This window comes from Frigoribacterium sp. CFBP 8754 (genome assembly GCF_014841815.1).
In the GTDB taxonomy this organism is placed as follows: Bacteria; Actinomycetota; Actinomycetes; order Actinomycetales; family Microbacteriaceae; genus Frigoribacterium; species Frigoribacterium endophyticum.
This window is the reverse complement of record NZ_JACYUO010000002.1, coordinates 736,698-852,040: the sequence shown is the minus strand read 5'-3', so window position 1 is coordinate 852,040 and position 115,343 is coordinate 736,698. Positions and strand designations below refer to the sequence as shown.

Annotated in this window: 96 protein-coding genes, 1 tRNA gene, 1 pseudogene and 1 riboswitch (2 of these 99 cut by a window edge); of the genes and pseudogenes, 54 read left to right on the top strand and 44 right to left on the bottom strand. The window is 73.3% G+C overall.

All coding sequences use genetic code 11. From position 1 onward, the window contains the following. A protein-coding gene (locus IFT72_RS10345) for an FtsK/SpoIIIE domain-containing protein (RefSeq protein ID WP_192046325.1) crosses the window boundary here: on the top strand, positions 1-1,402 show its 3' portion. The gene continues 3,008 nt to the left of window position 1, outside the view; 1,402 of the gene's 4,410 nt are visible here — the last part of the coding sequence; its start codon lies off the left edge, out of view; its stop codon occupies positions 1,400-1,402. A 68-nt stretch (positions 1,403-1,470) separates the two neighbouring features. On the opposite strand, the gene IFT72_RS10340 is transcribed toward IFT72_RS10345, so the two are convergent. After that, entirely contained in the window at positions 1,471-3,405 is a 1,935-nt protein-coding gene (locus tag IFT72_RS10340) for a hypothetical protein (protein ID WP_192046324.1), read from the bottom strand. Between the two features lie 121 nt (positions 3,406-3,526). Here IFT72_RS10340 and IFT72_RS10335 point away from each other — a divergent pair. The 5 genes and pseudogenes from IFT72_RS10335 to IFT72_RS10315 form a co-directional block, all read left to right on the top strand. Then, positions 3,527-3,991: pseudogene (locus IFT72_RS10335) on the top strand (ATP-dependent DNA helicase PcrA); the annotation flags it as partial. Between the two features lie 630 nt (positions 3,992-4,621). After that, positions 4,622-5,035: a hypothetical protein gene (locus IFT72_RS10330; RefSeq protein WP_185233814.1), complete on the top strand. Its 414-nt coding sequence runs from the start codon at positions 4,622-4,624 to the stop codon at positions 5,033-5,035. A gap of 83 nt (positions 5,036-5,118) precedes the next feature. Beyond that, positions 5,119-6,015: a hypothetical protein gene (locus tag IFT72_RS10325; protein ID WP_192046323.1), complete on the top strand. Its 897-nt coding sequence runs from the start codon at positions 5,119-5,121 to the stop codon at positions 6,013-6,015. After that, on the top strand, positions 6,012-7,295 hold the full coding sequence (locus tag IFT72_RS10320; protein WP_185233810.1) for a hypothetical protein: 1,284 nt from the start codon (positions 6,012-6,014) through the stop codon (positions 7,293-7,295). Before IFT72_RS10325 ends, IFT72_RS10320 begins: the two co-directional genes overlap by 4 nt. Further along, the gene (locus IFT72_RS10315; RefSeq protein WP_185233808.1) at positions 7,292-8,008 is read left to right on the top strand and encodes an ABC transporter ATP-binding protein; all 717 of its coding nucleotides are present in this window, start codon (positions 7,292-7,294) and stop codon (positions 8,006-8,008) included. The genes IFT72_RS10320 and IFT72_RS10315 overlap by 4 nt, the downstream gene beginning before the upstream one ends. 100 nt (positions 8,009-8,108) lie before the next feature. Here IFT72_RS10315 and IFT72_RS10310 read toward each other — a convergent pair whose 3' ends face one another. The 3 genes from IFT72_RS10310 to IFT72_RS10300 form a co-directional block, all read right to left on the bottom strand. After that, positions 8,109-8,342: a hypothetical protein gene (locus tag IFT72_RS10310; RefSeq protein ID WP_185233806.1), complete on the bottom strand. Its 234-nt coding sequence runs from the start codon at positions 8,340-8,342 to the stop codon at positions 8,109-8,111. A gap of 67 nt (positions 8,343-8,409) precedes the next feature. Then, positions 8,410-8,820, bottom strand: coding sequence for an ester cyclase (locus IFT72_RS10305; protein ID WP_056057216.1), 411 nt, complete (start codon positions 8,818-8,820; stop codon positions 8,410-8,412). A 75-nt stretch (positions 8,821-8,895) separates the two neighbouring features. Further along, positions 8,896-10,587 carry a RecQ family ATP-dependent DNA helicase gene (locus tag IFT72_RS10300; protein ID WP_192046322.1) on the bottom strand — a complete coding sequence of 564 codons (1,692 nt, stop codon included), beginning with the start codon at positions 10,585-10,587 and terminating at the stop codon, positions 8,896-8,898. Between the two features lie 300 nt (positions 10,588-10,887). On the opposite strand from IFT72_RS10300, the gene sucC reads away from it, so the two are divergent. The 7 genes from sucC to IFT72_RS10265 all read left to right on the top strand — a co-directional run bounded on the left by sucC (position 10,888) and on the right by IFT72_RS10265 (position 21,144). Continuing rightward, complete coding sequence (gene sucC / locus IFT72_RS10295; RefSeq protein WP_185233800.1) at positions 10,888-12,051, top strand: ADP-forming succinate--CoA ligase subunit beta; 1,164 nt, start codon at positions 10,888-10,890, stop codon at positions 12,049-12,051. 14 nt (positions 12,052-12,065) lie between these two features. Further along, positions 12,066-12,950 (top strand): succinate--CoA ligase subunit alpha, encoded by an 885-nt coding sequence (gene sucD, locus IFT72_RS10290; RefSeq protein WP_056057209.1) that lies wholly within the window; start codon positions 12,066-12,068, stop codon positions 12,948-12,950. A gap of 190 nt (positions 12,951-13,140) precedes the next feature. After that, on the top strand, positions 13,141-14,814 hold the full coding sequence (locus tag IFT72_RS10285) for a DUF6350 family protein (protein WP_192046321.1): 1,674 nt from the start codon (positions 13,141-13,143) through the stop codon (positions 14,812-14,814). A 35-nt stretch (positions 14,815-14,849) separates the two neighbouring features. Next, positions 14,850-15,443, top strand: a complete 594-nt coding sequence (gene purN, locus IFT72_RS10280; protein WP_056057207.1) for a phosphoribosylglycinamide formyltransferase — start codon at positions 14,850-14,852, stop codon at positions 15,441-15,443. Next, on the top strand, positions 15,440-17,107 hold the full coding sequence (purH, locus tag IFT72_RS10275) for a bifunctional phosphoribosylaminoimidazolecarboxamide formyltransferase/IMP cyclohydrolase (protein ID WP_192046320.1): 1,668 nt from the start codon (positions 15,440-15,442) through the stop codon (positions 17,105-17,107). The genes purN and purH overlap by 4 nt, the downstream gene beginning before the upstream one ends. Before the next feature lie 300 nt (positions 17,108-17,407). Further along, positions 17,408-19,240: an ABC transporter ATP-binding protein gene (locus IFT72_RS10270; RefSeq protein WP_192046319.1), complete on the top strand. Its 1,833-nt coding sequence runs from the start codon at positions 17,408-17,410 to the stop codon at positions 19,238-19,240. A gap of 83 nt (positions 19,241-19,323) precedes the next feature. After that, a complete protein-coding gene (locus IFT72_RS10265; RefSeq protein WP_056059081.1) occupies positions 19,324-21,144 on the top strand; it encodes an ABC transporter ATP-binding protein in 1,821 nt (606 codons plus the stop codon). Between the two features lie 212 nt (positions 21,145-21,356). Here the strand turns inward: IFT72_RS10265 and IFT72_RS10260 are convergent, their stop codons facing one another. Next, positions 21,357-21,833, bottom strand: coding sequence for an MGMT family protein (locus IFT72_RS10260; RefSeq protein ID WP_371741248.1), 477 nt, complete (start codon positions 21,831-21,833; stop codon positions 21,357-21,359). Beyond that, on the bottom strand, positions 21,830-22,303 hold the full coding sequence (locus IFT72_RS10250) for an N-acetyltransferase (protein ID WP_056057201.1): 474 nt from the start codon (positions 22,301-22,303) through the stop codon (positions 21,830-21,832). Before IFT72_RS10250 ends, IFT72_RS10260 begins: the two co-directional genes overlap by 4 nt. Positions 22,304-22,375: 72 nt before the next feature. On the opposite strand from IFT72_RS10250, the gene IFT72_RS10245 reads away from it, so the two are divergent. Further along, positions 22,376-22,909 carry a GNAT family N-acetyltransferase gene (locus IFT72_RS10245; protein WP_192046318.1) on the top strand — a complete coding sequence of 178 codons (534 nt, stop codon included), beginning with the start codon at positions 22,376-22,378 and terminating at the stop codon, positions 22,907-22,909. Between the two features lie 174 nt (positions 22,910-23,083). After that, positions 23,084-23,704, top strand: coding sequence for an NAD(P)-dependent oxidoreductase (locus IFT72_RS10240; protein ID WP_192046317.1), 621 nt, complete (start codon positions 23,084-23,086; stop codon positions 23,702-23,704). Positions 23,705-23,785: 81 nt separating this feature from the next. Here the strand turns inward: IFT72_RS10240 and IFT72_RS10235 are convergent, their stop codons facing one another. Both IFT72_RS10235 and IFT72_RS10230 read right to left on the bottom strand, forming a co-directional pair. Continuing rightward, the gene (locus tag IFT72_RS10235; RefSeq protein WP_056057196.1) at positions 23,786-24,763 is read right to left on the bottom strand and encodes an NAD-dependent epimerase/dehydratase family protein; all 978 of its coding nucleotides are present in this window, start codon (positions 24,761-24,763) and stop codon (positions 23,786-23,788) included. A 230-nt stretch (positions 24,764-24,993) separates the two neighbouring features. Next, positions 24,994-25,563, bottom strand: coding sequence for a TetR family transcriptional regulator (locus tag IFT72_RS10230; RefSeq protein WP_056057194.1), 570 nt, complete (start codon positions 25,561-25,563; stop codon positions 24,994-24,996). Positions 25,564-25,652: 89 nt separating this feature from the next. On the opposite strand from IFT72_RS10230, the gene IFT72_RS10225 reads away from it, so the two are divergent. The 3 genes from IFT72_RS10225 to IFT72_RS16660 all read left to right on the top strand — a co-directional run bounded on the left by IFT72_RS10225 (position 25,653) and on the right by IFT72_RS16660 (position 30,034). Then, a complete protein-coding gene (locus IFT72_RS10225) occupies positions 25,653-26,828 on the top strand; it encodes an alcohol dehydrogenase catalytic domain-containing protein (RefSeq protein ID WP_192046316.1) in 1,176 nt (391 codons plus the stop codon). A 53-nt stretch (positions 26,829-26,881) separates the two neighbouring features. Then, positions 26,882-28,678 carry an AMP-binding protein gene (locus tag IFT72_RS10220; RefSeq protein WP_371741247.1) on the top strand — a complete coding sequence of 599 codons (1,797 nt, stop codon included), beginning with the start codon at positions 26,882-26,884 and terminating at the stop codon, positions 28,676-28,678. 171 nt (positions 28,679-28,849) lie between these two features. Continuing rightward, on the top strand, positions 28,850-30,034 hold the full coding sequence (locus IFT72_RS16660) for a M23 family metallopeptidase (RefSeq protein ID WP_192046315.1): 1,185 nt from the start codon (positions 28,850-28,852) through the stop codon (positions 30,032-30,034). An 874-nt stretch (positions 30,035-30,908) separates the two neighbouring features. Here IFT72_RS16660 and IFT72_RS10210 read toward each other — a convergent pair. From IFT72_RS10210 to IFT72_RS10195, 4 genes are all read right to left on the bottom strand, one after another. After that, positions 30,909-32,189: an N-acetylglucosamine-6-phosphate deacetylase gene (locus IFT72_RS10210; protein WP_244634324.1), complete on the bottom strand. Its 1,281-nt coding sequence runs from the start codon at positions 32,187-32,189 to the stop codon at positions 30,909-30,911. Between the two features lie 59 nt (positions 32,190-32,248). Next, positions 32,249-32,632 carry a DUF2568 domain-containing protein gene (locus IFT72_RS10205; protein ID WP_056057190.1) on the bottom strand — a complete coding sequence of 128 codons (384 nt, stop codon included), beginning with the start codon at positions 32,630-32,632 and terminating at the stop codon, positions 32,249-32,251. 104 nt (positions 32,633-32,736) lie between these two features. Beyond that, positions 32,737-33,612: a formyltetrahydrofolate deformylase gene (purU, locus tag IFT72_RS10200; protein ID WP_167260296.1), complete on the bottom strand. Its 876-nt coding sequence runs from the start codon at positions 33,610-33,612 to the stop codon at positions 32,737-32,739. Between the two features lie 30 nt (positions 33,613-33,642). Continuing rightward, positions 33,643-34,041 carry a DUF1304 domain-containing protein gene (locus IFT72_RS10195; protein ID WP_192046314.1) on the bottom strand — a complete coding sequence of 133 codons (399 nt, stop codon included), beginning with the start codon at positions 34,039-34,041 and terminating at the stop codon, positions 33,643-33,645. A 234-nt stretch (positions 34,042-34,275) separates the two neighbouring features. Between IFT72_RS10195 and IFT72_RS10190 the strand changes: the two genes are divergently transcribed. Further along, the gene (locus IFT72_RS10190) at positions 34,276-37,539 is read left to right on the top strand and encodes a hypothetical protein (protein WP_192046313.1); all 3,264 of its coding nucleotides are present in this window, start codon (positions 34,276-34,278) and stop codon (positions 37,537-37,539) included. Positions 37,540-38,185: 646 nt separating this feature from the next. Here the strand turns inward: IFT72_RS10190 and IFT72_RS10180 are convergent. The 4 genes from IFT72_RS10180 to IFT72_RS10165 form a co-directional block, all read right to left on the bottom strand. Continuing rightward, positions 38,186-38,413, bottom strand: a complete 228-nt coding sequence (locus IFT72_RS10180) for a hypothetical protein (RefSeq protein ID WP_192046311.1) — start codon at positions 38,411-38,413, stop codon at positions 38,186-38,188. Positions 38,414-38,590: 177 nt separating this feature from the next. Then, a partial coding sequence (locus IFT72_RS10175) for a BCCT family transporter (RefSeq protein WP_192046384.1) occupies positions 38,591-40,447 on the bottom strand: 1,857 nt, incomplete at its 3' end. A 186-nt stretch (positions 40,448-40,633) separates the two neighbouring features. Further along, complete coding sequence (locus IFT72_RS10170) at positions 40,634-42,358, bottom strand: CBM35 domain-containing protein (RefSeq protein WP_244634323.1); 1,725 nt, start codon at positions 42,356-42,358, stop codon at positions 40,634-40,636. A 249-nt stretch (positions 42,359-42,607) separates the two neighbouring features. Further along, positions 42,608-43,651, bottom strand: a complete 1,044-nt coding sequence (locus tag IFT72_RS10165) for a LacI family DNA-binding transcriptional regulator (protein WP_056057174.1) — start codon at positions 43,649-43,651, stop codon at positions 42,608-42,610. Between the two features lie 179 nt (positions 43,652-43,830). On the opposite strand from IFT72_RS10165, the gene IFT72_RS10160 reads away from it, so the two are divergent. The 4 genes from IFT72_RS10160 (at position 43,831) to IFT72_RS10145 (ending at position 49,084) form a co-directional block, all read left to right on the top strand. Further along, positions 43,831-45,081 (top strand): extracellular solute-binding protein, encoded by a 1,251-nt coding sequence (locus IFT72_RS10160; RefSeq protein WP_371741246.1) that lies wholly within the window; start codon positions 43,831-43,833, stop codon positions 45,079-45,081. Positions 45,082-45,174: 93 nt separating this feature from the next. Then, a complete protein-coding gene (locus tag IFT72_RS10155) occupies positions 45,175-46,167 on the top strand; it encodes a carbohydrate ABC transporter permease (protein ID WP_056057170.1) in 993 nt (330 codons plus the stop codon). 128 nt (positions 46,168-46,295) lie between these two features. After that, positions 46,296-47,057, top strand: coding sequence for a carbohydrate ABC transporter permease (locus tag IFT72_RS10150; protein ID WP_167261346.1), 762 nt, complete (start codon positions 46,296-46,298; stop codon positions 47,055-47,057). Between the two features lie 65 nt (positions 47,058-47,122). Further along, on the top strand, positions 47,123-49,084 hold the full coding sequence (locus tag IFT72_RS10145; protein WP_192046310.1) for a beta-L-arabinofuranosidase domain-containing protein: 1,962 nt from the start codon (positions 47,123-47,125) through the stop codon (positions 49,082-49,084). 43 nt (positions 49,085-49,127) lie between these two features. Here IFT72_RS10145 and IFT72_RS10140 read toward each other — a convergent pair whose 3' ends face one another. Next, entirely contained in the window at positions 49,128-49,871 is a 744-nt protein-coding gene (locus IFT72_RS10140) for an SDR family oxidoreductase (protein WP_192046309.1), read from the bottom strand. A 143-nt stretch (positions 49,872-50,014) separates the two neighbouring features. After that, the gene (locus IFT72_RS10135) at positions 50,015-50,539 is read right to left on the bottom strand and encodes a DUF6578 domain-containing protein (RefSeq protein WP_192046308.1); all 525 of its coding nucleotides are present in this window, start codon (positions 50,537-50,539) and stop codon (positions 50,015-50,017) included. 137 nt (positions 50,540-50,676) lie between these two features. Here IFT72_RS10135 and IFT72_RS10130 point away from each other — a divergent pair, with 137 nt between their 5' ends. Together IFT72_RS10130 and IFT72_RS10125 are read left to right on the top strand one after the other, a co-directional pair. Beyond that, positions 50,677-51,030 carry a hypothetical protein gene (locus IFT72_RS10130; protein ID WP_056057164.1) on the top strand — a complete coding sequence of 118 codons (354 nt, stop codon included), beginning with the start codon at positions 50,677-50,679 and terminating at the stop codon, positions 51,028-51,030. Further along, complete coding sequence (locus IFT72_RS10125) at positions 51,027-51,236, top strand: hypothetical protein (protein WP_167260271.1); 210 nt, start codon at positions 51,027-51,029, stop codon at positions 51,234-51,236. Before IFT72_RS10130 ends, IFT72_RS10125 begins: the two co-directional genes overlap by 4 nt. Here the strand turns inward: IFT72_RS10125 and IFT72_RS10120 are convergent. Further along, positions 51,233-52,501: an AI-2E family transporter gene (locus tag IFT72_RS10120; RefSeq protein WP_244634322.1), complete on the bottom strand. Its 1,269-nt coding sequence runs from the start codon at positions 52,499-52,501 to the stop codon at positions 51,233-51,235. The two genes, IFT72_RS10125 and IFT72_RS10120, sit on opposite strands and share 4 nt — an antisense overlap. A gap of 173 nt (positions 52,502-52,674) precedes the next feature. Between IFT72_RS10120 and IFT72_RS10115 the strand changes: the two genes are divergently transcribed. The 7 genes from IFT72_RS10115 (at position 52,675) to IFT72_RS10085 (ending at position 61,451) form a co-directional block, all read left to right on the top strand. Beyond that, a complete protein-coding gene (locus IFT72_RS10115; RefSeq protein ID WP_192046307.1) occupies positions 52,675-53,691 on the top strand; it encodes a LacI family DNA-binding transcriptional regulator in 1,017 nt (338 codons plus the stop codon). Positions 53,692-53,819: 128 nt separating this feature from the next. Continuing rightward, complete coding sequence (locus tag IFT72_RS10110) at positions 53,820-54,950, top strand: hypothetical protein (RefSeq protein WP_192046306.1); 1,131 nt, start codon at positions 53,820-53,822, stop codon at positions 54,948-54,950. A gap of 69 nt (positions 54,951-55,019) precedes the next feature. Then, a complete protein-coding gene (locus IFT72_RS10105) occupies positions 55,020-56,306 on the top strand; it encodes a sugar ABC transporter substrate-binding protein (RefSeq protein ID WP_082514597.1) in 1,287 nt (428 codons plus the stop codon). A gap of 3 nt (positions 56,307-56,309) precedes the next feature. After that, positions 56,310-57,323, top strand: coding sequence for a carbohydrate ABC transporter permease (locus tag IFT72_RS10100; RefSeq protein WP_082514596.1), 1,014 nt, complete (start codon positions 56,310-56,312; stop codon positions 57,321-57,323). Between the two features lies 1 nt (position 57,324). Beyond that, a complete protein-coding gene (locus IFT72_RS10095; protein WP_056057158.1) occupies positions 57,325-58,158 on the top strand; it encodes a carbohydrate ABC transporter permease in 834 nt (277 codons plus the stop codon). A gap of 129 nt (positions 58,159-58,287) precedes the next feature. Beyond that, positions 58,288-59,301: a glycosidase gene (locus IFT72_RS10090; protein ID WP_192046380.1), complete on the top strand. Its 1,014-nt coding sequence runs from the start codon at positions 58,288-58,290 to the stop codon at positions 59,299-59,301. Between the two features lie 62 nt (positions 59,302-59,363). Further along, a complete protein-coding gene (locus tag IFT72_RS10085; RefSeq protein ID WP_192046305.1) occupies positions 59,364-61,451 on the top strand; it encodes a hypothetical protein in 2,088 nt (695 codons plus the stop codon). Between the two features lie 126 nt (positions 61,452-61,577). Here IFT72_RS10085 and IFT72_RS10080 read toward each other — a convergent pair whose 3' ends face one another. Further along, a complete protein-coding gene (locus IFT72_RS10080) occupies positions 61,578-62,255 on the bottom strand; it encodes an NADPH-dependent F420 reductase (protein WP_244634321.1) in 678 nt (225 codons plus the stop codon). Between the two features lie 150 nt (positions 62,256-62,405). Between IFT72_RS10080 and IFT72_RS10075 the strand changes: the two genes are divergently transcribed. Continuing rightward, on the top strand, positions 62,406-63,155 hold the full coding sequence (locus IFT72_RS10075; protein WP_082514595.1) for an HAD family hydrolase: 750 nt from the start codon (positions 62,406-62,408) through the stop codon (positions 63,153-63,155). A 134-nt stretch (positions 63,156-63,289) separates the two neighbouring features. Here the strand turns inward: IFT72_RS10075 and IFT72_RS10070 are convergent, their stop codons facing one another. The 4 genes from IFT72_RS10070 to IFT72_RS10055 form a co-directional block, all read right to left on the bottom strand. Continuing rightward, positions 63,290-63,529 carry a hypothetical protein gene (locus IFT72_RS10070; protein ID WP_056057152.1) on the bottom strand — a complete coding sequence of 80 codons (240 nt, stop codon included), beginning with the start codon at positions 63,527-63,529 and terminating at the stop codon, positions 63,290-63,292. A 223-nt stretch (positions 63,530-63,752) separates the two neighbouring features. Next, complete coding sequence (locus IFT72_RS10065; RefSeq protein ID WP_056057151.1) at positions 63,753-64,193, bottom strand: OsmC family peroxiredoxin; 441 nt, start codon at positions 64,191-64,193, stop codon at positions 63,753-63,755. An 86-nt stretch (positions 64,194-64,279) separates the two neighbouring features. Then, positions 64,280-64,765 (bottom strand): MarR family winged helix-turn-helix transcriptional regulator, encoded by a 486-nt coding sequence (locus IFT72_RS10060; RefSeq protein ID WP_192046304.1) that lies wholly within the window; start codon positions 64,763-64,765, stop codon positions 64,280-64,282. Between the two features lie 130 nt (positions 64,766-64,895). Further along, a complete protein-coding gene (locus IFT72_RS10055) occupies positions 64,896-65,069 on the bottom strand; it encodes an antitoxin (RefSeq protein WP_192046303.1) in 174 nt (57 codons plus the stop codon). Between the two features lie 131 nt (positions 65,070-65,200). Here IFT72_RS10055 and IFT72_RS10050 point away from each other — a divergent pair, with 131 nt between their 5' ends. Next, positions 65,201-65,416, top strand: a complete 216-nt coding sequence (locus tag IFT72_RS10050; protein WP_056057146.1) for a hypothetical protein — start codon at positions 65,201-65,203, stop codon at positions 65,414-65,416. 45 nt (positions 65,417-65,461) lie between these two features. Here IFT72_RS10050 and IFT72_RS10045 read toward each other — a convergent pair whose 3' ends face one another. Beyond that, positions 65,462-66,649 (bottom strand): FAD-dependent oxidoreductase, encoded by a 1,188-nt coding sequence (locus IFT72_RS10045; RefSeq protein ID WP_192046302.1) that lies wholly within the window; start codon positions 66,647-66,649, stop codon positions 65,462-65,464. A gap of 124 nt (positions 66,650-66,773) precedes the next feature. Beyond that, on the bottom strand, positions 66,774-67,880 hold the full coding sequence (locus IFT72_RS10040; protein ID WP_371741245.1) for an XdhC family protein: 1,107 nt from the start codon (positions 67,878-67,880) through the stop codon (positions 66,774-66,776). Between the two features lie 130 nt (positions 67,881-68,010). Between IFT72_RS10040 and IFT72_RS16655 the strand changes: the two genes are divergently transcribed. The 3 genes from IFT72_RS16655 (at position 68,011) to IFT72_RS10025 (ending at position 70,182) form a co-directional block, all read left to right on the top strand. Beyond that, positions 68,011-68,811: a GNAT family N-acetyltransferase gene (locus IFT72_RS16655; RefSeq protein WP_371741244.1), complete on the top strand. Its 801-nt coding sequence runs from the start codon at positions 68,011-68,013 to the stop codon at positions 68,809-68,811. A 50-nt stretch (positions 68,812-68,861) separates the two neighbouring features. Next, positions 68,862-69,407 (top strand): MOSC domain-containing protein, encoded by a 546-nt coding sequence (locus IFT72_RS10030; protein ID WP_185233750.1) that lies wholly within the window; start codon positions 68,862-68,864, stop codon positions 69,405-69,407. Positions 69,408-69,663: 256 nt separating this feature from the next. After that, complete coding sequence (locus IFT72_RS10025) at positions 69,664-70,182, top strand: DinB family protein (RefSeq protein ID WP_192046299.1); 519 nt, start codon at positions 69,664-69,666, stop codon at positions 70,180-70,182. A 148-nt stretch (positions 70,183-70,330) separates the two neighbouring features. Here IFT72_RS10025 and IFT72_RS10020 read toward each other — a convergent pair whose 3' ends face one another. The 3 genes from IFT72_RS10020 to IFT72_RS10010 all read right to left on the bottom strand — a co-directional run bounded on the left by IFT72_RS10020 (position 70,331) and on the right by IFT72_RS10010 (position 71,742). Next, entirely contained in the window at positions 70,331-70,759 is a 429-nt protein-coding gene (locus tag IFT72_RS10020; RefSeq protein WP_197981330.1) for a DUF202 domain-containing protein, read from the bottom strand. A 91-nt stretch (positions 70,760-70,850) separates the two neighbouring features. Beyond that, the gene (locus IFT72_RS10015) at positions 70,851-71,213 is read right to left on the bottom strand and encodes a DUF202 domain-containing protein (RefSeq protein ID WP_192046298.1); all 363 of its coding nucleotides are present in this window, start codon (positions 71,211-71,213) and stop codon (positions 70,851-70,853) included. A gap of 145 nt (positions 71,214-71,358) precedes the next feature. Beyond that, positions 71,359-71,742 (bottom strand): DUF2256 and DUF3253 domain-containing protein, encoded by a 384-nt coding sequence (locus IFT72_RS10010; protein ID WP_056057139.1) that lies wholly within the window; start codon positions 71,740-71,742, stop codon positions 71,359-71,361. A 474-nt stretch (positions 71,743-72,216) separates the two neighbouring features. Between IFT72_RS10010 and IFT72_RS10005 the strand changes: the two genes are divergently transcribed. Together IFT72_RS10005 and IFT72_RS10000 are read left to right on the top strand one after the other, a co-directional pair. After that, entirely contained in the window at positions 72,217-73,524 is a 1,308-nt protein-coding gene (locus IFT72_RS10005) for an MFS transporter (protein WP_192046297.1), read from the top strand. Positions 73,525-74,002: 478 nt separating this feature from the next. Continuing rightward, positions 74,003-74,653: a hypothetical protein gene (locus IFT72_RS10000; RefSeq protein WP_192046296.1), complete on the top strand. Its 651-nt coding sequence runs from the start codon at positions 74,003-74,005 to the stop codon at positions 74,651-74,653. A 99-nt stretch (positions 74,654-74,752) separates the two neighbouring features. Here IFT72_RS10000 and IFT72_RS16650 read toward each other — a convergent pair whose 3' ends face one another. After that, positions 74,753-76,003, bottom strand: a complete 1,251-nt coding sequence (locus IFT72_RS16650; RefSeq protein WP_192046295.1) for an SGNH/GDSL hydrolase family protein — start codon at positions 76,001-76,003, stop codon at positions 74,753-74,755. Then, the gene (locus tag IFT72_RS09990) at positions 76,000-77,691 is read right to left on the bottom strand and encodes an ABC-F family ATP-binding cassette domain-containing protein (protein ID WP_167260232.1); all 1,692 of its coding nucleotides are present in this window, start codon (positions 77,689-77,691) and stop codon (positions 76,000-76,002) included. The genes IFT72_RS16650 and IFT72_RS09990 overlap by 4 nt, the downstream gene beginning before the upstream one ends. Before the next feature lie 153 nt (positions 77,692-77,844). Between IFT72_RS09990 and IFT72_RS09985 the strand changes: the two genes are divergently transcribed. Both IFT72_RS09985 and IFT72_RS09980 read left to right on the top strand, forming a co-directional pair. Next, the gene (locus tag IFT72_RS09985; protein ID WP_056059034.1) at positions 77,845-78,027 is read left to right on the top strand and encodes a PspC domain-containing protein; all 183 of its coding nucleotides are present in this window, start codon (positions 77,845-77,847) and stop codon (positions 78,025-78,027) included. A gap of 108 nt (positions 78,028-78,135) precedes the next feature. Then, positions 78,136-78,702 carry a hypothetical protein gene (locus IFT72_RS09980; RefSeq protein WP_192046294.1) on the top strand — a complete coding sequence of 189 codons (567 nt, stop codon included), beginning with the start codon at positions 78,136-78,138 and terminating at the stop codon, positions 78,700-78,702. Between the two features lie 216 nt (positions 78,703-78,918). Here IFT72_RS09980 and IFT72_RS09975 read toward each other — a convergent pair whose 3' ends face one another. From IFT72_RS09975 to IFT72_RS09965, 3 genes are all read right to left on the bottom strand, one after another. Next, the gene (locus IFT72_RS09975) at positions 78,919-79,314 is read right to left on the bottom strand and encodes a hypothetical protein (protein WP_192046293.1); all 396 of its coding nucleotides are present in this window, start codon (positions 79,312-79,314) and stop codon (positions 78,919-78,921) included. Continuing rightward, complete coding sequence (locus tag IFT72_RS09970; protein ID WP_192046292.1) at positions 79,311-84,746, bottom strand: DUF6531 domain-containing protein; 5,436 nt, start codon at positions 84,744-84,746, stop codon at positions 79,311-79,313. The genes IFT72_RS09975 and IFT72_RS09970 overlap by 4 nt, the downstream gene beginning before the upstream one ends. A gap of 42 nt (positions 84,747-84,788) precedes the next feature. Next, positions 84,789-85,070 (bottom strand): hypothetical protein, encoded by a 282-nt coding sequence (locus IFT72_RS09965; RefSeq protein WP_056057119.1) that lies wholly within the window; start codon positions 85,068-85,070, stop codon positions 84,789-84,791. Between the two features lie 206 nt (positions 85,071-85,276). Between IFT72_RS09965 and IFT72_RS09960 the strand changes: the two genes are divergently transcribed. The 3 genes from IFT72_RS09960 (at position 85,277) to IFT72_RS09950 (ending at position 93,993) form a co-directional block, all read left to right on the top strand. Continuing rightward, a complete protein-coding gene (locus IFT72_RS09960; protein ID WP_192046291.1) occupies positions 85,277-88,135 on the top strand; it encodes a hypothetical protein in 2,859 nt (952 codons plus the stop codon). Beyond that, complete coding sequence (locus tag IFT72_RS09955; RefSeq protein ID WP_192046290.1) at positions 88,132-89,559, top strand: ABC transporter substrate-binding protein; 1,428 nt, start codon at positions 88,132-88,134, stop codon at positions 89,557-89,559. Before IFT72_RS09960 ends, IFT72_RS09955 begins: the two co-directional genes overlap by 4 nt. Before the next feature lie 93 nt (positions 89,560-89,652). Then, a complete protein-coding gene (locus IFT72_RS09950; RefSeq protein WP_192046289.1) occupies positions 89,653-93,993 on the top strand; it encodes an FtsK/SpoIIIE domain-containing protein in 4,341 nt (1,446 codons plus the stop codon). 61 nt (positions 93,994-94,054) lie between these two features. Here IFT72_RS09950 and IFT72_RS09945 read toward each other — a convergent pair whose 3' ends face one another. The 3 genes from IFT72_RS09945 to clpS form a co-directional block, all read right to left on the bottom strand. Further along, positions 94,055-96,109 (bottom strand): protein kinase, encoded by a 2,055-nt coding sequence (locus IFT72_RS09945; RefSeq protein WP_192046288.1) that lies wholly within the window; start codon positions 96,107-96,109, stop codon positions 94,055-94,057. Between the two features lie 116 nt (positions 96,110-96,225). After that, positions 96,226-96,690 (bottom strand): DUF2017 domain-containing protein, encoded by a 465-nt coding sequence (locus IFT72_RS09940; protein WP_371741243.1) that lies wholly within the window; start codon positions 96,688-96,690, stop codon positions 96,226-96,228. Further along, positions 96,687-96,989, bottom strand: a complete 303-nt coding sequence (gene clpS, locus IFT72_RS09935; RefSeq protein ID WP_056057109.1) for an ATP-dependent Clp protease adapter ClpS — start codon at positions 96,987-96,989, stop codon at positions 96,687-96,689. The genes IFT72_RS09940 and clpS overlap by 4 nt, the downstream gene beginning before the upstream one ends. A gap of 77 nt (positions 96,990-97,066) precedes the next feature. Further along, positions 97,067-97,152: riboswitch (ZMP/ZTP riboswitch) on the top strand. Positions 97,153-97,215: 63 nt separating this feature from the next. On the opposite strand from clpS, the gene glyA reads away from it, so the two are divergent. Together glyA and IFT72_RS09925 are read left to right on the top strand one after the other, a co-directional pair. Continuing rightward, the gene (gene glyA / locus IFT72_RS09930) at positions 97,216-98,490 is read left to right on the top strand and encodes a serine hydroxymethyltransferase (protein WP_056057107.1); all 1,275 of its coding nucleotides are present in this window, start codon (positions 97,216-97,218) and stop codon (positions 98,488-98,490) included. A gap of 86 nt (positions 98,491-98,576) precedes the next feature. Continuing rightward, entirely contained in the window at positions 98,577-99,470 is an 894-nt protein-coding gene (locus IFT72_RS09925) for a bifunctional methylenetetrahydrofolate dehydrogenase/methenyltetrahydrofolate cyclohydrolase (RefSeq protein ID WP_056059029.1), read from the top strand. 238 nt (positions 99,471-99,708) lie between these two features. Here the strand turns inward: IFT72_RS09925 and galK are convergent, their stop codons facing one another. Together galK and galT are read right to left on the bottom strand one after the other, a co-directional pair. Further along, positions 99,709-100,932: a galactokinase gene (gene galK / locus IFT72_RS09920; RefSeq protein ID WP_192046287.1), complete on the bottom strand. Its 1,224-nt coding sequence runs from the start codon at positions 100,930-100,932 to the stop codon at positions 99,709-99,711. Further along, the gene (gene galT / locus IFT72_RS09915; RefSeq protein ID WP_056057103.1) at positions 100,929-102,032 is read right to left on the bottom strand and encodes a galactose-1-phosphate uridylyltransferase; all 1,104 of its coding nucleotides are present in this window, start codon (positions 102,030-102,032) and stop codon (positions 100,929-100,931) included. The genes galK and galT overlap by 4 nt, the downstream gene beginning before the upstream one ends. A gap of 79 nt (positions 102,033-102,111) precedes the next feature. On the opposite strand from galT, the gene IFT72_RS09910 reads away from it, so the two are divergent. Together IFT72_RS09910 and IFT72_RS09905 are read left to right on the top strand one after the other, a co-directional pair. Beyond that, the gene (locus IFT72_RS09910) at positions 102,112-102,936 is read left to right on the top strand and encodes a DeoR/GlpR family DNA-binding transcription regulator (RefSeq protein WP_255465524.1); all 825 of its coding nucleotides are present in this window, start codon (positions 102,112-102,114) and stop codon (positions 102,934-102,936) included. Beyond that, positions 102,933-103,865, top strand: a complete 933-nt coding sequence (locus IFT72_RS09905; protein ID WP_167260219.1) for an aldose 1-epimerase family protein — start codon at positions 102,933-102,935, stop codon at positions 103,863-103,865. Before IFT72_RS09910 ends, IFT72_RS09905 begins: the two co-directional genes overlap by 4 nt. 1,155 nt (positions 103,866-105,020) lie before the next feature. Here IFT72_RS09905 and IFT72_RS09900 read toward each other — a convergent pair. Continuing rightward, entirely contained in the window at positions 105,021-105,722 is a 702-nt protein-coding gene (locus IFT72_RS09900; protein ID WP_192046286.1) for an Abi family protein, read from the bottom strand. 698 nt (positions 105,723-106,420) lie between these two features. On the opposite strand from IFT72_RS09900, the gene IFT72_RS09895 reads away from it, so the two are divergent. From IFT72_RS09895 to IFT72_RS09885, 3 genes are all read left to right on the top strand, one after another. Further along, positions 106,421-106,951 carry a hypothetical protein gene (locus tag IFT72_RS09895; RefSeq protein ID WP_192046285.1) on the top strand — a complete coding sequence of 177 codons (531 nt, stop codon included), beginning with the start codon at positions 106,421-106,423 and terminating at the stop codon, positions 106,949-106,951. A gap of 519 nt (positions 106,952-107,470) precedes the next feature. After that, positions 107,471-108,850, top strand: a complete 1,380-nt coding sequence (locus tag IFT72_RS09890; RefSeq protein WP_192046284.1) for a hypothetical protein — start codon at positions 107,471-107,473, stop codon at positions 108,848-108,850. After that, complete coding sequence (locus IFT72_RS09885) at positions 108,847-109,716, top strand: DNA adenine methylase (protein ID WP_192046283.1); 870 nt, start codon at positions 108,847-108,849, stop codon at positions 109,714-109,716. Before IFT72_RS09890 ends, IFT72_RS09885 begins: the two co-directional genes overlap by 4 nt. Before the next feature lie 60 nt (positions 109,717-109,776). On the opposite strand, the gene IFT72_RS09880 is transcribed toward IFT72_RS09885, so the two are convergent. Continuing rightward, a tRNA-Lys gene (locus IFT72_RS09880) sits at positions 109,777-109,849 on the bottom strand. 316 nt (positions 109,850-110,165) lie between these two features. Here IFT72_RS09880 and IFT72_RS09875 point away from each other — a divergent pair. The 3 genes from IFT72_RS09875 to IFT72_RS09865 all read left to right on the top strand — a co-directional run bounded on the left by IFT72_RS09875 (position 110,166) and on the right by IFT72_RS09865 (position 112,839). After that, a complete protein-coding gene (locus tag IFT72_RS09875; RefSeq protein ID WP_056057098.1) occupies positions 110,166-110,795 on the top strand; it encodes a hypothetical protein in 630 nt (209 codons plus the stop codon). A gap of 557 nt (positions 110,796-111,352) precedes the next feature. Then, the gene (locus IFT72_RS09870; protein WP_082514589.1) at positions 111,353-111,949 is read left to right on the top strand and encodes a sigma-70 family RNA polymerase sigma factor; all 597 of its coding nucleotides are present in this window, start codon (positions 111,353-111,355) and stop codon (positions 111,947-111,949) included. Next, positions 111,946-112,839, top strand: coding sequence for an anti-sigma factor domain-containing protein (locus IFT72_RS09865; RefSeq protein ID WP_192046282.1), 894 nt, complete (start codon positions 111,946-111,948; stop codon positions 112,837-112,839). The genes IFT72_RS09870 and IFT72_RS09865 overlap by 4 nt, the downstream gene beginning before the upstream one ends. A gap of 165 nt (positions 112,840-113,004) precedes the next feature. Here IFT72_RS09865 and pstB read toward each other — a convergent pair whose 3' ends face one another. The 3 genes in view from pstB to pstC are tightly spaced (at most 33 nt apart) and all read right to left on the bottom strand, a layout consistent with a single transcriptional unit that may run on beyond the window. Continuing rightward, positions 113,005-113,784: a phosphate ABC transporter ATP-binding protein PstB gene (gene pstB, locus IFT72_RS09860; RefSeq protein ID WP_056057094.1), complete on the bottom strand. Its 780-nt coding sequence runs from the start codon at positions 113,782-113,784 to the stop codon at positions 113,005-113,007. A gap of 33 nt (positions 113,785-113,817) precedes the next feature. Then, entirely contained in the window at positions 113,818-114,894 is a 1,077-nt protein-coding gene (gene pstA / locus IFT72_RS09855) for a phosphate ABC transporter permease PstA (RefSeq protein ID WP_192046281.1), read from the bottom strand. Beyond that, on the bottom strand, positions 114,894-115,343 hold the final stretch of the coding sequence (gene pstC / locus IFT72_RS09850) for a phosphate ABC transporter permease subunit PstC (RefSeq protein WP_056057090.1). It continues 495 nt past the right edge of the window; 450 of the gene's 945 nt are visible here — the last part of the coding sequence; its start codon lies beyond the right edge, outside the window; its stop codon occupies positions 114,894-114,896. Before pstC ends, pstA begins: the two co-directional genes overlap by 1 nt.

Here is a 115,343-nt window from a genome sequence, read left to right as displayed (position 1 = left end):
GAGGTCGCAGGTGCTGCGGACCCTGGCGGCGTCGATCATCCGCCACACCTCGAGCGCCGACGTGCACCTCTACGGCATCGACTGCGGCAGCGGGGCGCTGCTCCCGCTCGCGTCGGCGCCGCACACCGGCGCCGTCGTGCGCCGCACGGAGGTCGAGCGGGCGCGCCGCCTGCTGGCACGCCTCGTGGAGGAGACGCTCCGGCGGCAGACGGTGCTCGCCGCCGGCAGCTGGGCCAGCGTCACGGAGCAGCGCCGGGCCGCCCCGGAGGAGGACCGCCTGCCCCACGTCGTGCTGATGATCGACCCCTGGGAGGGCTTCGTCGCCAGCCTCGGCGACCTCGAGCTCGGCGAACCGGTGGAGCTCGTCACGCTCCTGCTGCGCGAGGGGGCGGCCGTCGGCGTGCACCTCGTCGTGACGGGGGACCGGCTCCTCGTCAGCGGCAGGATGGCGACGCTCGTCGAGCGCAAGCTCGTCCTGCGCATGGCCGACCGCGCCGACTACGGCCTCGCAGGCCTCGACCCCAGGTCGATGCCCGACGAGCCCGGCCCCGGGCGCGGAGCGGACACCGTCAGCGGCGCGGAGACCCAGGTGGCGGTGGTCGGTGCCGACCCCTCGGGCAGCGCCCAGGCCGAGGCCCTCCGCGAGGCGGCGGGCGAGGCCGTCCGCCGTGACCTCGCCGTGCCGCCCGGCCGCAGGCCGTTCCGGCTCGACCGGCTGGACGGCGACCTGACCTTCGACGGCGCGTGGTCACGTCACGATCCCGCTGCCCTCGGCAGCGCCTTCGCGATGGTGGGGATCGGCGGCGACGACCTCGTGCCGGTCGGCCCGCGCCTCGCCGACGCTCCGGGCACGTTCGTCGTCGGCGGCCCGCCACGGAGCGGACGCAGCACCGTCCTGGTCAGCATGGTGCGGTCCCTCCTCGCCCAGGGGCTCGAGGTGGTCGTCGTCACACCGCGGTCGTCACCGCTCCGGAGCCTGGACGGGCTGCCCGGGGTGGTGGCCGTGCTGCGTGGCCCCGACCTCCGCTCCGACGAGCTGGACGCCGTCCTCGGCGACGAGGCACCGGAAGGGCGGGTGCTGGTCGTCGACGACGCCGAGCTCGTCAAGGACGCCCCGGCGGCGGCGTGGCTCGCCGACTTCGTGCGCTCGTGCGCCGACGGGCCCGGTGCCCTGGTGGCCGCGGGGTCGGCCGCGGACCTCGGCGTCGGCTTCATGGGCTGGCACGCCGACCTCCGCCGGAACCGCTGCGGCGCCGTGCTCAGCCCGAGGATGACCTCGGACGGGGAGCTCGTCGGGGCACAGCTGGCCCGCAGCGCCACGTCAGCTCGCCCCCGACCGGGGCGGGCCCACGTGCACCTCGGCGACGGCGTCACCGTGCCCGTGACGGTGCCCCGCGGCTGACGTTCCCGGGCGGAGCGGCCAGGCCTGGGCCCGCAGACCCGCCGACCCGCGGGTGCGCCGTGAGGACGTCAGGGGGCGCTCGACACCGGCAGCTCCTCGGCGGTGTCTCCGTGGCCACGTCGGCGACGACGGACGTGGAGCGCCACGGAGGCCACGAGCATCACGGCCCCGGCCAGCGTCACGCCCAGCGCCGCCGCACCCGCCTGCAGGCTGCCGTCCGCCCCGGTGAACGCCAGCCCCGCCGGTGCCGTCGCCGGCGCGGGCGTCTCGGCGGGGAGCTCGGGGGCCTCGGGGGCCACCACGCTGAACGACTCCGCGAGGTGCACGGTCGTGTCGGCGAACGCGGGCACCACCTGGACGCCGTCGGCGTCAGGCACGGAGCCCTCCGACGTGAACAGGAACACGTAGTGGCCCTCGCGCTCCACCGGGAGGCACGGCGACTCGTAGGTGCCGTCGCCGCTCACCGTGGTGCTGGCCCGGCCGGCGAGCAGGGCCTCGTCGATCTCCGCGATCGGGCCGAGGTCGTGACCGGCGGCGAGGGCCTCGGGGAAGGGACCGACGAGGACGGTGTCGACCCGCGCCTCCGGCGCCTGGCCGTTCCACTCGGTGACGGTCAGCTCGTCGCTGACGCAAGCGCCGGGCTCGACCTGGTCGGCCCCCACGACGGTGGTGGAGACCTCGGGCGCCCACGGGACGAAGGTCGTCTCGGAGGCGGTGCCGAAGGGAGAGCGCCAGCCCTGCACGCGGTCCCGGCCCGCGTCGACCGGGGTGTCGGAGGGGTCGATCGTCTCCACCCACGTGAACCAGCCGCCGCTCGGCAGCTCGCAGCCCGGCGTCGTGTAGGTGCCGGGGCCCTCGTCGACGACGACGCTCACGTCGCAGACGACGGGCGCGTCGGAGGGCCAGTCGTCGGCGCGCGCGACGGGCTCCCGGAAGGGGCCGAGGAGGCGGCTGCGCACGGTGACGGGGACGGGCTGCCACGTGCCCGCGACGTCGTGGCGGCCCCACTCCGAGAGGAGCCCCTCGCCCGGCAGCACGTCGACGGTGAGCTGGTCGGTGACCGTCGTGCCGGGCTCGGCGACGACGTCGCTGGTGCGGGTCTCTACCCGGGGGCGGAAGGGCAGCGGCGAGAGGGCCTCGGCGCTCGCCGCGCCCGAGGCCTCGACGCTGGTGCCGCCGGAGAAGAGGATGCGCTGCGAGCCGGCCGGGCTCGTTCCGGCCGTGACGATGCGCCCGTAGGGCAGCCCGTCGAAGCGCGTGTCGGCCGACACCTCGACCTGGGCGAGGTCGCCGGTCGCGCGGAAGTCGAGGTCGACGCCGTTCTGCACGACCGCCGTCGTCGAGCCGTCGGCGAACGCCCCGCCCGTGAGGGCGACGGTGCCGTCGTGCTGCGGCGTGAGCAGCTCGGGCCCGCCGCCGACCCGGTCGACGGTCAGGTCGGAGCGGAGGGTGCCCGTGCCGTCGTCGCGGAGCTCGACGGAGGTCGACGCCGTGACGGAGGTCGACGCTGCGGCCGTCGCCTCGGCCAGCATCTCGTTGGCCCGGTCGAGCACGATCGGCCAGCGCTCGTTGGCGCGCCCCGCGTAGTACCGCTGGGTGTGCCCGTTCAGCCCCGTGATCGTCCACACCGCGAGCTGCCCCGCAGCGGCCGTGTCGGCGTCGGTGGTGTCGCCCCAGGTGCGGGCGATGTAGGCCAGGCGAGCGTGGTCGGCGGTCGAGACGCCGACCACCTCCGTGCCGGTCTCCGTGTCGTAGTGGTTGCCGACGGGCGACGACTTGCCGGCCTCGAGGCAGAAGGCCTGACGCCCGTCGTCGAGTCGGTAGGTGCCGAGGTACGAGACGCCGTCGCCGCGCCAGAGGTGGCCGGTGCCGAGGCCCGCGCCCGTGACGGCCGTGGCGGGCGCCGCGAGCCAGAGCGGCCCGGCCACGAGGGCGAGGACGATCAGGAGGGCCGTGAGGAGAGCAGGACGAGGTGGCCTGGGAGGGCGGTGCGATGAGGTCATGAGATGACCCTGGCGAAGGTGTCGCGGCGGATGAGGGACGACCTTTTCTTCCTGTGGACGACGAGGCGGGGGGCGTCGCGGGGGAGGACGGGCCCTACCCGTCGACGCTGTCTCGATCGCGACGCGGGCCCAGTTCGGCGAGGTGAACGTGGCGATGCCGTCGCGGTACCTGCAAGAGATCCCGGTCGAGCTGATCGACTGGAAGCAGTCGCCCGGCATGGCCGACAGCCGAGGAGGCACGCAGCCGCGGGCGCTCAACGCGCGTCGCGAGGGCGGTGCGGGCGACCGTCTCGGCTCGTCCCCGCGCGCCAGCGGCGGCTACGGCGGCGGCAGCTACGACCGCGCGACCGCGGCGGCCAAGACCAAGCCGAAGACGGAGTGGTCGAACCGGGTCACCGGCACCGTGCGCGACAACGGCGACCTCGAGCTCGAGCAGGGTGACCGCATCTCGCACGTCGACTTCGGTGAGGGGCGCGTCATGGCCGTCACCGGCGTCGGTGCCCGCCGCATCGCCGAGGTGCTGTTCGACACGGCCGGCCGCAAGAAGCTGCTGATGAAGGTCGCGCCGATCGAGAAGTTGGTCTAGCGATGACAGACAACCGCGAAATGGATGAAAGCCCTCTCGTGGGTGTGCGCCGGACACCTAGCGGGGTTCCACTCATGGCTGCGCCCTCCGACGAAGATCTGCATTTCGTCGACGACGTCGAGCCCCTTCACGTGCAGTGGACCACGAGCTGATGCCTCGACCAGGTCTTCGGCCACATGGCTGTAGCTTGCGGCTAGAGGGATCCTGTCTAGGGGCGCGCCTGGGTCTGCAAGCTTGGCTATGCGGCAGAGCGCGCTGGTCGAGTAGAGGCCGTTTGTCGAACCGTTCGCTAGGCAGCCGAGTCTCGCCGGCGACGGCTTCGTTCCTGGCGTTCTGCTGGCTCTCCTCCAAGGTGGTCTCCTCGCCGTAGGGCGCGGCACGCCCGAGCTGCCGCATCAGGCAGGCCTCCTCGTGGCTCGCCAGCGCTCGCTGGCCAGGCCGTCGTCGTCAGGCTGCCGATATGAATACCGCCCAGTTCTTGTGTGGAACATGTCAATACTGGCAGGATGCCGCTGGGAAGCGGACTTTCCGCTGGGGTTCGACTGGGCGTTCGGCGTCACTTGCTGCACGACATCAGTCGTATGCAAGGAGCCCCATTGCCCTTCTTCGCAGTCAATGGTGAGGATCGAAATGAAGAAAATGAAGATGTCGATAGCCGTCGCGGCGCTCGTTGTCGGTGCCGTAGCTCTGCCGGCTGGTGTTGCCGGCGCGGCTGAGCTGGGTGGGTGGGATGAGAACACCGGTTCGTTCTCGACCTCATCCGGCCCTGAGATCGGTGGCAGATCGGCGGCGGTGACCGCGGTGAACCACCGGGGTGCATCTGAAGAGAAGGTCGTCAACGGGTACACGAACAAGCGCGCGAAGGGCTGGACGACGTGGGTAGGCGTGCGCCACTACACGACTGCTCGGATGGAGAGCGGCAGCACGGTTCTCACCAGCTCGGGTCGTCAGTGGGGCACGAGCGGCACGCAGGCCACGTCGCCGTGGTTCGTCGCGAACCACACCTACGGCAAGGGGTCAGCGAAGTCCTACTACGGCCGGTAGGACCTCGGGGCGGGAGGGTTCTGCCCTCCCCCCCTTCTCGCTTCTAGCCATTCGGGAACCTCATGAACCGTCGAGAACCTCTCTTGAGCGTGACGCTCCTAGTACTGTTCAGCGCCCTCGGCGCAGGGATCGGCGTCTACGCCGATGTCCGCAGTGCCGTTGCCTTGGAGGGAGGAAACCTCTACAGCGCCACGGCGGTGAGGCTCGACTCGCTCGATGTCGTCGATCGAGCAGAGCTCGACAGGACACCCCCCACCGGCCGCCTCTTCCAGGAGCTCGACGGTAGCGGCCACCTGCGGGTGGTTCGCACGCTGGGCCGACCTGAACCGTTGCCGATCCACGAAGGAAGACAGTTCCGCGCCACCGACGAGCGTGTTGCTCTCGTCGGCCACCAGGTGGCTACACGCTTGAACAACGGGCGGCGCTACGTCGACTACGAGGGGCAGGCGTTCTTGGTCATCGGCCGTCTCGGTGTCCGTGCCGACAGCGGACTCGCCCATGACGTCTTGCTGCAGGACCGGGACCTCGCCAGCGTCGACGGGCCTGTCATTGTCGACGTAGAGGGCGGCGCGCAGGCGCTGCCAGACATGAGGGTGAGAGCGACGGAACCGGTAGGCGGGCGAACAGATCAACGCACCAATATCGACTACGTCTCACCGATCGTGATCCTGTGCGGGTGGGGACTCACGCTCTTCGGTGCGGGGGCCTCCGGGCTGCTCATCGCGGGCTTCCGCAGGCCGGTCGCAGCCGTTCAGTACCGGCTCGGTTCTCGACGCCTGCGCGTGCTGATGTTGAGCGTTCTCCCTCTCGCCTCGCTCGCTGGGGCTGTGTTCGTGACGGTCTGGGGCCTCGCGCTGGCCTCAGCGGGAGCGTTGCGCTCTGCGACGGAACTCGCGGCCGCAGCGGGCGCACCGCTCGTGCTGAGCACCGTCGTCTCTGCGGGGGCCCTCGCAACATCGCTCTGGGTGAGGGACAGATGAACGCGTCGTCGCTGCTGCGCGGCACCTACGGCCGTCTCGTGGCGAAGGTCTTCGTGCTCGCCTTCCTCGTGACGAGTCTTTACAACGTATTCAGCTTCTCGCGGTCGACCCAGGATGCGGTCAGCCAGAGCTTCGACGACTCCGCCGAAGTCGACATGTACGGCCTGACCGATCGCTTGACTGACCCTGCGCTTTTCGAGCAGTACCGGAAGTCCCTGGCGAACCTTGAGAAGGTCACCACCTTCTATGACTCCCTCGAGCAAGGCGCCCCTGCAGGCGTGCGGCTGCTCTCTGCGTTCGATCAGGCCATGCCGGTCGCGGACTTCGCGGGCGGGCAGGCGTTCGAGCAAGGCTACGGAACCCAGGAGACAGTGCAGGGTCCCTACGAGGATCCGGTCCTGGGCAAGCAGGTCGTGAACGTCAAATCCGTGCAGCTGAGCGAATCCACCTTCGACTTCTACAACCTCGCGGGTCAGAACGACATCGATCTGGACTGGGGTGCTGTCGACTACGACAGCGAAACGATTCCTGTCCTCCTCGGGGCCGACTACGACGGTGTCTACGCCGTCGGCGACCGCCTCACCGCCAACTACTACTTCAAGCCCACCCGCATGCGGGTCGCCGGGTTCCTCCCGCCGAACGCCTCGATGTTCTACCAGGGCGACATCAATCATTTTCTGGACGACCACCTCGTCGTTCCCTACCCGAGAAGCATCACCGGGGCGGCCGAGGCCGATCCGGGGTTCTACGGCATCCTCGCCTTCGCGATGCTGAACGCCAACATCGCCGTCGACCGAGGCCAGCCCGATACGGTGGTCTTCACGACACTGCAGAGCGCAGCGACGTCATCAGGGTTCGACCAATACGCCTTGCTGAGCGTGCCGAGCTACCTGACGCAGTTCGCCTCAGTCCGCGCTCTCGTTCACGACAACTTCGCCCTGGTGCTGACCGTCGAGTGCCTTGTAGCGGCGGCATCTCTCGTGATGAGCGGCATCCTGACGAACAGCGCGACCCGACGCAGAGAACGACGAATTCGCATCGCGTGGGAGCTCGGGCAGAGCCGCAGCGACCTCGGACGAGCAGTGCTGACCATCGTCGCCATCGAGTACGCCAGCCTTGCTGTCGTATTCCTCGCGGTCACGCACCTGCTTCCGAACCAGGATTCGTCCGCACGGACATTCTGCCTGACGCTCATCGCCCTGCTGGGGGCCGCGGATCTGTTGCGTTGCCGTACGCAGCTCCGACACACCATCCGACACCGTCCAAGGAACGAACCATGACCGAACTCCTCGGGCTGCAGTCGCTCACCAAAGCCGTGCGCGAGCCCAACGGCGCCATGCGCCCGATATTCGACAGCCTCACCTTCACCATGGCATCTGACGAGCGTTCGGTGGCACTCCTCGGGCGAAGCGGCAGCGGCAAGACGACGCTGCTGCGAATCATCGCCGGCCTGGATGGTCGATACGACGGACAGTACGTCTTCCAAGGCACGGCGCTGGCGAAGCACCTCGATCCGCTCGCTGACCACCGACGACGGCACATCGGCCTCGTCGCGCAGTCCTACGATCTCCTCGACGACTTCACCGTTGAACGGAACGTCCTCTTCGGCGCCCGCGGACTGGAGCAACCGGAGCGCCGGACGAGGGAGGCCCTCGCGTTGGTAGGGCTGGAGGGCATGGGCAAGAAGCCGGTCACCAAGCTCTCCGGGGGGGAGGCCCAACGTGTCGCGATCGCGCGAGCGATCATCAGGCGTCCCACCCTCATCCTTGCTGACGAGCCCACCGGCGCCCTCGACGAGGACACCGAAGGCGAGATCCTCGATCTCTTCACCCGTCTTCAGGAGAGCGGAACCAGCTTCATCATCGCCACTCACAGTCCTCGCGTAGCGGCAGCCTGCCACCGACGCGTGATGGTGGCAGACCGTCGCCTTCGTGAGCTCGGAGACGACCGTGGACCCGTGCGCGCTGCCCTGCCCATTGCGGGTGGTGGATGAACGACGCGACTGAAGACAGCGCGCGACTTCGGCTCACACCGGACACGACGACGCCCGCCCGCCGTAGTTAGGTGGGCGGGCGTCGTAGCGGTGCTGCTGTCTACTCGGTCTCGTCGAGGTCGATGTCCTCGCCCGCGAGGTCGTTGTCGGCGAGGCCCGGCTCGGCCTCGCGCGGCGACCCGCCGGTGGGGCCGTCGTTGCCGTCGCCGAGGCCCGGCAGCACGGTCTCGCCGGCGACCGCGTCGTTCGTGACGATCTGCTGGCTCTCCTCGAACTCGGTCTCTTCGTCGTAGGGCTCGTCGCCCGAGGCGGCGGGCACGTGGGTGTCGCTCATGGTGCGTCCTTCCGGTGGTGGGTCAGGGATGGATGGAACAGCGGTGGGTGGTGAGAGAAGCAGCCGCTCAGCTCAGGCCGAGCTGCTGCATCAGGCCGGCCTCGTCGGTGGCACCCCAGCGCTCGACGAGCAGGCCGTCGTCGTCGAAGCGGCCGACCTGGATGCCGCGCACGGTGAACGACTTCCCGGTCGCCTCGTGGCCCTGGAACGGCCCGGTGTGCGTGCCCGAGATCGTGAACACGGCGGTCACGTTCTCGTCGTCGGCCACGAGCGTCTCGACCGCGAGGTCGACGTCGGGGAAGGCCGTGAAAAAGTCGCTCCAGAACGCCTTGATGCCCGCGACGCCCGCGGGCGCGCCCGGCGCCGGGTCGTGGTCGACGACGTCGGCGTGGAAGCCCTCGCCGAGGCGGTCGACCTCCCGGGCGGTGAGGATCTCGCCGATCAGCTGCTGGGCGGCGAGGTTCTTGTCCTTCGACATGCGTGTCTCCTAGTGGTCCTGGTGCGGTGGTCGGGGGTGGTGCTCGGGTCGCTCCCGGTCTACTCCGCCGGGGTGTCAGACGGCCTTGAGCAGGTCGTGCTCGACGACGGCCGCGACGGCGAGCACCTTGTAGCCCTCGCTCTCGAAGAAGACCGTCAGCCGGTCGTCGTCCGTGCTCATGACCGTGCCCTCGCCCCAGGCGGGGTGCGTGACGCGGGTGTCGGCGTCGAAGAGCGGGGCCGGAGCATCTGACCCGACCCGCGACTCCTCGGCGGCCGGCAGCTCGGGAGCCTCCTCGGCCGCGCGGCAGTCGTCGCAGTTGCCGCAGCGCTCGGGCGCCTCCTCGCCGAAGTAGCCGAGCAGGAAGCGTCGGCGGCAGCCCCGGCCCTCGGCGTAGCTGCGCATCATCGCGATGCGCGACTTCTCGACCCGGTCACGCGCCTCCGCGGTCTCCCTCGCCCGCTCGGCGGCCGTCTCGGCGTCGACGCCGGAGGTCGCGGTGTACCCCTCCTTCTCCTCCCGCACGGTGCCCGCCTCGAGCAGCAGGTCGACCAGGCGCGACACCTGCCGCGGCTTGAGATCGGTCGCCTCGGCGATAGTCGTGCGCCGCACCGGCCCCGAGGAGGCGCGGACCGCCTCGTACACCGACCGCAGCTCGGCACGGGACGGCAGCCCCGACGCGAAGAAGGACCGCAGCCCCAGGTCCTCCGGCCGGTAGTGCAGCGTCGCGTCGGCGGGCTCGCCGTCACGCCCGGCCCGCCCGATCTCCTGGTAGTACTCGTCGAGCGACTCGGGCACGTCGGCGTGCACGACGAAGCGCACGTCGGGCTTGTCGATGCCCATGCCGAAGGCGCTCGTCGCCACGACGACGTCGATCTCGCCGGCGTGGAAGCGCTCGTGCAGGGCACCTCGCTCGGCCGAGCGGAGGCCCGCGTGGTACGCCTCGACGGTGCGGTCGGGGCAGCGCTCGCCGATCTCGTCGGCGTAGCGCTCGCTCTCGGAGCGGGTCGCGACGTAGACGATGCCGGGGGTCACGAGCTCCGCGACCTGCTCGACGACGGCACGGCGCTTCTCGGCGTCGTCCTCGTGGCGCACGACCGAGAGCGACAGGTTGGGGCGGTCGAAGCCGCGGCTGATGACGAGCGGGTCGCGGAGGCGCAGGCGCTCGATCACCTCGTTGCGCACGGGGCCCGAGCCGGTCGCGGTGAGCGCGAGCACCGGCGGGCGGCCCAGGGCCTCGACGACCTCGCCGAGGTGCAGGTAGTCGGGGCGGAAGTCGTGGCCCCACGACGACACGCAGTGCGCCTCGTCGACGACGAAGAGGGCGACGCCCGCGCGCGACAGGCGCTCGACCGTCTCGTCGCGGGCGAGCTGCTCCGGCGCGAGGAAGACGTAGGTGATCTCGCCCGCCTCGATGCGACGCCAGCTCTCGTCGTTCTCTGCGTCGGAGTGCCCGGAGTTGATGTCGGCGGCCGGGGGAGCGTCCGGGTGGCCCACGAGCCCGGCGACCTGGTCGGCCTGCAGCGCGATGAGGGGCGAGACGACGACGGTCGGGCCGTCGAGCAGCGCGCCGGCGACCTGGTAGATCGCGCTCTTGCCCGAGCCCGTGGGCATGATGCCGAACGTGTCGCGGCCCGAGAGCACCGCCGTGATGACCTCGGCCTGGGCGGGGCGCAGCTCGTCCCACTCGAAGAGGCGGGCGGCGGTCTCCGCGATCGTGGCGGCGTCGGGGGCGGTGTGGGCGGGCTTCGTCGCGGTGCGGCTCATGGCGTTCCTCGTGGTGCGGGCGGCGCCGTGGTGCGCCGGGAGTGACCATGAGATTCCCGGCCCCGGCGACACGCTCAGGCTGCACAGGCGATCGGCAGAGATCCCTCCTCATCCGTACCCCGGCCGGGGAGAGTACCCCCGTCACGGCTCCCGAGGGCGGCTCACAGGCCAGGCGCTAGGCTGGCCGAGGCCTGTTCGTCACGACGTCGAGACACTTCGGCTGAGCCGTGACGAGGCCGGTGCCGCCCTGCGGCACGACCGAGCTAGCACTGGCGCAGCGATGCGGATTGGAAGAACAGCGTGGATCTTTTCGAGTACCAGGCCAGGGACTTGTTCGAGTCCTACGGCGTGCCCGTCCTGCCGGGCATCGTCGCCGACACCCCTGAGGAGGCGCGCGCGGCGGCCGAACAGCTCGGCGGCGTCACCGTGGTCAAGGCCCAGGTCAAGGTCGGCGGTCGCGGCAAGGCCGGCGGCGTCAAGGTCGCGAAGACCCCCGACGAGGCGCAGGCCGCGGCGGAGGCCATCCTCGGGCTCGACATCAAGGGCCACGTGGTCAAGCGCGTGATGGTCGCGGGCGGCGCCCAGATCGCCCAGGAGTTCTACTTCTCGGTGCTGCTCGACCGGGCGAACCGCTCCTACCTGTCGCTCTGCAGCGTCGAGGGCGGCATGGAGATCGAGCAGCTCGCCGTCGAGAAGCCCGAGGCCCTCGCGCGCGTCGAGGTCGACCCGCGAGCCGGCATCGACCTCGCGAAGGCGGAGGAGATCGCCCGCGCCGGCGGCTTCCCCGACGAGCTGGTCGGCAAGGTGGCCCCGGTCATCGTCAAGCTCTACGCGGTCTACGAGGGGGAGGACGCGACGCTCGTCGAGGTCAATCCGCTCGTGCTCACGGAGCAGGGCGACGTCGTCGCCCTCGACGGCAAGGTCTCGCTCGACGAGAACGCCGCCTTCCGCCACCCCGCGCACGCCGAGCTGGAGGACGCCGACGCGGCCGACCCGCTCGAGGCCAAGGCCGCGGCCTCGGGCCTCAACTACGTGAAGCTCGACGGCGAGGTCGGCATCATCGGCAACGGCGCCGGGCTCGTCATGTCGACCCTCGACGTCGTCGCGTACGCCGGCGAGGCGCACGGCGGCGTCAAGCCCGCGAACTTCCTCGACATCGGCGGCGGAGCGAGCGCCGAGGTCATGGCGGCGGGCCTCGACGTGATCCTCGGCGACGAGCAGGTCAAGAGCGTCTTCGTGAACGTCTTCGGCGGCATCACGGCCTGCGACGCGGTCGCCAACGGCATCGTCGCGGCCCTCGGCATCCTCGGCGACTCGGCCACCAAGCCCCTCGTCGTCCGCCTCGACGGCAACGCCGTCGACGAGGGCCGACGCATCCTGGCGGAGGCGGCGCACCCGCTCGTCACCGTCGTCGCGACCATGGACGAGGCGGCCGACAAGGCCGCCGAGCTGGCTTCGAAGTAAAGGACCTCAGAACAATGTCGATCTTCCTCACCCGCGACAGCAAGGTCATCGTCCAGGGCATCACCGGCGGCGAGGGCACCAAGCACACCGCCCTGATGCTCAAGGCCGGCACCCAGGTCGTCGGCGGCGTCAACGCCCGCAAGGCCGGCACGACCGTCACCCACGGCGACGTCGAGCTGCCCGTCTTCGGCACGGTCGTGGAGGCCGTCGAGAAGACGGGCGCCGACGTCTCGATCGTCTTCGTGCCCCCGGCCTTCGCGAAGGACGCCGTCATCGAGGCCATCGAGGCCGAGGTGCCGCTCGTCGTCGTCATCACCGAGGGCATCCCCGTGCAGGACGCCGCGGAGTTCTGGTCGCTCGCCAAGGCGAAGGGCACCACGCGCATCATCGGCCCGAACTGCCCCGGCATCATCACGCCGGGCGAGTCGCTCGTCGGCATCACGCCGGCCAGCATCTCGGGCAGCGGCCCGATCGGCCTCGTCTCGAAGTCGGGCACCCTGACCTACCAGATGATGTTCGAGCTGCGCGACCTGGGCTTCTCGACCGCCATCGGCATCGGCGGCGACCCCGTCATCGGCACGACCCACATCGACGCCCTCGAGGCGTTCGAGGCCGACCCCGACACCAAGGCGATCGTCATGATCGGCGAGATCGGCGGCGACGCGGAGGAGCGCGCGGCCGACTACATCGCGGCCCACGTGACCAAGCCGGTCGTCGGCTACGTCGCCGGCTTCACCGCGCCCGAGGGCAAGACCATGGGCCACGCCGGCGCCATCGTCTCGGGCTCGGCGGGCACCGCACAGGCCAAGAAGGAGGCCCTCGAGGCCGCCGGGGTCAAGGTCGGCAAGACGCCGAGCGAGACCGCGGCCCTGCTGCGCGAGGTCTACGCCGCGCTCTAGGCGCGACGCCCTCGCCGGCCCTCGCCGGCCCCGCCGACCCCGGTCGGCACGACGGGCGTGTGCGGCGTCCGCGGGCGGTCACGACCGCCCAGGGACGTCGCACACGCCCGTTCGTCGTGCCGCGGCCGGGGCGCGGCGCGCCCGCGGGGCGGGTCGGCGGCCCCGCGCGGCCCCGGTACAGTCGAGCCCGATGAACCGCCCAGTCACCGCCGTCTTCGCGGCCCTCGAGGCCCTGCTCGTCGTCGGCATCGGCGTCGGGCTGCCGGTCGTCGTGCTCAGCTCGCTCTGGGCCTTCCAGTACGGCCTGCAGATCGACTGGATCGTCTTCTGGCGCGCCGCCGTCGACGTCTGGCTCGTCGGCCACGGCGTCGACCTCACCCTCCAGCTCAGCCCCGCCACGGCGGCGGCCTCCGGGGTCACCGGCGCCGACGCGCCCATCTCGGTGACGATCGCCGCCCTGGGATTCTCCGTGCTGACCTTCCTGCTCGCCGTGCGGGCGGGGCGGGCGATCGCCGAGACGCCGCACCGCGTCATGGGCGTCCTCGTCAGCATCGGGGCCTTCGCGCTGCTCAGCACGGGCCTCGCCGCCAGCGCCCGGCACGAGCTCGCGACGCCGTCGTTCGTGCAGGGGATCGTGCTGCCCACGCTCGTCTACGCCGTGCCGCTCGTCGCCATGGCGGAGGTGACGCGGCGTCGCCGTGACGCCGAGCCCGACCCCGTCACGGGCTGGGTCGCCCGCACCGTCGGCCGGCTCCCCGGCGCCGTCCGCGTCGTGACGGCCGCCGCCCTGCGCATCGGCGTCGGCAGCGCCGCCGTGCTGCTCGCCGTCTCGGGCCTCGTCGTCGGCCTGCTGCTCGTGACCAGCTACGCCGAGCTCATCACGCTCTACGAGGGCGCCCACGGCGGGTTCCTCGGCGGCCTCGCGCTCACCCTCGGCCAGCTCGCCCTGCTGCCCGACCTCGTCGTCTGGGCGGCCTCGTGGCTCGTCGGCCCGGGCTTCGCGCTGGGCACCGGCTCGGGCGTCTCGCCGCTCGGCACGACCGTGGGGCCGCTGCCCGCCGTGCCCTTCCTCGGCGCCCTGCCGACGGCCGACCTCCCGTTCGGCTTCGTCGGGCTGCTCGTGCCCGTGGTCGCCTCCTTCGTCGTCGCCACGCTGCTGCGCGGCCGGGTGCACGCCGCCCTGCGCCGGGCCGGCATCGACGACCTGCTGCGCCGCGTCGTGGTCGGCGTCGCCGCGGGCGTCGTCGCGGGCCTCGCGGTCGGACTGCTGGCCTGGGCCGCCTCCGGCTCGGCCGGGCCCGGCCGTCTCGTCGACGTCGGCCCCGACCCGCTGCTCGTCGGGGCCTTCGCGGCGCTCGAGGTCGGGCTGCCCGCGGCGCTGGCGCTGACCGTGTCGATCCGCAAGTTCCTGGGGCACGACGACGAGGGGCACGACGACGACGGGCGCGAGGACGACCGGCGCGAGGACGCGCGGCGCGAGGACGCGAGGCGCGACGACGCGCGGCGCGAGCACACGCGGCGCGAGGACGACCTCCGTGCCGCCGGAGCCGGGCGCGACCGCGACCGCGACGAGGCGCACGCCGTCGGGCCGGAGATCACCGACGACCACGGTGACGCGGAGGCGACGCCCTCGCGACGCCGGCTCCCTCGGCTGCCGACCCGCGCCTCCCTGCCGTCGCTGCCGAGCCTGCCGTCGATCCCGTCGCGGCGACGCCGTGAGCACGACGACGACGCGACCGGCCCGATCGACGTGGTCGCGACTCCGCCCGAGCCCGCCGGCACCGGCACCGCCACCGGAAGCGGCCGTGGCGCCCGTGACGACGACGGCGACGTCACCGAGCAGATCGACGGCCTGACCCGCTGACCGGGGCCCCGTCGGGCCACCGCTAGGCTTGCCGGGTGCTGAAGCTCGTGGTGCTCATCTCCGGTGGCGGCTCGAACCTGCGTGCCCTGCTCGAGGCCGCGCAGCACGCCGACTACCCCGCGCGGGTCGTCGCCGTCGGGGCCGACCGCGACGCCGACGGGCTCGAGCACGCGGAGGCGTTCGGCATCCCGACCTTCACCGTGCCGTTCACGGCGTTCCCCGACCGCGCGAGCTGGGGCGACGAGCTGCTCGCGCAGCTGACCGGCTGGGGCGCCGACCTCGTCGTGCTCAGCGGCTTCATGCGCCTGCTGCCGCCGCGGGTGGTCGAGGCGCTCAGCCCGCACCTCATCAACACCCACCCCGCCTACCTGCCCGAGTTCCCCGGTGCCCACGGCGTCCGCGACGCGATCGCGGCGGGGGTCGAGCAGACCGGCGCCAGCGTCATCGTCGTCGACGCCGGCGTCGACAGCGGGCCGATCCTCGCGCAGCGCCGCATCCCGGTGCTGCCGGGCGACGACGAGTCGTCGCTGCACGACCGCATCAAGATCGTCGAGCGCGAGCTGCTCGTCCGCACGGTGCACGACATCGCCACGAAGACCATCGACCTCGAACAGGAGCCCACCGCATGAGCGGTCACGCCATCGACCCCGCCCTCTACCGCGACCGCGACGCCGTGCCGGTGCGCCGGGCGCTGATCAGCGTCAGCGACAAGACGGGCCTGCTCGACCTCGCCGAGGCGCTCTCCGCCGCCGGGGTCGAGATCGTCTCGACCGGCTCCACCGCCTCCACGATCCGCGACGCGGGCTTCTCCGTCACCGACGTCAGCGCCGTGACCGGGTTCCCCGAGTCGCTCGACGGTCGCGTCAAGACGCTGCACCCGGGCATCCACGCCGGGGTGCTCGCCGATATCCGCCTCGAGTCGCACGAGCAGCAGCTCGCCGACCTCGGCATCGCCGCGTTCGAGCTCGTCGTCGTCAACCTCTACCCGTTCGTCGAGACCGTCGCCTCGGGCGCCGCCGCCCCGACGGTGGTCGAGAACATCGACATCGGCGGCCCCGCCCTGGTGCGCGCCGCGGCGAAGAACCACGCCAACGTCGCGATCGCCGTCTCGCCCGCCAGCTACGCGCAGATCGTGAAGTCGCTCACGCTCGGCGGCACGACCCTCGCGCAGCGTCAGCGCCTCGCCGGCGAGGCCTTCGCGCACACCGCCGCCTACGACACGGCCGTCGCGGCCTGGTTCGCCGAGAACGTCGGCGTCCGTGCCGAGCACGCCGCCGCGGGCACCGAGGCGGGCACCGAGGCAGGCACCGAGGCAGGCACCGAGGAGTCGCGGGTCGGCTTCCCGGAGCACGTCGCCCTCGAGGGCGACCGCCTCGCCATCCTGCGCTACGGCGAGAACTCGCACCAGGCGGCGGCCCTCTACGCCTCGCCCGCGGGCACGGGCATCGCGCAGGCCGAGCAGCTGCACGGCAAGGAGATGTCGTACAACAACTACGTCGACGCCGACGCGGCCCTCCGCGCCGCGTACGACTTCGCCGAGCCGGCCGTCGCGATCATCAAGCACGCCAACCCCTGCGGCATCGCCGTCGCCTCGCCCGACGCCGCCGACGCGATCGCCGACGCGCACCGCCGCGCCCACGCCTGCGACCCGGTGTCGGCCTACGGCGGCGTCATCGCCGCGAACCGCCCGGTCACGCGCGCCATGGCGGAGGTCGTGAAGGACATCTTCACCGAGGTCGTCATCGCGCCGGCCTTCGAGCCCGAGGCGCTCGAGGTCCTCACCACGAAGAAGAACATCCGCCTGCTGGTGCTGCCCGAGGGCTTCGCCCGCCCGACGCAGGAGGTGCGCCAGGTCTCCGGCGGCCTGCTCGTGCAGGAGGTCGACTCGTTCGACGCCTTCTCGTCCGAGGGCTGGACGCTGGTCGCCGGGCCGGAGGCCGACGCCGCCACCCGCGCCGACCTCGAGTTCGCCTGGCGGGCCTGCCGCTCCGTGAAGTCGAACGCGATCCTGCTGGCCGACGGAGGCGCCTCCGTCGGGGTCGGCATGGGCCAGGTCAACCGGGTCGACTCGTGCCACCTCGCGGTGACCCGGGCGGGGGAGCGGGCCACCGGCTCGGTCGCCGCCTCCGACGCGTTCTTCCCGTTCGCCGACGGCCTGCAGGTGCTGCTCGAGGCCGGCGTGCGCGCCGTCGTGCAGCCCGGCGGCTCGATCCGCGACGAGGAGGTCGTGGCCGCGGCGACGGCCGCGGGCGTGACGATGTACTTCACGGGGGAGCGCCACTTCTTCCACTGACGCCGCCCGCGTCGCTCTCCGGCCGCCCTGTCACGACCCGTCGTGGCGGGGCGGCCGTCGTCCGGCGTCCGGCTCGTTCGTCCGAACCACCTGGTCTTGCGGGGTGCGCAACGGATCACATAGTCTGTGAGGCTGCCCGCAGCCGACGACCGTCGCCTCCGTCCCTCCTCCACCGCGCCGACCGGCACCTCCGGCGGCCGCCCGCCCCGCTCCTCCCCAGGAGCCCCGGCGGCCCTCCGCTCCACGCTCCGCGACGCCGCGACCCGGCGTCGCGCTCCGATCACGACACTTGGACCACCCATGTCACGCCAGCCCTCCGCCCCCGCGCGCTCCGAGCCGGGTCGCCCCTCGACCGTCCGGTCGCTCGCGCGCCTCCGCCCCTACGTCGCGCCCGCCCTGCCGCGCATCGTGCTCGGCATGGTCGCCGCGCTGCTGGCCGCCGTCGTCGCCCTGGTCATCCCCGCCGTGCTGCAGCTGCTCGTCGACGGTCCGCTCTCGAGCGGCGACACCGCGCAGGTGTGGCCGGCCTTCGCCGTCGTGCTGGTGCTCGGCGTCGTCGAGGCGGGCATGATCGCCGCACGCCGCCGCCTCGTGCTCACCCCGAGCACCCACGTCGAGGCCACCATGCGCAACGCGCTGTACGCCAAGCTGCAAGACCTGCCGGTGGCCTTCCACGACCGCTGGCAGAGCGGGCAGCTGCTCAGCCGGTCGGTCAGCGACCTGTCGCTCATCCGTCGCTGGCTTGCCTTCGGCGTCGTGCTGCTCGTCGTCAACCTGCTGACGATCGTCGTCGGCTTCGTCGTGCTCTTCTTCTACAGCTGGGTGCTCGCGCTGATCTTCGTCGTCGCGTCGATCCCGGTCTTCGTCGTCAGCCTCGCGTTCGAGAACCGCTACTCGGTCGTGGCCCGTCGCAGCCAGGACCAGGTCGGCGACCTCGCCACGAGCGTGGAGGAGAGCGTGCACGGCATCCGCGTGCTCAAGGCGTTCGGGCGGGGGAAGCACTCGCTGCGCGAGTTCGCGAAGCGCGCCGACGACCTGCGCGGCACCGAGATCGAGAAGGCGAAGGCCATCTCGCAGCTCTGGCTGTGGCTGCTGCTCGTGCCCGACGTCGCCTTCGCGCTCTGCCTGCTCGGCGGCATCTGGCTCGCCGCCGACGGCCAGCTGACGGTCGGCCAGCTCTTCGCGTTCTTCGCCACGGCGACCGTGCTGCGCTGGCCGGTGGAGTCGATCGGGTTCCTGCTGTCGATGACCTTCGACACCCGGACCGCGGTCGACCGCTTCTTCGAGGTGATGGACAGCGTCAACACGGTCACGGACCCCGAGCACCCCGAGACGATCGCCGAGCCGCTGGGCCGGCTCGAGTTCGAGGGCGCGCACTTCCGCTACCAGGACAGCCCGGCGCAGTTCGACGACCTCGTCAACGGCGTCGACCTCGTCGTCGAGCCCGGCGAGACGATGGCCCTGGTCGGCCTGACCGGCTCGGGCAAGACCACCCTGCTCGCCCTCGTGCCGCGCCTCTACGACGTCACCGGCGGCCGCGTGCTGCTCGACGGCGTCGACGTGCGCCACCTCACCCGGGCCGAGCTGCGCCGCCACATCGGCATGGCCTTCGAGGACGCGACGCTGTTCAGCGCCTCGGTGCGCGAGAACGTGCTGCTCGGCCGCCCCGACCTGGTCGACGACCCCGTCGAGTCCGAGCGGGTGCTGCGCGAGGCTCTCGACATCGCGCAGGCGCAGTTCGTCGACGAGCTGCCGGACGGAGTCGACACGCGCGTCGGCGAGGAGGGGCTCAGCCTCTCGGGCGGCCAGCGGCAGCGGCTCGCCCTGGCGCGAGCGATCGCGGCACGGCCCGCGGTGCTCGTGCTCGACGACCCGCTGTCGGCGCTCGACGTCGACACCGAGGCCCGGGTCGAGGCGGGGCTCCGTCGCGTGCTCGCGTCGACCACGTCGCTGATCGTCGCCCACCGCCCGTCGACCGTCACCCTCGCCGACCGCGTCGCGCTGCTCGAGAACGGCGTCGTCACGGCGGTCGGCACCCACTCCGACCTGCTCGCCACGAACGAGCACTACCGCTACGTCATCTCGTCGCTCGACGACGGCGACGTCCCCAGCCGAGAAGAGGTGCTCGCGTGAGCGACCAGGCACTCCCGGGCGACCGCCCCGACGCCCCCGCCGAGCACGCCGAGCTCGACGGCCGCACGCCCGCGCAGAAGCGGATCGGGCAGGGCTCCTCGACCGAGGGGGTCCGCGGCGAGGAGAGGGACGACTTCACCGCGGCCGAGAGCAAGCGGCTCCGGGGGCGCTCGCTGCGCCTCCTCGGGTCGCTGGTGCGGCCGCTCCGCTGGCGCCTCGTCGTCATGGCGCTCGTCGTCGTGGTCAGTACGGCGTGCCAGGTGGCCGGGCCGGCGCTGATCGCGGCCGGCATCGACCGTGCCCTGCCCGCCCTGATGAGCGAGCAGGACTGGGCGCCGGCGCTGCTCGTCGTCGGCGTCTACCTCGCCACCGGCGTCGTCGGCGCGGTGCTGATGGCGCAGTACACCGTGCTGTCGGCGCGCATCAGCCAGGCGATCCTCTTCGACCTGCGCAAGCGGCTCTTCCTCCACACCCAGCGGCTCAGCCTGGAGTTCCACGAGACGTACACGTCGGGCCGCATCATCTCGCGGCAGACCAGCGACCTCGACTCCATCCGCGAGCTGCTCGACTCGGGCATCAACCAGCTCGTGCAGGGCCTGCTCTACATGGTCTTCACCGCGATCGCGCTCGTCAGCCTCGACGCCCCGAGCGGGCTCGTGCTCGCCGTCGCGCTCGTGCCGCTGGTCGCGCTGACGCGGTGGTTCCAGGTGCGCTCGCAGCGCCTCTTCCGCGCGACGCGCGTCACGAGCGCCCGGGTGATCGTGCACTTCGTCGAGACGATGACCGGCATGCGGGCCGTGCAGGCCTTCCGCAAGGAGGCGCGCAACGAGGTCGAGTACGCCGGCGAGGTCGAGGGCAACCGCGGCGCGAACTCGAAGGTGTTCACCCTCTTCGGCACCTTCGACCCCGGTCTCGTGCTGATCGGCAACGCGACCCTCGCGGCCGTGGTGCTGTTCGGCGGCTTCCGCGTGATCGGCGGCACGCTCGAGATCGGCGCGCTGCTCGCCGTGGCCCTCTACGCCAAGCGCTTCTTCGACCCGGCGGAGGAGATGGCGATGTTCTACAACAGCTACCAGTCGGCCTCTGCCGCGCTCGAGAAGATCTCCGGCGTGCTCGAGGAGCAGCCGAGCGTGCCCGACCCCGTGCGCCCGGTCGATCTGCGGCACGCGAGGGGCGCGGTCGACTTCGACGACGTCGAGTTCGCCTACTCGGCCGACGCCGTCGTGCTGCCGCAGTTCGACCTGCACGTGCCCGCGGGCCAGACCATCGCGCTCGTCGGCTCGACCGGTGCGGGCAAGTCGACCCTCGCGAAGCTGATGTCGCGGTTCTACGACCCCACCCGCGGTGCGGTGACGCTCGACGACGTCGACCTGCGCGACCTGCACCCGAAGGACCTCCGCCGGGCCATCGTCATGGTGACGCAGGAGGCGTACCTCTTCTCGGGCAGCGTCGCCGACAACATCGCCCTCGGCAAGCCCGACGCGACGCGCCAGGAGATCGAGCGGGCCGCCCGGGCCGTGGGCGCCCACGAGTTCGTCATGGCGCTGCCCGACGGCTACGACACCGACGTCGCGAAGCGCGGCGGGCGGGTGTCGGCCGGCCAGCGGCAGCTGCTCTCGTTCGCGCGGGCGTTCATCGCCGACCCGGCGGTGCTCATCCTCGACGAGGCGACCGCGTCGCTCGACATCCCCTCCGAGCGGATGGTGCAGGAGGCGCTGCAGACGCTGCTCGCCGACCGAACCGCGGTGATCATCGCGCACCGACTGTCGACGGTCGCGATCGCCGACCGGGTGCTCGTCATGGAGCACGGCCGCGTCGTCGAGGACGGCACGCCCGCCGACCTCATCGCCGGCACGGGCCGGTTCGCCCAGCTGCACGCCGCCTGGCGCGACTCGCTGGTCTGAGCCGATCGCGCCGGCGATCCCCTCGCGCCGGGCCAGGCCCGCACCCCTTCCGAATTTGAGAGTGATCCGACCGCTGGGCCCCCAGAGCCAGGCTCTGCCGGGTCCCGGCGACCGGATCCCTCTCCGATTCCCCCGGGAGGGGCGGCCGGGCAGTCGGGTAGCCGGGCACGGGGGCAGGCACAGGGCCAGGGCGGGGCCGCCCGGAGGGGCGGTCAGTCGTCGGGCCACCAGGAGGCGCGGGTCAGGTCGACCCGGAAGGTGCCCGTCCGCGCCCAGCGCAGCGGTGTGCCCTCCACCCGGTACTGCTCCAGGGCGCGCTGCTCGTGCCCCTGCGGCGCCAGGCCCGAGGCGCGCACGACCCGCCACCACGGCAGCTCCGACCCCGCGTGGGCCATGACCTGGCCGACCCCGCGGGAGGAGCGCGACCCGACGGCCGCGGCGACGCCGCCGTACGTCATCGCGCGGCCCGGCGGGATCGCCTCGACCACGCTGACCACCCGCGAGGCGAAGTCGTCGCCGGCCGACGGCGCGCCCGTCAGATCGCCGACGGGCGCACCTGCCGACGGCTCACCGCCCGACGGCGCACCACCCGACGGCACCCCGCCCGACGGCGCCCCGCCCGACGGCGCCCCGCCCGACGGCTCGCCGCCGGACAGCTCGTCGCCCGACGCCGCCGCCGCCGCGGTCACTCCGCGTGGGGCGAGGGGGCGATCGTCAGCGCGGCGACGTGCTCGCCGTAGGGGGTCTCGCCGACGACCTCGAAGCCGATGTGCCGGAAGAACTCCTCCGGGCCGTCGTCGCCGGGCTCGTAGACCACGGTGAGGCGGTCGAAGCCGCGGAGCCGGGCCTCGTCGGCGAGGGCGTGCACGGCGAACCGGCCGATGCCCTGGCCCTGCTGGTCGGCGGCGACGTTCATGCGCCAGATGCAGCTGCGGAGGGTGTCGTCGTCGCTCTCGGCGTCGAAGTTGCCCATGATGAAGCCGACCACCTCGTCGTCGTCGACCACGACGCGCGGCCAGGCCGTCGTCGGGTTGACGTAGGCCTCGGCGATCGAGTGCGAGACGGGGGCGACGTACTGTTCCTGACCGGGCTTGAGCGTCAGGTTGTTGGCCGCCACGACGGTGGAGGCGGACAGTTCTTCGAGGCGCAGGCCGGTCATGGGCCCAGGCTAGTGGCGGTCCCGGCAACGCACCAGCCGTGGCGGAGGGGGTTGCCCTGGCAGCATGGGAGCGTGCCTGCCGTGACCGAGCCCGTCCCCACCGTCCCCCTCGAGCCCGGCGACGCCGCCGCCTGCGTCGAGGTCTGGCTCGCGGCGCTGCGCGAGCGTGACGGGGCGGAGCCGGCGCGGGGCACCGCGGAGCGGGCGGCCGCCAAGTTCGCCGCCCCGTGGGTCGCCGGCCGCGGGGTGCACGACCCGACCGCCCCGAGCGCGGGGGCGGCGGGCTCGCCGTCGGCGCGACTCCTCGGCTTCGCCCTGGTCACCGCGCCCGGCTCGGGCTACCCGACCGACCCGACCGACGCGGCGTACCTGTCGATGCTCGGCGTCGCTCCGGGCCACGCGCGCCGCGGCCTCGGCGGCGCGCTGCTCGACGCGGTCGCGGCCGACGCCCGCGCGGCCGGGCACGCCCGCCTCTCGCTGCACGTCATGCCGAGCAACGCTCCGGCGGTGCGGCTCTACGAGGCCCACGGCTGGCGGCCCCACGGCGAGCTGCACGAGCACCCGCTGCTCGGGCTGCCGGTGCGGACGTACCTGCTCGAGGGCTGACCCGGCGCACCGGCCCGCTGGCCCCCGCCCGCCCCGCCCGCCCCGCCGCCCCGCCTACCCGGCGCCCGTCGGCGACCGTGCAGCGGCCTCTCGGCCCGCTCCTGGCCCGACGGTGTTCGCTGTGGCGACACGAGCGAGACGTGCGGGCCCGACCGCCGTCGACGAGGAGGCACCATGAAGGTCTTGCTGCTGGGCGCCACCGGCGGAGTGGGGTCGCACGTGCTGCGCCTCGCGCTGTCGGCCGGCCACGAGGTCACGGTGCTGGTGCGCGACGCGTCGCAGCTCGACGTCGACGACGGCGTGCGCGTGGTGGTCGGCGACGCGACGTCGGCCTCCGACGTGGCCGCCGCGGTCACCGGGCAGGAGGCGGTGGTCAACGCCGTGGGATCGCGCCAGGTGCGGCACCCGGTCGAGGTCGAGGTGGGGCGGGCGCTGCTGCCCGCGATGACCGCGGCGGGGGTCCGGCGCCTGGTCGTCTGCTCGGCCTTCGGCGTCGGCGACTCCGAGCGCGACGCCAACGCCCTCCAGAAGATGTTCTTCCACACCGTGCTCGGCAAGGTCTACGAGGCCAAGGAGGTCGCCGACGCCGAGGTGCGCGCCAGCGACCTCGACTGGACGCTCGTCTACCCGACGCGCCTGCTCGACGGTCCCGCCACCGGCGAGGTCGCGGTGGGGGAGCGTCTGCCCGAGGGGGCGTCGGGCTCGATCAGCCGCGGCGACGTCGCCCGCTTCATGCTCGCCCAGCTCGGCGACGACGCCTGGGTACGCCGGACGGCCGTGGTCACCGGCGCCTAGGCCGACGCACGCCGGGGGCGCCGGCCCAGGGACGTCGGCCCGGGGAGGACGAGCCCCCGGCCCGTCCCGTCCGGCCGCGAGCTACGCGCTGAGCCGGTCGTACAGCGCGTCGACCGCGGGGTCGACGACGCGGCGCGACGCGTCGGCGTCGTGCCACGCCACGATCTGGCGGGCACCCTCGGCGAACGGCACCCGGGGCTCCCAGTCGGGCACCAGAGCGCGGATCTTCGTCGTGTCGAACAGGGCCGGGTGGCTGCGGTCGCCGCGCAGGTCGGCGTCCCACTCCGGGGCGAGCTCGACGAGGTCGTGGGTGGTGCGGTGCACCAGCTGCAGCGACCCGCCGGCCGCGTCGGCCAGGCAGCGGACGATGCCGTTCCACGTCAGCAGCTCGGGGCCCATGATGTTGTAGGCCTCGCCGAGCGCCTCGTCGCGGCCGAGCAGCCCGACGAACGCGGGCGCGAAGTCGTCGGAGTGCGTCATCGCCCACATCGAGGTGCCGTCGCCGTGCAGCACGACGGGCTCGCCGCGGCGCATCCGGTCGATGACCGTCCAGCCGCCCAGCAGCGGCACGTGCGTCTCGTCGTAGGTGTGCGAGGGGCGCACGACCGTCGCGCGCACCCGCCCGGCGAGGTGCTCGTCGCGCAGCAGGCGCTCGCAGGCGATCTTGTCGCGGGCGTACTGCGACCACGGGTTGAAAAGGGGCGTCGCCTCCGTGATCGGCAGCACGGCGGGCGGCTTCTGGTAGGTCGACGCCGAGCCGACGAAGACGTACTGCCCCGTGCTGGCGGCCACGACGCGCAGCATCGTCGCGAGCTGCTCGGGGGTGAAGGTCAGGAAGTCGGCCACGCTGTCGAACCGGCGGCCTCGCAGGGCGCCGGCCAGCGACTCCTCGTCGCGGACGTCGGCGGTCAGGTGCTCGACCTCGGCGGGCAGCGCGCGGATCGAGGTGCTGCCGCGGTTCACGACCGTCACGGCCCAGCCGTCGCGCACGGCCAGCCGGACGCACGAGGCGCTGATCTGACCGGTGCCGCCGATCACGAGGAGGGTCTTCTGCGTCATCGCTCCACTGTGCACCCGCGGCGGGGCGGCGGCGCGCCCGCCCGGCGTGGCGCGGCGCGGCGCGGGACCCGGGGGAGTCGCGGGTCGAGTGACGAGGCAGCCGGGCGGAGGCGCGGTGCCGGCCCGTGACGGAGCTTCCGGTGACGGAGCCGCCCGTGACGGAGCCGCCCGTGACGGAGCTTCCGGTGTCGGAGCCGCCCGTGACGGAACCGCCCGTGACGGACGGGCCGCTAGCCGTCGGCGAGCAGCCCGCGCAGCGACTCGAGCGTGTCGTGCAGCAGCCCGGGCAGCGCGTCGTCGTCGCCGCCCGCGAGCCAGCGGCCGATCGCGACGCCGAACACCGTCATCGTCACCTGGGCGGTCAGCGCGGCCGTGAGCGGGTCGACCCCGCGCTCGGCGAAGCCCTCGCGCAGCGCGTCGCCGAGGGCCGACATCTTGTGCAGCTCGCGCTCGCGCAGGCCCTCGTCGCCGTCGATGACGACCTTGCGGGCGAGCACCGCCTCGACCCCGTCGGGGAACTGCGCGGCGGCGACGGCGTCGAGGTTCTCGGCGATGATCCGCATCGGCGAGTGCGACGCGGGCGCCTCGGCGATCATCCGCCGCGCGAGGGCGGGCACCTCCGACTGGCGGGCGAACAGCACCTCGCGCTTGTCGGCGAAGTGACGGAAGAAGGTGCGCGGGGTCAGGCCCGCCCGCGCGGCGATCTCGGGCACGGTCGTCTCGGCGAAGCCCCGGTCGCGGAAGAGCTCGAGCGCGGCCTGCTCCAGTCGCCCGCGGGCGTCGGGCTGCCATCTGCTCATGCGCCCATCCTAGTGATGACACGGAGTGACATCGTGTGTACAGTGACGACACGAGGTGACATCACCTCGCCGACGTCCAGGAGGACACCGTGACCGACGCCACCACCCCCGCCCGCGCCTCCGGCCCCGACCTCGCGGGGCTCACCAACGTCGCCGCCTGGCTCGACGCGCCCTTCGCCGACCTCACGGTGCGCCCCGCCCCGGTCACCGCGCCCGGCCCGCACGAGCTGCTCGTGCGGGCCCGCGCCGTCGCCGTGAACCCGGTCGACGTGGTCAAGCAGACGACCGGCGACCTCATGTACCGCTGGCTGCCCGCCCCCGCCGTGCTCGGAGAGGACGTCGCGGGCGACGTGGTCGCGGTCGGCTCGGCCGTCACCCGGTTCGCCGTCGGCGACCGGGTCGTGGCGCTCGCCGTGGGCGTCGAGAAGGGCGAGGAGCACGCCCCCGGCGGCGGCTTCCAGCAGCTCGTGCTCGTGCGCGAGGCGCTCGCCGCCCCCGTGCCCGAGGGCACGGCGTTCGAGGAGGCGGTGGTCCTGCCGCTGGCGGTCAGCACCGCCGCCAGCGCGCTCTTCCAGGGCGGCCAGCTCGGGCTCCGGCACCCCGTCGGCGCCGGGCCCGCCCCGACCGGGGGCGCCCGGGAGGTCGTCGTCGTCTGGGGCGGCACGACCAGCGTCGGCAGCGCGGCGATCCAGCTCGCCGTCGCCGCGGGCTACGACGTCGTCGCGACGGCCTCGCCCGCGAACCACGAGCGCCTGCGCGCCCTCGGCGCCTCGCGGCTCTTCGACTACCGCGACGCCGGCGTCGTCGTCGACGTCGTGGCCGCCCTGCACGGTCGCCGGGTGGCGGGCGTGCTCGCGATCGGCACGGGGTCGGCCGGCCCGTGCGTGACGATCGCCGCCCGCACCGGCGCGCCCCGGGTCAGCATGGCGAGCCCCTCGGTCTCGTTCGGCGGCGTGCCCCGGCGACCCGGCCTGAGCCTCGGCCTCGTGCGCACCGTCGTCGCGCTCGGCAGCCGCACCGCCGCGGTGATGGTGCGCAGCCGCCTCCGCGGGGTGCGGGCGACCTTCGTCTGGGGCAGCTCGCTCATGCACGACGAGGTCGGCCCGATGCTCTGGGCCGGCTACCTGCCCGCGGCGCTCGCCGAGGGCCGGTTCGTGCCGGCGCCCCGGGCCGAGGTCGTGGGGCACGGGCTCGAGCACGTGCAAGCGGCGCTCGACCGGCTCGGCGAGGGGGTGTCGGCGACGAAGCTCGTCGTCACGCTCTGAGCGGCGGGCGGCTCATTCCGTCGTCGGCATGGGCGAGCGAGCATCATGGTGGCGTGCCCCTCGACGATGCAGACCCGACCGCGATCGCGGACCCGAGCTCGACCCCCAGCCCTGCCCCCACGCCGCGTGCCGCCCCGCGCGACCCGGCCGCGACCGACGCGTTCCGCGCGGCGCGCGACTCGCTCGCCTCGGCGGCCGCCGCCGGTGACCACGACGCGGCCCGCGACTCCTTCCGCTGGCCCGACGTCGGCGACCGCTTCAACTGGGCCGTCGACTGGTTCGACGTGGTCGCCGAGGGCAACGACCGCACCGCGCTCTGGATCGTCGAGGAGGACGGCCGCGAGACGACGGTCAGCTTCGACGAGATGCGCCGCCGCTCCGACCAGGTCGCGAGCTGGTTCGTCGAGCGCGGCGTGCGGCCCGGCGACCACGTGCTGCTGATGCTCGGCAACCAGGTGGAGCTGTGGGAGGCGATGCTCGCGGTCATGAAGGTCGGTGCGGTCATCCTGCCCACGTCGGTGGTGCTCGCCGACCACGACGTCGAGGACCGCGTCGTGCGCGGCGACGTGCGGCACGTGCTCGTCAACGTCGCCGACGCGGCCAAGTTCGACGGGGTCGACCCCGGCGTCGGCCGCATCGTGGTGGGCGGGGAGCTCGAGGGGTGGGCCTCCTTCGAGGACTCGCACCGCGCCTCCCCGGCCCGCCCGGAGGTCGCGACGGCGACCGACGACCCCTGCCTCGTCTACTTCACCTCGGGCACGACGAGCAAGCCGAAGATGGTCGTGCACACCCATGCGTCGTACCCCGTGGGGCACCTCAGCACGACCTACTGGCTGGGCCTGCGCCCCGGCGACGTGCACCTGACGATCTCGTCGCCCGGCTGGGGCAAGCACGCCTGGAGCTGCTTCTTCGCCCCGTGGATCGCCGAGGCCACCGTCTTCGTGCACAACCAGGCGCGGTTCTCGGCGTCGGCGCTGCGCGAGCAGCTCGACCGGGCCCGCGTGACCTCGTTCTGCGCGCCGCCGACGGTCTGGCGCATGCTGATCCAGTCGTCGCTGGGGGAGGCGCCGGTCGCGCTGCGCGAGGCGCTGTCGGCCGGCGAGCCCCTCAACCCGGAGGTCATCGACCGCGTGCAGCAGGCGTGGGGGCTCGACATCCGCGACGGCTACGGCCAGACCGAGACGACGGCGATCATCGCCAACCCGCCCGGCGGCCGCGTCGTCGCCGGGTCGATGGGCCGCCCGCTGCCCGGCGTCGACGTCGTGCTGGTCGACCCGGTCACCGGCGAGCAGGGCGACGAGGGCGAGATCTGCCTCGACCTGCGGGTGCGCCCCGTGAACCTCATGACGGGCTACCTCGGCGACGAGGCCCGCACGGCGGCCGCGACCCGCGACGGCCTCTTCCACACCGGCGACGTCGCCACCCGTGACGCCGACGGCATGATCACCTTCGTCGGCCGCACCGACGACGTCTTCAAGGCCTCCGACTACAAGGTGTCGCCGTTCGAGGTCGAGAGCGTCCTGATCGAGCACCCGGCCGTCGCGGAGTCGGCCGTCGTGCCCGCCCCCGACCCCGTGCGCCTCGCCGTCGTGAAGGCGTACGTCACGCTCGCCGCGGGCTGGGAGCCCACCGCCGAGACGGCGCGCGCCGTGCTCGCCCACGCCCGCATCGGCCTGCCCGCCTACGAGCGCGTGCGCCGCGTCGAGTTCACCGACGAGCTGCCGAAGACGATCTCGGGCAAGATCCGCCGGGTCGAGCTGCGGGAGCGCGAGGAGGCGGCGGCCCGGTCGGGCGAGCGCCTCGACGGCGAGTGGCGCGACGAGGACTTCCCGGGGCTGCGGGTGCGCTGAGGCGCGGCCCTCGCTCGCTCGTCGTCCGTTCGTCGCCCGCTCTGGGGGCGTCGGCGGTCCCGTCGGATCGGCCTGAGCTGCTGGTCAGCGGGCAGGATGGTGACTAAGGTCGGAAGGTCCGTCGACGAGGAGAACCGTGATCAGCAGCGCGAGCCCGGTGAGAGGCCTCTCGTGACCGACCCCGCATCGTCGCCCGTGCCGCTCACGCGGCGTGAGGCCAGGGCCCTCGAACGTGCCGCCGAGGCGGCCGCCGCCGGGGTGGTCGCTCCCGCTCTCGCTGCGTCGGAGTCCGGTCTCGAGCCCGTCGTGCCCTCGGTCGTCCAGCCCGTCGAGCCGCCCGCGGCGGGGCCCGTGGTCCTGCCGGCCGCCGCACGGCGCACGGTGACCACGCGCCACCCCGTCTCGGTGCCCCGGGGCGAGGGGTCGGGTCGACCGGCACCGCGCCTCCGGCAGCCGGCGTCGCTGCGGTCGGTGGCGGCCTCGCAGGTCGCTGGCGCCACGAGCGCTACCCCCGCCTCCGCTCGCTCGGGTCGCCCGGCTCGCTCGGCTCGCTCGGTGCGGAGCGCGCTGCGGAGCGTCCGCGACGCCGCCGTGCCCGCTCTCGCGTTGGTCGCCGTCACCCTGTTCTTCTCCTCCAACGTCACGCCGGCGACGGCGACCGAGCTCGGCGGCTCGGGCGTGCAGACGTCGGCCACGGCGCCGCTGCCCGGCCAGACCCTCGCGGCCTCGCTCGTCGTGCTGACCGTCGACGACCGAGACGGCTTCGGCGTCACCGACCCGCCGCCTCCGCCCCCGCCGCCGCCGCCCGTCGAGGTGGCCGCCGAGTCGTCGACCGCGACGCAGGGCGGGTCGTCGGCGCGCAGTTCGTCCGGTGCGGCACCGCGCGGTGCGGCGTCCGGCGCCGGGACCGTCGTGAACAGCGGCACCGGAGACATCCGTTGGCCGTTCCCCGGCAGCGTCGTGCTGAGCTCGGGCTTCGGCCCGCGGGCGGCGCCGTGCGCGGCCTGCTCGAGCATGCACATGGGGCTCGACATGACGCCCGGCGGCGGGACGCCGATCGGGGCCGTCGCCGACGGGGTCGTGCGTGTCTCGGGGCTGCACGCGCAGTTCGGCCAGTACGTCGTCATCGACCACGTGATCGACGGGCAGAAGATCAGCACGCTGTACGCGCACATGCGCCTCGGCTCCAGCCCGCTCGTCACCGGCCAGTCGGTGGGGGTCGGCGAGCTCGTCGGAGCCGTCGGCCGCACCGGAGTCGCCACGGGTGAGCACCTGCACTTCGAGGTGCTCGTCGGGGGCTCGACGCAGGTCGACCCGAAGGCCTGGCTCGACGCGAACGCGGGCCGCACGCTCTAGGGCTGGCCCGGGCCCGGTCGGGCCGCACGCTCTGGGGCCGGGCCGGGCCGGGCCGGGCCGGGCCGGGCTGGGCCGGGCCGGGCCGGGCCGGGCCGGGCCAGCTCGGGCCGGGCTGCGCCGGGCCGGGCCGGGCCCGGAGAGGCACCCCGTCTTCGCACCCGAACCCCGCCGCGGCGGGGTTCGCCTGCGAGGACAGGGTGCGTCACCGCACGCTCCGCGCGGGAACCTCGTCTCCCTCTCGGCCCGCGTCCCGTCGCACCAGCCCGGCGACGACGCACCACGTCTTCGCCTCCGAACCACGCCGCGGCGTGGTTCCCGTGCGAGAACGTGGTGCGTCCCCGTCGCCACGGCTGCGTCCCGCGCCGGAGCGACCCCCTGGCATCCCTCTTCCACTCTGGAGTGGAGGAGCGGATCTAGGCGGGCGGACCGGGCGGATCGCTGTTCCACTCTGGAGTGGAACAGCGGTCGTGCAGTGCGAGTGCCGGCGCGGCGGGGGCGCGGGCGGTTCGCCGTTCCACTCTGGAGTGGAGGAGCGGATCTAGGCGGGTGGACCGGGCGGGCGGTTGCTCCACTCTGGAGTGGAACAGCGGTCGTGCAGTGAGAGTGCCGGAGCGGCGGGGGCGCGGGCGGTTCGCCGTTCCACTCTGGAGTGGAGGAGCGGATCTAGGCGGGCGGACCGGGCGGGCGGCTGCTCCACTCCGGAGTGGATCGAGCGTCCTGGACCGTCGCTTCCGCCCCGCCGGGCGACCGCCGCCCCGCCGGGCCACCGCCGCCCCGCCGGGCGACCGCCAGCCCGACGGGCATCAGCCGGTCTGACGGCGTCGGGATGCGCTCACGCACCCCCGGCGGCACGGCCCGCTGCGCCGAGACGCCGTCACGGGCCCCCGGGGGCGCGGCCGACGACGAGCTCGACCCCGGCGGCCCAGACCCGGGCGACGTGCCAGTCGTCGGTCCAGACGACCAGGTCGGCGGCGTGGCCGGGCGCCAACAGCCCGAGAGGGGCTGCCCCCGCGGCAGGCGCCGCGGCGACCGCGGGTGCAGGTGCCACCGCCCCCGCCTCCGCCCCCAACCCCGCCCCCGTGCCCGCTCCCGCACCGGCCGATCCGGCAGGCGCCGCGGCGAGGCCGAGCGCCCTCGCCGGCGTCAGCGTCAGCGCCGTCACGGCCGCGACCGGCGACTGCCCCGCGGGCCCGAGGGCGACGCGCAGGGCCGCGTCCTGCGTGAGGGTCGACCCGGCCAGCGTGTCGGTGCCCGCCAGCACGGCGCGCCCGTCCGTCACGGTGACGGCGAGCCCTCCCAGCAGGTGCTCACCGTCGCCCGCACCCGCCGCGGCCATGGCGTCGGTCACGAGCGCGACCCTGCCGGGCGCGGCGGCGAAGAGCAGCGCCGCCACCCGCGGGTGCACGTGGCGCCCGTCGAGCACGAGCTCCAGCGTCACGCGCTCGTCGCCGACGGCCGCACCGACGGGCCCGGGCTCCCGGTGGTGCAGCCCGGGCATCGCGTTGAGGGCGTGCGTGAGCACCGTCGCCCCGCGCTCGAACGCCGCGGCCGTCAGCGCGTGGTCGGCCTCCGTGTGGCCCACGGCGACCACGACGCCCGCCGACACGATCCGCTCGATCGCCTCGAGGCCGCCCGGCAGCTCGGGTGCGACGGTCACCTGCCGCAGCACGCCGGGCGCGGCGGCGAGCAGGGCGTCGACCGCCTCCGGCGAGGGCGCGACCAGGTGCCGTGGGTCGTGGGCGCCCCGTCTCCCCGGGGCGAGGAACGGCCCCTCGAGGTGCGCCCCGAGCACGAGCGGGTCGCGCTCCCGCAGCGCGGCGACCCGCTCCAGCGACCGCCGGAGGCGCGGCAGCGGCGCCGTGACCAGGCTCAGGACGGAGCGCGTGGTGCCGTGCGCGCGGTGCACGGCCAGGCCGCCCTCGACGTCGGCGAGGTCGTCGTCCCAGGAAGCGCCTCCGGCCCCGTGGGAGTGCAGGTCGATCATCCCCGGCGTCAGGCGGGCCCCCGCGAGGTCGACGGTGGCGTCGGCGACCGGCACCGCGCCTCCCGCAGGCTGACCGGGCGCCGAGGCCCGGGGCTCCGTGTCGACCGTGACGTCGACGTCGAGGTCGCCCTCACGACCGGTCGCGACGATGCGGTCGCCGTCGACGAGCAACCACGTGCCGGGCCGCTCGCCCGAGGCGTCGACCGCGTGGGCTCCGCGGAACAGGACGGTCAGGAGCCGCCCTCCCGCCTCGCGACCAGCACGCCGGTCACGAGCGCGACGACCGCGACGACGACCGCGACCACGGGGTAGCCGAGCTGCACCCAGACGACGACGACCGCGCCGACGACGGCCGTCTCGACCAGGGTCTTGCCGACCCGGTCGGTCCGCACCACCGAGCGGGGCGACCGGAACAGCAGCCACACGGCGACGGCGAACAGCGGCGCGGCGACCATGGCCAGCACCGCCGGCCACGGGAACGGCCACGCCAGGTAGCCCCACGCCGCGAGGCTCAGCAGGCCGAAGGCCATCGTCGCGACGCGCAGCACGCCGAGCGGCGTGACGGGCCCGGTGCGCGAGGGGCCGGGGGGAGGCGCGGAGGAGGTCGGTGTCACCGGGCCAGCGTACGTCCGGCGGCTCGGCGCCCGCCCCGGCACCGCGGGCGGGACGGCCCGAGCGTCGGCGCCGCCCCCGCCCCGGCGCCCGACCCCCGCCGCTCCTAGCGGAAGACGATCGTGCGGGCCCCGTCGAGCAGCACGCGGTCCTCCGCGAACCAGCGCACCGCCTGGGTGAGCGTGCGGCTCTCCTCGTCCTGGCCGATCGCCATCAGCTCGGGGGCGCTGCGGGTGTGGTCGACGCGCACGACGTTCTGCTCGATGATCGGGCCCTCGTCGAGGTCGCTCGTGACGAAGTGGGCCGTCGCGCCGATCAGCTTGACCCCGCGGGCGTGGGCCTGGCGGTACGGGTTCGCGCCCTTGAACCCGGGCAGGAACGAGTGGTGGATGTTGATCGCCCGCCCCTCGAGCGCCGCGCAGAGCTCGGGGCTGAGGATCTGCATGTAGCGGGCGAGCACGACGAGCTCGATGTCGTATCGGTCGACGACCTGCAGCACGCGGGCCTCGAAGGCGGCCTTCGACTCCGCGTCGGTGACCGGGTGGTGCTCGAAGCGCTTGCCGTAGAACTCGGCGAGGCCCGACAGGTCGTCGTGGTTGGCGAGGATGAGCGGCACCTCGATCGGCAGCTGCCCGGCGCGCTGCCGGAAGAGCAGGTCGTTGACGCAGTGCGCGGCCTTGCTCGCGAGCACCAGGGTGCGCGTCGGGCGCCCGACCACGTCGAGGGCGTGCTGCATGCCGTAGCGCTCGACGACCGGGGCGAGCTGCGCCTCGAAGGCGGCACGCTCGCCGGGGGCCTCGACCTGCAGGCGCATGAAGAAGGTGCCGGTGTCGTGGCTCGAGAACTGGGCCGACTCCGTGATGTTGCCCCCCGCCTCCACCACGGCCCCGCTGACGGCGTGCACGATGCCGGGCTGGTCTTCGCAGACCAGCGTCAAGGTCCAGTGCGTGGTGGTGGGGGAGTCGCTGGTCGGGTCGGTCACCAGCCCAGGGTAGTGCGGGCGGCGGGCGTGCTACGCGACCGTGGCGATCAGCAGCGCCACGAGCGCTACCAGCGGGAACACGCCCTGCAGCGTCGCCGCGCGGGCTTTCGTGCGGTCGCTCAGCACGAGCACGAGGGCGGCGGCGAGCATCGAGCCGGTGCCCGCGACGAGCAGGGCCACGCCCGCGGGGGAGGCGCCCGCCGAGTCGTCGGAGGCGATCAGCACGACGCCGACCACGGTGACGATCGCGAGGAAGAGGTTGTAGAAGCCCTGGTTGTAGGCGAGCGGCTTCGTGTGCTCGGCCTGGGCGTCGCTCGAGATGCCGAACGTGGCCCGGACCCGCGGGGTCGTCCACAGCACGGACTCCATGACGAAGATGTAGACGTGCAGCAGCGCGGCGAGGGCGCCGGCGATCAGGGCGATGAGCATGGGGCCGACTCTAGGGCCCCTCCCTCGTGGGCGGGGCTCCGTTCGCCTTCTGGCACCCGGTGTTACGGCCCCGTTTCGGCTGTGTGAAGAACGTATACGAAACGACCTGGGGGCCTGTGGAACGGCTCTATGGTTCCCCTGGATCCGCCCAGAGCCGGGGCGTCGGAGAGCACGCCGCCGACGGAGCCCGGGGGCGGACGACCGTCCGTCATCGCCCCCTCACCCAGGAGACCCGTGCCCTCGTCTGCCCCTCGGCCTGCCCCCAGGCCCTCCGCCGGTCGCGCCCCGTCGCGTCCGCTCGACCGCCTCTGGCGACGCGTCGCCGTCGCCACCACCCTCTGCGTCGCCGCCGGCACGCTCGCGTTCGGGGCCCCGGCCTCCGCCGCGCCTCCCACGGTCACGACCCTCGCCCAGGGCTCGGACTGGTCGGTCACGCCCGCCGCCGGCGGGTACGTCGTCACCAAGACCCTCGACGCCCCCGTCGAGCAGCGCAGCGCCGCCCCGACCCTGTGGGCCGACGGCGTCGAGCTCGGCGTCGCGACCGAGAGCCTCGACGGTCTCACCCTCACCGTCGTGACCACCCTGCCCGTCGCGGCCACCGCCTCCTCGGTGCAGGCGGGCTGGACGGGCGAGGGCGACCCGGCCCGCGCCCCCGGCGGCCAGGCCCAGCGGCGCCAGGCCGCGCCGACGCCCACCACCGACGCCGTGCCCGACGACGGCGTCGCCGACGCGCAGCGCCTGCTCGCGGCCGACCCCGCGACGCTCGGTGCCTACGGCACCGAGCGGCTCGACTACGACCTCGGCGACGAGGCGGAGGAGATCCGCGGCTTCGGGCGGCTCGGCGAGATGCGCGCGTCGGTCACGATGCCCGTCGGGGCGACCGGCGAGCGTCCGGTCGTGATGTTCCTGCACGGGCGCCACACCTCGTGCTCGGGCGGCACCCGCAACCCGCTCGCCTGGCCCTGCAGCCCCGACCAGGTCGACGTCGAGAGCTACCTGGGGTACCAGGACTCGGCCGACGTGCTCGCCAGCCAGGGCTACGCCGTCGTCTCGATCTCGGCCAACGCGATCAACGCCCTCGACGGCACGCTCTCCGACGACAACGGCGCGGTGGCCCGTGCCCAGCTGATCCTCGACCACCTCGCGCTGCTCGAGCAGGCGAACTCCGGTACGGCCGTCGGCCTCAGCCCCGCCCTCGCGGGGCGCCTCGACCTCGACCACGTCGGGCTGATGGGCCACTCGCGCGGCGGTGACGGCGCCGTGCGCGCCGCGCTGCTGAACGCCGAGCTGCCCGAGCCCTTCGGCATCGAGGCCGTGCTGCCGCTCGCGCCGACCGACTTCGGCCGCATGACGCTGCCCGACGTGCCGATGGCCGTCGTGCTGCCGTACTGCGACGGCGACGTGTCGAACCTGCAGGGCCAGCACTTCTTCGACGACTCGCGCCTCGCCTACGGCGACGACGTGCTGCGCTCGTCGGTGCTCGTGATGGGCACGAACCACAACTTCTACAACACGACGTGGACGCCGAGCAAGTACGCCTACTCGGCCAGCGACGACTGGGCCGCGCAGGACCGCCAGCAGGTCGACCCCGACTGCGGCTACGGCACGGCGCCCGCCCGCCTCGCCGACGACGAGCAGTACGACGTCGGCACCGCGTACCTCACGGGCTTCTTCCGCCTGACCATGGGCGGCGAGCAGCAGTTCCTGCCGATGTTCGACGGCTCCGACGAGGTGCCCGCCTCGGCCGGCCGCGCCGACGTGCGCGTCACCGCCTCGCAGCCCGCCTCGACCCGCCTCGACGTGCAGACGTTCGCCGTGCCCGACCCCGCCGTGCGCGTGGCCGGCGCCGGCACGTACGCCTGGTGCGCCAGCCTCGCCGGTCGCCCGGTGCCCGGCACGCAGCCCTACTGCGCCACCTCGCTGCTGTCGGCCCAGGTGCCCGACTTCACCCCGGCGAACTTCGCGCCGTCGGTGCCGACCACGCCGTCGCTGCGGTTCACCTGGACCGAGCCCGCGTCGGCGACCGCCGCCCCGGCCGAGCTGCGCGTCCCGATGCCCGGCGGCTCGACCGACGTCTCCGGCTACGAGCGGCTGTCGTTCCGTGTGAGCCCCGACGAGACCGTCGCGGCCCGCACCGACCTGGTCGTCACGCTCGTCGACGGGAAGGGCGGCTCGGCGAGCCTGCCCGCCTCGGAGTTCGGCGACGCCCTGCAGGTGCTGCCCGGCACGAAGGCGCCGCTCCGCAAGCTGCTGCTGCAGCAGCTGGAGATCCCGGTCGCGTCGTTCACCGGCGTCGACCTGGCCGACGTGCGCGAGGTGCGCTTCACGGCTCCCCGCGTCGCCGGCGGCGCGCTGCTCAGCGACCTGTCGTTCCTCGCGGCGCCGAGCGTCGGCACGGCCGCGATCTCGACCCGTCCGTTCGTCTCGGTGCCCGACGTGGCGATCGAGGAGGGCGACGGCCTCGGGTCGGTGGACGTCCCGGTGCTGCTCAGCCGCGCCTCCGACGCTCCGACCACCGCGTGGTTCAGCGCGATCGGCACGCCGAGCGGCAAGGTCGACGTCGCGATGCGGCCCCTGACCTTCGCCCCCGGCGAGACCTGCAAGGTGGTCACGGTGCCGACGACGGGCGACGACCTCTCGAGCCCGACGGCGACGACGCGGTTCCGCGCGACGATCTCGAACACGCAGGAGGGCTCGACCATCGGCGACAGCTTCGGCTGGGTGACGGTGCGTGAGGACGACGCGGTGGTGACGGTGCCGACGGCGACCGTGCCCGCGACGGTGCTGCCGATGGCCCCGGCCGTCGGGGTGCAGGGCGACGCGTGCGCCGAGGCGCAGGCCGAGGCCGGCACCCTCACGGTGTCGGACGACGTCGTGCAGCAGGGCCAGTCGCTGACGATCTCGGGCTCGGGCTTCCGGGTCGGCGAGGCCGTCGCGGTGACGATCGCCCCCGAGGCCGCCACGGCCCCCGGTGCGCCGACCGTCGCGGTGGTCGACGAGGGCGAGCCCCTCGTCGAGACCGTGATCGCCGACTCGGCCGGCTCCTTCGCGCTGGTCAGCACGATCGCGGCCGACGCCCCCGACGGGGTCCGCACGGTGAGCGCGCTCGGGGCGGGCTCCGGCCTGACCGCGACGGCGAGCTACCGCGTGGGTGCCGAGGCCGTCGTGCCGACGCCCGTCGACCCGGCTCCGGTCGACCCGGGCACGCCCGGTGCGCCGGCCCCGGGTGCGCCCGGTGCGGGTGCGGGTGCAGGAGGCGCGGTGCCGGTCGTGCCCGCGGCCTCCGGTGCCACGCCGATCACGGCCCGCCCGGGCTCCGGTGCCGGTGCCTCCGACCTCGCGTACACCGGCCCCGGCGTCGCGACCGGAGTCCTGGCGATGCTGGCGCTCGCCCTGCTCGGCCTCGGCTCGGCAGCGGTCGTCGCCCGGCGCCGTGGTCTCGAGCCCCTGACGGCGACGCAGGACGCCGCCGACGAGGCGGTGCGCGACCCGCGCTAGGTCGCAGCCGCCGACACGACGTGCCGCACGCCCCTCGGGGTGTGCGGCACGTCGTTCGTCGTGGGGGTCGCGCGGTCAGGACTCCCGCGACCGCTGCGTGCCGCAGGCGAGCGCGCCCGCCGGGACGTCGTCCATGTCGGTCGGCCCGACGTAGGCCGGCTGGAGGGGAGGCAGCGTCGTCACGGCGGCGCTGGCGCCGCCGACCGCCGAGACCTGACCGTCGAACGTCGGTGAGGTGGGGTCCGACCCGGTCGCGAAGACGACGAAGTAGCCGCCCTCCGTGCCCTGTGCGGTCTGCGCGTTCTCGACGAGGCCGGTCAGCGTCCACGTGCCGAGGTCGGTGTCGGGTCGGGCGCTGAGCCACGGCAGGACGGACTCGACCGTGCCGTTCGCGACGGACGCCTCGTGCAGCGACGTGTTCACGACGGCCAGGGTCGCGGCCGACGCGTCCTGGCACGNCCCGGCCCCCGCGTTCCCCGACGCACAGCCGGTCAGGAGCAGGCCCCCGACGACGGTCAGCACGGCGAGTGCGGCCGCCCCCTCGTTCTTCTTCGACATGCGGTCAGGCTAGGCCACTGTCGACATCAGGCGACGAGTTCGCGGGGGCGGACATCGTCGAGGCAGGGCCCGACGGCCGCCCCCGCCCTCAGGCCGAGTTGTGCCCGCCGGCCGACCACGACATGCCGCCGGCCTCGCCGCGCGGGCCCTCCTGCTGTCGCTCGGCGTCGGCCTGGGCGCGCAGGCCCGACTCGTGCTCCTCCGCGTCGAGCCGCGCGGCGAGGGCGCGCGACCGGCGCTCGCGGACGACGACGACAGCCGTGGCCGCGACGATGCCCAGGACGATGAGGGTGACGACGACCGTGGCGGTGTTCATCACGACACGCTAGCGACATCCCCGATGACCGCAAGGGGCCCCGTCGAGTCGGCACGACCTCGCTCGGCGCCGCCGGGCGCACGGAGGGCGCCCCGCACGGCTGTCGTGCGGGGCGCCCTCGGGGTGGTGGGCGGCTAGGAGCGGTGCTGCTCGCCGCTGCCGGGGACGGCTCCCTCNGGCGGCCGCGTCGGCCTCGACCGCCGCGTAGGAGGCGCTCAGCCCCTCGTCGGCGTCGTGCTCGACCCAGGCGAGGTCGTCCTTCGAGTGGTCGTACGCGGCGGGCACCAGCGCGAAGTCGTCGCCGAACTCCTCGAGGCCGTTGCGCACGCTGTGGCGCACGACACGCTCGGCGTACTGGTCGCGGAGGATGAGCGGATCGCGGCGGAGGTCCTTGAGGAACGCGATCATGATGAACGCCATGATGATGGCGAACGGCAGCGCCGCGATGATCGTCACGTTCTGCAGCGCGCTCAGCCCCGCGCCGTCCTCCCCGCCGGCGACGAGCAGCACCGCGGCGATCGCGCCGACGAGCACGCCCCAGGTCACGGTGACCCAGCGCGACGGCTCGGGGCGGCCCTGCTGCGACAGCGTGCCCATCACGAGCGACGCCGAGTCGGCGCCGGTGACGAAGAAGATCGCGACGAGGATCGCGGCGATGACCGTCGTGACGCCCGCCAGCGGGAGGCCGCCGAGCATGCCGAACAGCACCTCCTCGGGCGGGCTGCTGGGCAGCGGAGCGTCCTTCATGCGCTGGTCGATGGCGGTGACGCCGAAGATCGCGAACCAGATGAACGACACGATCGACGGCACGACCACGACGACGGAGACGAACTGGCGCAGCGTGCGGCCGCGCGAGATCTTGGCGATGAACATGCCGACGAAGGGGGACCACGAGATCCACCACGCCCAGTAGAAGATCGTCCAGCTCGACAGGAAGGCCTGGGCCTCCTCGCCCTGCGAGCCGGAGCGCCCGATCATCATCGGCAGGTCGCCGACGAACTGGGCGGCGACCGAGGGGATCACGTTGAGGATCAGCATCGACGGGCCGACGAAGAACACGAAGAGCGCCAGCAGGAGCGCCACGACCGTGTTGATGTTCGAGAGGGCCTGGATGCCGCGCGAGACCCCCGACACGGCGGAGATGATGAAGGCGATGGTCAGCACCGTGATGACGCCGACCAGCAGCGTGTTGCCGGCCTGGCCGATGCCGCTGATCAGCTCGACGCCGTGGCCGATCTGCAGGGCGCCGAGGCCGAGCGAGGCCGCCGTGCCGAAGAGCGTCACGATGATGGCGAAGATGTCGATGGTCTTGCCGAGGGGGCCCTGGGTGCGGCCCTCGCCCAGCAGCGACGCGAAGATCGACGAGATCAGCGGGGTACGGCCGCGGCGGTAGGCGCCGTAGGCGATCGCGCCGCCGATGAGGGCGTAGAACGACCACGCCTGCGGGCCCCAGTGGTACAGGACCTGCGTGAGGGCCGTGTGCATCGCCTCCACCGTCTCGGCCTCGTCGGTGCCGGGGGGAGGCGTCTCGAAGAAGGTCAGCGGCTCGGCCGCGCCCCAGAACACGAGGCCGATGCCCATGCCGGCGGCGAAGAGCATCGAGATCCAGGAGAACATCGAGAACTCGGGTGCCTCGTCGTCACGCCCGAGGCGGATGCGCCCGAAGCGGCCGAACCCGACCCAGAGCATGAAGACCATGATCACGGTCGCGATCGACGTGAAGAACCAGCCGGTGTACTCGATCACCCAGGCGAGGACGGCCGAGGCGGTGGAGGCGAGGCTCCCGCCGCCGAGGACGCCCCACGCCAGGAAGGCGACCGCGAAGAGGATGGCGACGCCGAAGACGGTGCGGTCGGTGCGGAACACGCGGCCGGTCTGCTCGACGCCGAGGCCCGGGATCAGGGCGGGGTGCACCCCGCTCGGCGGCGGCTCGGTGAAGTCGCGGACGAGGCGTCGCGCGCCTCCGGCGGTGCGGTCGTGGCGGTGGTCGCCGGGCGGATCGGTAGGTCGGGGGGCCTGCTGGTTTCCTGACATGAGGAGCAATTCTCTGACTTTTGGGGCAGAAGGACCAATCGAGGCGTCGGGGACGCCCCTCGGGCGACGACCTCGACGGGGCTCACGCCCCCTTCCGGGCACCAGCCGCGACGGTGGCCACCGCACAGGCCGACGGCCACGTCACGGGGCTCCCGTGACGTGGCCGTCGGCTCTGCCCGGCCCGGGTCAGCGGGGCCGGACCGTGATCGAGTCGATCTCCGCGAAGCCGCTGCCGCCGGCGTAGTTCGGCGAGCCCTTCGCGAGCCTGATGACGTTGTAGCCGGCCTTCAGGGTGAGGGGGGCGGCGGCGGAGTCGGCGAACCGGCCCCATCCGCCCGTGGTCGGGTACGAGACCGTCGAGAACGCGCCCCCGTTGTAGGCGAGGCCCTGGGTGGACGTGGCCGCGCCTCCGTTGGCGTACCGGGTCGTCAGCGAGTAGGCGCCCGCGGTCGGCACCTCGACGACGAAGTCGACGAAGCTGTTCGAGCGGCCGTCGCCCAGGCCGTCGATGCGACCGACGTAGCCGCCGTTCGAGGCCGTGGCCGACGACAGGCGCTGCGCGTTCACGACCGTGGCGTTCTCGGCCTCGTACACCTGCTGGTACGACGTCGTCGGCCCGGCGGCCGGCGTGACGACGACCTGGTAGGCGCCCAGGTAGTCCTGGTTCGTGATCGGCACCGTGACGGCTCCGTTCACGACGGTCGCCGTCGTCCGCGAGATCCAGGTCGGGGCGGCGACGTTCGTCATGCGGCCCGAGCGCGGCGTGTAGTTCACGGTGACCTCGACCTGCGAGCCGAACGAGGCGAGCCCCTTCACCTGGACGGCGTTGTCGCCGAAGGTGCCGCCCAGGGCGACGTTGACGATCTTGCGGGTCGAGTCGTACGACGCGAAGCCGTCGAGGTCGCCCGAGGGCGTGACGGCGAGCATGTTCCCGGCCATCTCGCCGTACCACTTGTAGAGCCAGTACGAGCCGGTGGGGGCGCCGTTCCAGACGAGCCCGCCGACGGTGCCCGACTCGTACCAGTACGCCCGCTCGGCGTCGTTGATGCCGGTGCGCTCGAACTGGGCGATGTAGTGCGCCGCGACGCTGGGGGTGTCGACCTGCGACGGCGAGCCGTACTCGTTGATCGAGATGGGGCGCGGGCTGATGCCGAGCGAGCGCTCGATGGCCCGGTAGTCGGCGACGTGCTCGTCGACCGTGTTGTAGGTCTCGTCCTCCAGCTCGTGCCAGACCACGACGTCGGGCAGCGTGCCGTCGGCCTTGGCCCGGGCCATGAAGTCGCGCATCAGGTCGGGGTAGTAGCGGCTGTAGCTCGGGCCGACGATGGGCGTCGTCGTGTCCTGCAGCTTCACCTGGCGGTAGGTGCGGGTCCAGCCGTCGAGGAAGGGGCCGGCCTTCGCGGTGTCCCAGGTGCCGTCGGGCTCGTTCCAGAGCTCCCAGCCGTTGATGTTCGTCGTGCCGGTGGCGTCGACGCGCGCCTTCACCATCGTGTCGATCTTCTGGGTCCAGTCGGCCCAGCTGATCCAGCGGTACGGGAAGTCCGGGTACACGTCGGGCATGCGGGCGTACGACTGCGCGCCGTCGCGCGTGAACGCCGGCGCCGTCACGAGGACGTCGCCGGAGGGGACGGTGGCTCCGTTGCCGAGCTGCTGGACCCCGGGCGCCGGCTGGGTGTGCTGCTTGAGCCGCAGCGGGGTCAGCAGGCCCGGCGCCGGCTCCGTGGTGCTCGAGACGGCGTACAGGCCGCCGGCCCCGACGTGGGTGACCGGCCGGATGCTGCTCGACGCGTCGACGACGAGCGTGTTCCCGGCGGCGCTGGCCGTCGCGCCCGGGGTGACGAGCGCCGCGACGACGGCTGCGCTCAGGCCGAGGGCCAGGACGGCCCCCATGGTCTTCTTGGTCTTTCTCATCCTGTGCTCCTTCGCGTGGACGAGCGGCGCCGCGTGGGACGGCATTGTCCGAAACCGCTTTCGCTGAGACTGACAGAGGCCTGCGGATTAAGCAAGAAGGTGCCCTGAAGTGGTTTCGAGGACGCGAGGTTACAGATCGCCCGGCCGTAGCTCGGGCGAGCTCGCCCTCGGACGAGGGCGAGCGAGTTCGCCCTCGGTCGACGACGAGGGCCACGGCGCAGGCGCGGGCTCAGCGCCTCACGTCGGGCGTCACGCCCCGGCGTCGGTGCGCGGGATCGTCGACGCCCGCGCCTGCACGCGCACCGGCTGTGGGAACACGCCGGCGGAGACGGTCCCCTCGATGATGTCGACCAGGTGCTGCGCCGCGGTGCGCCCGAGCACCTCGAGCTCCATGTCGACGCTCGTCAGCGGGGGGCGGGACTCCCGCACGAGGAGGTCCCAGTTGTCGAAGCCGACGACCGCGACGTCGTCGGGCACCCGCAGGCCCTCGTCGCGGAGCGTGTCGAGCACGCCCCGGGCGATGTGGTCGCTGCCCGCGACGACGGCGTCGAGGGGGTCGCTGCCGCGCACGAGCAGGCGCGCGCAGTCGCGGCCCCAGGCTTCGCCCCACTGTCCGTAGAGCGAGTCGCCGCCGACGAGGCCGAGCCCGGCCGCGCGCAGGGCCCCGGCGACCCCGGCGGCGCGGTCGCGGGCGGCGGCGTACGACGCCTCGCCGTTGACGAGGGCGATGTGCCGGCGGCCCAGGCCGAGCAGGTGCTCGGCCGCGGCGGTGCCGGCCTGGACGTTGTCGGGCGTGAACGACACGTCGCCGTCGCCGGTCGAGGGCGCGTACACGTAGACCACCGGCACGTCGGCGGGCACGGCGGCGGGCGGCCGCGGGTTCGTCGTCCGGCCGACGATGAGGAGGCCGTCGACCCGTCGGGTCAGGAGGGAGTCGATCTGCAGCTGCTCGCGGAGGGCGTCGTCGCGGGCGTCGGCCAGCAGCACGGAGAGCGAGCCGGAGCCGAAGGCGTCCTCCGCCCCGAGGAGGATCGGCAGCACGAAGCGGTTGTCGAGGTCGCTCGTCACCATGCCGATGGTGCCGGTGCGAGCCGAGTTGAGGGCCCTCGCGAAGAAGTTCGGGGTGAACGAGAGGGCCGCCGCGGCCTCCTCGACCTTGAGCCGCGTGCCGGCCGCGACCTGGGCCCGGCCGTTCAGGGCCTTCGACGCCGTGGCCACCGAGACCCCCGCGACCCGCGCCACGTCGGCGAGGGTGACCGTCGTCGACCCTGCCCTGTCCCCTGTCGTGGCCATGTACCGAAATTAGTTCATGTCTGTGTTGACAAGCAAGCCGAGCAGGCATAGCTTCATCCCCGAAACCAGTTTCGGTGTCCACCCCGCACCGGAGCCGACACCCCCTACTTTCTCGACGGTGAGATGCGCGGACCGCGCGGCCTCTCTGCGAGATCCCTGCAGCACCAGAGAGGATCACCGTGAACACGAACACTCGCAAGGCCGCCATCGTCACCGTCGTCGGGCTCGCCACCGCGGCCGCGCTCACCGGCTGCGCCGGCGGATCGGGCGGAGGCTCGTCCGACGCCGCGTCCGGCACCTACACCTTCTGGGACCCGTACCCCCAGTTCGACGACTCCAGCGACTGGGCCAAACTCGTCAGCTCGTGCGGCACCGACGCGGGCGTCACGATCGAGCGCACGGGCTACGACACCTCCGACCTGACGAGCAAGGCGCTCCTCGCCGGCCAGCAGGGCAACAGCCCCGACCTGCTGCTCGTCGACAACCCCGTCGTCTCCACGCTCGCCGAGGCAGGCCTGCTCACCGACACCGACGAGACCGGCGCCGACACCTCCGCCGTCGAGGCGAACCTGCTCGCCGCCGGCCAGCTCGACGGGAAGACCTACGGCGTCCCGATCGGCGCCAACACGCTCGCTCTCTACTACAACAAGAGCGTCCTCGACGCCGCCGGCGTCGACCCGGCCTCGATCACCGACTGGGACAGCCTGACCACCGCCCTCGAGGCGGTCACCGCGGCGGGGAAGAAGGGCATCACCTTCTCGGCCATCGGCACCGAGGAGGGCAGCTTCCAGTTCCTGCCCTGGTTCTGGGGCTCGGGCGCCGACCTGACCACGCTCGACTCCGACGACGGGCAGTCGGCCCTCGCCCTGTGGACCGACTGGGTCGACGCCGGCTACGCCCCCAACTCGGTGATCGGCAACACGCAGACGACCAGCTGGCAGGAGTTCCTCACCGGCGACTACGCCTTCGGCGAGAACGGCACCTGGCAGCTGGCCGGGGTCAAGGAGTCGGGCATCGACTACGGCATCATCTCCATCCCCTCGAAGGACGGCGGCGCCGCCCCGGCCCCGACCGGCGGCGAGTTCCTGACGGTGCCCGTGCAGTCCGACGACGCACGCTACGCGGTCTCCGAGAAGATCCAGGCCTGCCTGACGAGCACCGACAACCTCGTCGCGACCGACACGACGCTCTCGTACGTCGCCCCGACGACGGAGGCGCAGGAGGCGCAGGTCGCCGCCGACCCCGACCTCCAGCCCTGGGTCGACGCGGTCGCCGACGCGAAGGGCCGCACCAGCGACGACCTCGGCACGGACTACCCGAAGATCTCGGAGCAGCTCTGGAAGGCCGTGCAGAACAGCCTGAGCGGGTCGTCGACCCCGGAGGAGGCCCTGCAGGAGGCGCAGCAGGCCGCCGAGTCCGCCACGAAGTAGCGAGGCCCCGGCCTGGCCACCCGGCCGGGGCGCGCACGGCGCCCCGGCCCCCGCGGCACCCCCGCACCGTCCCCCGACGAGGAGCAGCAGCAGATGACCACCGACACCGTCCCCCGCCCGGAGGCGACCCGAGCAGCACGGCCGGCCTCCCCGCCGGCCCCCGGCGCCCCGCCGGACCCCTCCGCGGCGCGCCGCCGTCGACGCGTCGAGCCGGGCCAGGCCGCGGCCTGGGCGTTCCTCGCCCCCGTGGTCGCCTACCTCGCCGTCTTCTACGTCTACCCGCTGCTGCGGAACGTCGACCTCTCCGTGCGGGACTACACGGTGCGGTCGTTCATCGACGGCACCGCGCCCTTCATCGGGCTGCAGAACTTCGTCGAGGTCTTCCAGAGCCCCACCTTCGGCCCCGCCCTCGTCAACACCCTCCTCTTCACGTCGATCTCGATCGCGTTCCAGTTCTCGATCGGCATGGCCCTCGCGGTCTTCTTCTTCCAGAAGTTCCCGCTCTCGTCGACGCTCCGGGCGCTCTTCCTCGTGCCGTGGCTGCTGCCGCTCATCGTCAGCGCCTCGACCTGGTCGTGGATGCTCAACAGCGAGAGCGGCGTGGTCAACTCGGTCATCCGTGCCGTCGGCGGCGAGCAGGTCAACTGGCTGACCTCGCCGCAGTGGGCGCTGACGAGCGTGATCATCGCCAACATCTGGATCGGCATCCCGTTCAACCTCGTCATCCTCTACAGCGGGCTGCAGAACATCTCCGCGGACGTCTACGAGGCCGCCTCGCTCGACGGCGCGAACGCGTGGCAGGCGTTCTGGCGCATCACCTTCCCGCTGCTCGGGCCGGTCTCGGCGATCACGATCCTGCTCGGCCTCGTCTACACGCTGAAGGTCTTCGACATCATCTGGATCATGTCGCGCGGCGGGCCGGGCGACGCCTCGACCACGTTCGCCATCTGGTCGTACCAGCTCGGCTTCGGCTCGACGCTGCCCACCTTCGGGCCCGCGGCTGCCGTGGGCAACCTCCTCATCGTCATGGCCCTCATCTGTGGCCTCGTCTACCTGCGCGTGCAGAGGAAGCAGGCGAACTCGTGACCGCCGTCACCACCACCCGGCCCACCGGGGCAGCGAGCCCGCCCAGCGACGCACGCCGCGCCTCCTCGAGGCGCCTCGGCCGGCGCAGCCTCGGCACCACCGTCGTCGGCGTCGCGCTGACCGCCGTGATGCTGTTCCCGATCTACTGGATGATCAACGTCTCGCTGACGCCGACGGCGCAGATGCGTCAGAGCCCGCCGTCGTGGTTCCCGGCGCAGCCGACCCTCGACGGCTACCGCGCCGTCGTCAGCGAGCAGCTGCCGTACCTCGGCACGAGCCTGCTCGTCGGGCTCGGCACCGTCGTGGTGACGATCGCGCTGTCGGCCCCCGCGGCCTACTCGCTCGCCAAGCTGCGGCCCGTCGGCGGCGGAGCCCTGAGCTTCGTGATGATCGTCGCGCAGATGATCCCGCAGGTGATCATGGCGATGGGCTTCTACGCCATCTACCTCAACCTCGGGATCCTCAACGAGTGGTGGGGCCTCGTCATCGCCGACTCGACCCTCGCGGTGCCCTTCGGCGTGCTGATCTTCACCGCGTTCATGCAGGGCATCCCCGACGAGCTCCTCTCGGCCGCGAAGCTCGACGGGGCCGGCACCTGGCGCACCTTCGTCTCGATCGTGCTGCCGGTCAGCCGCAACTCGGCCGTGACCGTCGGTCTCTTCGCGTTCCTCTGGGCCTGGTCGGACTTCGTCTTCTCGTCGACCCTCAACAGCGGCGGCGACGCGCAGACCATCACCCTCGGCATCTACCGCTACATCGGCAACAACAACCAGGAGTGGAACTCGATCATGGCGACCGCGGTCGTCGCCTCGATCCCCGCGACGGTGCTGCTGGTCGTCGCCCAGCGCTACGTCGCCGCCGGCGTCACCGCCGGCGCCGTCAAGGACTGACCGTGACCACCCGGCCCCTCGCCGCGCAGCCCGTCGCCGTACCCCCCGAGACCAGGAGCACCACCGTGACCACCACCTCCCCCCGCCCCACCACGCTCGCGGGCGACCGGCGCCGGTTCGCCGGGCCCGTCGACCCCCGCACGTCGACGCTGACCCCCCTCGACGCGACCCAGGTGCGCCTGACCGGCGGGTTCTGGGCCGAGAAGCAGCAGCTCAACGCCGACGTCGTGCTGCGGCACTGTGAGGACTGGATGGAGCGCATCGGCTGGATCCGCAACTTCGACCTCGCCGCCGCGGGCCGTGACCAGGTCGACGTGGAGTGGCAGCACTCCGGCATCGAGTTCGTCGACAGCGAGGTCTACAAGCTGCTCGAGGGCATGGCGTGGGAGCTCGGCCGTCAGCACGACCCCGACCTGCAGCGCCGCTACGACGACCTCGTCGAGCGCGTCTCGGGCGCGCAGGACGACGACGGCTACCTGCACACCAGCTTCGGCCGCCCCTGGCAGCGCGCCCGGTGGAGCGACCTCGAGTGGGGCCACGAGCTGTACTCCATGGGCCACCTCCTGCAGGCCGTCGTCGCCGCGGAGCGGACGGGCACCGGCCCCCGCCTCGTCGAGGTCGGTCGCCGTCTGGCCGAGCACCTGTGGCGTGAGTTCGGGCCGGAGGGGCGGGTCGCGATCTGCGGTCACCCCGAGATCGAGGTGGCCCTGGCCGAGCTCGGTCGCGCGCTCGACGAGCCCCGCTGGGTCGAGCTCGCCCGGCTCTTCGTCGACCGTCGCGGCCGGGGCCTGCTCGCCGAGATCGAGTACGGCGCCGAGTACTTCCAGGACGACCGGCCCGTGCGCGAGGCCGACGTGCTGCGCGGCCACGCCGTGCGTGCGCTGTACCTCGCGGCGGGAGCCCTCGACGTCGCCGTCGAGACCCGCGACGACGAGCTGGCCGACGCCGTCCGCCGACAGTGGGAGGCGACGGTCGCGCACCGCACGTACGTGACGGGCGGCATGGGTTCCCACCACCAGGACGAGGCGTTCGGCGCCGATCACGAGCTTCCGCCCGACCGCGCGTACTCGGAGACCTGCGCGGGCATCGCCTCCACGATGCTGTCGTGGCGGCTGCTGCTGGCCGACGGGGACGCCCGGTACGCCGACCTGATCGAGCGCACGCTGCTGAACGTCGTCCTGGCGTCGCCCCGCGAGGACGGGCGCGCCTTCTTCTACACGAACACGCTGCACCAGCGCACCGAGGGCACCGCTCCCGACGAGCTCGAGGTCAACGCCCGCGCGTTGTCGAGCCTCCGAGCGCCGTGGTTCGAGGTGTCGTGCTGCCCGACGAACGTCGCCCGCACCCTGGCGAGCGTGGAGCAGTACTTCGCGACCCGCACCGACGACGGCGTGCAGCTGCACCAGTACGGCAGCTACGACGTCGACGTCGAGCTGCCCGACGGCACGGCCGTCGCCCTCTCGGTCGCGAGCGGGTACCCGTTCGACGGCCGTGTCGAGGTGACCTGGCGGGAGGCCACCGACCGCGAGGTCGAGCTGACGCTCCGGGTGCCCTCGTGGACGGAGGGCGCGGCCGTCACGCTGGTCGCGCCCGACGGCGAGGTCAGTCGGCACGCGAGCTCGACGGTGGTCGTGCGGCAGGCGTTCGCGGCGGGCGACGTGGTCGTCCTCGACCTGCCGACCCGCGCCTCCTGGGTGCACCCCGACCCGCGGATCGACGCGGTGCGCGGCCAGGTGGCCGTGCAGCGGGGGCCCCTGGTGCTGGCGCTCGAGTCGGTCGACCTGCCCTCGGGGAGCGTCGCCGACGTCCTCGTCGACACCCGGGTCGCCCCCGTCACGACGCCGACCGGCGCCCGGGTGGCGCTGACCCGCAGCTGGACCCGGCCGGCGCCCTGGCCGTACGGCCAGTCCGTCGCGGCGACGGTCGAGCAGCTCGGCCGCGTCGACCTCGTGCCCTACGCCTCGTGGGGCAACCGCGGGCCGTCGACGATGCGCGTGTGGCTGCCGGTGGGGGAGGGGCGGGGCTGAGGCCGGGTCGGGGCCGCGCCGTGTCGACGCGGCCCCGGGTGGGTCACTCGCTGACGCTGTCGCTCTCGCCGGCGAGCTCGCCGCCGTCGATGACGAACTCCGCTCCGGTCTGGAAGCTCGACTCGTCGCTGGCGAGGTAGACGACGAGGTTCGACACCTCGGCCGGCTCGCCGATGCGGTGCAGGGCGCCGAGCTGGTCGCCGAGCTCGAGGCCGTCGGTCATCGGCGTGCGGATGACGCCCGGGTGCACCGAGTTCGAGCGCACGTTCTCCGCACCGAGCTCGAGCGCGACCGACTTCGTCAGGCCACGGATCGCGAACTTCGACGCGACGTAGCCGTGCAGCGCCGTGGTGCCCTGCAGGCCCGCCGTCGACGAGATGTTGACGATCGAGGAGGGTGCCGACGCCACGAGTGCGTCGCGGGCGGCCGTGATGCCGAGGAAGGCCCCCGTCACGTTGATGCTCAGGATGAGGTTCCACTGGTCGAGCGTGTACGTGCCGAGTCGGCCGAAGTTGACGATGCCCGCGTTGTTGACGAGCACGTTCAGCCCGCCGAACTCGTCGACGGCCGTCGACACCGCCGCGGCCCAGTCCGCCTCCGAGGTGACGTCGAGGTGGACGTAGCGGGCCGCGTCGCCCAGCTCCTCCGCGAGGGCTCGGCCCTCGTCGTCGAGCAGGTCGCCCACGACGACCCTGCCCCCCTCTGCCACGATCGCTCGGGCGTGCGAGGCGCCCATGCCCCGCGCGCCTCCGCTGATGAGGGCGATCTTGTCTGTCAGTCGTTCCATGTCGTGGCTCCCTTGCCGTCGATGTAGGTCCTGCACGTCACGACGACCGCCGCAGTTGCGCGACGCGTGTCGTCGTCTGCTCGAGAGTACGCCGACGGTCGTCGTCCGGGCCGTGCCTGGTCCGCGTCGTCGGCCAGGGCCCGTCAGCGAGCGTCCGGCAGGGCGGTGCCGTCGTCGACGTCGAGGCGGACCCTCCACCCGGCGACGCCGCTCTGCCCGGCGAGGTCGAGGGCGTCGGGCCCCGCTGACCGCAGGATGAAGCCTGGCCCGAACGGTCGAGAGGCGTCGTTCTCGTCCGAGAGAGCGACCGAGACCGCGACCGCTGCCCCGGCCTCGTCCTCGGCCTCGCCGTGGCCGGGGAGGCGCTCGACGGCGACGCTGGTCGACTCGCCGACGACGTTCGTCCACGGGCCCCCGGGGTCCGGTCGGTGGGAGCGCTGTCGGACGGCGTCGACGGAGAGGATCCGCCCGGCCACGGCGACCCGGGGCGCATCGTCCCCGCCGTGGTGTGTCTCGGCGAAGTCGACGCCGGCCGCCTCCTCCGGGCCGTACGACGCCTCGATCCACTCGCGGCCCCAGGTCAGCTCCCACGTCACCTCGTCGCCGATGCCGGCCGCCGTGCCGCAGCAGCCCTGCTCCCAGCTCGAGACGAACACTCCGATGCGCATCCGCCCAGCGAAGCACGCCGACGAGCCGCACGGGTCGGCCCCGGCCCTTGAGCTCCCTCCATGTCCACAGGTCCCGCCGTCCACAGGCGGAGCCGTGTCGTCTCCGTCCGCCCCTGGAGGTGGGTCAGCCTGGAGCCATGCCGTTCCTCGACCTCGCCGCCTGGCCGCCGGGCGCCGCCGCCGTGTTCCTCGCGGCCTGCGTCTCCGCGGTCGTCTCCGTCGTCAGCGTCGGGGCGACCGTGGCCGACGCTCGCCGGTCACGACGCCGCCTCGACGCCGCGACCGTGCGTGAGCAGTGGTGGACGAGGTGGTCGTGGACCCTGGAGAGGTGCCTGGGGCCGGACGCTGACGATCGGCGGACCGGGGTCGCCATGATGCGGGTGCTGCTTGCGCTGCCCTGGGCGACGAGTGAGGATGATGACATCGCAGCCGTGATCTCATCAGAGATCGAGCACGCCGACCGCGACCACGGAGACGGAGGAAGGCCATGACCTGGGATCGTCACGACCACCCGGAGACGATCGAGATGGCTCGTGCCATCCTCGCGTCGGTGGATGAGCGACGGGCGCGCGACGCCGCGCAGAAGGCGACCCTCCGGGGCCGCCTCGGCCGCTGGCTGCTCCGCTCCGAGCAGCGCTCCCGTGCGGGCTCGCGCTCCGTCGACCCCTGGCCGGCCCGGGGGCCCGCCCGCCGCTAGGCGCCCTTCGCGGGCGTGCCGTCGGGCAGGGCCGGCCCCTCGACCGCCGCCCGCCACCGCCCCGAGGCGACGTGCTTCACCATGACGTTCACCGTCGCCGCCGTCGGCACGGCGAACAGCGCGCCGGGGATGCCCGCGACGAGCGACCCGGTCGCCACCGCGAAGACGACGGCGAGCGGGTGCACCCGCACCGCGCCTCCCATGACCAGCGGCTGCAGCACGTGCGCCTCGAGCAGGTGCACGAGCAGCACCCCGCCGAGCATCACGAGCGCCTGCACCGGGCCCGCGACGACGAGCGCGAGCAGCACGGCGAGGGCCCCGGTCACGATCGCGCCGATGACGGGGATGAACGACGCGAGGAAGACGAGGATGGCGATCGGGATGGCCAGCGGCAGCCCGAGGAAGGCCGCGAACAGCCCGATGCCCACCGCGTTGGCCGCGGCCACGACCACCTGCACCCGCACGAACGACGCGAGCGTCTGCCACCCGGCGAGCCCTGCGCCGTCGACGGCCGGCCGCGCCGCGCGCGGGAAGAGCGCCACGACCCAGTGCCACACGCCGCGGCCGTCGATCAGCAGGAAGATCGTCGCGAACAGCGTCAGCAGCCCGCCCGCGAGCACGTGCCCGGCCGCGGAGCCGATGGCCGCGACCCCGCTCAGGATCTGCTGGCTCGCGTCCTGCAGGGCCTGCCCGGCCTGGCCGACGTACTGGTCGAACTCCCGGTCGGTGAGCTGCAGCGGCGAGGTGCGGAGGAACTCCCGCAGCGCGTCGTACGACGCCACCCCCTTCGCCGTCAGGTCGTCCGCGCCGGCCCGGACCTGCGTGACGACGAGCACGAGCAGCCCGCCGACCACGACGACGAGGCCGAGAAGCGCGATGACGATCGCGAGCCAGTGGGGGAGGCGGCGGCGCGTGAGCAGGCGCACGACAGGCTGCAGCAGGGCGCAGATGAGGATCGCGATGAGCAGCGGCACCACGATCTCCTCGAGGGTCGCGATCAGCCAGCCCGCGACCGCGAGGCACCCGGCGACGACGAGCAGCCGCCAGCCCCAGGCCCCCGCGAGCTGCATCGCGGGCGGGACGGCCGAGGCGGCCGGGGGCGAGGGGGCAGGCGGCGCGACCGCGCCCGCGGAGGCGACCGCCGCCTCCGGCGCGACCGTCGCGGAAGGAGCCCGGGGAGGCGCGACCGACACGTCGAGGTCGGCGGAGCCCGTCGAGGTGGCCGCGTCGTCGTCCGCGCGCCCGCGGTGCCAGGGAAGGTGCATGTCGTGCAGTCTCTTGGCGGGATCCGATGGAACGGCTGTGAGTCCGCAGACCCGCGCGTGCACGCGCGCTGAACGGCCAGGCCGCGAGGTGCCGTGACGCCTGCCGTAGCATCGTCCCGGTCCGCGGCGCTCGCCGCGGCGGAGCCGTCACGGGCGAGGCGAGGAGGCGCGACATGACCCAGCGGGTCACCATCGTCGAGGTCGCCGCCCGCGCCGGCGTCGCGATCAGCTCGGTGTCGAGCGCGCTCAACGACCGGCCCGGGGTCTCCGACCAGACCCGGGCGCGCATCAAGCAGGCCGCCGCCGACCTCGGCTTCGTGCCGAACGTGCGCGGCCGCTCGCTCAGCTCCGGCCGCGCCTTCACCGTCGGCCTCGTCGTGCACCGCGACCCGTTCGTCCTCGAGAGCGACCCGTTCTTCGGCAGCTTCATCGGCGGCCTCGAGTCGGTGCTCGACCCCCGCGGCTGGGCGCTCATCCTGCAGATGGGCTCCGCGGCCGACGAGACCCTCGACCGCTACCGCCGCCTCGCCGCCGGGCGGCGCGTCGACGGGGTGTTCCTCAACGAGCTCGTCGTCGACGACCCGCGCGTGCCGCTCGTGCAGCAGCTCGGCCTGCCCGCCGTCGGCGTCAACCCCGCCCCCGGCTTCCCCCTGCCGGCGGTCCGGCAGGACGTCGCGGCGGGCGTGCGCGAGCTCGTCGACCACCTCGTCGGGCTGGGGCACCGCCGCTTCGCGCACGTCGCCGGGCCCGCCCGCTTCGTGCACGCCGTCCACCGCGTCGAGGCCTGGCAGGAGTCGCTGGTCGCCGTCGGTAACGACCCGGGCGTCGTCGTCGAGGCCGACTTCACCTACGACGGCGGGCGTCGGGCCGCGGCCGACTTGCTGTCGCGCCCGGAGCGGCCCACCGCGGTCTTCTGCGCGAACGACCTGGCCGCCATCGGCTTCATGGCCGAGGCCGACCGGCTCGGCGTCCGCGTGCCCGACGACGTCAGCGTCGCCGGGTTCGACGGCATCGAGCTCGGCTCGTACGTGCGCCCCGCGCTGACGACCCTCACGACGACGCCTCGGCTGATCGGGGCCGAGGCCGCCCGGCTGCTGCTCGCGGCCGTCGAGGGCCAGGCCGGGCCCGACGCCTCGGTGGCGCCGGCCCGCCTGCTCGTCCGCGACTCCACCGCCCCCGCCGCGCGCTGAGCCCGGCGCCTCGTCGGCCGAGCCCCTTCCGCTCGGTGCCCGGCCGTGTTAGCTTCCTGTCTACCGAAACGTTTCGGTAACCATCAGCCACGCCAGCCAGACCGCCACGACGACGAAGTCGGAGCCCCATGACCCCCGCCAGCAGCAACACCAGCACCGACGCAGCCCGTCGCCTCGAGCCGCTCACGCCCGACGCCCTCCGCGCCGTGCTCGACGACGCGCTGGTGCACGAGAACGAGCAGACCGGCGCCCTCGCGCAGCTGACCTTCTCCGGCCCGGCCGCCTACGGCCCCGACCGCCCCGACTGGGCCGTCGGCCCGTTCGAGCCCGACCCCGCCCTGACCTTCACGCTCGAAGGCCAGTGGAGCGACCCCGACGGCATCGGCTGGACGAGCTCGTCGCTCTACAACCCCTCGATGGTCGAGCACGACGGCACGCTGCACCTCTTCTACCGGGCGTCGCCCGTCAAGGAGAGCCTCGGCAGCCGCATCGGCCACGCGACCCTCGACCTCACGGCCCCGGGCGCCTCGTGGGTCGACGACCCGGCCAACCCGGTCGTCCGCCCGACCGACGACCTCGAGCTGCTCGGCACCGAGGATCCGAAGGTGTACCGCGCCGAGGGCCGCTGGTGGCTGTTCTACAACGGCGTCCACCCGATCACCGAGGAGGCGCGGGCCGCGTTCCCGAGCACGGGCTACCCCGTCGGGGCGGTCGGCTGCGAGATGATGCTCGCCGTCAGCGACGACCTCGTGACCTGGCAGCGCCTCGGCCCGATCGCCCCGCCCGAGCAGACGCGGCTCTGGGCGAAGGGCGCCGTGGTGCCCCGCGACGAGCACGGCGAGGCCGTCCGCCTCGGCGGCGAGTACCTGATGTTCGTCAGTGAGGGCTTCGACGGCGTGCTGCACGTCGGCCGCTCCGACGACATGCGCACCTGGGCCTTCGAGCCGGTCGACTACCTCGACCTGTCGAGCGTCGGCGGCCACCTGCACGAGGTCGCCGCGGCGATCGTCACCGGCGACGGGCACCTCGTGCTCGACGTCTTCCACGACGTGGACGGACGTTTCGCCGCGAGCCAGGCCCTCTACGACGTCGCTCGCCCGTTCGAGCAGCTCGCCCTCACGCCGGGCGGCTCGCTCAGCTGGGGCGGGCTCAGCCGGGTCGACGGCCGCTGGACCTTCGCACAGGGCTGGGACGCGCCTCCCGGCCGCCGCGAGCTCTACGTCTACCGCGAGGCCGCGGGCCCGACCCGCGCCTCCTGACCCCCGCCCGCGCCGGCTCGCCGGTGGCGGCACCCCCTCACAGCGCACCACCCGATCAAGGAGAACACCGTGCAACGACGCACCACACTCATCGGCGCCACCGTCCTGCTCGCCGGCCTCGGCCTGACCGCCTGCTCCGGCGGCGGGGGAGGCGGCGGCGACGCCCTCACCGCGAAGGGCCCGATCACGATCTGGTACTCGAACAACGAGTCGGAGGTCGCCTGGGGCAAGGCCGCCGTCGAGGCCTGGAACGCCGACCACCCCGACGAGCAGGTGAAGGGGCAGGAGATCCCGGCCGGCAAGTCGAGCGAAGAGGTCATCGGCGCCGCCATCACGGCCGGCAACGCACCCTGCCTCGTCTACAACACGGCCCCCAGCGCCGTCGGCCAGTTCCAGAAGCAGGGCGGGCTCGTCGACCTGTCGAGCTTCGACGACGGCGCCGACTACGTCGAGGAGCGCAGCGGCGACCTCGCCGAGCAGTACCAGGACGCCGACGGGAAGTACTACCAGCTGCCCTGGAAGTCGAACCCCGTGATGATCTTCTACAACAAGGACCTCTTCACGCAGGCCGGCCTCGACGCCGAGGCCCCCGCGCTCTCGACCTACGACGACTTCCTGGCCACGAGCAAGACGCTCGTCGACGCGGGAGTCTCCGACTACGCGATCCACCCGGCGCCGACCAGCGAGTTCTTCCAGACGCAGTTCGACTTCATGCCGCTCTACGCCGCGGCGACCGGCGGCACCGGCCTCGTCGAGGACGGGAAGGCCACCTTCGCTGACGACGAGGGCGAGACCGTCGCCGGGTTCTGGCGCGACCTCTACGACCAGGGCCTCGCCGGCCAGGAGCAGTACACCGGCGACTCGTTCGCCGACGGCGAGGCGGCGATGTCGATCGTCGGGCCGTGGGCCGTGAACGTCTACTCCGACGTGAACTGGGGCGCCGTGCCCGTGCCGACCGAGGACGGCACGCCCGCCGACGAGACGTACACCTTCAGCGACGCGAAGAACGTCGGCATGTACACGGCGTGCGAGAACCAGGGCACCGCGTGGGAGTTCCTGAAGTTCTCCACGAGCGAGGAGCAGGACCGCGCGCTGCTCGAGACGACCGGCCAGATGCCGATCCGCACCGACCTCGCGACGACGTACGCCGACTACTTCGAGGCCAACCCCGCCTACGCGCTCTTCGGCGACCAGGCGGCCCGCACCATCGAGGTGCCGTCCGGCCCGAACACCGTCGCCGAGCTGCAGGCCCTCCGCGACGCCTGGTCGAAGAGCGTCATCTTCGGCGAGGGCGACGTCGACCAGGCCCTCGGCGACGCGGCCACGAAGGTCGACGAGCTCGCGGCCCAGGGCTAGGCCGTGTCGACCCTCAGCGCCGAGCCGGCCACGCCGGCGGCCGGCGGCGGCTCCGAGGAGGCGCCCCGCGCCTCCTCGGGTCGCCCCCGCCCCGGCGGGGCCCGGTCGGGCGGTCGCGGCCCCGTGCGTCGTCGTCGCGGCGGCCCGCTCGGCAAGAACCCCCTCGGCCTGCTGTTCAGCGCGCCGTACCTGGTCTTCGTGCTCGCGGTCTTCGCGTACCCGCTCGGCTACGCGGTGTACATCGCCTTCCACGACTACTTCTTCACGGCCCCCGGCGCCCAGGTCGAGCGCCCGTTCGTCGGGCTGCAGAACTTCGTCACCGCGTTCACCGACCCGGCCGTGCTGCGGTCGTTCGCCAACGTCGGTGTGTTCCTGGTCATCAACGTGCCGCTCACGGTCGTGCTGAGCATCGTGCTCGCGACGGCGCTCAACAAGGTCGTGCGGTTCAAGGGCTTCCTGCGGGTGGCCTACTACGTGCCGTACCTCACCGCGAGCGTCGCGGTCGTCGCGGTGTGGCTCTTCCTGTTCAACGGCAACGGGCTCGTGAACCAGGTGCTCGGGCCGCTGGCGCCGTCGCCGTCGTGGCTCATCAACTCGGCCTGGGCGATGCCCTCGATCGCGCTGTTCGTCACGTGGAAGCAGCTCGGGTTCTACATCCTGCTCTACCTCGCGGCGCTGCAGAACGTGCCGAAGGAGCTCTACGAGGCGGCGTCGAGCGACGGTGCCGGCGTGGTCAGGTCGTTCTTCACGGTGACCGTGCCGGGCGTCCGGCCCGCGACGGTGCTCGTGCTGCTCGTCTCGACCGTGACGGGCGCGAACCTGTTCACCGAGCCCTACCTGCTGACCGGGGGAGGCGGGCCGAACGGCGCGTCGACCTCGCCCGTCCTGCTGATGTACCAGAAGGGCATCGAGCAGGGGAACCCCGACCAGGCGGCCGCCATCGGCGTCGTGCTCGTCGTGCTCGTGCTCGTGATCGCGCTGCTGCAGAACCGCTTCGCCGGCGGGAAGGAGGACTGACATGTCGAGGTTCCAGGTCGTGCTGCGGGGCGTCGTCCTCGCCGTGGGGGCGCTCGCGTTCCTCTTCCCCTTCTACTACATGGTGATCGGCTCGCTGCAGACGAAGCCCGACCCCACCGTCGCCGGGGCCTTCCCGCACCCGTCGAACCTGACGGGCGCGAACTACGCCGCCATCGACAGCCGCATCGGTCTGCTGACCGGGCTGGTGAACTCGGGCATCTTCACCGGGGGCGTGCTGGTCTGCACGGTCGTCTTCGGCGTGCTCGTCGGCTACGCGCTGGCCGTGCTGCAGTGGCGGGGGCGCGGGGTGACGTTCGCGCTGGCGCTGCTCGTGCAGGTCGTGCCGTTCCAGCTGCTGGTCATCCCGCTCTACGTGCTGATCGCCCGCAACTACGGTCTCAGCGACAGCTACCTGGGCATGATCCTGCCGTTCGCCATCAACTCGACGGCGGTCATCATCTTCCGGCAGTACTTCCTCCAGCTGCCGCGCGAGCTGTTCGAGGCAGCGCGCATCGACGGCACCGGCGAGTTCCGGCTGCTGTGGAACATCGCGCTGCCGCTCGTGCGGCCGGCCCTCGTCACCGCGCTGCTGCTCACCTTCATCGGGCCGTGGAACGAGTTCCTCTGGCCGTTCCTCATCACGAAAGAGGCGTCGATGCAGCCGCTCGCGGTCTCGCTGGCGAACTACATCTCGAACGTCGCCGCGACCGCCGCCAACCCCTTCGGCGCGACCCTGGCCGGGGCCGTCGTGCTCGCGGCGCCCGTGGTCGTGCTGTTCATCGTGTTCCAGCGCTACTTCATCTCGACCGACGTCGGCTCGAGCGTGAAGGGCTGACAGGAGATCCCCGTGACCACCGCATCCCCCACCACCGCCTCCACCGCCTCCACCGGCCCCTCGGGCGGCTCCGCCACCGCCGTCGCGCCGGGCGCCTTCCCCTACCGGCTGACCCGCGCCGGGGTCGTCATGACCCCCGACCCGGGCGACCCGCTCGAGGCCGAGGGCGTGCTCAACCCCGGCTCGGGCCGCGGGCCCGACGGCGAGCTGTACCTGCTGCCGCGGCTCGTCGCCGCGGGCAACGTCTCGCGCGTCGGCCTCGCCCGCGTGCTCGTCGACGACGGCGTGCCCGTCGGCGTCGAGCGCCAGGGCGTCGTGCTCGCCCCCGACCGCGGCTGGGAGCGCGGCGCCACGCACTCCGGCGTCGAGGACCCGCGCGTCACCCGGGTCGACGAGCTCGGCCTGCACGTCATGACCTACGTCGCGTACGGGCCGCTCGGCCCCCGCACCGCCGTCGCGGTCAGCGACGACCTGCGCGAGTGGCGCCGGCTCGGGCCCGTGACGTTCGACTACGTCGACGAGCTCGACACCGACCTCGGCCTCTTCCACAACAAGGACACGACGTTCTTCCCCGAGGCGGTGACGGCGCCCGACGGGGTGCGCAGCTTCGCCGTGCTGCACCGGCCGATGTGGCACATCGGCGCGACCGTGCCGGGCGAGGGCAGCCCGCTGCCGGCGGGGGTGACCGACGGCCGCCACTCGATCTGGATCAGCTACGTGCCGGTCGAGGCCGTCGAGCGCGACCTGCGCGCCCTCGCCCGCTGGGGGCAGCACCGGCCGGTCGCCGGGCCCGCGGCCCCGTTCGAGGAGCTCAAGATCGGCGGCGGCCCGCCCCCGCGCCGCGTGCCCGAGGGCTGGCTGCTGCTGCACCACGGCGTCACCGGCGTCATCGAGGACGCCTTCGCGCAGCAGCAGAACGTCAACTACGCCGCGGGCGGGATGATCCTCGACGCCGACGACCCCTCCCGGGTGCTCGCCCGCTCGGCCGAGCCGCTGCTCGAGGCCGAGACCGACGACGAGCGCGCCGGCATCGTGCCGAACGTCGTCTTCCCGACCGCGATCGAGGAGGTCGACGGGGTGCCGTGGGTCTTCTACGGCATGGCCGACTCCAAGATCGGCGTGGCCCGCCTCGACCGCGCCTGACCCCCACCACCCCGCACGACTCCCACCACTCCGCACGACGAGACAGAAGGAGGCGGTCGACGATGACCGCACGCACCGCACGATGGGCAGGGCTCGCCCTGGCCGCCACGACAGCACTCGCGCTGGGGGTGACGGGGGCGCTGCCCGCCTCAGCCGCGCCTCCGGCCGCTCCCGCCCCGGCGGCCCCTGCGGCTCCCGCCCCGGCGGCCGGCGCGCCCGCGGCAGCCCCGGCACCGCTGACGAACCTCGCCCACCTCGACTTCCTCCTCGACCAGGCGACGCCGGTGCCGGAGGAGGGCCACACCTCCTACCGGCTCGACTCCGAGCCGACGCTGACCCTGCCGTGGACGTACGCCGACGCCCGCGACGGCGGCGCCTTCGCCCGCGTGGGCGGCGGACCGCTCGACCCGGCCACCGGGTACTGGGGCCAGGGGGCGTACAACTCCGACGACGTCTCGCGGGCGGCCGTCGTCTACCTGCGCGACTGGCAGCTGACCGGGGCGGAGGCGAGCCGCGAGAAGGCGTACGAACTGCTGCGCGCGACCGCGTACTTCCAGACCACCACCGGCCCGGCCGCGGGCAACGTCGTGCTGTGGATGCAGCCCGACGGGACGTTCAACCGCAGCCCGGTGCCGGTCGAGCTGCCCGACCCGTCCGACAGCGGCAACAGCTACTGGCTGGCCCGCAGCCTCTGGGCGTTCGGCGAGGGCTTCGCGGCCTTCCGCGACGACGACCCGGAGTTCGCGGCCTTCCTGCAGCAGCGCCTCCAGCTCGGCGTCGCGGCGCTGCAGCGCGACACCCTCTCGCGGTACGGGCAGTACGACGTCGCCGACGGCGTGCAGGTGCCCGCCTGGCTGATCGTCGACGGCGCGGACGCCACGGCGGAGGCGGTGCTCGGCCTGGGCGCGTACGTCGCCGCGGCCCCCGACGACGCCGTCGTGCGGACGGCCACGACGCAGCTCGCCGAGGGCGTGGCCCGCATGGCCTCCGGCGACCCGCAGACCTGGCCCTACGGGGCCGTGCTGCCCTGGACGAACTCGCGGTCGATGTGGCACTCGTGGGCGTCGCAGATGCCGGCCGCGCTCGCGCGGGCCTCGACCGTGCTCGGCCGTGCCGACCTGCTCGCGCCCGCCGTCGTCGACACGGCGTCGTTCACCACGACCCTGCTCACCGCGAGCGGCCCCGACAACGCCTGGTACCCGACGCCGGTCGACCAGACGCAGATCGCCTACGGCGCCGACTCGCGCCTGCAGTCGGCGCTCGCCGTGGCCGACGCCTCGGGCGGTGCCGGGTTCCGGGAGGTCGCCGCGGTGGCCGCCAGCTGGTACTTCGGCACGAACCGCGCCGGGCAGCCGGTCTACGACCGGGCGACGGGCGTGACGAACGACGGCGTGCAGGCCGACGGCAGCGTCAACCGCAACAGCGGGGCCGAGAGCACCATCCACGGCCTCCTCTCGATGATCGCGCTCGACGGTGCGCCCGACGTCTCGGCGCTCGCGCAGGCGTCGACGACGGTCGCCGCCCGAGACGGCCTCACGACGGTCGAGGCCGAGACCGCCACGGCGACCACGGGCACGGTCGTCACGCCCGAGTCGGCGTGGACGGGGGAGTCGCAGCTCAGCGCCGGCTCGGCGTTCACGCTCCGGCCCGGGCAGACCGCGACCATCACGGTGCCCGCCGGGTCGGGGCTCCGCCACGTCGAGCCCGTGCTGCTCGGTGCCGAGGGAGTCGTCTCGACCTCGGTCTGGCGTGCCGGGAAGGTGCCGCTCGGCACGCTGTCGACGCGGGTCGGCGCGCAGGGCGTGACCGGCGCCTCCGGGGCCCTGCTGCCGCAGACGCTGCCCGTGCCGGTCGGGCCGGGCGCCACCGCGGTCACCGTGACCGCCCGGGGCTCGCAGCCCGTGACGATCGACGCGCTGATCGTGCGGCCGCTCGTGCAGCGGCTGTCGCTGACCGGGGCCGGCGGGCGGGCGACCGACCTGGTGTCGTCGACGTCGCGGCTGCCGCTGCCGGCGACGGTCGGGGCATCCGGCACCCGGTCGACGGTGTCGAGCTACGACTCGCGCGGCCGGCTCGTGTCGGAGAAGGCCGTGTCGGGCCGCAGCGTGGTGCTCGTCAAGGCCGGCGGGTTCGTCGTCGTGACGCGCTAGGCCGGCGGGAACGAGAGAGCCCCGGACCGGTCGCCGCGCCCTGTGGTCAGGGTGCGGCGACCGGTCCGGGGCTCGACGCGTGGTGCCGGCCGCACCGCTCGGCTCACGCCGGGCGGGGCGAGGGGGCTACGCCTCGGAGGGGTGCGGCGCCGGCTCGGCGGTCGCGGTGGCGCGGGTGGCCTTCGCGAGGTTCTCGACGAGCTCCGAGCGGGTCTGCGAGACGACGTAGGCGGGCTGGTCGCGCTCGACGCGCCAGCTCTCGCTCAGCGGGCCGACGTTGACGGTGTCGAAGCCGACCTCGTCGTAGAGGCGCTGCACGAGCTCGGCGGCCTCCTCGAAGTCGCTCGAGGTGGCGAGCGCACGACGGTCGGGGTCGCCCGCGGGCTTGCCGTCGGTCGTGATGTCCTTCGCCATGATGTGGTTGAAGCCCTTGGCGACCTTGCTCTCGGGCAGGTGGCGCTGCAGCATGCCCGACACGGTGTCGAGGCCGTTGTCGAGGGCGGGGATCTGCCCGTCGCGCTCGAAGTAGTAGTTGTTCGTGTCGATGACGACCTTGCCGGCGAGCGGGGCCACGGGCACCTGCTCGTAGTTCTTCAGCGGCACCGTGACGACGACGACCTCGCCGGCCTCCGCCGCCTCCTCGGACGTCGCGGCGCGCGCCTTCTCGCCCAGGTCGGCGACGAGGTCGCCGAGGGTCTCGGGCCCGCGCGAGTTGCTGATGACGACGTCGTGCCCCTGGGCGATGAGGGCCCGGGCGACCTGGCTGCCGATGTTGCCTGCTCCGATGATTCCGTATGTGGTCATGTCGTCAGCCAACGCCCGTCGGGCGGCCGCGTGTTCCCGCTCCCAGCCATCTCGGAGGCGGCGCCCAGCCGTGTCGCCCGGCCCGACAGGACGCGGGAGGCGCGTGTCCAGCCCCGAACGGTGCACGGTCTGCAGGCGCAGGCTGGGGGCATGACCGACTCGACCCGCGCTTCCGACCAGGCCTCCCCCTCCTCCGACCCGACCCGCGACTCCGCCGGGTCCGACGCCCCGACGACCGCCGTCCTCTTCGACATCGACGGCACGCTCGTCGACTCGAACTACGCGCACGTCGACGCCTGGTCGAAGGCCTTCGCCGACATCGGGCACCCCGTCGACAGCTGGCGGATCCACCGCGCGATCGGGAAGGACAGCTCGCTCCTGCTCAGCTCGCTCCTCGGCGACGACGTCGCGGAGGCGCGGGGCGAGGAGGCGAAGGAGCGCCACTCCGCGCACTACCTGCCCCACGGCGACACCGACCTGCACGTCTTCGACCAGGTGCCCGAGCTGCTCGCCGAGATCGGCCGCCGCGGGCACCGCGTCGTGCTCGCGACCAGCGCCCCCGAGGAGGAGCTCGAGGTGCTGCGCCCCCTGCTCGACGTCGAGGGCGCCCTCTGGGCCGTCACCTCGTCGGAGGACGCCGAGACGGCCAAGCCCGACCCCGGCATCGTCCAGGCCGCGCTCGACGAGGCCGGGGTCGACGCCGACCACGCCGTCATGGTCGGCGACGCGGTGTGGGACGTCGAGGCGGCCGGTCGGGCCGGCGTCGCCTGCGTCGGCGTGCTGACCGGCGGCATGTCGCGCGCCGAGCTCACCGAGGCCGGCGCGGCCGAGGTCGTCGACGACGTGGCCGCTCTGCTGCGCGGCCTCGACGACAGCGTGATCGGGCGGCTCGGCGCGTGATCGGGCGGCTCGGCGCCTGAGCGCCGACGCGGCGGTCGGACGGCGACGAACCACGTCGTCGCACCCGAGCCAGGCCGCGGCGTGGTTCGCCGGCGAGGACGTGGTGCGTCTCAGCTCGGCTCGGCGGCGGCGCGTCAGCGGCGGCAGAACCAGCGCGCGACGCGACGGAGGCCGCGGCGTCGGCCGGCCGGCGGCGTGCAGGCCCGCCGCGGCGGCGCGGGCACGAAGGTGACCGACCGGCACGAGGTGCAGGTCAGCAGCTCGGGGTGCACCGACAGCCCCGAACCGAAGAACGGGTTCCGCACGAGACGGGCCGGGCCGCCGCACTCGGCGCAGCGGGCCGGGCGGTCGAGGGAGGAGTCGCGCGGGGTCATCGTGTCCTCCTGGTGTCGTCGGGGCGGGCGGTCGAGGAGTCTTCGGGGCGCGGCCGCGCCGGGTTGGGTGCGGCGGCGTCCCCAGTCCGGGTGCCGGGGCGGTGCCGGCGCGGTGCCGACACTGTGCCGGGGCGGTGCCGGCACCGTGCTCGCGCCCACCACGCACGGGCGCCCCGCCACGACCTGCGTGACGGGGCGCCCGTGAGGGAGGCGGTGCGGCTGCCTAGCCCTCGAAGGTCGCGTCGAGCGTGATCTCGACGCCGGTGAGGGCCTTGCTGACCGGGCAGGTCTCCTTGGCGTCCTGCGCGGCGGCCTGGAAGGCGGCCTCGTCGATGCCGGAGACCTCGCCGCGGACGGTGAGGGCGATGCCCGTGAGGCGGAACCCGCCGGCCGAGTCCGGGCCGAGCGTGACGTCGGCCTTGACGTCGAGCGCCTCGACCGTGCCGCCGGCCGCGCCGAGCACGGCGCTGAACTGCATGGCGTAGCAGGCGGAGTGGGCCGCGGCGAGCAGCTCCTCGGGGCTGGTCGAGCCGTTCGCCTCGTCAGCGGCGCGCTTCGGGAACGACACGTCGTACGTGCCGACGCCGGAGCTGGTCATCTCGACCTGGCCCTCGCCGGTCTCGAGGCTTCCGTTCCAGGCGGTGCGAGCGGTGCGAGTGGGCATGCTGTCTCTCTTTCGTCGGTGTGGGTCGGGTGTCGCGGGTGGTCGGAGGAGTCAGGGGGCCGAGGGCCGAGGAGTCGCGGGGCGGCCTACGAGGACGCCGCGCGCACGCTGTCGGCCACCGTGCCGAGGGTCTCGGTCAGGTCGGCGATGTCGGCGGGCCGGAGCCCCGTCGCGGCGCAGATGCTCTCGGGGATGCGCGCGGCCAGGCCGCGCAGGTCGTCGCCCGCCGGGGTCAGCGACACCGTCACGGCGCGCTCGTCGCGACCGCCGCGCGCCCGGGTCACGAGGCCCTGGGCATCGAGGCGGCGGAGCAGCGGCGAGAGGGTGCCCGAGTCGAGGTGCAGGCGCTCGCCGAGGGCGGAGACACCGGTCGGGCCCTGCTCCCAGAGCACGAGCATGACCAGGTACTGCGGGTAGGTCAGGCCGAGCGGCTCGAGCAGCTCGCGGTACCGGGCGGTCAGGGCGCGCGACGCCGCGTAGAGGGCGAAGCAGATCTGTTCGTCGAGCAGGGGAGCGGTCGCCGGGGAGGCGGTGGTCGCCTCCGCCACCGGGGTCGCGCTCGTCGTCGTCATGGTCGTGACGCTACCACATCGCGCACAACTCGGTTGGACGCAACGCAACGTAAAGCAGTGCGAGGGCCGAGACGACGAGACCCGTCGCCCCGCGAGGCGGGGCGACGGGTCTCGTGACGGACGGCGTGGATCAGTCGCCGACCTTCTCGTCCGCAGCGTCGGTGGCCTTGTCGACCTGCTCCGAGTGGCCGCCGCCGGTGGCCTTGTCGGCCGCGTCGCCGGCCTTGTCGAGCCCGGCGTCCGAGACCTTCTCGCCCTTGTCGCTGTTCAGGAAGTCTCCGGCCTTGTCGGCGATGCCTGCCATGGTGTTCTCCTTCTGCGTCGGTGGCGCCGCGGCGTTCCCCGCGGTCGACCCCAGCCTGCGCCCGGCCCGCCCGGGCGTCGTCCCAGGGTGTACCCCGGCCGCGCGGCGACCGGGTCGCGTAGCGTCGCAGCATGAGCCACGACAGCGAGCACGACGCCCCCGACAGCACGGGGATGACCGCCGACGAGAAGCGCCACGACCAGCTCACCCGGGCGCCGAAGTCGGACGAGACGGACGCGGCTCCGCGCATCACGACCGAGGAGCGCCCCGACGGCGTCACGCGCATCGACGTCGCCGACACCGCCAAGGTGCGCCCGGGCGGCGGCGAGAGCCAGGCGCAGGGCTGAGCTGAGCCGCTCGCCCGACTGCCCGCGCGGGGCGGTCGCGGCGCCTCAGCTCGCCGCGACCGCCCCGAGCCGGAACCTCTCGGGGGCCGGCGTGCCCGTCGCGACGCCCGCCAGCAGCGTGCCGAGCAGGGGCCCGAACTTGAAGCCGTGCCCCGCGAACCCGGTCGCGACGGTCGCCGCGCCGACCCGGTCGAGCACGAAGTCCTCGGTCGGGGTCGTGTCGTACAGGCAGCTGATCGGCACGAGGCTGTCGACGTCGACGCCGGGCACCCACCGCGCGACGTACTCGCGCAGCACCGCCGTGCCCTCGGCGGTCGGCGCGAAGTCGCGCTCGTCCGGGTGCACCTCGCGGCCGGTGCCGTGGGTGCCGACCTTGACGCCCTCGCCCGGCGTCAGCAGCCCGTAGACGCTGCTCACCACGGAGCGCAGGGCCGGGTCGGAGGGGTAGTGCACGAAGCTCGGCCACGCCTCGTCGGGCAGGGCGGAGGCGAAGTGCGCCGGCTGCTCCTGCGTCACGCGCACCGGGGGCAGCGGGGTGCCCGCCGCGACGGCGTGCTCGGCGACGAGGTCGTGGGCCCACGAGCCGACCGCGAGCACGACGCTGGCGACGCGGACCACCGAGGAGGCGCCTCCTGCGCCCTCGAGGCGGAGAACCGCCCCCTCGTCGGTCAGGTCGAGGTCGCGCAGGCGGGTCTCGAAGCGGAGTTCGGCGCCGTGCGCGACCGCGGAGTCGAGCATCGCCTCGATGGCGTCGGCGGAGCGCAGGCGGCCGGCCTCGGCGTGGACGAGCGCGCTCGTGTCGATGCGGAGCCCCGGCCAGCGGGCCTCGGCCTCGGCAGGGGCCAGCCGCTCGTGCGCGACGCCGGCGCGCTCGAACGCGGCCTGGATCGCGTCGAGCACGGCGGGGTCGCCGTGGTCGACGGCGCCGGTGAGGTCGAGCAGGTCGCGGCCCGTCTCGCGCTCCAGCTCACGCCACTCGGCGAGGGCGGCGCCGGTCATCGCGACGTAGTCGTCGGCGGTGTAGCCGCGGCGGAAGATCCGGGTCGCGCCGTGCGACGAGCCGGCCTCGTGGCCGCGCGCGAACCGCTCGACCACGAGCACGCGGGCGCCCGACCGGGCCAGGGCCCGGGCCGTCGCGGCGCCGACGACGCCGGCCCCGACGACGACGTGGTCCCAGGCGGGCTGCGCGGCGGTGCTCTCGGCGGGGCTCTCGGCGGGGCTCGGCTCGGTCATCCTGCGAGGGTAGCGGGGCCCCCGAACCACCGACTGATCAACGAACCACGTCACGAGGTGGTTCGTTGATCAGTCGGTGGTCGGTTCGTCGGCGACGGCGACGGCGACGGCGACGGGACGCCCGTCAGCGGTGGATGGCGTCGGAGCGGTCGCGCAGCCGCACGCCCGTCGCTCCCGAGCGCACCGCGAGCACCTCGGCGAGCACCGAGATCGCCGTCTCCTCCGGGGTGCTCGCCCCGAGGTCGAGCCCGATGGGGGAGTGCAGGCGGGCCAGCGACTCCTCGTCGACGTCGAGGGCGCGCAGCTGGCGGACGCGCCGCTCGTGCGTGCCGCGCGACCCCATCGCGCCGACGTACGCGGCGGGGGAGGCGAGCGCCGCCGCGACCAGCTCGGCATCGAACCGGTCGTCGTGCGAGAGCACGGCGACGACGGTGCGCTCGTCGACCTCGGTGCTCGCGAGCCAGGTCGGCGGCCAGGCGACGACGACCTCCTCGGCCGAGGGGAAGCGCTCGGGGGTCAGGAAGACCGGCCGCGGGTCGCAGACGGTGACGCGGTAGCCGAGGGCGGAGCCGGCGGCGCAGAGGGCGACCGCGAACTCCACGGCCCCGACCACGAGGAGTCGCGGGGCCGGCACCGAGCGCTCGGTCACCAGGCGGAGCCCCGCGCACGCGTCGAGGTCGGCCGGGTCGACGACGTCGCCGAGGCGCGGGCCGGCCGTGCCGGCCGTGCCGGCCGTGCCGGCCGTGCCGGCCGTGCCGGTCGGCCCGGCCGTGCCTCGCGTGGCGGCGGCGTCGCCCGTGGTGTCCCGGTCGGCGGCGTCGCGCCCGTCGGCCGTGGCGGCCGCGCCGACGACCCGCGTGAGCGACGCCGGGCGGCCGGCCCGCGCCTCCCGCAGCTGGCGGACGACCTCGTCGTCGTCGGCGGAGAGCCGCTGCACGACGACCTCGATGGTGCCGCCGCAGCTGAGGCCGACCTCGAAGCCGGCCTCGTCGCTGAAGCCGAACGACTCGAGCAGGGGCACGCCGTCGGCGAGCACCCGCTCGCACGCCTCGTAGAGGGCCCCCTCGACGCAGCCGCCGGAGATGCTGCCGATCACGGTGCCGTCGGCCGTCACGACCATGGAGGTGCCGACCGTGCGGGGCGCGCTGCCCACGACCGAGACGGCGGTCGCGACCGCGACGCGCTCGCCCGCGTCGAGGCGGGCGAGCAGGCGGTCGGCGATCTCGAACACGGGGGCTCCTCGGGGGAGGGCGCGCGGGGCGCGCGGACGGGTCCGCCGATCGTACCCGGCGCCCGGGCGCGGGCCTGCTGCGGGCGCGGGCCTGCCGCGGGCCCGCGCCCGGCTGCGGCAGACTCGGGGGGTGACCGACCCCGCCGTGCCGCCCCCCGCCTCCGCCCGTCCCCTCCGCGAGGTCGTGGCCGACTGGGTCGTGGGCTGGACGGCCTCGCGCGGCGTCGTCGCCGTCGAGCGCGACGGCTCGTGGCGCGTGCCGTTCGGGCACCCCGACCGCTGGGCCGAGTTCGTGGTGCCGCTCGACGGCGGCCCCGGAGCGGGCTCGTCCTCCTCGGCTGCCTCGGCCACCTCGTCCTCCTCGGCCGCGTCCCGCGCCGCGCGCACGGAGCAGCTCGCCGCCGTGCTCGCCGAGGCCGCCGAGGTCGGGCGTCTCGGCGACCGCGTCTGGGTGACCGTGGTCGGCCACGACCCCGAGGCCGTCGTGGCGGCCGGTCGGAGCTCCGGCTTCGAGGTGCGGAGCGCCGAGGAGTCGCTGATGGGCATCGCCCTCGACCAGCAGGCCGTGCGCGAGGTGTCGGCGCCGTACGAGCTCGACGTGCAGGAGGTCGGGGCGCCCCCCGCCCCCGTCCTGCGGGCGACCGCCTGGGTCGGCGAGGGCCACCCCGGCGAGGGGGACGACGCCGCGACCGGCCGGGCGGCCCTCACCCCCGCGGGCACCGCCGTGCTCGACCGCGTCGAGACCGACGACGAGCACCGCCGCCGCGGCCTCGGCGGGGCGGTCGTGCACGCCCTCGTCGCCGAGTCCCGGCGACGCGGTGCGACCCGGGGGCTGCTCGTGGCCTCGGTCGACGGCGCCCTGCTCTACCGGTCGCTCGGCTGGGAGCCCACGGCGTCGGTCGTGATCCTCGTCACCCCCGCCGTGCGCTGAGATCGGGCGGAGGGGGTGACCCCGCCGCCGACCGGGGGCAGGATGTGGTCATGACCCGCGCCTCCGTCGTCTCCGTCAGCCGAGACTCCGCCCACCGCTTCAGCAAGCCGGTGGTCGACGAGATCACGCTCGTGGCGGGACTCGGCGTGGAGGGCGACGCGCACTCCGGCACGACGGTGCAGCACCGGTCGCGCGTGCGGCGCGACCCGAGCCAGCCGAACCTGCGGCAGGTGCACCTGATGCACGAGGAAGTCCTCGAGGAGGCGCGCTCGGCCGGCCTCGACGTCTCGCCCGGCGAGATGGGCGAGAACGTCACCACCCGGGGCGTCGACCTGCTCGGCCTGCCGACCGGCACCCGTCTGCGGCTCGGGGCGGAGGCCGTCGTCGAGGTCACCGGGCTGCGCAACCCCTGCACGCAGATCGAGGGCTTCGAGCCGGGGCTCCTGAAGCAGATGGTCGGCCGGGGCCCCGACGGCCAGGTCGAGCGCCGCGCCGGCGTCATGTCGGTCGTGCTCGTCGGCGGCACCGTGCGCGCCGGCGACGAGGTCGTCGTCGAGCTGCCCGCCGGCGAGCCGCTGCCGCTCCAGCCCGTCTGACCCGCGCCGCTGCCGCTGCAGCCCGTCTGACCCGCGCCGCCGCCGCTGCTCGCGTGCCGGTGGTTGCAAATGCCGACCGCCGAGCCTGCAATACGTGATCTTTCCCGCACCAGGTGTGCCCTCGGGTGCAGATGGTCGGGAATTGCGGCACCGGAGGAGGCGAATGAGCCTCGCTCGCGCGGCCGCGGCAGGCGCTCGTCGCTGGTCGGCAGGATGTCGGTGGCGCGCCTCCCCGGGGCGTCGGTAGCGTCGCGACATGGCGATCGTCCCCGACACGAAGAACTGGACCTGGGTGCTCGACGAGACCTGCAGCGACTGCGGGTACGACGGGCCGGCGACGGAGTTCCGCGAGGTGCCGCGCCTCGTCCGCGAGAACGCGGCGGCGTGGCCCGGGGTGCTCGCGGCCGCCGACGCGGCCGTCCGCCCCGACGACCGCACCTGGTCCGCCCTCGAGTACGGCGCCCACGTGCGCGACGTCTTCCGGGTGTTCGACGAGCGGCTCGCGCTGATGCTCCGCGAGGAGGCGCCCGCCTTCGCGAACTGGGACCAGGACGCCACCGCCGTGGCCGACCGCTACTCCGAGCAGCAGCCGGCCGCGGTCGCCGCCGAGCTGGTCGCCGTGGCCGAGGTCGTCGCCGCCCGCTTCGAGGCCGTGGCCGACGAGCAGCTCGGTCGCACCGGCCTCCGGTCGGACGGCTCGGCCTTCACGGTCGAGTCGCTCGCGCGCTACTTCGTGCACGACCCGGTGCACCACCTCCACGACGTGCGTCGCTGAGGTGCGGCGGGTCGGCGTCGTCCTGGGCGGGCGGGCGCTGACCCGCCGGCAGTGACGGCGACCCGCCGGCTCGTTCCCGGCTGCCGCCCGGGGTCGCGATGACCCGCCGACCCGCGGACACGCAGCAGCGGTGCGCCGCCGCCGCGGCTCAGCCCTGCCCGGCCCCCGCGGCGCCGGCCACCGCCAGCGCGAGCGCCGCGACGCCCGCCGCGAACGTCAGCAGCGCGACCGCCGCCGGCAACAGCCCGCTGCCGATCGGGGCGCGGTCGTCCGCCCCGGAGGTGAGGAGGCGGTGCACCCGCCGGTACCGCCGGTGCGCTCCCACGAGCACCGCGACCGACGCCGCGACCCCGAGCCCGGCGACCGCGTACGTCGCGGCGCCGTCGCCGAGCAGCAGGGGCAGCACGCGGAGCCCGACGAGCGACCCCACCGTGAGGGCGAGCGCCGTCCGCCGCCACGCGAGCGCGGTGCGCTCGGGCTGGAGCCCGGGGTCGAACGGGCGGGCGGAGCGGTCGACGCGACCCGCGCCTCCCTCGCTCACGCCGCCGCCGACCTGCGCGGTGCCGCGCGCGTGCAAGTTGCAGTGGACCGGCGCCCCGCAGCCGACCGGCGCGGCGCCGCGCGCGTGAGCCCCGCCGCCCCCCGGCACGTCCCGGCCGGCCCCCGGGTCACGCGAGCACCACCGCGAGCAGCACGAGCACCCCGGCCACCACGACGGCGACGCCGATCGGCAGCGCCAGCCGAGCCGAGGGCAGCGGGCGGCCGAGCCGCAGCGCCCGCTCCGCCTGGGCCCAGCCGAACCAGGCCTGCACGGGGGTGGTGACGCCGGCGACGATGAGCACGAGCGAGGCGGCCAGCCGGAGGTGCGGTTCGAGGCCCAGCCCGAGCGCCTCCAGGGCGACGCCGCCGGCGAGCAGGGCCAGGGCGGTGCGGATCCACGCGAGGAAGGTGCGTTCGTTCGCCAGCGTGAAGCGGGCGTCGGGCTCGCTGCCCACGCCGTAGACGGACGAGGGGAAGCGGCGCGCGGTCACCCCCTCACGCTACTGCGGGCGGCCCGCGGGGCGACGAACCACTTTCCAGCACGGGAACCACGCCGCGGCGTGGTTCGCGTGCGAGGACGTGGTGCCCGACGCGGCGGCCGGCTCGCGGCGGCCGGCTCGCCGGGCCGCGCGCGGGTCAGCCGCGGTGGCGACGGATGCGGATCGGCCCCTTCGCCGTCGACGGGTCGACGACCGACCCGCCCTGGGTGATGTCGACCTCGCCCGCGGCGACCAGGCGGCGGGCGGCGCGGCGCACCGGCTCCATCAGGTCACGCCAGGCGGCCTCGTCATCGGGAGCGATCGACCGGGCGACGTCGGAGGGGCAGATGGTGGAGGCGGCGGCCCGGCTGGCGAGGAGCGATCGGATGCGCTCCTCCAGCTCCCGGTCGAGCGCCGACACCTTGCGCTTGCGGCACGCGTCGCTGCAGTACGCGACCTCGTCCCAGTTCGCGGCCCACTTCTTGCGCCACTCGATGCGGCGGCCGCACGAGCGGCAGGTCTTCTCGTCGTGCTCGGGCATGGCCCCATGCTGCTCCCCGCCTCCGTGAGCCGCCCGAGCGCCGAGCGCCGAGCGCCCGCCCGCCTACCGCTCCTCGGCTCTTCCGCTCCTCCGCTCTTCCTGTCCTCTCAAATTTGAGAGTGATCAGCCCGCCGACGACGAGAACAGGCGGGAGGCGCGGGGCCGATCCCCGGATCACTCGCGTCTTCCTCCGCCCGCCCCGCCCCGGGGAACGCACCCGCCGCACCCGTGCCTGCCGCACGCACGCACGCCGCCGCGCCCGAGCCCCGAGCGCCGAGCGCCGAGCGCCGAGCGCCAAGCGCCCGCCCGCCCGCCCCACACCCTGGCGCCTCGCGGCCGCGTCGCGTACCCTCGACGGTGGTCGTGCGTCACGCGCGGCCCCGGGCGTGCACGACAGCGCGCAGTCGGGATCACCATCCTCCCCGTGCACCACGGGTCGAGAGAACGGCGCCCGCCGACTGACCGAGACCCTCCATGACCCTCGCACCTCCGCGTCCCCCGCGCCTCCCGGCCGGTGACGGACGCTCCACCCGCTTCCCCCTCGCCGGCCTGCTCGCGCTCGCCGTCGCGACCTTCCTCTCCATCTCCGGCGAGATGCTGCCGACCGGCCTGCTGCCCGAGATGAGCAGCGAGCTCGGCGTGACCGAGTCGGCCATCGGCCTGCTCGTCAGCGTCTTCGCGTTCACGGTCGTGCTCACCAGCACGACCCTCACGCACCTCACGCGCCGCCTGCCGCGGCACCTGCTCGTCGTCGGCCTGATCGCCGTGCTCGCCGTGAGCGCCGCGCTCACCGCGATCGCGCCGAGCTACGAGCTGGTCGTGGCGTCGCGCATCCTCGGCGGCCTCGCCCACGGCATGTTCTGGGCGATCGGCGGCGCCTACGCGGCGCACCTCGTGCCCCGTGAGCAGGTGGGCCGCGCGCTCGCCGTCGCCATGAGCGGCGGCACCCTCGCCTTCGTGCTGGGCGTGCCGCTCGGCACGGCGCTCGGCCAGGCCCTCGGCTGGCGTGCGGCGTTCGGCGTGCTCGCGGGAGCCATGGCGCTCGGCGCGCTGCTCGTCTGGCGGCTGCTGCCGCCGGTGCCCGCCCCCGACCCGAGCACGGTCACCGGGGCCGTGCCGACCGTCGACGCGGCCGACTCGACGTCCGCCGCCGCCTCCGCCGCCGCGACCACGCCGTCGGCGAAGACCACGGCGCGCCGCCGGATGCCCGCGCCGTCGGTGCTCGGCATCGTCTTCAGCTGCGTCGTGACCGCCGTCTTCATGGTCGGTCACTACTCGTTCTTCACCTACATCGCGCCGTACCTGGTGCGCTCGACCGGCATCGAGGAGTCGCAGCTCAGCCTCGCGCTCTTCGCGTTCGGCATCGCGGGCGGCGTCGGCCTGCTGCTCGTCGGCTGGTTCCTCGGCAAGCGCCCGCGCATCACCATCCCGGTCGGCATGGCCGTGGTCGTCGTCGCCGTGCTCGCGATGGTGGCGCTGGAGGGGCAGCCCGGCCCGTCGCTCGTCGCGTTCGTCGTCTGGGGCGTGACGTTCGGCGCGCTGCCGCCGCTGTTCCAGACGAAGATGCTGCAGGTCGCCCCGTCGCGCCTCCGAGACATCGCGAGCGCGTTCTACACGACCGGCTTCAACGCCGGCATCGGCGGCGGTGCCCTGATCGGCGCCCTCGTGCTCGACGGAGCCGGTCTCGACGTGCTCCCGCTGCTCTACGTCGTCGTCGCCGCGGTGATGCTCGTCGTCGTGCTCGTCACCGACGCCGTCCTGATGCGGCGCTCGCCGCGCTGACGCACGCCGGGTCCACCCCGGACGACGGAGGCGCGGTACCGGTACGCGACGGAGTAGCGGTGCCGGACACGGCGGACGCGCGGCCGGACACGACGGAGGCGCGGTGCCGGGACCGAGGGCGGGTCGCGCTCGACGCGACCCCGCTCCGGTGCCGGCACCGCGCCTCCCTCAGGTGACGGGTCGCCCGTGGCGTCGCTCAGCGACGGCGCGTGCTGCCGCCCGTGCCGGTCGAGCCGCCCTTGCCGGTGCGCTTCTGGACCTGGCGGATGATGATCGGGATGAGCAGGGGGGCGAGGCGGCGGAGCAGCGAGGCCATGAGGGTCTCCTTCGTGGTGGTCGTGGGCGGTCGACGGTACCCGCCGTCGCCGGGAGCCGTCCGGCCGGGCGCGCTCCGCGGCCAGGGCCGGGCGGTCGCTCCGCCGCGTAGGGTGGCCCGGTCCGGCGACGACGAGCGTCGCCGGCGACAGCAGGGGGACCCATGACCACGACGACTTCGAGGGCGGCGCTGACCGCCCTCACCACCGGGGCCCTCGCGCTCGGCCTGCTGCTCACCGGCTGCACGGCCGGCGGCGACGACTCGGGCGACGCGAGCGGCGGCAGCGGCGCGGGCAGCGACGGCGGCGGCGACAGCGACGGCGCGGGCGGCTCCGGCGGCTCGGCCCTGGAGGCCGAGGCTCCCGAGAGCGGCACGCTCACCTCCTTCGCCTCGTGCGACGACGTCGGCACCGCGCTCGGCGGCTCGATCGACGGCCTCGAGCTGCAGGAGGGCGGCAGCACCAGCGCCTCCAGCGTGCAGTGCATCTGGTCGACGCCGGGCGTCGAGCCCCAGGAGGGCTCGGCGATCATCGCCCTCGCGAGCGCGCAGGAGCTCGACGCCGCGGCCATCGACGAGCAGGTCTCGCAGATCACCGCGTCCGAGGGCACCGAGTCCGTCGACGACGGCCTCGCCTCGGCGGTGGGCGGACGGGCGTTCGTGTCGACGATCGACCAGGCCGACGTGCCCACCACGCAGGCGAGCGTCATCACGCCGCACGGCCTCGTCATCGTCGGCTCGACCGCCGCCGGCGAGGGCGACGAGCCGCTCTCGACCGACGACACCCTCGCGCTGACGTACGCCCTGCTCGACTAGCCGGGCAGCCGACGGGACCACGACCCCGCCCGGGCACCGCGCCGCGGCCCGGTCCCCTGGCGAGGTCGTGGTCCCCCTCTGGTGACCGGTGACGAGTGCTCAGCCCCGCGCGAGCGTCGCCGTCAGGTAGTCGGCCAGCACACGCTGCCCCGCGTCGTTCGGGTGCAGCCCGTCGGCCGACAGCAGCGAGCCGAGGTCGGCGACCCCCGACCCGGCCAGGGCGTCGTCGATCGTCACGTGCGCGGAGCCCGTCTGGCGGGCGACCTCCTCGACGGCGCTCCGGTAGTCGGCGGCGGATCCGTTCCACGCCGAGGCGACGCTGAGCGCCGGCGTGAACTCGTCCACGACCAGCACCGACGGGGCGGAGTCGAGGCCCTGCAGCCCCTCGATCAGCGTGGTGTAGCCGGCCGCGAGGTCGTCGGGGCTCGTCGTCACGGCGTCGTTGGCGCCCAGCGTGATCGTCACGAGGTCGGGCTGCGCCGCCCCGGCCGCGGCGAGGAACCCGTCGAGGTCGTCGGTGAACGTCGACACCGTCGCGCCCGAGCGTGCCGAGTCGTACAGGGTGACGCCGCGCCCGCGGTCTCCGTCGAACTGGGCCAGGCCCTGCAGCACCACGCTCGCCGGGGCGTCGTCGGCGACCGAGATCGTGACGACGTGCGGCCCGGCGGCGAGCCCCGTGACCTCGGTCACGCCGACCGTGCCGGAGGCGTCCGAGGCGCCTGAGCCACCTGCGGCCGTGTCGACCACCACGTCCGCCTGCGCGTCGACGCGGTACGAGAACGCCCCCTCGCCCGGCGTCCACCAGAGGTCGAGGTCGGTGCCGACAGTGTCGTACCGGAGGCTGGAGCCCGTGTCGAGCTCGACGGCGCGGCGCCCCAGGTCGGCGACGTCGGCGACCGCCGTGGTGCGGCCGTCACGGGCGGTGGCCCACTGCGCCCAGGGGGAGTCGGGTCCGTACGTCGCGAAGGCGGCCGGGCGGTAGCCGACCCCGCCCGCGACTCCCTCGACCGGGTGCGCCGCCCGCAGCCCGTCCCGCGTGAGGTCGACCCAGCGGGTGCCGAGCGACGAGGCGCCCTGCCCCTCGGTGATCGAGTCGCCCACGGCGAGCCAGCGGGCCGGCTCGACGTCGACGTCGGCCAGGGCCGCGTCCCAGGTCGCCCAGTCGTCGGCCGAGGAGGAGCCGGAGGCGCCTGACGGGCCCGTGGCGCTCGGCGCGGGGGAGCTCGCCGAGCCCGACGTCTCCGCGGCGGGCGCCGTCTCGCCCGTGGTGCACGCCGTCAGCCCGAGGCCGAGCAGCCCCAGGCCCGCGACGACGCCGAGGCGCGAGAGGAGTCGCGGTGCGGCCCTCACGACTCGGTCACCCTGCCGCCCTCGACCCGCCAGTGCCGGTCGAGGCGGACCGTCTCGAGCATCCGGCGGTCGTGGGTGACGAGGAGGAGCGTGCCCTCGTACGTCTCGAGCGCCTGCTCGAGCTGCTCGATGGCCGCGAGGTCGAGGTGGTTGGTGGGCTCGTCGAGCACGAGCACGTTGACGCCGCGGGCCTGCAGCAGGGCGAGGCCCGCGCGGGTGCGCTCGCCGGGCGAGAGCTCGTCGACCGGGCGAGAGACGTGGTCGGCCTTGAGCCCGAACTTCGCGAGCAGCGTGCGGACCTCGGCCTGGGGCCAGTCGGGCACGAGCGCCTCGAACGCCTCGGCGAGCGGCACGGTGCCGGCGAGCTGCGCGCGGGCCTGGTCGATCTCGCCGACGGCGACGCTGGTGCCGGTGCTCGCGCCGCCCTCGGTCGGCGCCTGCCGCCCGAGGAGGCCGCGCAGCAGCGTCGACTTGCCGGCACCGTTCGGCCCGGTGATGCCGATGCGGTCGCCGCCCGCCACCTGCAGCGACACCGGCCCGAGCACGAACTCGCCCGTCTCGGGGTCGCCCTGGCGGAACACGGCGCCGCTGAGCGTCGACACGACCGCGCTCGACCGCGGCGCGGAGCCGATGGTGAACTCGAGCTGCCACTCCTTGCGGGGCTCGTCGACCTCGTCGAGCCGAGCGATGCGGCTCTCCATCTGGCGCACCTTCTGCGCCTGCTTCTCGCTCGACTCGGCCGACGCCTTGCGACGGATCTTGTCGTTGTCGGGCGCCTTCTTCATCGCGTTGCGGACGCCCTGGCTCGACCACTCGCGCTGGGTGCGCGCCCGGCCGACGAGGTCGGCCTTCTTGTCGGCGAACTCGTCGTAGGCCTCGCGGGCGTGACGCCGCGCAGTCTCGCGCTCTTCCAGGTACGAGTCGTAGCCGCCGCCGAAGACCCGGTTCGACGACTGGGCGAGGTCGAGCTCGAGCACCTTCGTGACGCACCGGCCGAGGAACTCGCGGTCGTGGCTGACCAGCACGATGCCGCCGCGCTGCCCCTCGACGAAGCGCTCGAGCCGCTCGAGGCCGTCGAGGTCGAGGTCGTTGGTGGGCTCGTCGAGCAGGGCGACGTCGAAGCGGCTGAGCAGCAGGGCCGCGAGGCCGACGCGGGCCGCCTGGCCGCCGCTCAGCGCGGTCATCAGCGACGCGGGGCCGACCGCGCCGTCGCCGTCGCTGTCGAGCCCGAGGTCGGCGAGCACCTGGGGGAGGCGGTCGTCGAGGTCGGCCGCCCCGCTCGCGAGCCAGCGGTCGAGCGCCGTCGAGTAGACGTCGGCCGGGTCGAGCCCGTCGGCGCGCGGGGCGGCGTCGACCTCGCCGAGGGCCGCGGCGGCGGCGTCCATCTCGGCGGTGGCCTGCGTGCTGCCCGTGCGGCGCCCGATGTACCCGGCGACCGTCTCGCCCGGCACGCGCTCGTGCTCCTGCGGCAGCCAGCCGACGAAGGCGTCGCCCGGGCTGAGGGTGACGCTGCCGGCCTGCGGCTCGTCGACGCCCGCGAGGAGGCGCAGCAGCGTCGATTTGCCGGCCCCGTTCACGCCCACCACGCCGACGACGTCGCCGGGCGCGACCGTGAGGTCGAGGTCGTCGAACAGCGTGCGGTGCCCGTGGCCGCCGGCGAGGCCCTTGGCCACGAGTGATGCGCTCATCCCCCCATCATCCCAGGCCGGAGGGTGAGCCCCGAGGTCGGCGCCGGGTCGGGCGTGCTCCTGGGGACGGCCACGCCCTGGGGAGGGACGAGCCACGGCCGAGGCGTCGTCGACGCTCGGGCACGCCCCAGCCTCGGCTGGCACGCTGGGCGCATGGCCACCCTCACTCGTCCCCGCCGCGGCAAGATGATCGCGGGCGTCTGCGCCGCCCTCGCGAACCGCTTCGGCCTCAGCCCGTTCCTCGTGCGCGTGATCTTCGTCGCGTCGCTGCTGCTCCCCGGCCCCCAGGTGCTGCTCTACGTCGTCCTCTGGGTTCTCTTCCCCAAGGAGAGCTGAGCCCTCCCGGGGCGACGTCCGGCGGACCGACAGGTCCGTGGCCGGGCTGCTAGCGTCGACGACGCGGCCCCACCCGGCCGCCACACGCCACCTGAGGGGGAGACGACCATGACGTCGACGACGAGCACACGGGCCATCGGAGCGACCGGGGCGGTGCTGCTGAGCGTGCTGCTCGCGGGCTGCTCGGCGGGCTCGTCCGACCAGGCGGCCGGCGGCGACAGCCCCGAGGCGAGCACCTCGACTCCCGCGACGACGCCGGGCGAGGCCTCCTGCGACCTCGAGGGCGCGGTGACCGGCACCGTCCAGCTGACCGAGACCAGCGACTCCTACCAGGTCGTCTTCACGGGCCTGCCCGTCGACGGCGACACCGAGGAGGCGACCTTCCAGCTCATCCTCGGCAGCGACGACGGCGAGGCGCTGCTGTCGTCCGAGTTCGTGGGCGGCGCCTTCCGCTCCGCCACCGCGGCCGTCGGCGACGACGAGGGCGTCGACGTGCCCGACGCCGCCACGGCCTCCGGCGACGTCGTGACGGCGGTCTACCCCAAGAGCGTGGGCACGCTGGCCGACTTCGAGGCGTCCGACTGGACCCCGGAGATCACCTTCTCGGTCGCCGGCGCCTCGGACTCCGTGCGCTGCGGCGACGGCACCGTCCTGCCCTACGAGCCTCTGGGCTGAGTCGTCAGCCTCCTCGCCGAGGCCCGCTGGCGGCCCTCGGCGCCGCTCGACCGGCCGTAGGCCATCGTCGTGTCGAGGGGGACCTGCGTGGACACTTAGATCGCGACAGCTGCGAGGAACAGGCTCGTCACGAGGATCGCCCTGCTGCCCCACAGGTAGGCGACGCGCCCCTCCTCGAGCTCCTCCTCCGTCGACACCACGGTCACCGTCGCGGCCTCAGGCCCCTGCCGCGTCGAAGAACAACGCCGCGAACCACAGCTGCCCGCCGAGGGCGAGCACCATGAAGATCGGGTACCCGACCACGATGAACTGGCGTTCTGCCTCGGGGACCTTGCCGGCATCCGGGCCGCGTGACTTGAACAGCCCGATGACGAAGATCAGCGGCACGAGCAGCAGCGCCAGCACGGGCAGGCCCACGTCGCGACCGTTCCCGCGGTAGGCGATCGTGGTGTCGAGGGGCACCCTCAGCACGACCACCGCGGCGACGACGAGCGAGGCGACGAGGCCCGCGGCCAGGGCACGGCGCACCCACCGGTTCACGACCGTGCCCTTCGCGATCTCGTCGTCCGTCAGGTCCCGCCGGGGCTTGCCCTTGGCTGTCTCGTTGCTCATCGTGGCAAGATACCAATGCCGACGCCGACCTCGTGGATCGAGTCCGCACCCCAGCTGGCGACCTGCCCGGCACCGGCGTTGCCGAAGTGGATGCCCCAGCCGGGGTCGGTGCCCGGGGTGCCCTCCGCCTCCGGCATCTGCCCCAGGACGAAGCCGCTCCCCGCGTTCCAGAGGAGGTCGGCCGGCTGGTAGCCCTCGTTGCTGATGATGGCTTCGGCCCCTCCGCCGAGCAGGCTGCTGGTGGCGCCGACGGCACCGTTCGCCAGGAACCCGGCCGCTCCGGTGAGCTCGCCGGTGAAGCGGCCGCCGTACGCTCCCGTGCCGCCGCTGACGAAGCCGTTGCCGGCGGCCCCGAGAGCCTCGTCCCAGTGCCACTCGTCCGTGGTCGCCGCGTAGGTGCCGAAGTTGCCTGCGGCACCGACGACTCCGTTCGCGACCACCTTCTTGCCGGTCTCCGACATGATCGCCTGTCCGGCTGTGGCGAGGGCGCGCTGCCCCGCGCCGCCGACGGCGGTGCCGACGCGGTTCATGCCGTTCGACACGGCCAGGGCCGACCGGGCTGCCTGGCTGCCGGTCGCCCAGGCGCCGGCCGCGGCGCCCGCGCCTCCCATGACCCCGCCGATCAGGGTGTCCACGCCGGCCTTGGCCCAGTCGACCTCGCCGGTCGTGGCCTTCTGCGACGCCACCGAGATGCCGCCCGAGAGGAGGGCTCCCGAGGCCGCCATGAGGGCGATGCCGGCGGGCCCGCCGACGCCGGTGCACATGAGCGCGACGCCGCCGACGATCGCGGCGCCCGCAGCGACGTACTCCCAGTTCTCGTCCCACCACGTGCCCGCGGCGGCGAAGGCGCCCTGGTTCGCGGTCGCGAACGCCTTCATGTCGGCGTCGGTCGCGGGCCGGAGCCCGAGCGGGTCGACGGCGTGCATCGGGTCGTTGCCGGCGTACGAGTACGGGTTGCCCGACCACGCCGCGCCCGTGACGGGTGCGAGCGGGTCGACGGAGAGGAACCCGCGGGCAGACGGGTCGTAGACCCGCGCGCCGAGCCACTCGAGGCCGCCGATCTGCAGCCCGCCCGTGGCGGTCAGCGACGCGCCTCCGGGCAGCTCCAGGCCCGCCAGCCCCGAGGAGGCGTCGGCCGAGCCCCAGGGGTCGCCCGCGTCGGTCGCCCGCACGCCGCGCCAGGCCGGGCCGAGCCAGTCGTCGCCGACCTGCGTCGCGCCTCCCGGCAGGGTGAACACCGACGCGCCTCCGACGGAGACGAGGGCGGGGACGGCGCTGGCGGTGTCCCACCAGGTCTCGACGCCGTCGATCGCGGCGAGCTCGCCCAGCGCGTCGACCCAGAGGTCGGTGCGGCGCACGACCGCGCCGTCGGGGTCGCGGTCGACGACCGAGGCCAGCGACCCGAGGTCGGACCAGGCGTACTCGACGTACGAGCCGTCGTCGGCGATCTCCCGCACGCGGCGGCCGAGGCCGTCGTGCACGTAGTCGAGACGGCGCCCGTCGGGCAGCTCGCGCGAGACGAGCTGGCCCGCCGCGTCGTAGGTCGAGCGCGACACGGCACCGTCGGCCGACTCGCTCACGACTCGTCCGGCCGCGTCGTACTCCCAGGTGGTGAGGGCACCTCCGGAGGCGCGGACCGAGCGCAGCTGGCAGGCCGCGTCGTACTCGTACTCATGCTCGACAGCGCCGTCGACGCCCTCGACGCGCCGGATGCGACCGTCGTCGTCGCGCTCGACGAGCGTGCTCAACACGCCGTCGAGGCGGGTCGTGACGTGCTCGACGAGCTCGCCGTCGTCGTAGCGCCAGGTCTGCGCCACGTCGCCCGCGACCGACCCGACGAGGCGTCCCGAGGCGTCGTGCGACAGGGTCGACTCGACCCCGGCGTGCGACACGGAGACGACCCGGCCGGCGGCGTCGCGGCGGTACTCGGTGCGGGTGCCGTCGGGGTCGACGCGGGCGGCGAGGCGGCCGTCGGCGTCGTGCTCCCACGTGATCGCCTCGGAGCCCCGCGCGCGGCGGACGAGCGCCCCGCGCCGGTCGAAGACCAGCTCGTGCTCGACGTCGACGCCCTCGCCCCGCGAGCGGTCGACCACGCGCAGGGTGCGCGTGGCGGGGTCGAGGTGGAGGGCCGCGGTCTCGCGGCCCTCGACCGTGATCGTGGAGGGGCGGCCGGCGGCGTCGTGGCTCCACCGGGTCTCGCGGCCGTCGGGGTCGCGACGCAGCACGCGTCGGCCCGCGGCGTCCCACCCGGTGGTCGTCGTGCGGCCGAGCGGGTCGGTCGAGCTCACGAGGCGGCCTGCGCCGTCGAACGCGCGGCGGGTGACGCCGCCCAGCGGGTCGGTGACGGAGACCACGCGGCCCCGCTCGTCGTGCTCGTAGCGGGTCACGCCGTCGAGGCCGTCGACGGCCTCGACGAGCTGCCCGACGGCGTCGTAGCGGAAGCGGCGCCGGCCGTGGCGGGTGTCCTGGCTGGAGGTCAGCCGTCCGGCGGCGTCGTAGCCGAGGCGGGCGGTGCCCGCGCCGGGCACGTGCCGCGAGACGACGCGCCCGACGGCGTCGTAGGCGATGCGCTCGACCTCGCCGGTGGGCAGGGTGCGGGCCACGACCCGGGAGTCGGCGTCGTGGGTCAGCGTCGTGCGGGCGCCGAGCGGGTCGGTGCTGGCGGCCGGTCGTCCGCACGCGTCGTACTCGTACGAGGTGCGGGCGCCGCCGGGGGAGACGACCGCGACGACGCGGCCGGCCGCGTCGCGCTCGAGGCGCGTCAGGCCGCCCTCGCCGTCGACGAGCTCGACCGGGCGGCCGCAGCGGTCGTAGGTCGTCAGCTCGGCGGAGCCGTCGGCGGAGGTCTGCGAGACCGGGCGCCCGAACTCGTCGAAGCGCAGGGTCGTGGTGCTGAACGCGTCGCGCAGGGTAGCCGTGCCGTCGGCGGTCTCGCGCCGCGCCTCCTGCCTGACCCCCGTCGGGTCGACGACGGCGGTGAGCGCGCCCACGAGGTCGTGCTCGTGGGTCCACTCGCCCCCCGTGGGGTCAGTGACCGTGCGCAGCCGAGACAAGGCGTCGTAGGTGAACGACTGCACGCTGCCGTCGGCGAGGACGACGCGGGCCAGCTCGGCCTGGTCGTCGAACGTGCGCGTGACGACGCGGCCGAGGGCGTCGGTGGTGCTCTCGAGCTCGCCGTTCGCGGCGTAGCTCAGCTCGGTGCGGGCGCCCAGCGGGTCCACGACGGCGGTGCGGCGACCGCCGGGGCCGTTCTCGAAGCGCCAGGTGGCGCCGTCGGGGTCGCGGCGCGAGACGAGCATGCCCGCGGCGTCGTAGCGGAAGGTCGTGCGGGCGCCGCTCGGGCTCACCGCGGCGACGGGCCGCCCGGCCTGGTCGCGCTCGAGGCGCGCGACGTCGCCGAGGGCGTTCTCGGTCTCGACGAGGTCGCCGTGCTCGTCGTAGCGGCAGCGCACCACGACGCCGGTCGGGTCGGTGGCCTGCTGCAGCAGGCCGTCGCGCCAGACCAGCTCGGTGCGCCCGCCCTCGGGGTCGACGATCGTCGAGGGGTCCCGATCGGCGTCGTCGGCGTACTCGTACTGCACGACGGCGCCCGACTCGGTGACGACGGTGGTGACGCGGTCGTGGTCGTCCCAGCCCCAGGTGAGGTCGGCGCCGGCGGGCGTGACGGTGCGCACGCGGCGGCCGCGCTCGTCGTACCCGTGCACGGTCACGCTGCCGTCGCGCTCGATCACCGAGACGAGGTTCCCGTGGGCGTCGTAGCTCATCGACTGGCGCTGGTCGGAGCTGTCGAGGAGGCCCACGAGACGGCCGCGGGCGTCGGAGATCCAGGTGTCGGAGCGCGAGCCGTCGTGGTCGGAGACGACCGTGACGCGGCCGCGCAGGTAGGCGAAGCGCACGGCGCGGCCGTGGGGCGTGAGCTGCTCGACGACGCGTCGGCGGTCGTCGTACGAGTTGACCACCTCGACCACGCCGGAGGCGCTGGTCACCGTCGTGATCAGCCCCGCGTCGTCCCAGCCGTAGCGGCGGGTGCCGGCCTCGGTGGTCGCGGCCACCAGCCGTCCGGCCTCGTCGTACGAGTGCTCGACCCGGCGCCCGTCCGACGAGCGCAGCACGGCGACGCGGCCGTCGACGTACTCGACCTCGACCCAGCGGCCGCGGGCGTGCGTGAGGCGGGCCGGGAGGTCGTCGGAGCCGCGAGCGACCTGCACGGCCGTGCCCGCGCCTCCGGCGGACCCCAGCCAGGTGCCCGAGGGGGTGAAGTCCCAGCGGGCGCCGGCGTTGTCGCGGACGACCAGCATGCTGCCCTCGGAGGCGAGCCACCAGTTCTCGCCGACGGCGCGGTCCCAGCCGTCGCCGAGGCGCGGGAAGACGACCTGACGGCCGTCGCCCATCGTGAAGGTCGCGCCCTCGTCGTCGAGCTCCAGGCGCGTCTCGAGGACGGACGACCAGCCCGGCCCGAAGAGGCCGACGGTGCCGTCGAGGCTGTTGTAGGTGCGCGAGACGCTCAGGGTCATGCTGGCGCCCGCGAACGGCAGGTCGACCTCGGTCTCGAGGAAGTTGCCGGTGGTGGTGTTGACGGGGTCGACCGAGAAGCCGTTCGTCGGAGCTCCGCCGTAGGCCTGCGGTGGCTCGATGACGAGGTCGTCGCGGCCGAGGTCGATGCCGGCGGCCTGCAGCGAGGCGGCGATCGCGGCGTTCGAGAGGGTCGACACCGACCCTTCGCCGCCGGCCTGCGCGAACTTGTCGGCGACGGTGGTGGCCCAGGCGGCGTCGTTCGCGTTGTCGTCGAGCCAGGCGGAGAGGGCGCGCACGAGCCCGTCGGCGGAGAACTCGCCCCAGTCGCACTGCGTCGAGAAGGTGTCGAGGGCGGACGACAGGGTGCCGGGGCGCGACGAGAGCTCGCCGTCGAGCGTCGTCGTCGAGGAGGCGAACGACCGCAGGTTCGCCGGCAGGGCCGACGACGTCGGGCCGGACGCGCCCCCGCCCGTGGGCACCTCGCGGGGCGGCGGCGTGTAGCTCGCCCGGAGGACGAGCTGGTCCTCCTTCTTCGTGGTCGGGGCCTTCTCGCCGCCGGTGAAGGCGTCGACGACGTGGTCGACCACGTTGCGCTCGGCCTGGCGCTGCGTGTAGTCGCGCGCCTCCTTGCGGCGGGCGTTCTCTCGCTTCGCCGACTCCATGATCTGGTCGACGAAGTCGGCAGCTTCGCGGAGCTTGTCGACCAGGCCCTCGGCGCCCCTCGCCGCCGTGGTCGCGTTCTCGGCGAAGAGGTCGGCGAAGAGCCCGCGGAACTCCTGCTTGCCGGTCTCGACGGCGGAGGCGCGCGAGGCGGTCTGCCCCTCGACGTCGGACGCCGCGTTCGTGAACGCCGACTTCAGGTTGTCGGCCGCCCAGAAGCTGAACTTCAGCGGTTCGTTGCCGTACGGATCGGTCATGNCCGCTCCCCCTCGGGGGAGCAGCCGGGACCTCGGGTGGTGCTACGCGCCGCCGCCGGCGGTGAAGATGTCCTGCGAGATCTTGTCGAGCTGGGTGCGGAGCTGCTCGAGCTCGGTCTTGGCCTTGTCGAGGGCGGCCTTGGTCTCGGGCCAGGTCGAGCCGCGGAAGGTGGCGGCGAGGGGGCCGTCCCAGACGTTGGCGTCGGAGAGGATGCGGCCCTGGGCGTCGAGCTGGGTGATCTGGTCGGTGAAGCCGCCGTTGACGATCGACTGCAGCTGCTGGATGGCCGTCTTGGCCTGCTCGGTGGAGAGAACGCGAGACATGGTGATGTACCCCTTCATCGTGGTGTGGCCCTGCGCGAGACGCGCCCCCGGGGCCGGAACGAGACGAGACTACCTCGTCTCGTCGAGGATGCACCCTCGTGGACCGATCCGTCGGTCCCCCTTCGGGGGGCGTGCGACCGATCTGTCGGTGCACCGCCTCCGGCTACTCTGGGCGGAGGAACGTCATCACGAGGGGACTGGTCGTCATGACCTGGGGATCGAACGACGGGGGCGTCGCCGTGCGCTCCGACGCGCAGACGAGCACGACGCGGGGCACCGGCTCCGCCCGACGAGGGAGGGCGCTCCGCCGCGCCCGGGGGCTGTCGGCGGTCGCCGTGGTCGGCGTGGTCGCGGTGGTCGCGACGGGCTGCACGGGAGGCGCGCCCGAGGTGACCGACCCCACCCGCGTCCTGCAGTCGGTCGCCACCACCCTGTCGAGCGACGGGTCGATCACGGCCGTCGACAGCACGACGGTCTCCGTCGACGACACCACCGGCACGACCTCGACGAGCAGCACCGAGCACGTGCCCGCCGACGTCGCCGACGACCTGCCGATCCGCGTGAGCACGTCGTACCGTGCCGGCGACCGGTCGGGCACCGACCTCGCCGACCTCGACGGCTTCGACGGGCGGGTCGAGATCGACCTGACCGTCGAGAACCTCACGGTGGCGCCGCAGGAGCTCACCTACGACGTCGCCGGCTCGTCGCGCACCGACCCCGCGCTGGTCGGCGCCCCCCTCAGCCTCGCGGCCTCGACGGTGCTCGAGGGCGTCTCGCCGAGCTCGGTCGTCACCGACGCCTCCGGCGCCGCCGGGGCGACCGACGGCATCGTCAGCACGAACGACGGCGGCGACGCCGTCGTCCAGTGGGGCGCGCTGCTCGCCCCGCCCCGCTCGGGCGCCAGCACGACCCTGCACCTCGTCGCCGACGTCGCGGACTTCCGATCGCCGACCTTCGACCTCGCCGCCCAGGCGGGGCTCTCCACGGACCTCTCCGTCGACGGCGTGCTGGCCTCGGCCTTCGACGACAGCTCGACCAGCGAGCTCGCGCTGCAGGAGCGCACCATCGCCCTCGTCTCCGACGTCGACCTCGTGCTGAGCCGCGCGGGCGAGACGATCACCGAGGTGCGCACCAACCTCGAGAGCACCTCCGACACCCTCGGCGTCCGCACGGCGGAGCAGCTCCGCGACAGCAGCGCCTCCCTCGCGAGCACCATGCAGGGCCTGAGCGGGCAGCTGACCGCTCTCGAGAGCGACCTCGGCGCGACGGTCACCGCCACGCAGTCGACGGTCCTCTCCCAGCTGCAGACGACGGTCACGAGCGTCGACACGCTGCTCGGCGACACGACGGCGACCGCGCCGGCCGTGACGCTCGACGGCGAGGGCTGCGCCGCGGTCGTCCCCGCCCCCGAGCAGGCCGGCAGCGTCTACGGCAGCCTCCTGCAGATGGCGACGCAGCTCGACGCCTACGCCCAGGCCAGCGCGCTCTGCCGCGACGAGGTCTCGGCGTCGCTCGCATCGACGGTCGGCCCGGCCGAGCCCACGGCCGAGATCTGCGCGACGCAGCAGTCGCTCACCTGCTCGCTCTACGGCTCCTCGCTGCTCGTCACCCTCGCACTCGTCGGCCTCGTGGGCCAGGGCGAGGAGCTCGCCGAGTCGCTCCAGCCCGAGCTCGCCGACGCCGCCCTCGACCGTCACGCCGACGTCACGGCGGACCTCGTGGACCTCTCCGCGCAGATCGAGGCCCTCGCCGTCGACCCGTCCGACTCGGCCGTGGCCACGGCCCTGACCGCCCTCGACGCCACCGTGACGTCGGTGCGCACCAGCACCCGCACGCTGCGCGACCAGGTCGACGGCCTCCACGACCGCGCCGAGAGCGCCCGCCGCGAGATCGGCGACGAGCAGCAGATCGGGTCGATGCGCGCCCAGGCGGAGAAGGTCGCCGCCGAGCTCTGCGACGTCGTCCAGGACGGCGGCGGGGGCCCCGGCATCAGCCGCGACGAGGTGGAGCGCCTCCGCTCCTACCTGGTCGCCGAGGGCTGCGCCGACGACGGGGGCACGGAGGTCGAGCCGGGGCAGCCCGCCCCGACGCCGGTCCAGCTCGATGCACCCTTCCCGTACCGCGCCTCCCTCGCCGAGCGCCTCGACGACCAGCTGGCAGCCTGGGACGACGTGGTCGCGATCACCGACGTCGACGACGACACGCAGGGCCTCGGCCTCGTGCTCGCCGACCTCGACGAGCAGGGCGACGACCTGGCCGCCGCGGCGGCCGACGTCCGTCGCGCGGTCGCCGCGGGCGACGGCTCGGTCGACGGCGCCGTCGAGCAGCTCCGCGAGGCCGCTGCCGTCACCACTGCCGACACTGCCGACCTGGGCGTCCGCCTGGAGCGCGTCCGCACCCAGCAGCAGGGCCTCGCCGACCAGGTCGAGGAGGCGTTCGCCGACACCTCGGAGGACGTCGCCGAGCAGGTCCAGGCCCTCGTCGGCCAGCAGGTGCGCGTCGTCGCCGAGCAGGGCGCCGTCAGCCAGGCCTCGGTCGTCGACGCCTTCACCCGCTCGATCGCCGGCCTCACCTCCACGTCGGACGTGGTCGTCGGCGACGCCCGAGAGACCATCGAGGAGCAGCGCGGTACGATCGACGAGCAGACGGCGGCCCTCACCACGGCCGTCGACGCCCAGACGGCCTCGACCCTCGAGCGCATCGCCCAGAGCACGGCCTCCTCGACGCGCGACGTCGACGGTGCCCGCACGCTGCTCACGGCCGACCTCGCCGCGGTCATGCTCGACCTCGGCGACCGCCAGGTGAACGGCTCCGGCATCCTCGGGGCCATGGCCACGAGCGCCGCGAAGTCGGACACTGCCGACTACCAGCTGGCCCTCGCCTCGAAGAGCGCGTCGGGCTACGCCAACATCCGCGCGGAGGACGTCGCGGGCATCATGCGCGAGCAGGCGCAGTTCACGGCGTCGGTCGACGCCGCGGCCACGCTGCCGGCGTTCCACCTCGACGTGCCGGCCGGCGCGACCTCGACCACGTTGTGGTCCTTCCGGATCGGAGCCGACCAGTGAGCCACGCCAGCCCGTCCGACGCCTCCTCCCGCAGCACGGCCGCGGCCGAGCCGGCCGAGCAGACCGGCGTCGACGAGACGCGTCCGCGGCGCCCCCGTCGCCGCCTCCTGCTCGCGGCGGGAGCCGTGGTGGTCGTCGCGGCCGTCGTCGTCGCGGTCGTCGTGGCCGTGCGCGGCGACCAGCGTGCGGTCGCCGACCCGGTGCCGGCCTCCGTGCCCGTGGCGATCCGCGCCTCCGACGTGCCCGACGGCACGACCGTCGGCGTCGTGATCACGCTGGGGCAGGGCGAGGGCTCTGCGTGGGCCGCAGCCGCCCAGGGCGGCCTCGTCGCCGAGCGCCGTCTCGAGCTCGGCGGCAGCGACGTGTCGCTCTCCGTGCAGGACGACGGCGGCAGCGCCGAGGGCGCCCGCGCGGCCGTCGAGGTGCTCGTCGCCGACGGCGTCGCCGGCATCGTCGTCGCCAGCTCGGGCAGCCACGTCTCCGGCGCGGTCGACGCCGCCCGCGAGGCCGGCGTGCCCGTCGTGCTGCCCTACGCGGAGGTGCCCGGCGGCTCCGGCGAGGGAGCCTGGTCGACCGCGCCCGACGCCGCCGTCACGGGCGCCGCCCTCCAGGCCGCGCTCGGCGGGTCGACGCACACGCTGCTCGTCGACCTCGGCGGCGGCAGCCCGGCCGGCGTCGCCGTGGCCGACATCCTGGTCGCCTCGGCCGTCGGCGACGACACCGCGGTCGCCGACGAGGTCGCCCGGCTCGCCGGCGCGGCACCGTCGACCGACGTCGACCCCGACGCCCCCGCGGAGGCGGCGCCCCCCGCCGTCGCCGTCCCCGCCACCGCCGTGCTGCTGAGCGGCTCGGCCACGCGCCAGGCCGCCCTCGTGGCCGCCCTCCAGTCCGCCGACCTGCCCGTGCCGGTCGTGCTGACGCCCGAGGCGACGAGCCCGGCGTTCACCGCGGCGCTGAGCGAGCGCGGCGGCAGCCTGGCCGGCGACCTCACGACCGTGGGCGTGCAGACCGACGACGCCGTGGCCCTCCGCTCCGACGCCGCCGGCCGCACGATGTCGGCCTTCCTGGCCGGCGTGCGCGTGCTCGCCCGGGACGGAGACGCCGTCAACCTCACGGGCGACCAGCCCTTCTCGGCCGTGGCCGCGCAGGCCGACTCGCGCAGCCACGACGCCGTCCTGGCGCTCGTCCGTGCCGTCTCGGCGGCCGGCAGCTCCGACCCGGCCGAGGTCTCCGCGGCCCTCGGCTCGCTCTCGCTCGTCGCCTCCGACGGCATCGCCGGGCCGGCGCTCGACTTCGGCGCCGACGAGCCCAACACCGGCGAGGTCGAGGTGCTGCACGCCTCCTCGGAGGCCCTCGGACTCCGCCCGGCCGCCGACGCCGGGGTGGCCCGCCTGGTCTGGTTCGCCGGGCCGACGACCGACTAGCACCGCCCGGGCGGCGTCGTGGTCCACGCCGCCGCCCCCGCACCGACGACGAGGCCGACCCCGCTCGGCCCGCGGCACGAGAGGGAGACCCGCATGCGCGTGGTGATCGAGCTGGACGACCAGCGACGCAGCGTGGAGGTCGACCGCTGGCGCGGCTCCGCGACCCTGGCCGAGCTGGTCGAGGCCGCGGGCTGCTCCGTCGGGCCCGACGACGACCTGTTCGTCGACGCCTCGGCCGTGTCGGTCGGCACGCCGCTGCGCGAGCTCGTGCTGCTCGAGGGGTCGCGCGTCGCCCGCACAGCCACGACGCGGCCGGCCCGCGTCGCCGGCTGGAACGTCACGCTCGCCGGCGGGCTCGCCGTGGGGCGCGTGGTCGAGGTGCCCCGCACCCGCCCGCTCGTCGTCGGCCGCTCGCCGCAGGCCGACCTCGTGCTGCCGACGGCCAGCGCCTCCTGGGAGCACTGCACGGTCGAGCTCGACGACGACGGCGTGCTGATCCGCGACTCCGGCTCGACCAACGGCACCGTCGTCGCCGGCGAGAAGGTGGGCGCTGAGGGCGTCCGCGTCACCGAGGGCACCACCGTGATCGTGGGCGGCGCGGTGCTGATCGTGCGCCCCGACCTGCCCGAGTCGACCGTGCCGGCTCCTGGCTCGCTGCACAACCTCACACCCGCCGCGACGGCGCCCTTCAACCGCCCGCCCCGCCCAGGCCGCGTGGGCGAGATCGAGCCCGTGCTGCCGCCCACCCGCAAGGACGTGCCGCCGGCCTCGAAGTTCAGCGTCATCACCGTCGTGGCGCCGCTCGTGCTGGCCGGCGCCATGGTGCTGCTGCTCGGCGACGCCCGCTTCGCGCTCTTCGCCCTGCTCAGCCCGGTGATGGCCATCGGCATGTACTTCGAGCAGAAGCACCGCCGCAGGAAGAACCTCGAGGAGGAGGAGGAGCGCTTCGCGACCGCCGTGGAGGCGTTCCGCCGCGAGATCGCGGACGCTGCGGCCCAGGAGGTGCGCCGCCGTCAGGAGCTCGCCCCCGACCCGGCCACGGTGCTGCGACGCCCGGCCGTGCCGACGACCCAGCTGTGGCAGCGCCGCGCGGGCGACGACGACTTCCTCGCCCTGCACGGCGGCATCGGCGACGTGCCCTGGAAGCCCGAGGTCGACGACCGCGGCGTCTCCCGCCGCGACGAGAAGGTCAAGGAGGCGCTCGAGGCCGGCCTCCTGCCCGCCGCGCCCGTCGTCGTGGACCTCAGCGACGCCGGCGTGGTCGGCATCGTCGGCGACCGGGCCGGGGCGCTCGCCCTCGCCCGCAGCCTCCTCGTGCAGGCGGCCGTGCACTGCGGGCCCGCCGACCTCACGGTCGGCACCTTCTGCGACCGTGGCCGCGAGGCCGACTGGGAGTGGGCCTCCTGGCTGCCGCACACCCGCCGCGCGGGCAGCAGCACGGGCGAGCGGTGGATGTCGGCGCAGCGCGAGGCGAGCGCCTCCGTGCTCCGTGGCCTCCGCGAGACCGTCGACGAGATGCCCACCCCGGCCCTGCTCGTCGTGCTCGACTCCGAGGTGCTCACCGAGGGTCGCGACGCCCCGGCCCGCGCCCTGCTCGGCCACGGCCGGAGCGTGCCCGGCGTCAGCCTCCGCCCGGGCGAGCGGCCGCACCGCGTCAGCGGCATCGTCATCGCGACCTCCGAGGAGCAGCTCCCGGCCGCCTGCACCAGCGTCATCGTCGTCGGCGACGACGCGGCCGCGACCGTGCACCGCCCGGAGGACCGCGCCCGCGTCGACGACGTCGTGCTCGCGGGCGTCACCCTCGAGGCCGCCGAGGAGTGCGCCCGCCACCTCGCGCACTTCGACGACCCCGAGCTGATCGTGCCCGGCGCTTCCCTGCCGTCGCTGGTGCGCCTCCCCGAGCTGCTCGGCCACCAGGCCCTCGACGCCCAGGCGATCCGCGCGATGTGGGCGGCCGACACCGGCGTCTCGACGCCCATCGGCTCCGCCGAGACGGGCGTGCTCACGCTCGACCTGGTCGAGGACGGCCCGCACGGCCTCGTCGGCGGCACCACCGGCTCGGGCAAGAGCGAGTTCCTCCGCTCGCTCGTCGCCGGGCTCGCGGCGCGCAACGACCCGACCCGCCTCACCTTCGTGCTGATCGACTTCAAGGGAGGCGCGGCCTTCAAGGCCTGCGAGCGCCTGCCGCACACCATCGGCACCATCAGCAACCTCGACGAGCAGCTCGCCGACCGGGCGCTGCGGGCGCTCGAGGCCGAGATGGAGCGCCGTCAGCGCGTCTTCGCCGAGGCGGGGGACGACGTCGACAACCTCGACGCGTACCTCCGCACCGGTCCGGCGGAGCCCATGCCGCGCCTCCTGCTGGTGGTCGACGAGTTCGCGATGCTCGCCAAGGACTTCCCCGACGTCCTGTCGTCGCTCGTCAGCGTCGCGGCCGTGGGCCGGACGCTCGGCGTGCACATGATCCTCGCGACGCAGCGCCCCGCCGGCGTCGTCAACGAGGACATCCTCGCCAACACCAACCTCCGCGTCGCGCTGCGCGTGCAGAGCCGGGAGGACTCGAGCAACGTTATCGGCGTGCCCGCGGCCGCCGGCATCGGGCGTGCGCAGACCGGCCGCGCCTACGTGAAGCTCGGCCAGGACGACATCACCCCCGTGCAGACCGCCCTCGTCACGGGCCGCGCGCAGGAGGTCGCCGCGGGCGCCGTCGACGTTCGCGAGATCGGGGCGTTCGGCGTGCCGGTGGCCGCTCCCGCGCCTCCTCGGGCCACGGCGAACGACGCCGCCGACCTCGACGTGCTGATCGACGCGGTCGTGCAGGCGAACGCCGACGCCGGCATCGCGCCGCCGCGGCAGGTCTGGCCGGAGGCGCTGGGCGAGCGGGTCGCGTTGGAGGGCTTCGCCGAGGCGGCCGGGCCCGAGACCGTCGACGCGGTCGCGGTCGCGGTCGCGGCCGCAGCCGGCGCCGCCCCCGCCGTGCCCGCCCTGCCCGCTGAGCCCGCCGTGCCCGTCGTGGGCGGCGTCCGGGGCGACCTCGTCGCCGTGGCCCTCGCCGACGAGCCCGACCTGCAGCGGCAGAGCCCCGCCGGCTGGCGGCTCGACGAGGGCAACCTCATGCTGCTCGGCATCGTCGGCAGCGGCACGAGCACGACCCTCTCGAGCATCGCGCTGACGATGGCCCGCGAGACCTCGCCCGACGACCTCGACCTCTACGTGCTCGACATGGGCTCGCGCGGCCTCGCGCCGCTCGCCGACCTGCCGCACACCGTCGCGTACGTCGGCTCGGGCACGGGGGCCAAGGAGCAGCAGGCGCGGTTCCTGCGGCACCTGCGCACCGAGCTCGAGGTGCGTCGGGCGTCGCCGGGGACGGGGAGGCGCGCGGTCGTCCTGCTGGACGGCCTGGCCGCCCTCCGCGACGAGTACCAGGACTACGAGGGGCAGCAGCTGCTCGACCTGCTCTACCGCGTCTACGCCGACGGCCCCGGCCTCGGCCTCTCGTTCGCCGTGTCGACGACCCGTGCCAAGGCGGTGCCGTCGGCGATGGACGAGGTCACGACGCAGAAGTGGCTGTACCGCCTCGCCGACCAGTACGACTACGCCTCCTACGGCATCCGGGGCAAGAGCGTCCCGGCCGCGGTGCCCGGTCGCTGCGTCGACACCGTCACGGGGCTGCAGATGCACGTCGCGACGCCCGAGGGCGACCTGGCCGCGGCCGTGGCGCAGGTGCGAGGGGCCTGGGCCGGCACGCCGCCGAAGGCCAACGCCATCGGCCAGCTGCCCGACGACGTCCGCGTCGACGAGCTCGACCTCGCGCCCGTGCTCACGGGCGAGCCGTGGCTGCTGCCGATCGGCATCGGCGAGGACGACCTGACCCCCGCGCAGCTCGAGGTCTACGAGGGCGAGCACGTGATGATCGCCGGGCCCGCCCGGTCGGGCAAGTCGACGTTGCTCTGCGCCCTCGCCGAGTCGATCCGCGCCCTGCCCGGTGACCGGCCCGCGGTCTGGGGCATCGGCGACCGGCGCTCGCCCCTCGCGACGGCCGGGCTCGACCGCGTCGCCGTGGGCGTCGACGAGGTCCCGGCGCTGCTCGCGTCGCTGCGGCTGGAGCGCGGCCCGGTCGTGCTGCTGATCGACGACGCCGAGCGGTTCGACGACGCCGACCAGTCGATCGCGTCGCTGCTCGCGAGCCGCACGCCGGTGACGGTGGTCGCCGCGGGCCGGTCCGCCGACCTGCGCACCCTCTACAGCCACTGGACGAAGACGGTCCGCAAGGCCCGCTGCGGCGTGCTGCTGCAGCCCGACGTCGACTACGACGGCGACCTGCTCGGCGCCACCCTGCCGCGGCGCGCGCCGGTCGCGCTCAGCCGCGGGCGCGGCTACGCCTGCGTGGGAGGCGCGGTGCGGCTCGTGCAGACCATCAGCCCGAGCGCCTGATCCTCGGAGTGCGGGCGGGCGGCGGTCTGCAGACCACTGCCGGCCGGCGGCTCTCCGCGGGTCAGTCGCGGGCGGTGATGCCGAACGTCGAGCTCTCGAGGGCCGTGAAGTTGCCCACGGTGGCCCGGAGCACGCACTGCGGGGCGATCGACAGCGCCGTCACGACGAGGCCGTCGGTCGAGACCGCCAGGGCCCCGGAGCACCCGTCGGCGAAGCGCACGCCCGCCTCGCCGCCGGCGACGTCCTGCAGCATCTGCGAGGGCGTGCCCGTGCTGGGGCTCGTGTAGAGCGGGTTCAGCTCGTCGGGGCCGCTCGGCCAGACGGGCACCAGGGTGACCGGCAGGGCCGTCTGGCTGACGGTGCGCGACGGGGTCGTCACGACGACGTCGCGGAGGCGCTGCACCGGGTACGCCGTGCCGCTCACGCGGTCCGACCCGACGGCCTCGCTGGTCGCGGTCGCCGCGGCGTCCAGCCACTCGTCGAGCGCCGCGGCGTCCGCCACGGCGAGGGGGAACGTCGCCTCGACCTCGACCGAGCCGCCGGCGGGCACCTCGACGCCCGACACCGTCCAGCCGCACGGTGCCGAGACGCCCGTCAGCGACGGCTGGTTGCGGGTCGCCGAGACGGGCCCCTCGGTGGAGCTCCACCGCACGGGCGGGCACGCGGCGTCGGAGTCGAGCCCCGGCACGACCTCGAGCAGCGGGCCCGAGAGGGGTGCGGCCTGCGCCGACCAGGTGATCGCCAGGGTCACCGTGCCGGCGGCGGTGTCCGAGGAGGCGTCGCGCGAGACCCCGAGGCCGGTCGGCAGCGCCTGGTCCTGCTGGTTCGCCGTGGCGCTGGCCGTGGCGGGCGCGGACGCCTCGCCGCCCATCCCGGACGGCACGAGCACGACGAGGCCCACGACCAGCGCGACGACGAGCAGCACGCCGACGCCGCCGAGGGCCGCGACGCGTCCGGTGAGCCAGCCGGGTCGCGACCCGGCGAGCTGACGGACGCGCTCGAGCCGCGGGGGCGGGGGAGCGTCGACGACCGTGGCCGGCTCGGCGACGGGGCGTCGCAGCGGCCGCACCACGGTGGCCGAGCCGTCCGTGCCCAGGTCGGGCCGCGCCTCCTGCACCTCGGGTGCGACGTCGGTGCCGTGGGCGAGCGCGCTCTCGAGCTCGGCGGTCGACCCGTCGGAGGCGCCGCCTCCCGAGGCCGCGGCGCCGCGCACGATCGTCGCCGGACGCTCGATCTCGTCGAAGCCCTCGGGCGCCTCGACGGCGGCCAGCGCGGGCAGGTCGGCGTGGGCGGCGGCGAGGCTGCGCAGGCGCTCGGCGGCCACGGCCGCGGCGGGGCGCGCAGACGGGTCCTTGGCGAGCAGGCCGTCGATCGCCGCCCAGACGTCGCCCGGCAGGTCGAGCCGCGGGGGAGTCGAGGTGACGTGGCGGTAGGCGACGGTGAAGTCGGTGCCCGGACCGGCGAACGGCGTGCGCCCCGCGAGCAGCTGGTAGAGCATGACGCCGGTCGCGTAGACGTCGCCGGCGGGCCCCGAGCGCCCGTTGCTGATGAGCTCGGGCGCCATGTACTGCGGGGTGCCGAGGAGGCCTGTCGTGCGGCGGTCCTGTTCGCCGACGACGGAGGCGATGCCGAAGTCGCTGACGCGCACGGCGCCCGCGAGCCCCGGGTGCCAGGGCTCGGCGAGCAGCACGTTGTCGGGCTTCACGTCGCGGTGCGAGACGTCGCGCTGGTGGGCGGCGGCGAGAGCGTCGAGCACCTCGGCCGCGATGGTCAGGGCGTCGCGGGCGGGCAGCGGGCCGGACCGCTCGAGCAGGTCGCCGACCGAGCCGCCGGGCACGAGGTCCATGACGATGGCGAGCCGGTCGCCCTCGACCACGAGGTCGCGAACGCGCACGATGCCGGGGTGCCGCAGCGAGACGAGCACCGAGCGCTCGCGCACGAATCGCTCGACGAGCCCGGGGTCGGCGGCGTGCTCGGGCTTCAGCAGCTTGGCGGCGACCTGGTCGTCGTGCGGAGCGACCGTGGCGCGCCACACCTCGCCCGCCGCTCCCGAGCCGATCAGCTCGACGAGGCGGTACGACGCCCCCAGGGCCTCGCCGGATCGCGACTGCGCCACGTCTCCCCTTCCCCCTCGGACGGCGGGGCCCCCGCCGTCGCCCCGGGGCCCATCCTACGGCGACGCCCCCTCGTCGGCAGGCCCGAGACGGTGCCGTGGCCGACCCCGAGCGGGGGTCAGCGCGTCAGCGCCTGCACGAGGCTCTCCTGCAGGTAGCCGAGCCAGTCGAAGACGTCGTTCATCACGAGGGCGGCCGGGTCGTCGGTCGGCGCCGGCCCTCCGTCGGTCACGCCGAGCCGGCTGCCGAGCACCAGCCGCAGGTCGGTCAGGGTGCGCAGCCACGACTGCTGCCCGGCCTCGTCGAGCCGCGAGGTCGGCGGCGGGCCGAGGTCGTCGAGCACCCGTCGGGCGTTCGCGACCTTGCGGGCGGTCAGGTCGACGGCGGTGAACCTGCGGAACTCGGCCGCCGCCTCCTCGTCGTCCGGGTACGCGGAGGGCAGGAGGCGCGCGACGGCCGGGTCGCCGGGGTCGCCGCCCTCGAGCACGCTCACGAGCTGCGCGACGAGGTCGGCCAGCAGGGCGCGTTCGTGGTCGGGCAGCGTGAGCTCCATGCCGTCCCGGCCGCGACGGAAGGGGATCACTCGTCGGCCTTCGAGACGGTCGCCCAGAGGCCGAAGTCGTGCATCGCCTCGACGTGCCGCTCCATCTCCTCGCGCGGGCCGGTGGCGACGACGGCCCTGCCGGTGGTGTGCACCTGCATCATCAGCCGCTCCGACTCGCGGGCCGAGTAGCCGAAGTAGCTGCGGAAGACGTAGCTCACGTACGACATCAGGTTGACCGGGTCGTCCCAGACCAGCGTGACCCACGGGCGGTCGGGCGCGACGAGGAGGCGCGGGTCGGTCTCGGTGCCGACGCGCGTGTCGTCCAGGGTCTGCGTCACGCCCCCCAGCGTGCCACGCCGCGGCGGTCCGCACGACCGCCTCCGCGCCTCCCGCGCCCCTGCCCGCGGAGGTATGCTCGACGGGTCGCGACTGGCGTTCAGATGGTCGACCATCGGGGAGCGACGCACACACGGTACGTGGCCGTACGCCTGGGCCACCACGCCACCTGAAGAACCGGCACCTCGTGCCGCCCTCGTCCCGTGACCGTGTAGAGAGAGCCCTGCCATGACCCCCCAGAAGACGCCCTCGACCTTCAACGCCCCGCTCAGCGAGGTCGACCCCGAGATCGCCGCGGTGCTCGAGCAGGAGCTCGGCCGTCAGCGCGACTACCTCGAGATGATCGCCTCCGAGAACTTCGTGCCGCGGGCCGTGCTCGAGTCGCAGGGCTCGGTGCTGACGAACAAGTACGCCGAGGGCTACCCGGGGCGTCGCTACTACGGCGGCTGCGAGTTCGTCGACGTCGCCGAGAACCTCGCCATCGAGCGGGCCAAGACGCTGTTCGGCGCTGACTTCGCCAACGTCCAGCCGCACTCGGGCGCCCAGGCCAACGCCGCCGTGCTCTCCGCCATCGCCAGCATCGGCGACACCATCCTCGGCCTCGAGCTCGCCCACGGCGGCCACCTGACCCACGGCATGAAGCTCAACTTCTCCGGCAAGATGTACAAGGCCGTGGCCTACGAGGTCGACCCCGAGACGTACCTCATCGACATGGAGACCGTGCGTCGCCAGGCGCTCGAGCACAAGCCGAAGGTCATCATCGCCGGCTGGTCGGCCTACCCGCGCCAGCTCGACTTCGCGGCCTTCCGCGCCATCGCCGACGAGGTCGGCGCGTACCTCTGGGTCGACATGGCGCACTTCGCCGGCCTCGTCGCCGCGGGCCTGCACCCGTCGCCGCTGCCCCACGCCCACGTCGTCTCGTCGACGGTGCACAAGACCCTGGCCGGCCCGCGCTCGGGCGTGATCCTGTCGAACCACGAGCCGCTCTTCAAGAAGCTCAACTCCGCGGTCTTCCCCGGCCAGCAGGGCGGCCCGCTGATGCACGTCATCGCGGCCAAGGCGACGGCCTTCAAGCTCGCGGCCGAGCCCGAGTTCAAGGACCGCCAGGAGCGCACCATCCGCGGCGCCCAGCTGCTCGCCGCGCGCCTCACCGCGCCCGACGCGAAGGCGGCCGGCATCGACGTGCTCACCGGCGGCACCGACGTGCACCTCGTGCTCGTCGACCTGCGCGCCAGCGAGGTCGACGGCAAGCAGGCGGAAGACCTGCTGCACCAGGTCGGCATCACCGTCAACCGCAACTCCGTCCCGTGGGATCCTCGCCCGCCGATGGTCACCTCCGGCGTCCGGATCGGCACGCCGGCGCTCGCGACCCGCGGCTTCGACGACGCGGAGTTCACCGAGGTCGCCGACGTCATCGCCCTGGCGCTGATGCCCGAGCCCGACATCGAGGCCCTGGCGGCGCGCGTGAAGGCGCTCACCGACGCGTTCCCGCTCTACGCGTGAGCGGCGGCGTCGAGCCGGGAGCCGCGGTCGACGCGGCACCCGGCGCTCCCGCGACGGCACCCGTCGAGCCCGCTGACCGCCCGCTCATCGCGGGGCCGGGCAGCGCGGTGAAGATCGACGGCACGGCCCTCGCGGCCGCCGTCAAGGCCGACCTGCGCGTCCGGGTCGACGCGCTGCGCGCCCGCGGCGTGGTGCCCGGGCTCGGCACGATCCTCGTGGGGGCCAACCCCGGGTCGCTGTCGTACGTGGCCGGCAAGCACCGCGACTGCGCGGAGGTCGGCATCGAGTCGATCCGCCTCGACCTGCCCGACACGGCCAGCGAGGCGGAGATCCGCGCGGCGATCGAGACGATGAACGCCGACCCCGCCGTCACCGCCTTCATCATCCAGCTGCCCCTGCCCGAGGGCATCGACCCCACGGCGATGCTCGAGCTGATGGACCCGGCGAAGGACGCCGACGGCCTCCACCCCGTCAACCTCGGCGAGCTCGTGCTCGCCGTGCCCGGCGGCAAGGGCTCGATCGACACGCCCCTGCCGTGCACGCCGCGCGGCATCGTCGAGATGCTGCGCGCCTACGACGTGCCGATCGCGGGCCGTCACGTGACGATCATCGGCCAGGGCCTCACCGTCGGGCGGCCGCTCGGCCTGCTGCTCACCCGCCTCGAGGCGACGGCCACCCTCACGCACTCGCGCACGGTCGACGTCGCGGCCGAGGTGCGCCGCGCCGACATCGTCGTCGCGGCGGCCGGCGTGGCCGGGCTGGTGCAGCCCGACTGGGTCGCCCCCGGGGCGACCGTGATCGACGTGGGCATCACGCGCGTGCTCGTCGAGGAGACGGGCAAGTACAAGCTGCGGGGCGACGTCGACCCGGCGGTGGCGCAGGTCGCCGGTGCCCTCTCGCCGGTGCCGGGCGGCGTCGGCCCGATGACCCGGGCGATGCTGCTGAAGAACGTCGTGGAGGCCGCCGAGCGCGACGCGTGACGGCGACGCGGCCGCGCGGCCGCGCGGCGGCTGCGGCTGCGCGGCGGCCGCCGCCGCCGGCCTAGATCCGCGCCGACCGTGAACGGGCTAGTACGACGAAGGCGGGCCACCACGGTGGCCCGCCTTCGTCGTGCTCGCCCGTCGTCGAGAGTGCCGGTGGCGCCGGCTAGCGCCGGCTGGCGCCGCTGGGCACCGGCCGGCACCAGCCGGCCCGGCCGACGGCCGCGGCCGCCCGCGCCTAGCTCTCGCGGCGCGCGCCCTCGGCAGGGTGCACGGTGAAGATCGTCGGGGCGGTGTAGCCCGCCTCGGCGAAGGCCGCCGTGACGGCGTCGGCCACGGCGTCGCGCTGGTCGCTCGGCACGAGGGCGATGGCCGACCCGCCGAAGCCGCCGCCCGTCATGCGGGCCCCGACCGCGCCGGAGCGCTGGGCGGTCGCGACCGCGAGGTCGAGCTGCGGCACCGAGATCTCGAAGTCGTCGCGCATCGACACGTGCGAGGCGTCGAGCAGGGCGCCGATCGCCGCCGGGCCCTCGGTGCGCAGCGTGCGCACGGTGTCGAGCACGCGCTGGTTCTCGGTGACGACGTGCCGCACGCGGCGGTAGGTCTCGTCGTCGAGCAGGTCGGAGGCGCGGGGCAGGTCGTCGACGTCGATGTCGCGCAGCGAGGTGACGCCGAGCGCCTCCGCCCCGCGTTCGCACGACGCCCGGCGGTCGACGTACCCGCCGGTGGCGTGGGCGTGCTCGACGTGGGTGTCGACCACGAGGATCTCGAGCCCGGCGGCCGCGAAGCCCAGGTCGACGACGTCGGCCTCGAGGCTGCGGCAGTCGAGGAAGACCGCGGAGTCGGCCCGGCCGAGCAGCGATGCCGACTGGTCCATGATGCCGGTGGGCGCGCCCACCGCGTCGTTCTCGGCGAGCTGGCCGACCGCGGCGAGGGTGGGGCGGTTCACCTCGAGCGACCAGAGCTCGGTGACGGCGACGGCGACGGAGCACTCGAGGGCCGCCGACGACGAGAGGCCCGCGCCGATGGGCACGTCGGACTCGACGAAGACGTCGAGGCCGGGGGCGGCCGACAGGTCGATCGACGACACGTCGCCGCCGGCCGCCGTGAAGGCGGGGGCGTCGGCGTGCTGCGGGGCGACCGACAGGGCCCAGGCGATGCCGAAGACGTAGGCCGACCAGCCCGACATGGCCGAGGGGTCGAGCTCGTCGAGCGAGATCTCGTGGACGCCCTCGTCGAAGGTGCTCGCGACGCGGAGGAGGCGGTCGTCGCGACGGCCGACGGTGACGACGGTCCGCTTGTCGATCGCGAACGGCAGAACGAAGCCGTCGTTGTAGTCGGTGTGCTCGCCGATGAGGTTCACCCGGCCGGGCGCCGACCACGTGCCGGCCACGGGGGAGTCGAAGACGGAGGCGTAGCTGCGGGCCTGACCCGTGCCTCCCGGGGTGTCGGTGGTGGTCATGCGCGCGTCATCGCCTCTCTCAGTCGGTCGGCCTGGGCCTCGGGCACGAGGTCGCCCACCCAGGCTCCCATCGCGGCCTCCGAGCCGGCCAGGAACTTCAGCCTCGTCTCGGCCCGGCGGGGCGAGGTGATCTGCAGCATGAGCCGCACGGTGTCGCGGCCGACCGAGACCGGCGCCTGGTGCCAGGCGGCGATGTAGGGCGTCTCGTCGCCGTAGAGAGCGTCGAGGCCGCGCAGCAGCGTCTTGTACATGACCGCGAGCTCGTCGCGCTCGTCGCTCGTGAGGCCGGCGAAGTCGGGCACGTGGCGGTGCGGCAGCAGGTGGATCTCGATGGGCCAGCGTGCCGCGAACGGCACGAATGCGGTGAAGTGCTCGCCGGCCAGCACGACGCGGGGCCCCTGGCGCTCGCTCTCGAGCAGGTCGTGGAAGAGGTCGGGGCCGTAGGCCTCGATGCTCCGCAGCAGCGACGCGGTGCGCGGGGTGACGTAGGGGTAGGCGTAGATCTGGCCGTGGGGGTGGTGCAGGGTCACGCCGATGGCCTGGCCGCGGTTCTCGAACGGGAAGACCTGCTCGACGCCGGGCAGCGCGCTGAGCGCCTCGGTGCGGTGCGCCCAGGCCTCGACCACCGTGCGGGCGCGCGAGTCGCTGAGGGTCGCGAACGAGCCGACGGTGTCGGGGCTGAAGCAGACGACCTCGCAGCGGCCGACGCTGCGGCGCACACGGCCGAGGCCGATCTCGGCGAGGTCGTCGAGCCCGGCGGGGGCGTCGGGGTCGGTCAGCGCGGGGCCGAACGACGGCGAGCGGTTCTCGAACACGGCGACGTCGTACACGTCGGGGATCTCGGAGGGGTTCGTCTCGCTGGCGGGCGCGAGCGGGTCGAGCTCGGCCGGGGGGAGGAAGACGCGGTTCTGGCGCGACGCCGCGATCGACACCCAGTCGCCGGTGAGCGGGTCCTGTCGCATCGAGGCGGTCTCGGGCCGCGGGTCGAGCACGCGCGCGTCGACACGGCGCTCGCTGCCGAGCGTCGTGTCGGCGTCGTCGAACCAGATCAGCTCGCGACCGTCGGCCAGGGTCGACGTGCGGACGGCGATGGGTGCCATTGTCCCTCCTCGGGGTCGGCGCTCCCACGGCTGCAGCCTGCATTTGCGAAAGCAGGTGAAAGCATACGAAGATGACCCCGTGAACGCCAAATCCGCCGACCAGCCCCTCCCGGGCGAGCGGCGGCGCGACCGCATCGCCGACCTCGTCGGCCGCCGGGGCTTCGTCCGCACGGCCGAGCTCGCCCGCGAGTTCCGGCTCTCCGAGGTCACCATCCGCACCGACCTCGAGAGCCTCGCCGCCGACGGCCTCGTCTCGCGCGTGCACGGCGGCGCGCTCTCGGTCGACCGCCCGGTGGTCGAGCGCCCCTTCGAGGAGGAGAGCGCGGTCGGCATCGACGCCAAGCACGCGATCGGCGTGCGGGCCGCGGCCCTGGTGCGGTCGGGCGACTGCGTCGTGCTCGACGTCGGCACGACGACCACGCAGATCGCGCTGGCGCTGCTCGAGCGGCACGAGCTCGAGGGCGTCGTCGTCGTGACCAACAGCCTGACGATCGCCCTCGCCCTCGAGCAGGCGGTGCCGCGCTTCACGGTGATCGTCTCGGGCGGCACGCTCCGGCCGCTCCAGCACTCCCTGGTGAACCCGCTCGCGACCACGGTCTTCTCGGCGATCACGGCCGACATCGCCTTCATCGGCTGCACCGGGGTGCACCCCGACCACGGCGTCACGAACGTCAACCTGCCCGAGACCGACCTCAAGCGGCTCATGACGACGACGTCCCGACGCAGCTACATCGTCGCCGACGGGAGCAAGCTGGGGGAGGCGCACCTCGGCGTCATCGGCCCCCTCGACGTGTTCGAGGGGCTCGTGACCGCCGGGGCCGACGAGCACCGGGTCACCGCCCTGCGCGCCGCGGGCCTGACCGTGGTCGAGGCCGACCACGACGACGAGAGAGGACGACCGTGACGAGCTCACCCACCGGAGACCAGCTGCACCTGCGCCGAGAGGTCGACGGCCGCGTCGTCGAGGCCGTGGTGACCTCCGTCGCCGCCGGCCTGCGGTCGCTGACCGTCGACGGCCGCGCGCTGACCGAGACCTTCCCCGACACGGTCGTGCCGCCGTCGGCGTGCGGCATCACCCTCTTCCCGTGGCCGAACCGCGTCGACGGCGGCCGCTGGTCGCTCGACGGCGAGGCGCAGCAGCTCGACATCACCGAGCCGTCGAAGGGCAACGCCAGCCACGGCCTGCTGCGGTACACCAGCTACCGCCTCGTCGAGCGCGACGAGCACGCGGTCACCCAGGCGGCGACGGTCTACCCGCAGCACGGCTGGCCGCTGCAGCTCGACCTGACGGTGCGGCACGAGCTCGTCGCCGACGGGCTGCGGGTCAGCTACGAGGTCGAGAACGTCGGCGCGCGGCCGGCGCCGTTCGCGGTGGGGGCGCACCCCTTCCTCCGCGTGGGCGACGTCGACGTGGCCGACCTCACCGTGTCGCTCGACGCGGCGACGCGCTTCGTCGTCGACGAGCGCGGCGTCCCCACCGGCACCGAGCCGGTCGAGGGCACCGCCTACGACCTCCGCGGAGCGCCGGTGGTCGGCGACCTCGACCTCGACACCCCCTACCGTGACGTCGCACCGGGCGACGACGGCGTCCGTCGCACCCGCCTGACGGCTCCGGACGGCACGGCGACCGAGCTCTGGCAGGACGCCTCGTTCGGCTACGTGCAGGTGTTCACCCCGCGCAACTTCCCCCGCGACGGCGTCCTCGGCCTGGCCGTGGCCGCCGAGCCGATGACGGCGCCGCCGAACGCCCTCGCGACCGGCGAGGGGCTCCTCCGCCTCGAGCCGGGCGAGCGCTGGTCGGGCTCCTGGGGCATCCGCCACGTCGCGGGCTGACCGGGCGTCGGGCGTGGGGGCGGCAGCCGGGCCGACCCGCGCCTCCGCCTGGCCCTGTCCGGAGGCGCGGGTCGGGTGACCAGCAAATTGTCCTAAATGCGCAAGTTGCTGGGAATCCTTCTGCGGCGGGGGCGAATCGGGGTAGCGTGTCGACTCGTTCCGGCTGGTTACCGGACGAACGCCGTCGACGTAGACGCAGGCCGCTCTTTTCCTGATCCGAATGGCGTCCTGCATCGTCGGCGCACGTGCCCCCGCCCGCGCACCGCGCTCGGCGGGGGCACGCCTCTTCCGGCCCCGGGGCCCTGCTCGGCGGCGCTCCCTCACGCCCTGGTGGCGCCTCCGTCGAGCCCCGGTCGGGCATCGTCCCCGTGCGAGGGGCACTCGGAATGGGGGACGCGGGGCCGCTCCCGCCGGTGGTTTGATCGATCTCGGGTAAGCGACAGGAGATCCTCTCGGATCCCGCGCGAGGTGGCCCGATTCGGGTCGGGCCACCTGAACCCCTCCGGGTTCGCCAGGGCGACGCCCCGCACCGGAGAACTGCTGGTCATGCCCCAAGTCGACTCCGGCCCCGCAGAGACCACCCGGGTGGTGTCCCCCGGAACGGCCCTGAGATGGTGAGATCCCCTCCCGTCGTGCCGCGAGATGGCGTACGCTCGTCGGGTACCGGGCGGTGACCAGACGCCCGGTGTCGGGGGCAGGATTCGGGTCCGCGCCCCTGCGGTGGGGCCGCCACGTAGGGGTACGTGATGACGGCCCCACCCTCGCACGTCGGAGGCCCTCCCCAGGTCGGGGAGGGCCTCCTGTGCGTCACGCGCGTGCGTCGTGGGCCCCGTGGGGCTCGAACCCACGACCCGCGGATTAAAAGTAGGAATTTGGCGCACTCTTGTGGCCTTTGGAAACACTTGCTGAGCGCCATCCCGAGCCCAGCGGAGCATCGATGCCTGCCACGTAGGCGAACATCGCGCCCGTGGTTGCGTCGATCGTCGAACTGTTCTGGTCGTGCTCCTGGTTCATCAGACTGCACCGGGCCCGCGATGGTCACGGCGCGCGTTGAGGAATTGAGAGGTGAACCTAGGAGAGCAGTCATACGGGATGTTGCCACTGGCGATCGAGGACTCAAGCTGATCGAACGTGCCCCTCGTCCGCGGAAACGTCCTATCCCAATTTGATTTTGTTTCGACTCACAAACTGCTGAAACTCGCGAATGTCAGTCGCTAGGACGTCCTGGGATACAAACCATTTCTTGGCGTCACGGCTAACTGCGTCGACAATGTCCGCCATGGCCCGGCGCTTTGCCTGAAGGTCAAGGTGGTAGACGGGCTCATGGTGAGCGACTCTGTTGCGGAAGTCGTAAGCGATACCTAACCAGGACGCCAGCGATGTCACGGGCGTGTGCGCACTCTTGTTCGGGAAAGCATTGACTAGTGCATCGTCCCAAATTCGCTGCTTCGCGTGATGAGTTCCCCTGGGTGGAAGAAGGTATCTCCATGCGCCGAAACTCATCTGCGCTAGCACGTCGTCGTGGACGACTGGCCTTCCACCGCTTACTGCCCGATCAGCCTTTGACTTGGCCTCTCGAAGATCTTTGGCGTTGTCGTAGAAGCAACCTTTGAGCATGGGCGCAGGGGTGAGCGTCCAGCCGGCATCTTCACCTTGCTTGACGTTCCATGCACGCAGTTCACGGTCCATGCTGTTCCGCACGACTACCTCGCACATCTGGATGGCCTTGAACGCACTTGAAGCGAGTCGCAGGTTGAAGGCATAAAGCTCCTCGGCTAGCGGTTCGTCGTTTTTCGCGTGGCTGCGATACCGGGCGAACCGAGGCTCGCTTACGAGGTCGACGAGTTTGGCAGGCACTCGATTAGAGTAGTAGAGTCGTAAGTGAAGACGCGAGTTCATCCGACGCGTTTACGCTCGAAGTAGCCCATCAGCCTTGCGGCTGGTGGGCGCTTTGCGTTTCAGCGTGTATTCACGCCGAGAAGGTGCAGGTCGATGACTGGTGGCCTGGGCAAAAGTAATCTGTGCGGTGTGGCCCCAGGTGCCCCTAGCGCAGCAAGAGCGTGTGTCGCCCGGCTCGCCGAAGAAGTGTGTGGGTGCACGAAGTAGCGGGCAAGGGTGTGGTTTTTTGTCAGCGCTTGATGTCTCTTGAGGTGTGGCCTCGCTCGCTCCCAACGGGCGCGGTAGTCCGTGCGAAGAGATGCCTCTAGTTGTGGAGTGCCAAAGCGATCACTAGCCGCCTCCGAGGCCATCGCCCCGTGCTTGCGATGCGGCTTCTACGGAGGCGCCTCCGTTCGCTGGGGAAGAAATACGAAGGTGTCCCGCGAACATGGACTAACTGATGAGCCGCCCCAGCCGATAAGGCACTAGGTGCACACGGGAAGGGGTTCGAAGTGGATCTAACTGGCATTGCTGCCATCGGTGGAGTAGTCGTTGCGGCAGCGAGCACCATTAGCGGCGGTCTAGTTTCGCGTGGTCGTCTAAGGCGTTTGGAGAGACTCGTTGCGCTCATGTCCCAGCTCGGGGAGGGTTCGCATGAGCGGAGAGTCCTAGCTGGCATGGTTGCCGACCAGGCGAAGAGCATGGACTACCGACAGAGGGGACCCAAGACAACTTGGGAAACTCTTGGCGGTCTGTTTGCCGAAGCCTTCGGTTGGATCCTTGCCTTACTCGGCTACATCCTCTTTTGGATGTTGCTACGCGAAATGCAAGCGTCCGAGCCAGCCCAATCTGAAACGGAACCCAATCCCTGGAACGCGGTTCTCGCACTTGCAGGCGCGGCTGTTGTTCTCATTATCGGCGGCATGATGTTGCGGAATGGCAAACGAAAGACGCGCGAGGAGTGGATTCGAAAGCACTCGCCTGAGGAGGATCAGGACACCCCAAACCGCTTAGCTACCGACGACGTTGAAAGCCGTAAGCCCCACGAGGTCGTCGGTGAGCCTGAGATCCGCGTACAACCTAAGTTGCGAAAGAGGCGTTGGCTGCTGTGCCGGGACGCGAAACCCCCACGCTCGCAGCGCGCGTCTGGCTCGCAAGAGGCCGACGCTGCTCAAGTTAATGGGTTGATAACGGAACATCGCGAGTGAGTGGGTCGTCGGGGCGCCCACGTCGGGTCGATCCATGTTCCTCGTGCCACTCGCCAGTCGAAGGCTGGTGACAGACCTGCTCGAGCACCTGGTAGCGCACCTGCGCTCGGGCAATCTCGATGCGCTCGGAGGGCTAGGCCGCCACCAGGGGCGCACATGCTCACCCACGAGCGCATGTTCGACGTGGCCAGCTTCTCGCGCAAGTTCCTCAGGCCCGCGTCGTGCATCCTGCAAATGGACGATGGCATGCGTTTCCGCGACCGGCGGCACGCGTTCAGCGTCGCTCGTGCTCGGCGTGTAGTTCCCGTCGAACAAGGCCGTACGAGGCCGTACGAGGTCGGACGGCGGATGGGGGCGCGCCAACATGGGCGCAACGGGACAGCCTCTATGCCCACCCCCCACCCGAACGACTGCTCGGCGCACCTCGCACAGTTCGAAGCCTTCGCTGCCAAGGGATAGGGGTTCGCCCCGCTAATCTGGCTTCATCAATGGAGCGGCGGGGGAGGTTACATGCTGGACATGTCGACTTGGCAGGTTAGAACGTTTGACGTCACGAAGGACCTGCGCCTTGACCCACATAACGTGCGTCTAGGTGTCCAGCTCAGTTCTGATCCCCCTCAGGCGGACATAATTCAAGACCTGTTCCAGCATGAAGGCGCCCTGGACATTGCCAGGTCGATTATGAGCGTGGGTTTTCTCACCCACGAACGACCTGTCGTTGTGCGAGAAAACGACCTCTGGATTGTGGCTGAGGGAAACCGGCGGACGGCTGCGCTGAAAGCTCTCCTCAATCCGTTTCTCGTGCCTGCGGCACAGCCCCGACTGGCCGAACTGGTCGATGAGACGCCTGTGCCCGCTCGCTTTCAGCGCGTCGAATGTCTGATCGCGCCCGATCGAGATGCGGCGAATCAGCTCATTGCCACCTTGCACACAGCTAATGCTCGCAAGCCCTGGGGGCCGTTGCGTCAAGCGGAGTTTTTCGCGGCCCAGCTCACTGCGGGCAAGTCTGTGGAGGAGCTCATCGCGACGTACCCTGGCATTCGGGTTGCCGACTTTGTAAAGACGGCGGACATGCATCGTCTACTGCAAACGGCCAACTTCAAAGATGATGAAGTAGCTCGCTATGCGCGTAGGCGCAACTTTCCCATTTCCACATTTGAGCGTCTTTACCAAAATCCGGACTTTCTAAAGCTTGCGCGAATGTCGGTGGACGACAAGACGGGCCGGGTATCGCTTCAGGCTAATCAGAAAGACTTCGATCGCGTTGCCGAAAAGATCGTTACGGACATCAAGACGAAGCGGATCAATACCCGAGTTCTTAACGCGCCAGGTGATGACTCCTACCAGGACTACCTTCGCGAATTGGCCGCAATGAAGATCGGACCGGGCGTCACGACCAAAGTGGCGAACAGGCCAGAGGTCAAGCTTCCGCCGATAAAGGCACGGGCGTCTCCAACTTTGGACGTCTCAGGCCTTCATGCCATGGCCGACTTCCCAGCCATTGGAAGCATTCTCAACGAGCTAGCGAGCATTCGCTACCGGGATTTCCCCAACGCCACCTTTGACCTGATTCGTTCCTTCTTGGAGAAATCGATTAAGGCCTACGCCGAGTCCAAGAACGAGGCCATACCAAAGAAGGGGCAGTACGTTTTCCTGGACTCCGCTCTGGAGTGGTTGCAAGGCGAAATCGTCTCTTCAGACAAAAAGAGCCTCTTGCAAGTCATTCGGAAGCTCCGGCAGAACGAAAAATTCAACGTCTATGCGTATGGCCTTACGACGGACTACCTGAACGCCGCCAACCACAATCACCAGATCTTCATCGAGCCTGGTGAAGTCCTAAACCTTTGGAACTCGATCATCAACTTGCTTCGTTACGTTCTCAGAGAGTCTGATTCTTGATCCAGAAGACACGACGCCGCCCCCAGTTCTCGCCACTTAGGTACCCGGGGGGCAAGTCGGCTCTATTTGGTCTCGTCAATAGTAGTGTTCGAGAGAACGGGGCCACGGGAGGAACGTACGTGGAGCCCTACGCGGGTGGGGCCGGACTTGCGCTTGGCTTATTGCTGACCGAGCACGTTGAATCTGTGGTGATCAACGACCTTGACCCGGCCATTTACTCCTTCTGGCGGGCCGTAACTCGGCGTTCAGATGAATTTATGGAACGAGTGAGATCCGTCGAACTGACCATGAACGAGTGGAACATGCAGCGGCACGTGTACACCCACCCGTCCGCCCACAGCGACTTTGATCTCGGGTTCGCGACCTTCTTCCTGAATCGCACTAACCGTTCAGGTGTCTTGAACGCAGGCGCAATCGGCGGGAAGAATCAGTCCGGTCCTTATAAGATCGACGCCCGGTTCAATAGGGCCACTCTCTTAGAGCGCTGCCGGCTCATCAGTCTCTACTCAGACCGCATAGATGTTCGGAACGAAGACGGGCTTGCCATCATCGACGAGTTCGCGGGCCGGTCGAAGACGTTCATCTACGCCGACCCGCCGTACTTCGAGAAAGGCAGTCAGCTATACCTGAACGCCTTCAAGAAGGCGGATCACGAGAGCCTGGCGCAGGCCCTGAACAGTCGCGCCGACTCTCTTTGGATGCTCACCTACGACGACGCACCGACCATTTCCAGTCTGTACTCCGCACGACGTCAGTTCGACATTGGCGTTTATTACTCCGTCAGGAATGCCCGTAAGGCGAGCGAGTTGCTAATCGCCTCCGACAGCTTTCGACTTCCAGAGGGCCATGCCACTCACCGTGCCTAAGAAACCTTTGAGGGGTTCATACCCCAGGCCCAGACGCCCTACAAGCCTTGCAAATGAAAGTGGGCCCCGTGGGGCTCGAACCCACGACCCGCGGATTAAAAGTCCGATGCTCTACCAACTGAGCTAGAGGCCCCTGCGCGCTCAACGATACGGGATGCCGCGCGTCCTCGGCGGCCGGCCCGCGCCTCCTCGACCGGGTCGTCGGAAAGCGAGAGGGATCCGGCCGAGGGGGACCGCTCCACGGTGCAGTTCTGGTGTCTCGTGGTCGATCTCTCTCAAATTTGAGAGAAAGAGGGCGAGCTGAGAGGGGTGGAGGGCCCGGGAAGACCGGATGGGCCGAGGGGGCCCGACCGGCATCGACCCGCGCCTCCCCGGCTCCCGCTCCGCCCTCAGCGAAGCGGCGGCGCCCGCCCGCACGTCCCCCGGCGACCGCGCCTAAGCTCTGCCTGATGCCTCGCGAATTCCACCGTCCCACCCAGTTCTCCGGCGCCCAGTTCGAGGCGTACCAGGGCGGCGACGACCCGGCGACGCTGAACCGGGTCGCCCACGAGTCGGCCGCGGCCCTCGTCGCGCGGGTGAAGGACGACCCGAACCCCGAGATCCTCGACCGCCTGGTCAGCTACACCGACCTGCACGGCATCGACGCGGTCGCCGAGCTGTGGGCGCACGCCGCCGCACACACGCTGCCCGGCGCGCTGTGGCGCATCTACCTCGTCCGTGCCGTCATCCGGCAGGCCCCCGACGAGGTGGCCCTGCTCTTCGACCGCGGCGTCACGGCCTCGTCCACCATCGACCCGATCGTCGCGGGCGCGCCGGCCCCGGCCAGCCCGGAGGAGGTCGTCGAGCTCGCCGACCTCATCCTCCGCGGCGTCTTCGTGGGCGACTTCGCCCTCGCCCTCGAGCGGGGTGCCGCCTTCTGCCGGCTCGCCGCCGCGGGCGCCACGAGCGTCGCCGACGACCAGGACTCGATCGGCTCCGACCTCGCGACCACCCTGACCCGACGGGCGCTGCGCTTCTCCGAGCTCGCCGTCGACCTCACCGCCTGTGCCGCGCTCTGGCGCGACGGCGGCCTCGCGTAGCCACCGCGGCAGGGCGGACCAGCGCAGCAGACCCGCGCCGCGGCGCGGTCCAGCACGACCGCCTAGGAGGCGCGCCGCCGTTCGCACCCGGCGAACCCTGTGACGAGCCCCGGCTCGGGCGGCTAAACTCGTCCAGGTCGGGCCGCAGTAACCCCGGGCTCCAAATTCAGCCGCTTCGAGCGGACTCGCGCCGAGAGGCGTTCCTGCGGTCCGGCACCCTCTTCCTCCGGGCACGCCCCGTCGAGGTCGACTGCGTCTCGGTCGAGGCCCACCGCGCCTCCCGGCGAGGCCCCCGCTCCGCGCCCGTCGTCGTGCATCTCTCGTCCCCCGGGCGAAACTCGCCCAATCCGGGTGCTCCCCGGTGCCGAACCATTGACGTGAGGGATCGTGCAGATCCTCCGCCCGACACGGCCCCCTACGGCCCGCCGGGCGGGCTGCTCCCTCCGCGGGTCCGGGCCTCATCGCCATCCCAGACGGCCTCGCGGAGGGGCGGTCCCACACCGTCACGATCCCGTGACGGACCCGAGCGACCAGGGGATCGAGGTGAGACCTGACATATGCTGAAACTCGTGACCCGTGAAACCGAGACTCCGGAGGACGATCTCCGGCCGTCGACTCCCGACGAGCTGCTGACCAGGGTCGCCGGCGGAGACCAGCTCGCGTTCGCCGAGCTCTACGACCAGACCGCACCGCGTGTGCTGGGGCTCGTCAAGCGCCTCCTGAAGGACCACGCGCAGAGCGAAGAGGTCACCCAGGAGGTGTTCCTCGAGATCTGGCAGACGGCCACCCGGTTCGACACCGCCCGGGGCAGCGCCTCGAGCTGGATGCTCACCATGGCCCACCGCCGCGCCGTCGACCGGGTCCGTGCCTCGCAGGCCGGCCGCGACCGCGACCTGCGCATCGGGGTCCGAGACCTCGACACCGACTTCGACTCGGTCACCGAGTCCGTCGAGATCCGCATCGAGCACGAGCGGGTCGAACGCGCCCTGGGGCGCCTCACCGAACTCCAGCGCCAGGCCGTCCGGCTGGCGTACTACGGCGGCTACAGCCACAGCGAGGTGGCCGCGATGCTGGGGGTGCCGATCGGCACCGTCAAGACGAGACTGCGCGACGGCATGATCCGGCTGCGCGACGAGATGGGGGTGGCCTCGTGACCGACCACGACGAGCCCACGGGCACCGACCGACAGCCCGGCGACGACGAGACGGCGGCCCTCGCGGGCAGCTACGTCCTCAACGCGTTGAGCGACGACGAACGACACGACTTCGAGGCTCTGATGAGCCGCTCCGAGACCACCAGGAAGGAGGTGACCGGCATGAGCGAGACCGTCCTGCTGCTCGCCCACGCGGCGACGCCGGTCGCCCCCTCGGCGGCCCTCCGTTCGAGCGTCCTCGACGCGATCCGCACCCTGCCGCAGCTCCCGGCGCAGCAGGCCTCGGTCGCCCCCGACACCGCAGGAGGCGCGGGTGACGACCACGAGGTCGCTCCCGTCCGCCGGTCGGTGCCCGAGATGGAGCCCTCCGAGTCCGAGACCGCGGGCCGCCTCCTCGAGGCGACCGGCACGGCCCGTGCCCGCTGGTTCACCCGCCCCGTCGCGGTGCTCGGCGTGGCCGCGGCCGCCGCCGCCCTGTTCTTCGGCGGCGGCGCGATCCTCCAGCAGGTCTCCGGCCCCGGCCAGGGCACCGAGTCCACCGCGTCGGCCCTCGACGAGATCTACGCGGCTAAGGACTTCCAGCGCTCGGTGGCCGACGTCAGCACCGGCGGCACCGCGACCCTGGTCTGGTCGGAGGACCTCAAGCGCTCGGCGGTCGTCTTCGACGGCCTCACCTCGCTGCCCGGCGACCAGACGTACGAGCTCTGGTACATCGACGAGGCCCGCGGAGCTGTGCCGGCCGGCACGTTCGACACGGCCTCCGACTCCACGGTCACCCAGGTGCTCAAGGGCGAGATGACGCCCGGCGCCACCATCGGCCTCACGGTCGAGCCGGCGGGCGGCTCCGACGCCCCCACCAGCGAGCCGATCATGGCGGTCAGCAGCGCGTAGGCGCCCGCCGCGGCGACGCGACCCTGCCACAGCACGACGGAGGCGGCCCACCAGACCGGTGGACCGCCTCCGTCGTGTTCCCCCCACAGCACGACGGAGGCGGCCCACCAGACCGGTGGGCCGCCTCCGTCGTCGCGTGGTCGGCCCCTGCGGGCCGGGCGTCGATCAGCCGAAGCGGCCGGAGACGTAGTCCTCGGTGGCCTGGACGCTGGGCTTCGAGAACATCGTCGCGGTGTCGTCGTACTCGATGAGCTTGCCGGGCTTGCCGGTGCCGGCGATGTTGAAGAAGGCGGTCTTGTCGCTGACGCGGCTCGCCTGCTGCATGTTGTGGGTCACGATGACGATCGTGTACTCCTGCTTGAGCTCCTCGATGAGGTCCTCGATGGCGAGGGTCGAGATCGGGTCGAGGGCCGAGCAGGGCTCGTCCATCAGCACGACGTCGGGCGAGACCGCGATCGCGCGCGCGATGCAGAGACGCTGCTGCTGACCGCCGGAGAGGCCGTTGCCGGGCTTGTCGAGGCGGTCCTTGACCTCGTTCCAGAGGTTGGCGCCCTGGAGCGACTTCTCGACGAGGTCGTCGGCGTCGCCCTTCGACATGCGGCGGTTGTTGAGCTTGACGCCCGCGAGCACGTTGTCGCGGATGCTCATCGTGGGGAAGGGGTTCGGGCGCTGGAAGACCATGCCCACCTGGCGCCGGACGAGCACCGGGTCGACGCCGGGACCGTAGAGGTCGTTGCCGTCGATCAGCACCTCGCCCTCGACGTACGCGCCGGGGATGACCTCGTGCATGCGGTTGAGCGTGCGGAGGAAGGTCGACTTGCCACAGCCGGAGGGGCCGATGAAGGCCGTGACGGTGCGGGGCTCGATGGTGATGTTGACGTCTTCGACGGCCTTGAACTTGCCGTAGTAGACGTTGAGGTCGTTGACCTCGATGCGCTTGGACACGGTGCTTCCTTCTGGGGTCGGGCCGGTTCGGGTCTAGCGACCGAGCTTGGGGGAGAAGAGCTTCGACACGAGGCGGGCCAGGAGGTTCAGCAGCATGACGATCAGGATGAGCGTCAGGGCCGCCGTCCAGGCGCGGTCGAGGAAGTCGGAGGAGTTGGGGCCCTGGTTCGCGTACTGGGTGTACGCGAACACGGGCAGGGTCATCATGCGGTCGCCGAACAGGTCGTAGTTCATGCTGGCCGTGAACCCGGCGGTGAGCAGCAGCGGAGCCGTCTCGCCGATGACGCGGGCGATCGACAGCATGATGCCGGTCGTGATGCCGGCGAGCGACGTCGGCAGGACGATCTTGAGGATCGTCAGCCACTTCGGCACGCCGAGGGCGTAGCTCGCCTCGCGCAGCTCGTTCGGGACGATCTTGAGGATCTCCTCGCTGGAGCGCACGACGACGGGGATCATCAGCACGGCCAGCGCGACGGCGCCGATCGCGCCGGAGCGGACGCCGGGGCCGGCGAACAGCGAGAACAGGGCGTAGGCGAAGAGGCCGGCGACGATCGACGGGATGCCCGTCATGACGTCGACGAAGAAGGTGATGCTGCGGGCCAGCGCGCCGCGGCCGTACTCGACGAGGTAGATCGAGGTCAGCAGGCCGATCGGGATGCTGATCAGGGCGGCGAAGGCCGTGATCTCGAGCGTTCCGACGATGGCGTGCAGCGCCCCGCCGCCCGAGTCGATGATGTTGCGCATCGAGTACGTGTAGAACTCGCCGTCGAAGCGGTTCAGGCCCCGCGAGACGACCGTGTAGAGCAGCGACACGAGCGGCAGCAGGGCGACGATGAAGGCCGTCGTCACGAGCGACGTGATCAGCCGGTCGACGGCCTTGCGGCCGCCCTCGACGATGCGGGAGACGACGACGATCAGGACGTCGAAGAGGATCGTCCCGAAGAACAGGGCCCCGACGATGTTGAAGTCCTCCGTCATGCCCCCGGCCTGCAGCAGCAGGAAGACGACCGAGAACAGGACCCAGCTGCCGACGAGCAGGCCCCAGGCCGTGCCCCGGGGGAGCTTGCCCGCGGTGAGGGTGTTCGTGGTGGTGCGCGCGGCGACCGACATCAGTTCGCTCCCGAGAAGGCCTTGCGGCGGTTGACGATGAAGCGGGCGAGCATGTTGACCGCCAGCGTGATGACGAAGAGGACGAGGCCCGAGGCGATCAGCGTGTTGACGCCGACGCCGACGGCCTCGTTGAACTGGAGGGCGATGTTCGCGGCGATCGTGTTGGGGTTCTGTGAGCCCAGCAGCGCGAAGTTCACGACGATGGCGGGCGAGAGCACGATGGCGATGGCGAGGGTCTCGCCGAGGGCGCGGCCGAGGCCGAGCATGATGGCCGAGACGATGCCGGAGCGGGCGAAGGGCAGCACCGCGAGGCGGATCATCTCCCACCGGGTGGCGCCGAGCGCGAGCGCGGCCTCCTCGTGCAGGACGGGGGCCTGGAAGAAGATCTCGCGCATGACGGCGGTCATGATCGGCAGGACCATGACCGCGAGCACGATGGCGGCGGTGAG

Bases quoted from the DNA above. Each gene is read 5' to 3' on its own strand.
- IFT72_RS09980 (WP_192046294.1), top strand. From the start codon at position 78,136: ATGACGTCGACGACGAGCACACGGGCCATCGGAGCGACCGGGGCGGTG.
- IFT72_RS10195 (WP_192046314.1), bottom strand. From the start codon at position 34,041: ATGCTCATCGCCCTGATCGCCGGCGCCCTCGCCGCGCTGCTGCACGTC.
- galK (WP_192046287.1), bottom strand. From the start codon at position 100,932: ATGACCACCACCGACACCCCGGGAGGCACGGGTCAGGCCCGCAGCTAC.
- IFT72_RS10050 (WP_056057146.1), top strand. From the start codon at position 65,201: ATGAGCCACGACAGCGAGCACGACGCCCCCGACAGCACGGGGATGACC.
- IFT72_RS10305 (WP_056057216.1), bottom strand. From the start codon at position 8,820: ATGTCGAAGGACAAGAACCTCGCCGCCCAGCAGCTGATCGGCGAGATC.
- IFT72_RS10330 (WP_185233814.1), top strand. From the start codon at position 4,622: ATGAAGAAAATGAAGATGTCGATAGCCGTCGCGGCGCTCGTTGTCGGT.
- IFT72_RS10240 (WP_192046317.1), top strand. From the start codon at position 23,084: ATGAAGGTCTTGCTGCTGGGCGCCACCGGCGGAGTGGGGTCGCACGTG.
- IFT72_RS09890 (WP_192046284.1), top strand. From the start codon at position 107,471: ATGTCGACTTGGCAGGTTAGAACGTTTGACGTCACGAAGGACCTGCGC.
- IFT72_RS10005 (WP_192046297.1), top strand. From the start codon at position 72,217: ATGACCCTCGCACCTCCGCGTCCCCCGCGCCTCCCGGCCGGTGACGGA.
- pstA (WP_192046281.1), bottom strand. From the start codon at position 114,894: ATGTCGGTCGCCGCGCGCACCACCACGAACACCCTCACCGCGGGCAAG.
- IFT72_RS10300 (WP_192046322.1), bottom strand. From the start codon at position 10,587: ATGAGCCGCACCGCGACGAAGCCCGCCCACACCGCCCCCGACGCCGCC.
- IFT72_RS10135 (WP_192046308.1), bottom strand. From the start codon at position 50,539: ATGCGCATCGGAGTGTTCGTCTCGAGCTGGGAGCAGGGCTGCTGCGGC.
- IFT72_RS10110 (WP_192046306.1), top strand. From the start codon at position 53,820: ATGACCCCCGCCAGCAGCAACACCAGCACCGACGCAGCCCGTCGCCTC.
- IFT72_RS10140 (WP_192046309.1), bottom strand. From the start codon at position 49,871: ATGGAACGACTGACAGACAAGATCGCCCTCATCAGCGGAGGCGCGCGG.
- IFT72_RS10000 (WP_192046296.1), top strand. From the start codon at position 74,003: ATGACCACGACGACTTCGAGGGCGGCGCTGACCGCCCTCACCACCGGG.
- IFT72_RS10120 (WP_244634322.1), bottom strand. From the start codon at position 52,501: ATGCACCTTCCCTGGCACCGCGGGCGCGCGGACGACGACGCGGCCACC.
- IFT72_RS10060 (WP_192046304.1), bottom strand. From the start codon at position 64,765: ATGACGACGACGAGCGCGACCCCGGTGGCGGAGGCGACCACCGCCTCC.
- IFT72_RS09895 (WP_192046285.1), top strand. From the start codon at position 106,421: ATGGTTGCCGACCAGGCGAAGAGCATGGACTACCGACAGAGGGGACCC.
- IFT72_RS09970 (WP_192046292.1), bottom strand. From the start codon at position 84,746: ATGACCGATCCGTACGGCAACGAACCGCTGAAGTTCAGCTTCTGGGCG.
- IFT72_RS10055 (WP_192046303.1), bottom strand. From the start codon at position 65,069: ATGGCAGGCATCGCCGACAAGGCCGGAGACTTCCTGAACAGCGACAAG.
- IFT72_RS10180 (WP_192046311.1), bottom strand. From the start codon at position 38,413: ATGAACACCGCCACGGTCGTCGTCACCCTCATCGTCCTGGGCATCGTC.
- IFT72_RS10270 (WP_192046319.1), top strand. From the start codon at position 17,408: ATGTCACGCCAGCCCTCCGCCCCCGCGCGCTCCGAGCCGGGTCGCCCC.
- IFT72_RS10230 (WP_056057194.1), bottom strand. From the start codon at position 25,563: ATGAGCAGATGGCAGCCCGACGCCCGCGGGCGACTGGAGCAGGCCGCG.
- IFT72_RS10045 (WP_192046302.1), bottom strand. From the start codon at position 66,649: ATGACCGAGCCGAGCCCCGCCGAGAGCCCCGCCGAGAGCACCGCCGCG.
- IFT72_RS10315 (WP_185233808.1), top strand. From the start codon at position 7,292: ATGACCGAACTCCTCGGGCTGCAGTCGCTCACCAAAGCCGTGCGCGAG.
- IFT72_RS09960 (WP_192046291.1), top strand. From the start codon at position 85,277: ATGACCTGGGGATCGAACGACGGGGGCGTCGCCGTGCGCTCCGACGCG.
- galT (WP_056057103.1), bottom strand. From the start codon at position 102,032: ATGGCACCCATCGCCGTCCGCACGTCGACCCTGGCCGACGGTCGCGAG.
- IFT72_RS09950 (WP_192046289.1), top strand. From the start codon at position 89,653: ATGCGCGTGGTGATCGAGCTGGACGACCAGCGACGCAGCGTGGAGGTC.
- IFT72_RS09985 (WP_056059034.1), top strand. From the start codon at position 77,845: ATGGCCACCCTCACTCGTCCCCGCCGCGGCAAGATGATCGCGGGCGTC.
- IFT72_RS10095 (WP_056057158.1), top strand. From the start codon at position 57,325: ATGTCGAGGTTCCAGGTCGTGCTGCGGGGCGTCGTCCTCGCCGTGGGG.
- IFT72_RS10340 (WP_192046324.1), bottom strand. From the start codon at position 3,405: ATGACCTCATCGCACCGCCCTCCCAGGCCACCTCGTCCTGCTCTCCTC.
- IFT72_RS10115 (WP_192046307.1), top strand. From the start codon at position 52,675: ATGACCCAGCGGGTCACCATCGTCGAGGTCGCCGCCCGCGCCGGCGTC.
- IFT72_RS10285 (WP_192046321.1), top strand. From the start codon at position 13,141: ATGAACCGCCCAGTCACCGCCGTCTTCGCGGCCCTCGAGGCCCTGCTC.
- IFT72_RS09875 (WP_056057098.1), top strand. From the start codon at position 110,166: ATGCCTCGCGAATTCCACCGTCCCACCCAGTTCTCCGGCGCCCAGTTC.
- IFT72_RS10250 (WP_056057201.1), bottom strand. From the start codon at position 22,303: ATGACCGGCCTGCGCCTCGAAGAACTGTCCGCCTCCACCGTCGTGGCG.
- IFT72_RS10075 (WP_082514595.1), top strand. From the start codon at position 62,406: ATGACCGACTCGACCCGCGCTTCCGACCAGGCCTCCCCCTCCTCCGAC.
- IFT72_RS10125 (WP_167260271.1), top strand. From the start codon at position 51,027: ATGACCTGGGATCGTCACGACCACCCGGAGACGATCGAGATGGCTCGT.
- IFT72_RS10320 (WP_185233810.1), top strand. From the start codon at position 6,012: ATGAACGCGTCGTCGCTGCTGCGCGGCACCTACGGCCGTCTCGTGGCG.
- IFT72_RS10025 (WP_192046299.1), top strand. From the start codon at position 69,664: ATGGCGATCGTCCCCGACACGAAGAACTGGACCTGGGTGCTCGACGAG.
- IFT72_RS10130 (WP_056057164.1), top strand. From the start codon at position 50,677: ATGCCGTTCCTCGACCTCGCCGCCTGGCCGCCGGGCGCCGCCGCCGTG.
- IFT72_RS09870 (WP_082514589.1), top strand. From the start codon at position 111,353: ATGCTGAAACTCGTGACCCGTGAAACCGAGACTCCGGAGGACGATCTC.
- IFT72_RS10150 (WP_167261346.1), top strand. From the start codon at position 46,296: ATGCTGTTCCCGATCTACTGGATGATCAACGTCTCGCTGACGCCGACG.
- IFT72_RS10235 (WP_056057196.1), bottom strand. From the start codon at position 24,763: ATGACGCAGAAGACCCTCCTCGTGATCGGCGGCACCGGTCAGATCAGC.
- IFT72_RS09965 (WP_056057119.1), bottom strand. From the start codon at position 85,070: ATGTCTCGCGTTCTCTCCACCGAGCAGGCCAAGACGGCCATCCAGCAG.
- IFT72_RS10165 (WP_056057174.1), bottom strand. From the start codon at position 43,651: ATGGCCACGACAGGGGACAGGGCAGGGTCGACGACGGTCACCCTCGCC.
- IFT72_RS10155 (WP_056057170.1), top strand. From the start codon at position 45,175: ATGACCACCGACACCGTCCCCCGCCCGGAGGCGACCCGAGCAGCACGG.
- IFT72_RS10090 (WP_192046380.1), top strand. From the start codon at position 58,288: ATGACCCCCGACCCGGGCGACCCGCTCGAGGCCGAGGGCGTGCTCAAC.
- glyA (WP_056057107.1), top strand. From the start codon at position 97,216: ATGACCCCCCAGAAGACGCCCTCGACCTTCAACGCCCCGCTCAGCGAG.
- purH (WP_192046320.1), top strand. From the start codon at position 15,440: ATGAGCGGTCACGCCATCGACCCCGCCCTCTACCGCGACCGCGACGCC.
- IFT72_RS10080 (WP_244634321.1), bottom strand. From the start codon at position 62,255: ATGACCACATACGGAATCATCGGAGCAGGCAACATCGGCAGCCAGGTC.
- IFT72_RS10085 (WP_192046305.1), top strand. From the start codon at position 59,364: ATGACCGCACGCACCGCACGATGGGCAGGGCTCGCCCTGGCCGCCACG.
- IFT72_RS09990 (WP_167260232.1), bottom strand. From the start codon at position 77,691: ATGAGCGCATCACTCGTGGCCAAGGGCCTCGCCGGCGGCCACGGGCAC.
- IFT72_RS10010 (WP_056057139.1), bottom strand. From the start codon at position 71,742: ATGCCCGAGCACGACGAGAAGACCTGCCGCTCGTGCGGCCGCCGCATC.
- IFT72_RS10070 (WP_056057152.1), bottom strand. From the start codon at position 63,529: ATGACCCCGCGCGACTCCTCCCTCGACCGCCCGGCCCGCTGCGCCGAG.
- IFT72_RS09975 (WP_192046293.1), bottom strand. From the start codon at position 79,314: ATGAGCAACGAGACAGCCAAGGGCAAGCCCCGGCGGGACCTGACGGAC.
- sucD (WP_056057209.1), top strand. From the start codon at position 12,066: ATGTCGATCTTCCTCACCCGCGACAGCAAGGTCATCGTCCAGGGCATC.
- IFT72_RS10170 (WP_244634323.1), bottom strand. From the start codon at position 42,358: ATGAGAAAGACCAAGAAGACCATGGGGGCCGTCCTGGCCCTCGGCCTG.
- IFT72_RS10030 (WP_185233750.1), top strand. From the start codon at position 68,862: ATGACCCGCGCCTCCGTCGTCTCCGTCAGCCGAGACTCCGCCCACCGC.
- IFT72_RS10065 (WP_056057151.1), bottom strand. From the start codon at position 64,193: ATGCCCACTCGCACCGCTCGCACCGCCTGGAACGGAAGCCTCGAGACC.
- IFT72_RS10310 (WP_185233806.1), bottom strand. From the start codon at position 8,342: ATGAGCGACACCCACGTGCCCGCCGCCTCGGGCGACGAGCCCTACGAC.